100 protein-coding genes (1 of these 100 cut by a window edge) are annotated in these 115,343 nt (G+C 69.7%); 48 read left to right on the top strand and 52 right to left on the bottom strand.

The genetic code is table 11. From position 1 onward, the window contains the following. The 3 genes from AW274_RS15200 to AW274_RS15190 all read left to right on the top strand — a co-directional run. On the top strand, nucleotides 1-703 hold the 3' portion of the coding sequence (locus AW274_RS15200; protein WP_062431649.1) for a carbohydrate ABC transporter permease. 125 nt of this gene lie to the left of the window's left edge; the window shows 703 of its 828 coding nt (coding positions 126-828); its start codon lies beyond the left edge, outside the window; its stop codon occupies nucleotides 701-703. Nucleotide 704: 1 nt separating this feature from the next. Next, a complete protein-coding gene (locus AW274_RS15195) occupies nucleotides 705-3,281 on the top strand; it encodes a glycoside hydrolase family 78 protein (protein WP_062431647.1) in 2,577 nt (858 codons plus the stop codon). Nucleotides 3,282-3,383: 102 nt separating this feature from the next. Next, nucleotides 3,384-4,424: a LacI family DNA-binding transcriptional regulator gene (locus AW274_RS15190; protein WP_157520196.1), complete on the top strand. Its 1,041-nt coding sequence runs from the start codon at nucleotides 3,384-3,386 to the stop codon at nucleotides 4,422-4,424. Nucleotides 4,425-4,548: 124 nt separating this feature from the next. On the opposite strand, the gene AW274_RS15185 is transcribed toward AW274_RS15190, so the two are convergent. The 3 genes from AW274_RS15185 to AW274_RS15175 all read right to left on the bottom strand — a co-directional run bounded on the left by AW274_RS15185 (nucleotide 4,549) and on the right by AW274_RS15175 (nucleotide 10,544). Next, complete coding sequence (locus tag AW274_RS15185; RefSeq protein WP_198169184.1) at nucleotides 4,549-7,719, bottom strand: alpha-L-rhamnosidase; 3,171 nt, start codon at nucleotides 7,717-7,719, stop codon at nucleotides 4,549-4,551. Between the two features lie 378 nt (nucleotides 7,720-8,097). Beyond that, a complete protein-coding gene (locus tag AW274_RS15180) occupies nucleotides 8,098-9,525 on the bottom strand; it encodes a rhamnulokinase (protein ID WP_062431643.1) in 1,428 nt (475 codons plus the stop codon). Beyond that, nucleotides 9,522-10,544 carry a LacI family DNA-binding transcriptional regulator gene (locus AW274_RS15175; RefSeq protein WP_062431641.1) on the bottom strand — a complete coding sequence of 341 codons (1,023 nt, stop codon included), beginning with the start codon at nucleotides 10,542-10,544 and terminating at the stop codon, nucleotides 9,522-9,524. The genes AW274_RS15180 and AW274_RS15175 overlap by 4 nt, the downstream gene beginning before the upstream one ends. 229 nt (nucleotides 10,545-10,773) lie before the next feature. Between AW274_RS15175 and AW274_RS15170 the strand changes: the two genes are divergently transcribed. The 8 genes from AW274_RS15170 (at nucleotide 10,774) to AW274_RS40285 (ending at nucleotide 22,280) form a co-directional block, all read left to right on the top strand. After that, complete coding sequence (locus AW274_RS15170) at nucleotides 10,774-12,282, top strand: sugar ABC transporter ATP-binding protein (RefSeq protein WP_062431639.1); 1,509 nt, start codon at nucleotides 10,774-10,776, stop codon at nucleotides 12,280-12,282. After that, entirely contained in the window at nucleotides 12,279-13,256 is a 978-nt protein-coding gene (locus AW274_RS15165) for an ABC transporter permease (RefSeq protein ID WP_062431637.1), read from the top strand. The genes AW274_RS15170 and AW274_RS15165 overlap by 4 nt, the downstream gene beginning before the upstream one ends. Next, nucleotides 13,253-14,299, top strand: coding sequence for an ABC transporter permease (locus tag AW274_RS15160; RefSeq protein ID WP_062431636.1), 1,047 nt, complete (start codon nucleotides 13,253-13,255; stop codon nucleotides 14,297-14,299). Before AW274_RS15165 ends, AW274_RS15160 begins: the two co-directional genes overlap by 4 nt. A gap of 29 nt (nucleotides 14,300-14,328) precedes the next feature. Continuing rightward, nucleotides 14,329-15,312, top strand: coding sequence for a substrate-binding domain-containing protein (locus AW274_RS15155; RefSeq protein ID WP_083974190.1), 984 nt, complete (start codon nucleotides 14,329-14,331; stop codon nucleotides 15,310-15,312). An 84-nt stretch (nucleotides 15,313-15,396) separates the two neighbouring features. Further along, the gene (rhaI, locus tag AW274_RS15150; RefSeq protein WP_062431632.1) at nucleotides 15,397-16,554 is read left to right on the top strand and encodes an L-rhamnose isomerase; all 1,158 of its coding nucleotides are present in this window, start codon (nucleotides 15,397-15,399) and stop codon (nucleotides 16,552-16,554) included. A 6-nt stretch (nucleotides 16,555-16,560) separates the two neighbouring features. Further along, nucleotides 16,561-18,591, top strand: coding sequence for a bifunctional rhamnulose-1-phosphate aldolase/short-chain dehydrogenase (locus tag AW274_RS15145; RefSeq protein ID WP_062431630.1), 2,031 nt, complete (start codon nucleotides 16,561-16,563; stop codon nucleotides 18,589-18,591). A 1,303-nt stretch (nucleotides 18,592-19,894) separates the two neighbouring features. Then, entirely contained in the window at nucleotides 19,895-21,880 is a 1,986-nt protein-coding gene (locus tag AW274_RS15140) for an alpha-L-rhamnosidase C-terminal domain-containing protein (protein WP_062431628.1), read from the top strand. Nucleotides 21,881-22,085: 205 nt separating this feature from the next. Further along, nucleotides 22,086-22,280 carry a hypothetical protein gene (locus AW274_RS40285; RefSeq protein ID WP_157520193.1) on the top strand — a complete coding sequence of 65 codons (195 nt, stop codon included), beginning with the start codon at nucleotides 22,086-22,088 and terminating at the stop codon, nucleotides 22,278-22,280. 156 nt (nucleotides 22,281-22,436) lie between these two features. Here the strand turns inward: AW274_RS40285 and AW274_RS15135 are convergent, their stop codons facing one another. Beyond that, a complete protein-coding gene (locus AW274_RS15135) occupies nucleotides 22,437-23,594 on the bottom strand; it encodes an oxalate decarboxylase family bicupin (protein ID WP_062431626.1) in 1,158 nt (385 codons plus the stop codon). 610 nt (nucleotides 23,595-24,204) lie between these two features. Between AW274_RS15135 and AW274_RS15130 the strand changes: the two genes are divergently transcribed. After that, complete coding sequence (locus AW274_RS15130) at nucleotides 24,205-24,786, top strand: TetR/AcrR family transcriptional regulator (protein WP_062431624.1); 582 nt, start codon at nucleotides 24,205-24,207, stop codon at nucleotides 24,784-24,786. A 131-nt stretch (nucleotides 24,787-24,917) separates the two neighbouring features. Here AW274_RS15130 and AW274_RS15125 read toward each other — a convergent pair whose 3' ends face one another. From AW274_RS15125 to AW274_RS15095, 7 genes are all read right to left on the bottom strand, one after another. Further along, the gene (locus AW274_RS15125) at nucleotides 24,918-25,706 is read right to left on the bottom strand and encodes an alpha/beta hydrolase (protein WP_062431622.1); all 789 of its coding nucleotides are present in this window, start codon (nucleotides 25,704-25,706) and stop codon (nucleotides 24,918-24,920) included. 60 nt (nucleotides 25,707-25,766) lie between these two features. Beyond that, entirely contained in the window at nucleotides 25,767-26,981 is a 1,215-nt protein-coding gene (locus AW274_RS15120) for an acyl-CoA dehydrogenase family protein (protein ID WP_062432064.1), read from the bottom strand. A gap of 43 nt (nucleotides 26,982-27,024) precedes the next feature. Further along, nucleotides 27,025-28,083 carry an LLM class flavin-dependent oxidoreductase gene (locus AW274_RS15115; protein ID WP_062431620.1) on the bottom strand — a complete coding sequence of 353 codons (1,059 nt, stop codon included), beginning with the start codon at nucleotides 28,081-28,083 and terminating at the stop codon, nucleotides 27,025-27,027. Between the two features lie 140 nt (nucleotides 28,084-28,223). Then, nucleotides 28,224-29,726 carry an MFS transporter gene (locus AW274_RS15110; RefSeq protein ID WP_198169183.1) on the bottom strand — a complete coding sequence of 501 codons (1,503 nt, stop codon included), beginning with the start codon at nucleotides 29,724-29,726 and terminating at the stop codon, nucleotides 28,224-28,226. A gap of 390 nt (nucleotides 29,727-30,116) precedes the next feature. After that, nucleotides 30,117-30,578 carry a nuclear transport factor 2 family protein gene (locus AW274_RS15105; protein ID WP_062431616.1) on the bottom strand — a complete coding sequence of 154 codons (462 nt, stop codon included), beginning with the start codon at nucleotides 30,576-30,578 and terminating at the stop codon, nucleotides 30,117-30,119. A 106-nt stretch (nucleotides 30,579-30,684) separates the two neighbouring features. Beyond that, nucleotides 30,685-31,323, bottom strand: coding sequence for an NADPH-dependent FMN reductase (gene ssuE / locus AW274_RS15100; RefSeq protein ID WP_083974188.1), 639 nt, complete (start codon nucleotides 31,321-31,323; stop codon nucleotides 30,685-30,687). A 99-nt stretch (nucleotides 31,324-31,422) separates the two neighbouring features. Next, nucleotides 31,423-32,187 carry an SDR family NAD(P)-dependent oxidoreductase gene (locus tag AW274_RS15095; RefSeq protein ID WP_062431614.1) on the bottom strand — a complete coding sequence of 255 codons (765 nt, stop codon included), beginning with the start codon at nucleotides 32,185-32,187 and terminating at the stop codon, nucleotides 31,423-31,425. A 332-nt stretch (nucleotides 32,188-32,519) separates the two neighbouring features. Here AW274_RS15095 and AW274_RS15090 point away from each other — a divergent pair, with 332 nt between their 5' ends. After that, the gene (locus AW274_RS15090; protein WP_063813286.1) at nucleotides 32,520-32,948 is read left to right on the top strand and encodes a nitroreductase/quinone reductase family protein; all 429 of its coding nucleotides are present in this window, start codon (nucleotides 32,520-32,522) and stop codon (nucleotides 32,946-32,948) included. Nucleotides 32,949-33,121: 173 nt separating this feature from the next. Beyond that, complete coding sequence (locus tag AW274_RS15085) at nucleotides 33,122-33,784, top strand: HAD family hydrolase (RefSeq protein WP_062431610.1); 663 nt, start codon at nucleotides 33,122-33,124, stop codon at nucleotides 33,782-33,784. Here the strand turns inward: AW274_RS15085 and AW274_RS15080 are convergent. Then, entirely contained in the window at nucleotides 33,765-35,027 is a 1,263-nt protein-coding gene (locus AW274_RS15080) for an NsdA family TPR-like regulatory protein (protein WP_062431608.1), read from the bottom strand. The genes AW274_RS15085 and AW274_RS15080 overlap by 20 nt on opposite strands. A 251-nt stretch (nucleotides 35,028-35,278) precedes the next feature. Here AW274_RS15080 and AW274_RS41965 point away from each other — a divergent pair, with 251 nt between their 5' ends. The 7 genes from AW274_RS41965 to AW274_RS15045 all read left to right on the top strand — a co-directional run bounded on the left by AW274_RS41965 (nucleotide 35,279) and on the right by AW274_RS15045 (nucleotide 40,160). Continuing rightward, nucleotides 35,279-35,893, top strand: a complete 615-nt coding sequence (locus AW274_RS41965; RefSeq protein ID WP_232320111.1) for a hypothetical protein — start codon at nucleotides 35,279-35,281, stop codon at nucleotides 35,891-35,893. After that, nucleotides 35,890-36,204 (top strand): hypothetical protein, encoded by a 315-nt coding sequence (locus AW274_RS15070; protein ID WP_157520190.1) that lies wholly within the window; start codon nucleotides 35,890-35,892, stop codon nucleotides 36,202-36,204. The genes AW274_RS41965 and AW274_RS15070 overlap by 4 nt, the downstream gene beginning before the upstream one ends. 160 nt (nucleotides 36,205-36,364) lie before the next feature. Then, nucleotides 36,365-37,231, top strand: a complete 867-nt coding sequence (locus AW274_RS15065) for an NAD-dependent epimerase/dehydratase family protein (protein WP_083974186.1) — start codon at nucleotides 36,365-36,367, stop codon at nucleotides 37,229-37,231. A gap of 76 nt (nucleotides 37,232-37,307) precedes the next feature. Beyond that, nucleotides 37,308-37,583, top strand: a complete 276-nt coding sequence (locus AW274_RS15060; protein ID WP_062431602.1) for a MoaD/ThiS family protein — start codon at nucleotides 37,308-37,310, stop codon at nucleotides 37,581-37,583. 2 nt (nucleotides 37,584-37,585) lie between these two features. Continuing rightward, nucleotides 37,586-38,467, top strand: a complete 882-nt coding sequence (locus AW274_RS15055; RefSeq protein WP_063813284.1) for a formylglycine-generating enzyme family protein — start codon at nucleotides 37,586-37,588, stop codon at nucleotides 38,465-38,467. A 20-nt stretch (nucleotides 38,468-38,487) separates the two neighbouring features. Next, on the top strand, nucleotides 38,488-39,426 hold the full coding sequence (locus tag AW274_RS15050; RefSeq protein WP_062431600.1) for an NAD-dependent epimerase/dehydratase family protein: 939 nt from the start codon (nucleotides 38,488-38,490) through the stop codon (nucleotides 39,424-39,426). Between the two features lie 23 nt (nucleotides 39,427-39,449). After that, nucleotides 39,450-40,160, top strand: a complete 711-nt coding sequence (locus AW274_RS15045; protein ID WP_062431598.1) for a PIG-L deacetylase family protein — start codon at nucleotides 39,450-39,452, stop codon at nucleotides 40,158-40,160. A 336-nt stretch (nucleotides 40,161-40,496) separates the two neighbouring features. On the opposite strand, the gene AW274_RS15040 is transcribed toward AW274_RS15045, so the two are convergent. Next, nucleotides 40,497-41,267, bottom strand: coding sequence for a hypothetical protein (locus AW274_RS15040; protein WP_157520187.1), 771 nt, complete (start codon nucleotides 41,265-41,267; stop codon nucleotides 40,497-40,499). A 424-nt stretch (nucleotides 41,268-41,691) separates the two neighbouring features. Here AW274_RS15040 and AW274_RS39195 point away from each other — a divergent pair, with 424 nt between their 5' ends. Beyond that, the gene (locus tag AW274_RS39195) at nucleotides 41,692-42,822 is read left to right on the top strand and encodes a Shedu anti-phage system protein SduA domain-containing protein (RefSeq protein WP_083974184.1); all 1,131 of its coding nucleotides are present in this window, start codon (nucleotides 41,692-41,694) and stop codon (nucleotides 42,820-42,822) included. Nucleotides 42,823-43,182: 360 nt separating this feature from the next. On the opposite strand, the gene AW274_RS15030 is transcribed toward AW274_RS39195, so the two are convergent. Next, on the bottom strand, nucleotides 43,183-44,196 hold the full coding sequence (locus AW274_RS15030) for a P-loop nucleotide/nucleoside kinase family protein (RefSeq protein ID WP_062431592.1): 1,014 nt from the start codon (nucleotides 44,194-44,196) through the stop codon (nucleotides 43,183-43,185). Between the two features lie 276 nt (nucleotides 44,197-44,472). Beyond that, nucleotides 44,473-44,847: a winged helix-turn-helix domain-containing protein gene (locus AW274_RS15025; RefSeq protein ID WP_062431590.1), complete on the bottom strand. Its 375-nt coding sequence runs from the start codon at nucleotides 44,845-44,847 to the stop codon at nucleotides 44,473-44,475. Nucleotides 44,848-44,983: 136 nt separating this feature from the next. On the opposite strand from AW274_RS15025, the gene AW274_RS15020 reads away from it, so the two are divergent. The 7 genes from AW274_RS15020 (at nucleotide 44,984) to AW274_RS14995 (ending at nucleotide 50,687) form a co-directional block, all read left to right on the top strand. After that, nucleotides 44,984-45,313 carry an SCO3933 family regulatory protein gene (locus tag AW274_RS15020; RefSeq protein WP_062431588.1) on the top strand — a complete coding sequence of 110 codons (330 nt, stop codon included), beginning with the start codon at nucleotides 44,984-44,986 and terminating at the stop codon, nucleotides 45,311-45,313. Then, nucleotides 45,306-46,829 carry an FtsK/SpoIIIE domain-containing protein gene (locus AW274_RS42970; RefSeq protein ID WP_369408631.1) on the top strand — a complete coding sequence of 508 codons (1,524 nt, stop codon included), beginning with the start codon at nucleotides 45,306-45,308 and terminating at the stop codon, nucleotides 46,827-46,829. Before AW274_RS15020 ends, AW274_RS42970 begins: the two co-directional genes overlap by 8 nt. Next, on the top strand, nucleotides 46,735-47,208 hold the full coding sequence (locus tag AW274_RS15010) for a DUF2637 domain-containing protein (RefSeq protein ID WP_369408634.1): 474 nt from the start codon (nucleotides 46,735-46,737) through the stop codon (nucleotides 47,206-47,208). The genes AW274_RS42970 and AW274_RS15010 overlap by 95 nt, the downstream gene beginning before the upstream one ends. Beyond that, entirely contained in the window at nucleotides 47,205-47,495 is a 291-nt protein-coding gene (locus AW274_RS15005) for a hypothetical protein (RefSeq protein ID WP_062431584.1), read from the top strand. Before AW274_RS15010 ends, AW274_RS15005 begins: the two co-directional genes overlap by 4 nt. Nucleotides 47,496-47,809: 314 nt before the next feature. Next, nucleotides 47,810-49,141 (top strand): replication initiator, encoded by a 1,332-nt coding sequence (locus AW274_RS15000; protein ID WP_232320110.1) that lies wholly within the window; start codon nucleotides 47,810-47,812, stop codon nucleotides 49,139-49,141. 115 nt (nucleotides 49,142-49,256) lie between these two features. Then, nucleotides 49,257-49,424, top strand: a complete 168-nt coding sequence (locus AW274_RS39185; protein ID WP_083974182.1) for a helix-turn-helix domain-containing protein — start codon at nucleotides 49,257-49,259, stop codon at nucleotides 49,422-49,424. 3 nt (nucleotides 49,425-49,427) lie between these two features. After that, nucleotides 49,428-50,687, top strand: a complete 1,260-nt coding sequence (locus AW274_RS14995) for a tyrosine-type recombinase/integrase (protein ID WP_062431580.1) — start codon at nucleotides 49,428-49,430, stop codon at nucleotides 50,685-50,687. Between the two features lie 76 nt (nucleotides 50,688-50,763). Here AW274_RS14995 and AW274_RS14990 read toward each other — a convergent pair whose 3' ends face one another. Then, nucleotides 50,764-51,927 (bottom strand): acyl-CoA dehydrogenase family protein, encoded by a 1,164-nt coding sequence (locus AW274_RS14990; RefSeq protein ID WP_062431578.1) that lies wholly within the window; start codon nucleotides 51,925-51,927, stop codon nucleotides 50,764-50,766. A gap of 111 nt (nucleotides 51,928-52,038) precedes the next feature. Between AW274_RS14990 and AW274_RS14985 the strand changes: the two genes are divergently transcribed. Then, entirely contained in the window at nucleotides 52,039-53,349 is a 1,311-nt protein-coding gene (locus tag AW274_RS14985; protein WP_083974180.1) for a UDP-glucose dehydrogenase family protein, read from the top strand. A 4-nt stretch (nucleotides 53,350-53,353) separates the two neighbouring features. Here the strand turns inward: AW274_RS14985 and purE are convergent, their stop codons facing one another. The 3 genes from purE to AW274_RS14970 are packed head-to-tail and all read right to left on the bottom strand — an operon-like array spanning nucleotide 53,354 to nucleotide 55,911. Beyond that, nucleotides 53,354-53,827, bottom strand: coding sequence for a 5-(carboxyamino)imidazole ribonucleotide mutase (gene purE, locus AW274_RS14980; RefSeq protein ID WP_062432058.1), 474 nt, complete (start codon nucleotides 53,825-53,827; stop codon nucleotides 53,354-53,356). Between the two features lie 13 nt (nucleotides 53,828-53,840). Beyond that, nucleotides 53,841-54,911: a 5-(carboxyamino)imidazole ribonucleotide synthase gene (locus AW274_RS14975; protein WP_062432060.1), complete on the bottom strand. Its 1,071-nt coding sequence runs from the start codon at nucleotides 54,909-54,911 to the stop codon at nucleotides 53,841-53,843. A gap of 49 nt (nucleotides 54,912-54,960) precedes the next feature. Continuing rightward, on the bottom strand, nucleotides 54,961-55,911 hold the full coding sequence (locus AW274_RS14970; RefSeq protein WP_157520184.1) for a hypothetical protein: 951 nt from the start codon (nucleotides 55,909-55,911) through the stop codon (nucleotides 54,961-54,963). Nucleotides 55,912-56,129: 218 nt separating this feature from the next. On the opposite strand from AW274_RS14970, the gene AW274_RS14965 reads away from it, so the two are divergent. Continuing rightward, nucleotides 56,130-56,612, top strand: a complete 483-nt coding sequence (locus AW274_RS14965) for a GtrA family protein (protein WP_198169182.1) — start codon at nucleotides 56,130-56,132, stop codon at nucleotides 56,610-56,612. On the opposite strand, the gene AW274_RS14960 is transcribed toward AW274_RS14965, so the two are convergent. The 12 genes from AW274_RS14960 to AW274_RS14905 all read right to left on the bottom strand — a co-directional run bounded on the left by AW274_RS14960 (nucleotide 56,585) and on the right by AW274_RS14905 (nucleotide 68,143). Continuing rightward, the gene (locus AW274_RS14960) at nucleotides 56,585-57,856 is read right to left on the bottom strand and encodes a sensor histidine kinase (protein ID WP_062342924.1); all 1,272 of its coding nucleotides are present in this window, start codon (nucleotides 57,854-57,856) and stop codon (nucleotides 56,585-56,587) included. The two genes, AW274_RS14965 and AW274_RS14960, sit on opposite strands and share 28 nt — an antisense overlap. A 5-nt stretch (nucleotides 57,857-57,861) precedes the next feature. Then, complete coding sequence (locus AW274_RS14955; RefSeq protein WP_030451323.1) at nucleotides 57,862-58,530, bottom strand: response regulator transcription factor; 669 nt, start codon at nucleotides 58,528-58,530, stop codon at nucleotides 57,862-57,864. A gap of 200 nt (nucleotides 58,531-58,730) precedes the next feature. After that, nucleotides 58,731-59,213: a bacterioferritin gene (gene bfr / locus AW274_RS14950; protein ID WP_030451324.1), complete on the bottom strand. Its 483-nt coding sequence runs from the start codon at nucleotides 59,211-59,213 to the stop codon at nucleotides 58,731-58,733. 15 nt (nucleotides 59,214-59,228) lie between these two features. Then, a complete protein-coding gene (locus tag AW274_RS14945; protein WP_062342920.1) occupies nucleotides 59,229-59,408 on the bottom strand; it encodes a (2Fe-2S)-binding protein in 180 nt (59 codons plus the stop codon). A gap of 86 nt (nucleotides 59,409-59,494) precedes the next feature. Next, nucleotides 59,495-60,007: a PH domain-containing protein gene (locus AW274_RS14940; protein WP_062342918.1), complete on the bottom strand. Its 513-nt coding sequence runs from the start codon at nucleotides 60,005-60,007 to the stop codon at nucleotides 59,495-59,497. Between the two features lie 42 nt (nucleotides 60,008-60,049). Beyond that, nucleotides 60,050-60,865, bottom strand: a complete 816-nt coding sequence (locus AW274_RS14935; RefSeq protein ID WP_062431572.1) for a biotin--[acetyl-CoA-carboxylase] ligase — start codon at nucleotides 60,863-60,865, stop codon at nucleotides 60,050-60,052. Between the two features lie 144 nt (nucleotides 60,866-61,009). After that, entirely contained in the window at nucleotides 61,010-63,658 is a 2,649-nt protein-coding gene (locus AW274_RS14930) for a phosphoenolpyruvate carboxylase (RefSeq protein ID WP_062431570.1), read from the bottom strand. 68 nt (nucleotides 63,659-63,726) lie between these two features. Then, nucleotides 63,727-65,280 (bottom strand): hypothetical protein, encoded by a 1,554-nt coding sequence (locus AW274_RS14925; RefSeq protein ID WP_062431568.1) that lies wholly within the window; start codon nucleotides 65,278-65,280, stop codon nucleotides 63,727-63,729. Further along, nucleotides 65,256-66,020 carry an ABC transporter ATP-binding protein gene (locus AW274_RS14920; protein WP_062431566.1) on the bottom strand — a complete coding sequence of 255 codons (765 nt, stop codon included), beginning with the start codon at nucleotides 66,018-66,020 and terminating at the stop codon, nucleotides 65,256-65,258. The genes AW274_RS14925 and AW274_RS14920 overlap by 25 nt, the downstream gene beginning before the upstream one ends. A gap of 60 nt (nucleotides 66,021-66,080) precedes the next feature. After that, nucleotides 66,081-66,308 carry a helix-turn-helix domain-containing protein gene (locus AW274_RS14915; RefSeq protein ID WP_232320109.1) on the bottom strand — a complete coding sequence of 76 codons (228 nt, stop codon included), beginning with the start codon at nucleotides 66,306-66,308 and terminating at the stop codon, nucleotides 66,081-66,083. Between the two features lie 95 nt (nucleotides 66,309-66,403). Further along, a complete protein-coding gene (locus AW274_RS14910) occupies nucleotides 66,404-66,766 on the bottom strand; it encodes a type II toxin-antitoxin system RelE/ParE family toxin (RefSeq protein ID WP_062431564.1) in 363 nt (120 codons plus the stop codon). A 60-nt stretch (nucleotides 66,767-66,826) separates the two neighbouring features. Beyond that, nucleotides 66,827-68,143 carry an APC family permease gene (locus AW274_RS14905; protein ID WP_062431562.1) on the bottom strand — a complete coding sequence of 439 codons (1,317 nt, stop codon included), beginning with the start codon at nucleotides 68,141-68,143 and terminating at the stop codon, nucleotides 66,827-66,829. Between the two features lie 84 nt (nucleotides 68,144-68,227). Between AW274_RS14905 and AW274_RS14900 the strand changes: the two genes are divergently transcribed. The 5 genes from AW274_RS14900 to AW274_RS14885 all read left to right on the top strand — a co-directional run bounded on the left by AW274_RS14900 (nucleotide 68,228) and on the right by AW274_RS14885 (nucleotide 73,025). Next, entirely contained in the window at nucleotides 68,228-69,817 is a 1,590-nt protein-coding gene (locus AW274_RS14900) for an acyl-CoA carboxylase subunit beta (protein ID WP_062431558.1), read from the top strand. Further along, nucleotides 69,814-70,017: an acyl-CoA carboxylase subunit epsilon gene (locus AW274_RS39180; protein ID WP_083974178.1), complete on the top strand. Its 204-nt coding sequence runs from the start codon at nucleotides 69,814-69,816 to the stop codon at nucleotides 70,015-70,017. Before AW274_RS14900 ends, AW274_RS39180 begins: the two co-directional genes overlap by 4 nt. A 114-nt stretch (nucleotides 70,018-70,131) precedes the next feature. Then, nucleotides 70,132-71,070 (top strand): NYN domain-containing protein, encoded by a 939-nt coding sequence (locus tag AW274_RS14895; protein ID WP_062342904.1) that lies wholly within the window; start codon nucleotides 70,132-70,134, stop codon nucleotides 71,068-71,070. Nucleotides 71,071-71,154: 84 nt separating this feature from the next. Then, nucleotides 71,155-72,531 carry a DNA-3-methyladenine glycosylase 2 family protein gene (locus tag AW274_RS14890; protein ID WP_062432051.1) on the top strand — a complete coding sequence of 459 codons (1,377 nt, stop codon included), beginning with the start codon at nucleotides 71,155-71,157 and terminating at the stop codon, nucleotides 72,529-72,531. Beyond that, nucleotides 72,528-73,025 carry a methylated-DNA--[protein]-cysteine S-methyltransferase gene (locus AW274_RS14885; protein WP_062431555.1) on the top strand — a complete coding sequence of 166 codons (498 nt, stop codon included), beginning with the start codon at nucleotides 72,528-72,530 and terminating at the stop codon, nucleotides 73,023-73,025. Before AW274_RS14890 ends, AW274_RS14885 begins: the two co-directional genes overlap by 4 nt. Before the next feature lie 61 nt (nucleotides 73,026-73,086). Here AW274_RS14885 and AW274_RS14880 read toward each other — a convergent pair whose 3' ends face one another. The 12 genes from AW274_RS14880 to AW274_RS14825 form a co-directional block, all read right to left on the bottom strand. Continuing rightward, nucleotides 73,087-74,013, bottom strand: a complete 927-nt coding sequence (locus AW274_RS14880; RefSeq protein WP_062431549.1) for a hypothetical protein — start codon at nucleotides 74,011-74,013, stop codon at nucleotides 73,087-73,089. Beyond that, complete coding sequence (locus AW274_RS14875) at nucleotides 74,010-74,621, bottom strand: hypothetical protein (RefSeq protein WP_157520181.1); 612 nt, start codon at nucleotides 74,619-74,621, stop codon at nucleotides 74,010-74,012. Before AW274_RS14875 ends, AW274_RS14880 begins: the two co-directional genes overlap by 4 nt. A gap of 62 nt (nucleotides 74,622-74,683) precedes the next feature. Further along, nucleotides 74,684-78,103 carry a hypothetical protein gene (locus tag AW274_RS39175; RefSeq protein WP_062431545.1) on the bottom strand — a complete coding sequence of 1,140 codons (3,420 nt, stop codon included), beginning with the start codon at nucleotides 78,101-78,103 and terminating at the stop codon, nucleotides 74,684-74,686. Beyond that, nucleotides 78,100-78,561 carry a pilus assembly protein TadG-related protein gene (locus tag AW274_RS14865; protein ID WP_157520179.1) on the bottom strand — a complete coding sequence of 154 codons (462 nt, stop codon included), beginning with the start codon at nucleotides 78,559-78,561 and terminating at the stop codon, nucleotides 78,100-78,102. Before AW274_RS14865 ends, AW274_RS39175 begins: the two co-directional genes overlap by 4 nt. A 20-nt stretch (nucleotides 78,562-78,581) precedes the next feature. Continuing rightward, complete coding sequence (locus AW274_RS14860; protein WP_063813371.1) at nucleotides 78,582-78,974, bottom strand: TadE/TadG family type IV pilus assembly protein; 393 nt, start codon at nucleotides 78,972-78,974, stop codon at nucleotides 78,582-78,584. Continuing rightward, nucleotides 78,967-79,404, bottom strand: a complete 438-nt coding sequence (locus AW274_RS14855) for a TadE/TadG family type IV pilus assembly protein (protein ID WP_063813282.1) — start codon at nucleotides 79,402-79,404, stop codon at nucleotides 78,967-78,969. The genes AW274_RS14860 and AW274_RS14855 overlap by 8 nt, the downstream gene beginning before the upstream one ends. After that, nucleotides 79,401-79,625 (bottom strand): hypothetical protein, encoded by a 225-nt coding sequence (locus tag AW274_RS14850; protein ID WP_030451345.1) that lies wholly within the window; start codon nucleotides 79,623-79,625, stop codon nucleotides 79,401-79,403. The genes AW274_RS14855 and AW274_RS14850 overlap by 4 nt, the downstream gene beginning before the upstream one ends. A gap of 2 nt (nucleotides 79,626-79,627) precedes the next feature. Next, entirely contained in the window at nucleotides 79,628-80,566 is a 939-nt protein-coding gene (locus AW274_RS14845) for a type II secretion system F family protein (RefSeq protein ID WP_062431541.1), read from the bottom strand. Between the two features lie 151 nt (nucleotides 80,567-80,717). Beyond that, a complete protein-coding gene (locus AW274_RS14840) occupies nucleotides 80,718-81,599 on the bottom strand; it encodes a type II secretion system F family protein (RefSeq protein ID WP_062431540.1) in 882 nt (293 codons plus the stop codon). Continuing rightward, on the bottom strand, nucleotides 81,596-82,900 hold the full coding sequence (locus AW274_RS14835) for a TadA family conjugal transfer-associated ATPase (RefSeq protein WP_062431538.1): 1,305 nt from the start codon (nucleotides 82,898-82,900) through the stop codon (nucleotides 81,596-81,598). Before AW274_RS14835 ends, AW274_RS14840 begins: the two co-directional genes overlap by 4 nt. Then, complete coding sequence (locus AW274_RS14830) at nucleotides 82,897-83,637, bottom strand: CpaE/TadZ family protein (RefSeq protein ID WP_062342887.1); 741 nt, start codon at nucleotides 83,635-83,637, stop codon at nucleotides 82,897-82,899. Before AW274_RS14830 ends, AW274_RS14835 begins: the two co-directional genes overlap by 4 nt. A gap of 3 nt (nucleotides 83,638-83,640) precedes the next feature. Further along, entirely contained in the window at nucleotides 83,641-84,342 is a 702-nt protein-coding gene (locus AW274_RS14825; protein ID WP_062431537.1) for a hypothetical protein, read from the bottom strand. Nucleotides 84,343-84,892: 550 nt separating this feature from the next. Here AW274_RS14825 and AW274_RS14820 point away from each other — a divergent pair. Next, nucleotides 84,893-89,386: a type VII secretion EssC family protein gene (locus tag AW274_RS14820; protein ID WP_062431535.1), complete on the top strand. Its 4,494-nt coding sequence runs from the start codon at nucleotides 84,893-84,895 to the stop codon at nucleotides 89,384-89,386. Between the two features lie 47 nt (nucleotides 89,387-89,433). On the opposite strand, the gene AW274_RS14815 is transcribed toward AW274_RS14820, so the two are convergent. Further along, nucleotides 89,434-89,706: a WXG100 family type VII secretion target gene (locus AW274_RS14815; protein ID WP_030451352.1), complete on the bottom strand. Its 273-nt coding sequence runs from the start codon at nucleotides 89,704-89,706 to the stop codon at nucleotides 89,434-89,436. Between the two features lie 204 nt (nucleotides 89,707-89,910). On the opposite strand from AW274_RS14815, the gene AW274_RS14810 reads away from it, so the two are divergent. From AW274_RS14810 to AW274_RS14800, 3 genes are all read left to right on the top strand, one after another. Then, entirely contained in the window at nucleotides 89,911-91,656 is a 1,746-nt protein-coding gene (locus AW274_RS14810; protein ID WP_062431531.1) for an acetyl/propionyl/methylcrotonyl-CoA carboxylase subunit alpha, read from the top strand. Between the two features lie 199 nt (nucleotides 91,657-91,855). Then, nucleotides 91,856-93,148, top strand: a complete 1,293-nt coding sequence (locus AW274_RS14805) for a hypothetical protein (protein ID WP_157520176.1) — start codon at nucleotides 91,856-91,858, stop codon at nucleotides 93,146-93,148. Between the two features lie 121 nt (nucleotides 93,149-93,269). Continuing rightward, on the top strand, nucleotides 93,270-94,463 hold the full coding sequence (locus AW274_RS14800) for a pentapeptide repeat-containing protein (protein WP_062431524.1): 1,194 nt from the start codon (nucleotides 93,270-93,272) through the stop codon (nucleotides 94,461-94,463). Between the two features lie 161 nt (nucleotides 94,464-94,624). Here the strand turns inward: AW274_RS14800 and AW274_RS14795 are convergent, their stop codons facing one another. Beyond that, nucleotides 94,625-96,016, bottom strand: a complete 1,392-nt coding sequence (locus AW274_RS14795) for an NAD(P)H-quinone dehydrogenase (RefSeq protein WP_062431522.1) — start codon at nucleotides 96,014-96,016, stop codon at nucleotides 94,625-94,627. Between the two features lie 96 nt (nucleotides 96,017-96,112). Here AW274_RS14795 and AW274_RS14790 point away from each other — a divergent pair, with 96 nt between their 5' ends. The 3 genes from AW274_RS14790 to AW274_RS14780 are packed head-to-tail and all read left to right on the top strand — an operon-like array spanning nucleotide 96,113 to nucleotide 99,033. Further along, nucleotides 96,113-96,565 (top strand): gamma-glutamylcyclotransferase family protein, encoded by a 453-nt coding sequence (locus tag AW274_RS14790; RefSeq protein WP_083974170.1) that lies wholly within the window; start codon nucleotides 96,113-96,115, stop codon nucleotides 96,563-96,565. A 17-nt stretch (nucleotides 96,566-96,582) separates the two neighbouring features. Then, complete coding sequence (locus AW274_RS14785; RefSeq protein ID WP_062337557.1) at nucleotides 96,583-97,383, top strand: purine-nucleoside phosphorylase; 801 nt, start codon at nucleotides 96,583-96,585, stop codon at nucleotides 97,381-97,383. A 15-nt stretch (nucleotides 97,384-97,398) separates the two neighbouring features. Further along, the gene (locus tag AW274_RS14780) at nucleotides 97,399-99,033 is read left to right on the top strand and encodes a phospho-sugar mutase (protein ID WP_062431520.1); all 1,635 of its coding nucleotides are present in this window, start codon (nucleotides 97,399-97,401) and stop codon (nucleotides 99,031-99,033) included. Here the strand turns inward: AW274_RS14780 and AW274_RS14775 are convergent. The 3 genes from AW274_RS14775 to AW274_RS14765 are packed head-to-tail and all read right to left on the bottom strand — an operon-like array spanning nucleotide 99,030 to nucleotide 102,149. After that, a complete protein-coding gene (locus tag AW274_RS14775; RefSeq protein WP_157520173.1) occupies nucleotides 99,030-99,629 on the bottom strand; it encodes a PH domain-containing protein in 600 nt (199 codons plus the stop codon). The two genes, AW274_RS14780 and AW274_RS14775, sit on opposite strands and share 4 nt — an antisense overlap. Next, on the bottom strand, nucleotides 99,626-100,699 hold the full coding sequence (locus AW274_RS14770) for an adenosine deaminase (RefSeq protein WP_062431513.1): 1,074 nt from the start codon (nucleotides 100,697-100,699) through the stop codon (nucleotides 99,626-99,628). The genes AW274_RS14775 and AW274_RS14770 overlap by 4 nt, the downstream gene beginning before the upstream one ends. Nucleotides 100,700-100,736: 37 nt before the next feature. Further along, the gene (locus tag AW274_RS14765; RefSeq protein ID WP_232320107.1) at nucleotides 100,737-102,149 is read right to left on the bottom strand and encodes an MFS transporter; all 1,413 of its coding nucleotides are present in this window, start codon (nucleotides 102,147-102,149) and stop codon (nucleotides 100,737-100,739) included. A 107-nt stretch (nucleotides 102,150-102,256) separates the two neighbouring features. Between AW274_RS14765 and AW274_RS14760 the strand changes: the two genes are divergently transcribed. Both AW274_RS14760 and AW274_RS14755 read left to right on the top strand, forming a co-directional pair. Then, nucleotides 102,257-102,652, top strand: coding sequence for a MarR family winged helix-turn-helix transcriptional regulator (locus tag AW274_RS14760; RefSeq protein ID WP_062431511.1), 396 nt, complete (start codon nucleotides 102,257-102,259; stop codon nucleotides 102,650-102,652). Nucleotides 102,653-103,079: 427 nt separating this feature from the next. Continuing rightward, nucleotides 103,080-104,021: a hypothetical protein gene (locus AW274_RS14755; RefSeq protein WP_157520170.1), complete on the top strand. Its 942-nt coding sequence runs from the start codon at nucleotides 103,080-103,082 to the stop codon at nucleotides 104,019-104,021. Here the strand turns inward: AW274_RS14755 and AW274_RS14750 are convergent. Beyond that, nucleotides 103,948-105,132 (bottom strand): hypothetical protein, encoded by a 1,185-nt coding sequence (locus tag AW274_RS14750; RefSeq protein WP_062431509.1) that lies wholly within the window; start codon nucleotides 105,130-105,132, stop codon nucleotides 103,948-103,950. The two genes, AW274_RS14755 and AW274_RS14750, sit on opposite strands and share 74 nt — an antisense overlap. Before the next feature lie 543 nt (nucleotides 105,133-105,675). Between AW274_RS14750 and AW274_RS14745 the strand changes: the two genes are divergently transcribed. After that, nucleotides 105,676-108,861 carry a helix-turn-helix domain-containing protein gene (locus tag AW274_RS14745; RefSeq protein WP_062431508.1) on the top strand — a complete coding sequence of 1,062 codons (3,186 nt, stop codon included), beginning with the start codon at nucleotides 105,676-105,678 and terminating at the stop codon, nucleotides 108,859-108,861. On the opposite strand, the gene AW274_RS14740 is transcribed toward AW274_RS14745, so the two are convergent. From AW274_RS14740 to AW274_RS41265, 3 genes are read right to left on the bottom strand one after another with little or no spacing between them, the layout of a single operon-like run. Further along, nucleotides 108,794-109,045, bottom strand: coding sequence for a hypothetical protein (locus tag AW274_RS14740; RefSeq protein WP_062431507.1), 252 nt, complete (start codon nucleotides 109,043-109,045; stop codon nucleotides 108,794-108,796). The genes AW274_RS14745 and AW274_RS14740 overlap by 68 nt on opposite strands. A gap of 8 nt (nucleotides 109,046-109,053) precedes the next feature. Beyond that, a complete protein-coding gene (locus AW274_RS14735; RefSeq protein WP_062431506.1) occupies nucleotides 109,054-110,274 on the bottom strand; it encodes a GNAT family N-acetyltransferase in 1,221 nt (406 codons plus the stop codon). Next, entirely contained in the window at nucleotides 110,271-112,760 is a 2,490-nt protein-coding gene (locus AW274_RS41265; protein WP_198169180.1) for an ATP-grasp domain-containing protein, read from the bottom strand. The genes AW274_RS14735 and AW274_RS41265 overlap by 4 nt, the downstream gene beginning before the upstream one ends. A gap of 392 nt (nucleotides 112,761-113,152) precedes the next feature. Between AW274_RS41265 and AW274_RS40275 the strand changes: the two genes are divergently transcribed. Both AW274_RS40275 and AW274_RS14720 read left to right on the top strand, forming a co-directional pair. Next, nucleotides 113,153-113,797: a chorismate pyruvate-lyase family protein gene (locus AW274_RS40275; protein WP_062431504.1), complete on the top strand. Its 645-nt coding sequence runs from the start codon at nucleotides 113,153-113,155 to the stop codon at nucleotides 113,795-113,797. Then, the coding region (locus AW274_RS14720; protein ID WP_198169179.1) for an MFS transporter at nucleotides 113,794-115,343 on the top strand (1,550 nt) is incomplete at its 3' end. The genes AW274_RS40275 and AW274_RS14720, both read left to right, overlap by 4 nt.

Raw genomic sequence — 115,343 nt, 5'->3', positions numbered from 1 at the left:
GGACTTCGCCTGGCCGGCCAACTGGCCGGTCGTACAGAACTTCGTCGAGGTCGTCCAGGCGCGCGACTACGTCCTGCTCCGCGCGTACCTCAACAGCACCATCCTCACCGTCACCTCCGTGGCGCTGATCGTGGTCGCGGCCGCGATGGCGGCCTTCGTCCTGCAGCGGCGCGCGGGCCGGATCAGTGCGGTGGCCAACTTCCTGGTGCTCTCGGGGTTGATCATCCCGCCCGCGATCGTGCCGACGATCTGGTTGCTCCAGGCCATCGGCCTGTTCAAGACGATGCCGGGGCTGATCCTGGTCGAGGTCGCCTTCGGGCTGGCGTACGCGGTGCTGCTGTTCAAGGCGTTCATCGCCGCGATCCCCCGCGAACTCGACCAGGCGGCCATGATGGACGGCTGCGGCGGGTTCACGCTGTTCTTCCGGGTGATCTTCCCGCTGCTGCGGCCGGTGACGATCACGGTGATCCTGACCAGCTCGGTGGCCGTCTTCAACGACTTCGTGAACCCGCTGTACTTCCTGCCGGGCGACGAGAACGCGACGGTGCAGGTCACCCTCTACAACTTCCAGAGCCAGTACAGCACGCAGTGGAACCTGCTGTTCATGGACATCGTGCTGATCACGATCCCCCCGCTGCTGGCCTTCGTCTTCTTCAACCGCAAGATCGTGGCCGGCATGACGGCCGGCGCCATCAAGGGATGACATGACCTCTCTGCACGTCGACCCGGTCACCTTCGAACACCATCGTGATCCCCTCGGCATCGGCGAAGCCGCCCCCCGGTTGTCCTGGGTGGTCCGCACCGAACTGGCCGGATGGCTGCAGCAGGCCTACGACCTCGAATTCAGCGACGGCACGGCAATCCACGTGGCTTCCGGCGACTCCGTGCTGGCGCCCTGGCCGCGTCGGCCGTTGCGCTCACGCGAACGTCTGGGTGTACGAGTGCGGGTGACCGGCCAGGACGGCTCCGCGAGCGGCTGGAGTCCGTGGTCGGAGGTCGAGGCGGGGCTGCTGGAACCGTCCGACTGGCAGGCGGGCGCCGTCGCGCCTCCCCGCGAGCTGCTCAGTGGAGCGCCACTGCTACGACGCGATTTCCGGGCGAGGGCCCACATCGTTTCGGCCCGCCTGTACGTCTCCGCCCACGGCGTCTACGAAGTCGAGGTCAACGGCGCCCGTGTGGGCGACGACGTGCTGCCCCCGGGCTGGAGCAGCTACCACCATCGGCTGCGCTACCGCACCCACGACGTCACCGAACTGGTCCGGGAGGGCGACAACGTCATCGGCGCCACGCTGGCCGAAGGCTGGTACACCGGCCGGTACGGGTTTCACGGAGGCGTCTCCGGCATCTACGGCGACCGAACCGCGCTGATCGCCCAGCTGGAGATCACGTACACCGACGGCAGCCGGGACACGGTGGGAACCGATGACGGCTGGCGCAGCGCCCCCGGCCCGGTGACCTCCGCCGGTCTCTACGACGGCGAGCACCACGACGCCCGCCGGCACGTTCCCGGCTGGTCCTCACCTGGCTTCGACGACGCGAACTGGCACCCGGCCGAGCTCCTGTCCCACGACCGGGCGCTGCTCGTCGCTCCGACCGGCCCGCCCGTCCGCAGGATCGAGACGATCTCGGCCGTCGCCGCCCTCACCGGGCCGGACGGTGAGACGATCCTCGACTTCGGCCAGAACCTCGCCGGCCGCCTGCGCATCCGCGTTCAGGGTCCCGCCGGGCACACGGTCTCGCTGCGTCACGCGGAGGTCCTCGAGAAGAACGGCGCCCTGGCACTGCGCCCCCTCAGGCACGCCGCCGCACACGACGCCTACACCCTCAAGGGCGACGGCGTCGAGGAGTGGGAGCCGCGCTTCACCGTCCACGGGTTCCGCTACGCCCAGGTCGACGGATGGCCCGGCGACCTCGATCCCGGCGACGTCGTCGCCGTCGTGTGCCACACGGACCTGCGCCGGACCGGCTACTTCGAGTCGTCCGACCCGCGGCTGAACCGCCTGCACGAGAACGTCGTGTGGAGCATGCGGGGCAACTTCGTCGACCTGCCGACCGACTGCCCGCAGCGGGACGAGCGGCTCGGCTGGACGGGCGACATCCAGGTGTTCACGCCCACTGCGGCCTTCCTCTACGACTGTGCCGGATCGCTCTCCTCATGGCTGGCCGACCTCGCGGCCGAACAAAAACAACTCGGCACCGTGCCCCTGTACGTCCCGTGGATCTCGCTCGACCCGTTCCGGGAGATACCGCCGACGGCGGCATGGGGTGATGCGGCGGTCGTCGTGCCGTGGGTACTCCATCAGCGGAGCGGAGACCTCGGCCTGCTCCGCACGCAGTACGCCAGCATGACCGCCTGGGTGGATCAGATCGCCGGCCTGGCCGGGGAGACCCGGCTGTGGGACACCGGCCCGCAACTGGGCGACTGGCTCGACCCGACGGCACCACCCGAGCGCCCCTTCGAGGCGCAGACCGACCCCGGCCTGGTGGCGACCGCCTATCTGGCGTACTCGGCCCGCCTGGTCGCCGAGACGGCGACGCTGCTCGACCTGGCGGAGGACGCGGCGCGCTACCACGACCTGGCCGACCAGGTCGTCACCGCGTTCGACGCCGCCTACACGACGGCGGAGGGGAAAGTCGCCGGCGACTCCCAGACGGCCTACGCCCTGGCCCTCCGGTTCGGCCTGGTGGTCGGCGAGCAGCGGCGCGCGTACGCGGGCCGACGGCTGGCCGAGCTCGTCCAGGCGAACGGTCACCGTATCGGAACCGGATTCGTCGGCACCCCGCTGATCTGCGACGCCCTCACCGACGTCGGCGCCGTCGACGACGCCTACCGACTGCTGCTGCAGACCGAATGCCCATCATGGCTGTACGCGGTGACCATGGGCGCGACCACGATCTGGGAACGCTGGGACAGCATGCTGCCCGACGGCAGCGTCAACCCCGGCGAGATGACCTCGTTCAACCACTACGCCCTGGGCGGGGTCGCCGACTGGATGCACCGCACCATCGCCGGTCTGGCTCCGGCCGAACCCGGCTATCGCCGCCTGACGGTACGGCCGATTCCGGGCGGCGGTCTCACCCGTGCCCTTGCCCGGCACGAGACCCCCTATGGGCGCGCGGAGGTGAGCTGGTCATCCGACGACGACGGCTTCACCGTGGAGGTGACGGTTCCGCCCAATACCCGCGCTGACATCCATCTCCCCGCCGAACCAGAGCCGATCGAGGTCGGATCCGGCCGGCATGTCTTCCACGTGGCCGGAGCAGGACTCGATCGCTGGTGATGTCCCGACCCGAACGTTCGTGGCAGAGCTGGACCGCCGATGGGTGGCGTCTTTGCACGACACCCGACTCGTGATCGAATAAACGTTTTCAGGAGGACTTCCATGGCCACGCAGCACCCGCGGCGGCGCGTGACGATCGCCGACGTGGCCAGCCACGCCCAGGTGTCCACCACCGCCGTCTCCAAGGTGATACGCAACGCCGACGGCGTCAGTGCCGTGACCCGAAGCCGGATCCAGGCCTCGATCGCGGAACTGGGCTATCGGCCGCAGGCGGCGGCCCGGGGCATGCGTGGCCGCACCTTCACCATCGGCGTGGTCCTCCCGCACATACGCAACCCCTTCTTCGCCGACATCCTCGACGGCCTCTACGAGAATCTCGACGGCACCGGCTACCAGGCGATCATGGTGCAGGGCGGCACCACGCGTAAGGCCGAGAAGGAGGCCGTCGAGGCCCTGCTCGACCGTCAGGTGGACGGCATCATCGCCGTCGCCCCCCTCGCCTCGAAGAACCGCATGGAAGAGGTGGCGAGGGAACGGCCGTTCGTCGTGCTGGCACGCCACGAAAGATCGACCGTCTACGACTCGGTGTACGACGACGACCAGACAGGGGCCGAACTGGTCGTCAACCACCTGATCGAGCTGGGACACCGCCGCATCGGGCACATCACGCACCAGGACAACGCGATCGCTCAGCCGACCGATCTGCTGCACATGATAAGAGCCGAGACCTACAAGCGGGTGATGCGCGAGCACGGTCTCGAAGACGGGATCGCGGTCGCGACCACCTTCTATTCGGAGCAGGGCGGCTACGACGGAGCCCGCGAGCTGCTGAGCCGGTCTCCTCGTCCCACCGCGATCTTCGCCGGCGCCGACCAGGCGGCGATCGGCGCCCTGGCCGCCATCCACGAGGCCGGCCTCAGAGTGCCGGAGGACATCTCGATCTCCGGCTACGACAACACCCTGCTGGCCGCCCTGCCGAACATCAACCTGACCAGCGTCGACCAGGACGGCTTCTCCATGGGCCGCACGGCGGGCAGACTGCTGCTGGAGCGCATCGAGGGACGGACATCGGCGGCGCGCTACTCCGTGGCGCCGAAACTCGTCGCCCGCCGATCGACCGCGCCTCCGCCCTTCGCCGTCTAAGAAGTCAGAGGCGCTCGCCGCGACGGCTATTCGCGCGGCGGGTCGGCATTCGGCGCCCCTCTCAACACGACTAGGGACGCCACATTCCGTGGCGCCCCTAGCGGGTGCTTGTCAGGCGAACCGGCTACCTGGCGACGAAGACGAAGTCGGCGCCGGAGGGAACCGTGTAGACGGCGTAGCCGCCCTCGTTCTTGACGAACGTCGCCCGCGACGGCGCGACGATCGTCTGGGTGCCGGTCTTCGGCACCCGGATCTCCGCCGTGGTGTTCGTCGGGATCGTCACCTTGAGCTTGAACCGGTCGCCTTCCTTGGTCCAGGAGCTCTTGGTCAGGCCGTGCGGCGTGGCGTAGCTCGACTCGGCGCTCGTCAGGTCGCCCACCGGCTTGGGCTGGATGACCAGCTTGCTGTAGGCGATCGAGCCGGGGGCCGCCTTGATGCCGGCCAGGCCGGACTGGAACCACTCCTCGATCTGGGCGAGGATCATGTGGTTCTTGGAGTCGCCGCGGTTCCAGCGCTCACCCATGGTCGTCATGCCGCCGGGGTTGGCGGTCGTGGACTCCATGAAGAAGCCGTAGCTGGGCTGCTCGTCCTCCTGGATGAGGTCCCACAGAACGTCGTCGCGGTCACCGTTCATCAGCGCGCGCACGGTCGGCGCCATGCCGATGGTGCCGCCGCTGAAGTGCGGGCCGTCGCCGCTCGGGTGGAAGGCGTAGACGTTGGCGACCAGGGCGTTCAGCACGCTCTCGCGCTTGCCCTCGGGCACCAGGCCCGCGTCGAGCGCGAGGGCTTGGGCCGCCTGGGTGGCGCCGGTGGTGCCGGCGTTGCCGTTGGCGGTGTAGTAGCCCAGCGAGTCGTTGAAGAACGCCTGGTTGTAGGAGGTCTTGATGTCGGCGGCGAGCTGGGTCCACTTGGCCACGTCGGCGCTGTTGCCAAGGACCTGGGCCATCTCGGCCATCTTGGTGATCATGATGTAGTAGCCCCAGGTGCCGGTGATCCGGCCCGAGGTCTGCTCGGCGGAGACCCAGTCGGCGAGGGCGGCGTTGACGATGTTGGCGTTGGCGCCGGTGCCGACCTTCTGGCGCTGGATGTAGTCGACGAACTTCACCATCTGCGGGTAGTACTGCGCCATCGTCCGGGTGTCGCCGTAGTACTCGTACAACATGCTCGGGACCAGGATGATCGCGTTGCCCCAGTTGATCTCGTCACCGAACTGGCCGGTGTAGCCCCAGTCGTAGACCGGCGTCTTGAGCGCGACGTTTCCGGCCATGGACGTGTCCGCGACCGACTGCCCTTCGACGAGGTGGCGCATCGTCGTTCGCATGAAGGCGTCGAGGTCGAAGTTCCGGTGGATGGAGCCCATCGGCATGGTGTAGTCGGCGGGGTAGGAGAGCTTCTCGCGGCCGGGGCAGTCGGTGAAGACCGACATGATGTTCCCGGCGAAGGAGTACCGCGCCATCTTGTGGATGCGGTTGACCCGCGCGTTGGAGCTGCTGAACTCGCTGACCTGGGCGGTGTCGGCCTGGAGGCGGACGCCGGTGATCAGGTCGGCCGTGGGGGTGTAGCCCTCGGGCAGGCCGGTGACCTGGACCCACTGCATGCCGAAGTAGTTGAAGTTCGGGTGCCAGACCTCGCCCTCGGCGGCGCCGTAGGCCGTGTAGGTGTTGAAGAGGTTGGTGCCGCGTGAGGTGCCGCCGCCCATCAGGGACGAGGAGTTGACGGTGCCGTTGGCGTTGAGCGACTCCGCCGGCTGCATCTTCACCGCTGTGCCCGCGGGAACCTGCTCGAGGTTGAGCTTCGGCCATCCGACGATGTTCTGGCCGAAGTCGAAGACCCAGGTGCCCGGTACGGGGTTGGTCACCGAGATCGGCTTGAAGGTCTCCTGCTCGCGGACGGGGTCGGCGGTCCGGGCGACCAGCTTGGTGGCCAGGTTCGGCGGCGGGGCGATCCCGGCGCTGACCCAACCGGTGGGCGAGCCGTCACGGCGCTTGGCCGTCGCGGTCAGGTTCGAGCCGGGCTTGTCCCAGCCCGGCTGCTCCTTGCGGGCGTCGTAGTCCGAACCCGAGTACCACGCGTCGGTGACGAGCGGGCCCAGCGCGGTCCGCCACGACCGGTCGGTGACGATCGTGTCGGAGGTGCCGTCCCTGTAGTCGATCTCGACGCGGCCGATGAGGCGCGGGGTCACAGCGGCGCCGGCGGAGGCGTCGCTGGCCGCGAGGTTGTTGCCCGAGCCGGTCACCTTCGCGCCGGTGGGGTGGGCGATCGACAGGGCGGGAGTGAAGGTGATGCCGGTCCCGGCCGCTCCGGCGGTGCCGATCGCGGTGATCGTCCTGGACTCCAGGCGGTCACCGCCCTGGCCCGTGTCGACGTTGACGGTGCCGCCGACGTGGTAGTTGGCGACGCTGTCGACCTTGACGTTCGTCGCGCCGACCGCGACGTCGGCGGTCAGCGTGCCGTTCCCCTTGGGCTGGCTCTGCCACCAGGAGTAGGGCGAGGTGCGGCCTACGGCCGGGTTGGTCACGCTGCGGCGGACGTAGGCGGGGCCGTTGCCGAGTTGCACGCCGATGGTGTTGTCGCCCGAGCGCAGCGCCTTGGTGATGTCGTAGGTGCGGTACTCGCTGGACAACTGGTAGTTGGAGTTGCCCGGCGCGAGCACCTCGTCGGTCAGTTCCTGCCGGTTGATCGTGGTGTGGTGCAGACCGACGCCCGACAGGTAGAGGCGCGCGTCGGCGACCTGCTTGTTCGCCGGGATCTGGAACTGCCGCGCGAAGATCGGCAGCGGCTGGTTCTCGGTGCGGTCGGGGAAGTCGATCCAGCGGGCCTGGCCCCAGTCGCTCTGCTCCAGCAGACCGACGGTCCATCGGGCCGGCGTCGACCAGGCGGACTCCTGCTCGTCGGCGTCCCACACCTTGACGCGCCAGAAGACGGACTGCCGGGAGTGGAGCGTTCCCCGGAAGATGACCCGCTGGTCCGCGCTCCGCACCCGGCCCGTGGTCCAGATCAGGTCACCCGCGGCCAGCTTCTCCGCCGACTCGGCCGCCTGCACCTCGTAGGCGGTCTGCTTGTCGCCGGGGCAGGCCACGACGGCGCCGGGCTGGTGGCAGGCGTGCGACCGGGCCTGTGAGGTCTCGGCGAACTGCCAGCTGAGGACCGGCTGCACGTCGTCCAGCCCGAGCGGGTTGTCATACCGGCCGTCCACGCCGAGCCGTTCGACTTCGACGTTTCCTCCCGGCGCCGCGGCGACGGCAGGGGTGTTGGTGACCATGAACGGCGCGACCACGGCGATGGCAAGACCCATCGCCAGAGTGCGCCGTGAATTTCTGTTCACCGGCATGGCTGCTCCTTCCATTTCCAGTCGGAAATCATCGGGTCCGGCTGTTGAATGCCAGTTCGCAGATGTTCCGTTGCTGAGCGAAATCGGTGGGTCGATCCCCGATGAAGCCGAGGGCTGCCAGGAAGGAGTCCCCAGGCTGGGAGGTCGGTGTCGGCGGAGACCCGGGCCGCGGACACCGACGTTCCCGGTGTGTATTAAATCGTTTTAATGTGCTCATCAATCAACCTAAGCGTTTCATTGGTGAGCGTCAAGACCGAATTCCGGAATCATTTGCATTCGAATGCGGACATGCCGAAGCGCCATTCGGCGCCCATATATCGCCGAATGGAATTGCGTTTTCGCTTAAACAGAGGTCCGGTCGGCGGCCTCGTTCCAGGAGGCCGCGGAACCCTGTGGTTCGTAGTGGTGCAAGGGCTGTGTCGCTGAGATGAGAGATCGAAGGGAGGGCAGGCTGGGGATGAGACCGAGGGATCGGGCTTGAATCCCGATGTTCCCCAGAGCGGTCGCCTCGACCGGCCCGGCCACGACGGGGATGCCCGTGGCGTCGGCGGTGAGCTGGCAGAGGAGCGCGTTCTGGGCGCCGCCTCCGACGATGTGGATGACGTCGGCCCGCTGTCCGGACAACGCGAGGGCCTGGCGGATCGCGGCGCGGTGGCCGAGCGCGAGGCTGTCCATCACACAGCGGACGACCTCGGCCTTGGTGCCGGGAACGGGCTGGCCTGTCTCGGCACAACGCCGGGCGATGTGAGAGGGCATGTCGCCGGGGGGCAGGAAGGCGGGGTCGTTGGGGTCGACGACGCTGCGCAGCGCAGGCAGGCCGGCGGCCTGATCGAGAAGCGCGCCGAGGTCAGCGGGGGCGACCTTCCAGGCGCGCAGCGACTCCGACAGCAGCCACAGTCCCATGATGTTGCGCAGGTGGCGGATGGTCCCGTCGACGCCGGTCTCGTTGGTGAAGTTCGCGGCCCGCGCGGCCTCGGTGAGGATCGGCGCGGTCGTCTCCACTCCGGCCAGGGACCAGGTGCCGCAGGAGATGTAGGCGAAGTCCGGACCCGTGGCGGGTACCGCCGCGATGGCAGAGGCGGTGTCGTGAGAGGCCACCGTGGTGACGGGGGTTCCGCTGAAGGCTCCGGCGCCGGGGAGGAGCCGTCCGGCGGGTGCGCCGGGTGCGCGTAGTTCGGGGAAGATGCCGGCCGGCAGCGACAATGCCGCGATCAGTTCATCCGACCAGGTCCCACGGCTCGTGTCGTACAGGCCCGTGGTCGAGGCGTTCGTCAGTTCGGCGCCCCGCTGCCCGGTCAGCCAGAACGAGATCAGATCAGGGATGAGCAGCAGGGTCTCGGCCTGCGCCAGGAACGGTTCGGCGGCCAGTTGGTAGAGGGTGTTGAAGGGGAGATGCTGCAGGCCGGTGACCTCGTAGAGGCGCTGCGGGGAGACCTGGCGGTGTACTCGCTCGATGACGGCGGCCGTGCGTTCGTCCCGGTAGTGGACCGGATTGCCGATCAGCCGGCCGTTCCGGTCGAGGAGCCCGTAGTCGACGGCCCACGAGTCGATGCCCAGCGAGTCGAGGCGAGCGGTGTCGATGCGCTGCAGCCCGTCCAGGACGTCGGCGTACAGGCCCAGGATGTCCCAGTGCAGGGTTCCGCTCACCCGGACGGACCGGTTCGGGAAACGATGGATCGCGGTGATGTCCAGTTTGCCGTCGTCGACCTCGGCGCTGATGACGCGACCGCTGGAGGCGCCGAGATCGACCGCGGCGATGGTGGCGCTCATCGGCTCGTCGACTCCCGGATGATCAGCTCGGGCTGGAACATGATCTGCTGATGAGCGTGCTCTCCCGGGTTGTCGCACTCGTCGAGCAGCAGTTTCGCGGCGATCCGGCCGAGCTTGTAGGGCGGCTGACGGACCGAAGTCAGCGGAACCGCCGAAGCCACGGCGTATTCGATGTCGTCGTAGCCGACGACCAGGACCCGGCCCGGGACCCTGACCCCCTGCTGGAGGAAGACCCGCAGCACCCCCATGGCGAGCAGGTCGTTGGCGCAGAAGACCGCGTCGGGCAGTTCGGCGAGAAGCCGCTCCGCCGCCTCATGGCCGGCGCGTGAGTTCATCTCGTCGACGATCACCTCACGCAGCGTCCCCGCGCCGGCCTCCCGCAACGCCCGGAGAGCGCCCTTGCGCCGGTCGGCGTTCTGCCGGATGGTCAGCGGCCCGCCGAGGAACACGATGTCGCGGGCGCCGCGTTCCAGCAGGTGGTTGACGGCCAGCCAGCCGCCGGTCACGTCGTCGACCGTGACCGAGCACTGATCGCCGCGAGTGGCCGGATGGTCGAGCAGGACCGTGGGTATGCCCCGTTCCCGCAGCAGCGCCGGGGTCCCTCGGCTGTCACTCACGGGGGTGACCAGGACACCGCGTACCTGCTGCTCGGCGAGCATCCGCATGTTGCGGGCCTCACGCCCCGCCTGACTCGCCGACCCGCAGAGGATCACGCCGTAGTCGCGTTCGCTCATCAGGTCCTCCACGCCGCGGGCCACTTCGGCGAAGAACGGGTTCCCCAGGTCGAGCAGCATCAGCCCGACGATCCGGCCATGACCGGCCCGCAGGCTGGAGGCCGAACCGTTGCGCACGAATCCCAGTTCCTTGATGACCCGCTGAACCCGCGCCCGTGTCTCAGGAGCCACCCGTTCGGGCCGGTTCAGCACGTTGGAGACGGTCCCGGGTGAGACTCCGGCCTGCTGGGCGACCTCCTTGATGCCGACCGTCACGTCACGCGAACCGGTTTCGGATCTTGGCACGGGTGACCTCACAAGGACTCGGCAGAGCAGCGATGCTCGCCACACTGTGGCGGTCCGATTGAAACGTGTCAATAGATCTCACGCCGCAAAACTGCACCCTTGACGAGTCATCGGAGTTAGATCTACGTTCCTCCAGACACGATTTATTAAAACGTTTTTTCTTCATAAGAGGGCGTGAGGGAACATGGGAAGCGACCCCCCTCCCCGGGGCGATCGAGCACTGCTCGAGGTGAACGACCTCACCGTCGAGTTCCCCGGCATCCGAGCGCTGGACTCGGTGCGCTTCGACATCCGGCCCGCCGAGGTACACGCCCTCGTCGGCGAGAACGGGGCCGGCAAGTCGACGCTGTTGAAAGTCCTGGGCGGTGTCCATCGCCCGAGCTCCGGCGAGGTGCGGCTGGCCGGGGACCACTACCGCCCCCGACGGCCCGCCGACGCGCTCGCGGCCGGCATCGCCGTCATCTACCAGGAGTTCAATCTCTATCCCGACCTGACGGTCGCGGAGAACGTCTATTCCGGCCGGGAACCCCATAGCGGGATCTCCAGAGGCATCCGGTACTCCGCGATCAACCGTCGGACCAGCGAACTGTTCGAGGGTCTGGGAGTTCGCATCGACCCCACCGCCACGGTCGGGGATCTGACCGTCTCCGAGCAGCAGCTCGTCGAGATCTGCAAGGCGCTGTCTGTCGACGGCCGGATCATCGTCATGGACGAACCGACCGCCGCGCTGTCGGCCGACGAGGTCACGCGGCTACTGGACGTCGTCCGGCGGCTGCGCGAAGAAGGTCGCAGCGTCGTCTACGTCAGCCACCGCCTCGACGAGGTCTTCGCCCTGGCCGACCGGGTCACCGTCCTTCGCGACGGCAAGCACATCCGCACCTGCGACATCACCGAAACCGATCCCGACGAACTGGTCCGCCACATGGTCGGCCGCGACGTCGAATCGGTCTTCCACCGAGACCAGGTCGGCGGCGGAGAGGTCGTGCTCGAACTGACGGACGTCAGCGCCGGACGGCGGTTGCGAGACGTCTCCCTGACGATCCGGGCCGGAGAGGTCGTCGGCATCGGAGGCATCGCCGGGGCCGGCCAGCCCGAGCTGTCGCAGTTGATCTTCGGCGCGCTGGGCGTCGACTCCGGGACCATGGCGCTGAACGGCGAACCCTTCAGGCCCCGCGACCCCGGCGACGCCATGGCCCGGGGCATCGGGTTCCTGCACGAGGACCGCAAGGCGGCCGGCAACCTGCCCGACCTGTCCATTCGCCACAACCTGACGATCTCCATCCTGGACAGGGTCCGCAGCGCGGTCACCCGATTGATAGCACCGGCCAAGGAGACCGACGTGTACGCCGGCTACCACCGGCGGCTCAACGTCAAGGCGACCGGCCCCGACCAGCTCATCGGCCAGCTTTCCGGCGGCAACCAGCAGAAGGTCCTGCTCGGCCGCGCGCTCGCCCCGGGCGGCAGGCTCCTGCTGCTCAACGAGCCGACCCGGGGCGTCGACATCGGCGCCAAGGCCGAGATCCACCGGCTGATCAACCTTCTCACCGGCGACGGAGCGGCGGTGCTCATGGTCTCCAGCGACCTGCCCGAGCTTCTCGGCGTCAGCGACCGCGTCTACGTCATGGCCGGCGGCGAGATCGTCGGGCACCTCACCGGAGATGACCGGACCGAGGAGAACGTCGTGGCCTGCGCGACGACCGGGCGCCGCATCTTCTCCGAGGAGCGGAGCAAACGATGATCAACACGATCAAGAAGGTGCCGTTGCTGGTACCGCTCGTCCTGGTGGCGGCGATCCTCGCCATCACCACCGACACCTTCCTCAGCGCGGGAAACCTCGAGAACGTCCTGGTGGCGGCCGCGATCCTCGCGATCCCGGGCATCGCCATGACCTTCTGCCTGGCGATGGGCGAGTTCGACCTGTCGATCGGCTCGACGGTCTCTCTGGCCGGGGTCGCCTGCTGCAGCGCGCTCATCGCCGGGCAGTCCCTGGCCTTCTCGCTGATCGCGGCGCTCGGCGTCGGCGCGCTCATCGGCCTGGCCAACGGGCTGGTCATCACCAAACTCGGAGTGACCCCGTTCATCGCCACGTTGGCGACGATGGTGATCGTCCGTGGCGCGTCTCTGGCCTACACCGACGGGCACGACCAGATCGTCAGCTCACCAGGCCTGAAGTACCTGGTCGCGGGCCGCCCGCTCGGCATCCCCATGCCGATCGTGCTGGCAGTCGTGGTCGCCGCCTTGGGCTGGTGGACGATCAACCGGACCCGGTTCGGCCGCTGGGTCTGCGCGATCGGGTCCAACCGTGACGCCGCCCGGATGTCGGGGCTGCCGGTCGACCGCATCCGGATCGCCGTCTACGTCCTGGTCGGCCTGTCCGGCGGGTTGTGGGGTCTGCTGATCTCCAGCCAGCTCCAGAAGGGCAACGGCCAGCTCGGGCTCGGCTTCGAACTCGACGCGATCACGGTCGTGGTCCTGGGCGGCACGGCCCTTCTCGGCGGCCGGGCCTCGGTCATCGGCACCGTTCTGGGCGCGGTGATGATCGAGACGATCAGGAACGGCCTGAACCTGCTCAACACGCCCCCGGCCTACCAGCGCATCAGCGTGGGACTGCTGTTGATCGCGGCCTTGGCGCTGCTGGCTCTGCGCCGCCGGGAGAAGCGCGGAACGAAACCGAACCGGGTCCCGGCGAGGGTCCAGGAGAGTGCGGCATGAGCACCCAGACGACGACCCAGAAGCCCGCGGAACAGCCTGTCACCGGCAGCAGATCGCCGAAGGTCTCCCTGGGCCGGTTGTGGGACACCTGGGGAGTCACCGCACTCCTCATCCTCCTGCTCCTGTGTACGCCGGCCGTCGCGCCCGGCTTCCTGGAGATCGAGAACCTGCAGTCCGTCCTGCGCGAGAGCGCCTACGTCGGCATCGTCGCCGTCGGCATGACCTTCGCCATCGCCAGCGGCGCCTTCGACCTGTCGGTGGGCGGCCAGCTCGCGCTCACCAGCGTGGTCACCCTGATGGCGTTCAACGGAGGGGGGACGGCGGCGGCCGTCGCGGCCGCGATCACCACGGGCCTGCTGTGCGGCCTGGTGAACGCCGGCCTGATCACCCAGCTCAAGGTTCCGCCTTTCGTGGCGACCCTGGGCTCGCTGTTCGTCTTCCGGGGAATCGCCTACCTGCTCACCCAGGACGGCCCCCAGACCCTGCCCTACGAGCACGTCGACTCACCGTTCGCCAAGATCGGCAGCCTCAACCTCGCCGGGCTGCCGGTGCCCTTCCTCATCATGGTCGCCGTGTTCGCGGCGGGCTGGGTGCTGATGCGCCGGACCGCGATCGGCCGCCGCACCCTCGCCTACGGGTCGTCACCGTCGGCCGCCCGGTTCTGCGGCATCTCCGACACCCGGATCAGGCTGTTCGTGTTCGTCCTGGTCGGTCTGACCGTGGGGATCGCCGCACTGACCTACATCACCCGGGTGTGGACCGCCGACGGGTCCGCCCAGGACGGCTTCGAGCTCAAGGTGATCGCCGCCGTCGTCCTCGGCGGCACCGCCCTCAAGGGCGGCAAGGGCACCCTCATCGGCACCTTCTCCGCCGTCTTCCTCGTGAGCGTCCTGAACGAAGTCCTGGTCAGCCAGGGTGTCGAGTCCGCCTACCAGCGCATCGTCCTGGGTCTCGTCCTCATCGTCGCCCTGACCATCGACGGTCTCCGCACCCGCTTCGCCGCCCCCGGCTCCTTCCGCAGGGCGTTGCGCCCAACGTCCTGACCGACCCCCCACCTAGAAAGACACGTCACATGCGCACGAAGAAGATCGTTTCTCTTGCCCTCCTCGGCATGCTGACCCTCGCCGGCTGCTCGGACTCCAGCGAGACCGCGGCCACGAGTTCGGCTCCCCCGGCCGACAAGAAGATCACTGTGGGCTTCTCCGTCTACGACATGCAGTACGAGTTCTTCCAGAAGATGGCCAAGGGCACCCAGGACGCCGTCGCGGCCAAGGGCTGGGACATCAAGCTCCACGACGAGAAGAGCGACGAGAACGAGATGGTCACCGGCGCCTCCGCGCTCATCGACCAGGGCGTCGACCTGCTGATCATCAGCCCGTTCAAGCCGACCGCGCTGGGCCCGATCATCGCCAAGGCCAAGGCCGAGAACGTTCCAGTGATCGTGAACGACATCGGCGGCGGCGGGACCCCGTACGACGCGATCGTCATCTCCGACAACGCCGGCGGCGGCAAGCTGGCCGCCGAGTTCATGGACAAGCAGATCCAGGCCAACGGCGGCGACAGCAAGAACGTCGCCTCCATCACCTGTGAGCCGTCGGCGACCTACGCCGCCCGCCGCAACGCCGGCTTCAAGCAGGAGATCGAAGCGCGCGGGTACAAGGTCGTCGCGGAGCTCTCCGGCAACTCCAAGGCCGAAGAGGGCTACAAGGTCATGAAGGACATCCTCTCGGCCAACCCCGATGTCGCCGGCGTGTTCTCCTGCAACGACCCGATGGGCGTGGCCGCCGCCAACGCCATCAAGGACGCCGGCAAGAGCCCGGTCACCGACATCGTCAGCGTCGGCTTCAACGCCGACCCCGAGGCCCTGACCGCGATCAAGGCCGATCTGCTGGCCGCCACCGTCGCGCAGGACCCCACCGCCATGGGCGCCCTGACCGTCACCCTCGGCGAGCAGGCCCTGAACAAGCAGCCGATCCAGTTCTCCAACGCCGCCGAGCGTGAGGTGTTCAACCCCGTCACCCTCGTGGACAAGACCAACGTCGACTCCATCGGCTGACAGACCGGCGGGTGGGGCCGCGTCGCCCGGCCTCATCCGCCGTCCACGAAAACACACGCTTCTGGAATGCGGGGATTTGAGAGCATGACCGACCTGCCCGCCGGGCTCGACGACCTGGCTATCGAGACGCCCTCATGGGCGTACGCCAACTCCGGAACCCGGTTCAAGGTGTTCGCCCAGAAGGGGGTGCCGCGCGACCCCTTCGAGAAGATCGCCGACGCCGCCCAGGTGCACGCCTTCACCGGCGCGGCTCCGACCGTGGCCCTGCACATCCCCTGGGACAAGGTCTCCGACTACTCCCTGCTCGCCGAATACACGGTCGACCAGGGAGTGCGGCTGGGTGCGATCAACGCCAACGTCTTCCAGGACGACGACTACCTGCTGGGCTCGGTCACCAACCCCGATCCGCGTATCCGCCGCAAGGCCACCGACCACCTGCTCGAATGCGTCGACATCATGGACGCCACGGGATCGCGTGACCTGAAGCTCTGGTTCTCCGACGGCATCAACTACCCGGGCCAGGACGACATCCGGGCCCGCCAGGACCGGCTCTCCGAGGCCCTCGCCGAGGTGTACGCCCGGCTCGGCGACGACCAGCGCATTCTGCTGGAGTACAAGCTGTTCGAGCCGGCCTTCTACGTCACCGACGTACCGGACTGGGGCACCTCTCTGCTGCACTGCCTGGCGCTGGGACCCAAGGCGACCGTCTGCGTCGACACCGGCCACCACGCGCCCGGCACGAACATCGAGTTCATCGTGGCGTCCCTGCTGCGGGCGGGCCGTCTCGGCGCGTTCGACTTCAACTCCCGCTTCTACGCCGACGACGACCTCATGGTCGGCGCGGCCGACCCGTTCCAGCTCTTCCGGATCATGTACGAGGTCGTCAGGGGCGGCGGCCTCGACCCGGCGACCGGGGTGGCCTTCATGCTCGACCAGTGCCACAACATCGAGCCGAAGATCCAGGGCCAGATCCGCTCGGTGATGAACGTGCAGGAAGCCACCACCAAGGCACTGCTCGTGGACGCCGTCGCGCTGCGCACCGCCCAGGACAGCGGTGACGTGCTGGGCGCGAACGCGGTGCTGATGGACGCGTACAACACCGACGTCCGGCCGTCGCTCGCCGCCTGGCGGGAGCAGCGCGGCCTGGACCCCGACCCGATCGCCGCGTACAAGGCGTCGGGCTACTTCGACAAGATCGTCGCCGAGCGTGTCGGCGGCACCCAGGCCGGTTGGGGAGCCTGAACCACCATGAGCGTTGTAGACGACCTGCTGAACCGCTGCCACGAGCTGGGCGCGGACCCTCGCAACACCAACTACGCAGGAGGAAACGCCTCCGCCAAGGGCAGCCAGATCGACCCGGTCACCGCCCAGCCCGTCGACCTGATGTGGGTGAAGGGCTCCGGCGGCGACCTCGGCACCCTCACGGCCACCGGCCTGGCGGTGCTCCGGCTCGACCGCCTGCGGGCGCTGACCGGCGTCTACCCGGGGGCCGAACACGAGGACGAGATGGTCGAAGCCCTCGACTTCTGCACCTACGGCAAGGGCGGCGCGGCGCCGTCCATCGACACCGCGATGCACGGCCTGGTGGACGCGGCCCACGTCGACCACCTCCACCCCGACAGCGGGATCGCGATCGCGACCGCCGCCGACGGCGAGGAACTGACCCAGGCGATCTTCGGCGACCGGGTGGCATGGGTGCCGTGGCGGCGTCCCGGCTTCCAGCTCGGCCTGGACATCGCGGCGATCAAGGCGGCGAACCCGCGCGCGATCGGCGTCATCCTGGGCGGCCACGGCATCACCGCCTGGGGCGAGACCTCCGCGGAGTGCCAGATGAACTCGCTGGAGATCATCCGCCTGGCCGAGACCTACCTCGCCACCCACGGCCGGCCCGAACCCTTCGGCCCCGTCATCCCCGGCTACGAACCGCTGCCGCCGGAGCGGAGGCACGCCCGCGCCGCCGAACTGTTCCCGCTCATCCGCGGCCTGGCCTCGACCGACCGGCCGCAGGTCGGCCACTACACCGACGCCGACGTCGTGCTCGACTTCCTCTCCCGCGCCGAACACCCCCGCCTGGCCGCCCTGGGCACCTCCTGCCCCGACCACTTCCTGCGCACGAAAGTCTCACCACTCGTCCTGGACCTGCCCGCCGACACTCCCCTGGACGTCGTGGCCGCACGCCTGCGGGAACTCCACGCCCTCTACCGGGCCGACTACGCCGCCTACTACGACCGCCACGCGGTCGAGGGCTCCCCCGCGATGCGCGGGGCCGACCCGGCGATCGTCCTGGTCCCCGGCGTCGGCATGTTCTCCTTCGGCGCCACCAAGCAGACCGCCCGAGTCGCCGGCGAGTTCTACCTCAACGCGATCAACGTCATGCGCGGCGCCGAATCGGTCTCGGCCTACATTCCGATCAGCGAAGCGGAGAAGTTCCGCATCGAATACTGGACGCTGGAGGAGGCCAAGCTCCAGCGCATGCCCAAGCCCAAACCACTGGCGACCAGGATCGCCTTCGTGACCGGCGGCGGCTCGGGCATCGGCGCGGCCACCGCCCGCCGCCTGGCCGCCGAAGGCGCCTGCGTCGTCGTCGCCGACCGCGACCTGGACGCCGCCCAGAAGATCGCCGCCGGCCTCGGCTCCCCGGACGTCGCCATTGCCGTGGCAGCGGACGTGACCAGCGAGGACGACATCCGCAACGGCCTCAACGCGGCCGTGCTGGCCTTCGGCGGCGTCGACCTGATCGTCAACAACGCCGGCCTGTCGTTGTCAAAGCCACTCCTGGAGACGACCATCGCCGACTGGGACCTGCAGCACGACGTCATGGCACGCGGCTCGTTCCTGGTCTCCCGCGAGGCGGCCCGCATCATGATCGAGCAGAACCTGGGCGGCGACATCGTCTACATCTCCTCCAAGAACTCCATCTTCGCCGGACCGAACAACATCGCCTACAGCGCGGCCAAGGCCGACCAGGCCCACCAGGTCCGGCTACTGGCCGCCGAACTGGGCGGCCACGGCATCCGCGTCAACGGCATCAACCCTGACGGGGTCGTGCGCGGCTCAGGCATCTTCGCCTCAGGATGGGGCGCCAACCGGGCGGCCGTGTACGGGGTCGAAGAGGACAAACTCGGCGAGTTCTACGCACAGCGCACACTGCTGAAGCGCGAGGTGCTCCCCGAGCACGTCGCCAACGCGGTGTTCGCCCTGACCGGCGGCGACCTGTCGCACACCACCGGCCTGCACATCCCCGTCGACGCGGGCGTGGCTGCGGCCTTCCTCCGCTAACACCGACACCCCTCGGGCGCTCCGCCGGTACCCCTCGGGCGCTCCGCCGGTACCCACGCCGAAGCCTGCATCCCGCCGGCGGCGCGCCTATCGATCGCAGCATCTTCACGAGGCTGCGCACCCCTGCCGCTCGGCGAACATTTCCAGATCGGGGACGCACACGCAGGTAAGGAATGGCTTCTTCGTGCGGCGGTAAGGGATGGCTTCTTCGTGCGGCGCGGCCCCGTGCCTGAAAGCCCCAGCTGGGTCCGTCGACCTCGGTCGACGGACCCAGCTTTGTTTCGCCAAGACAAGTAGCCGCGCCGGCTTCATCCAGGCTGCCGTGTCCCCAGGTTCCATAGAGTCGCGTTTCTGGATCGCCATGCCACGATGGCCGCGTTTCGAACAGCGTCGCGGTATGCGGTTGTTCTCCCTATCGAGGCTTTGGGCATGACGATGAGGATGGGAATCGACATCCAATACACCCCTTGACGACGGGGCGGGTGACGTTTACGTTAAAAGTAACAGAACGATTAAATCGTTTTAACGCACAGAAGGAGGGATGTGTGGAACCTTCCCCACCCCCGTAGACGATGACGTTCCTGTTCGCATGAACATGGCCTTCGCGACGAATCCTGATCACATCTTCTGGAAATCCATAAGAGGTGGGCCAGGCCAGTCTGCGGGAATAGGCTGTTCCTCGATCCCAGGTCGGCGCAGCCATTTCCCGCGAGCGCCCCCTCCTGGTAGCCCTGTCCCATCGACGATAACCGTCCCAACATGCATTTCTCCATGAGTGCCTTCTTCCAGAAGAGCTTCGCCTGTTGGCGGAACCCGGCTCATCCGCCGTGCGCAGCCGCGTCTCGGTTCCTCCGGTCAGCCGGCATAAGAAAGGCCGACAGCGCGACCGCCTACCGTAAATCGTCATCTGACCCAAGCCGGTAGGAAATCCCACCTTCGTCAAAGGCAGCCACACCATGCCGTAAAGCATGGCACGGTCCGAATGGCAGCTGATGTCCAAGCCGACACTCGAGGTCCCGGCGAATCGACACCACACGGCCACATTTGCCGGGCGTGGAAAACGACTACGCCGCCTACGGCGTCCCAGCTGATTCGTTCGCCTTCACGGCAATGCGGCTAAGCCCTGATCATCGCGCAGTCCCCTACGAAAAGCGGGCGACAGCATGCTCGAAATCCCAAGAACTCTGCCCCGCCTCCGGACGCATTCCACTCGTATGGCGGCCGGGTACGTCTCGATGAGGAGATTCCCGTGCAGGATATTCGTGGATCCGGCGCACCCGCAGTAGAGCACCAGCGTCGGTATGTGACCGTCGGCGGGCTGGTGTCCCTCGTCACGGCCCTGGTCGTGGTCATGCTGCCGGCCGGAGGCCCGCTCGCGGCGGCGCTGCCGACCTGGCCGGCGAACCCCAACTGGCAGAGCCTCGTGCCAGGACCGTCCAGCGACGACGTGCGGCCCGTACGCATCGTCCGGACGCAGGGGTCCGTCACCAACGCGGGGGTCCTGGCGGGTCAGGGCTCCGGTTCGGCGGTGCTGACCGTCGCGCCCGGAGGCCAGCCGGCGGCCGTCGTACTCGACTTCGGCAAGGAAGTCGGCGGCACGCCCTACGTCACCGTCTCCGCCTCGACGCCGAGAGCCCCGGCGACGTCGAACACGGTGCGTATCTCGACCAGCGAGGCCCTCGGCTTCCTCACCAACAGCAGCGGCGCGTTCGTCAACGACAGCGGCGCGCAGATCAACCTGACCGTCACCGGCGCCCAAAGGTACACCGGCGGCCTTCGCGGCGGCTTCCGGTTCGCCGCGATCGAGCTGAGGACGGCCGGCACCGTCAGCCTCACGGCCGCAGGGCTGAACTTCAAGGCCTACCGCGCGGGACCGGCGCAGTACCAGGGCTGGTTCATGTCCAGCGACGATCAGCTGAACAGGATGTGGTACGCCGGCGCCTACACCACCCAGATGGACATGGTGCCCGCCGGTGTCGCCCCCTGCTTCACCCAGCCGGTCATCTTCGACGGCGCCAAACGCGACCGCGCGATCTGGTCAGGCGATCTCCTGATCACCAACCCGGTGGCACAGCTGTCGCTGGGCACCAACAGCGTCCCGTACGTCAAGGGCTCCATCAACGCGATCATGAACCTGCAGGCGAACAACGGCCGCCTGACGAGCGCCGTCGGCTTCCGGGGATGCGGCGCCTTCGACTACGCCGTCACCTACTCGGCCTACTCGGCGATCATCGCGGTCCAGTACTACCGCTACACGAACGACACCGCGTACATCACCTCGCTCCTGCCCAGGCTCGAGGCCGCCACGGCCTACCACGCGACCCGGCTCAACGCCAACGGCCTGGTGGTCACCAACGACCCCGACTACTGGCAGACGACCCAGAGCGGCGAGGTCACCGAGTACAGCCTCGCCTACTACGAACTGCTGCAGAACATGATCTGGCTCGAAGGCAAGGTCGGCACCGCGGCCAAGGTCACCGAGTACACCACCAAGGCCGCCGCGCTCAAGACCGCGATCAACACCCGGCTCTGGAACGCCGGCGCGGGCCTCTACAAGCACACCTACACCCGGCCCAACGTGTTCCCGCTCGACGCGAACATGAACGCCATCCGGCTCGGTGTCGCCCCGGCGGGCAGCGTCCAGGGCATCCTGACCTACTTCAAGAACCGCTGGCAGGCCCACGGCAGCCAGATCACCCAACCGGCCCCAAGCATGGCCGACCCCTACGGCCACACCATCGAACCGCTCAACAACACCTGGGAGCTGATGGCACGCATGCTCGCCGACGACAGCGCCGGCGCACTGGACCTGTTGCGCCGCTTGTGGGGTCTGCAGGTCGATCCGAACAGCGGCTTCTACACCGGCACCTTCTGGGAGTTCGTCATGAGCAACGGCCTGCCCGACCGGGGATTCGACAGCCTCGCCCACGCGTGGGCGGCGGGTCCGACCCAGGTTCTCACCGAGTCCCTCCTCGGGGTGACGCCGATCAATCCGGGCTACTCGACCTGGGAGGTCAAGCCCCGCCCGGCCAATGTCACCTGGGCCCAGGGAGCAGCACCGACCGCGCGCGGCGCCCTGACCGTCAGATGGGCCCAGGACAACACCCGGCAGTTCCACCTCCAGGTCACCTCCCCTTCCGGCACCAGCGGCGAGGTCTGGGTCCCCCTGGCCACGGCGGCGGCCACCAGCTCCGCCCTGACACCCGGCGCGACCTTCCTGCGCCGCAGCGGCCTGTACGACGTCTACACCGTGGGAGGCGGAACCTTCTCCTTCAGCTCTGCGGGGTGACACGACGGTCCCGACGAAAGTCTCAGAGCCCCTGCGAGGTGGCCTGCTGAGCCGCCTTGCCGCCGGCAGCCGGGCCGCCTGAGCTGAACCACGAAACCCCGCCTCAGAGACATCTGCGGCGGGGTTTTCGCTGCTCAAGCCCTACTTGAGGAGCTGCCGAGCCATCACCATCCGCTGGATCTGGTTGGTCCCCTCGTAGATCTGGGTGATCTTCTCGCTGGGAACCAGCCACCTGGAAAAATTTCTCGATCAAGCGCGTGAGCAGGGCGAACGCTTGCCGGAAACTTCCATCGTCTTTGGCCATCTTCCGCTCTTCCACGGAACAGCCACGGAACAGATCATGATCGTTGAGCCGTCAATCCGACCCACGGCCAAAGCACGCCGTCCATACGTTCTGTGATGTCACCACCTCACCGCCGTCAGTTCGACTGCACCTGCGAAGCGTGCACACCCATGTGGGCCTCAGGTCCCTTCACCGGCTGGTGGGCGTGACCCCGCCGGCACGCGAAGCAAGGCCAGAAGGGCATCACAACTCGCCCTCGGCCCGGCCAGGTGATCATCTGTTCCTGGTGGCGAGAGGGCGCTTGTGCTTGGGCAGCGCCTCGATCAGCTCGCGGGGCACGTTGATCGTGTCGGCGCTGACCTGCGGCGGCAGGTTGGCCATCCACTGGGCCGCCGATACGTCCTGGAACAGCGGGTTGCGGAACATCTCCAGGAAGACCAGCGGCTCGTCGCCCAGGTTCTCGATGTAGTGCCCGTAGGCGAAGGGCACGTAGCCGACGTCCCCCGCCTGGAAGTCGAAGGTGTTGGCCAGACCGGAGCCGGCGAACACGCCCATGCGGCCGTGACCGGAGATGTAGTACTGCCACTCGTCGTCGGTCGGATGCCAGTGCAGCTCCCGGATCGCGCCAGGGGCGATCTCGATCAGTGCCGCAGAGATGGTGGTGGCCGCCTTGAAGTTCCGCGAGTCGGCGACGCGTACGGTGCCGCCGGGGAATCGCTCGGGCTCCATCGCGAGCAGCCGGTGGCTGAACCAGTCGGGCACGTCGCCGGTGGGGCTGACGACCTTGTCGGATTGGAGGGCGGGCGGCACCTCGCCCTTGAAGATGTACTTCTCCTTCTCCGGCATGGCGGCCATCTGGTCTTCGGTCCAGCCGAAGTTCTTGGCCAGGACACTCTTGGGCGTGTGGGCGAAGAAGTCGCTCATCATGAACGTGGCGTTCTCGGAGAACTGACCGTCGTCGAAGACGAGCAGGAACTCCACGCCCTCATCCAGCGCTTGGATGTAGTGCGGGATGCCCTTGGGGAAGAACCACAGGTCACCCTTGCGGACGTCGTCCAGGAAGTTGCGGCCCTCCTGGTCAACCGCACCGATCCGGCAGCCGCCCTCCAGCACGTACGCCCACTCGGCCTCCTTGTGCCAGTGCAGCTCACGGTAGGCACCCGGGTTGAGCTTCATGTCCACCCCGGCCAGCGTGGAGGCGATCGGCAGTTCCCGTTGAGTGACCTCGCGGGTCCAGCCGCCCTCCTCTATCCGGGTGTGCGCCATCGACATGGAGAACTTCAGGTTCGGAAGCGTGCCGTGGTCGGTGACCGGCGGTGAGAGCAGGTCGGGGTTCTGCAGGTCGAGCTCGATGTTGCGGGGACCGGTGTCGAGGCCGCCGCTGCCATTGCGCTGCGGGTGCGGGATGTTGTCCTGCTTAGGCTTCTTCACGGTGATCGTCCTCCGGATCGCGGCATGGGCGGCGACCCGGGGGCATCACCGACGTGCATGAGCACGAGGTGGGGAATACCCTCCACGTAAATACCTAAAGCACCTCTGACCTGGGCGGACAGAAAGGAGGACATTGACGCGGGGTTCAGGTCTAACCCGCGGCGCATGGCACCTTCTCCCATCCCCGGTGGGGCGAGGTCCGCCGTGGTGTTCCCGCCCGCGCCAGCGCCATCGAGCCCGACTACCTGAACCTGCACGCGCGAGTCGCCGCCTTCACCACCACGCGCCGGTCAATACCGTGCTCCGGTCGCCTACGCCCTGGACCGTGGCTGGCCTGATCACGGCGGCCCCAGCCCGCTACCGCCACATCGACGGCCTGCGGCAGGAGATCCTTCCGTAGCCGCGCCCCCGATCAAGGGCCGCCGACAAGTCTCATGAGCGGATCCTTCTTCCTGCCGCTCGCAAGCCCAGGTCGTGGCACTGCGGAAGAGGTTGGCGGCGGTCTTCCGTGCTGACGTCGAGCTCGCTCTCAGGAGGCCCGGCAAGGCGACTCTCAAACCGTGCGCCGGATTCTGTACTGTTCGTTCCGATATGGGCGTATACTCCTGATATGGCGCGTGTAAGGGAGTTCGATATCGAGATGGCCGTGGAGGCGGCGATGAATGCCTTCCGCCGCAACGGCTACGACGGCACTTCGATTTCGGACCTGGTCGACGCTACCGGCGTGGGCCGCGGCTCGCTGTACGCCGCTTTCGGCAGCAAAGAGGGTCTGTACCTCGCGGCGATGGACCGCTACCGGGAAGGCTACGCGCTGCCGCTGGTCGAACAGCTTCGCCAGGGCGCGCCGGGCCGTGAACTGTTGCGTTATGTCCTGGTAGCGGCGGTGGACGAGATCGTGCGCGACGGCAGCCGCGAAGCCTGCCTGATCATCGGCGCTGCTGTCGGGCGGATCGCCCACGACCCGCAGGTAGCCGCGCATGTGCAGTCGACGACAGAGGTTCTTGAGGACGCGCTTTATGAAGTCGTCGCGGAAGCGCAGGCGGATGGCCAGCTGTCCGGTGAACGTGATGCGCGAGACGTGGCCCGCTACCTCGTCATGACGATGCACGGTCTGCGGGTCATGGGTTCAGTGAACCCCGACCGCGTGTCGCTCATGGCAGTGGTCGAAATCGCGCTCGACGCCCTCGGGTGAGTTCTGATGGTACGGATCTCGATCTCATACGAAGACCAGCTGGGGCGTGACGTTGATCTCGGGTGCGGCGACCTGGGCGTCCGCCTGGTCGCCGACCTCGAGTGTCATCGCGCCGCTGACCCGGCGAAGGTTCACCAGGCGGTGCGGCTCAGCCAGGAGTTGACGCGGTCGGCCACCTCGCGCCATCGCGGTTCGAGGATCAAGCTGTGGGCACGGTCGGCGAGGTAGAGGTAGTCGGCGCCGAAGTGGGCGGCGTGCTCCCGCACGAGAGGCGCGGGTGAGACGACGTCCTGTCCGCCGGCGATGACGAGCATGGGGCCGCTCACCCGGGTCCGGTCCAGCTCGATGGCCGCCCCGCGCTGTGCGGCCTCCCACACGGCCTTTGGTGATTCGTCGGGCATCAGGCCGTGGTAGCGGCGGGCGTCCTGCTCTGTGCACCCGGCGAAGAACCATTGCACCGCCATGTCGTACGGCATCGGCGGGAACGGCGCCGACAGATCCACCGGCAGCGGGATCGCCTCGCCCGCGCTTGCCGTGCACGGCACCGGGGCGAGCAGCACCTGGGCCCGCACGGGGTGGTTCTCGGAGTATTTCTGCGCCACCGCGGCACCCATGCTGTGCGCCACCAGCACCGGTTCCCGGCCGATGTGGGAGACGACGATGTCCAGTTCGCGAGTGGCGTCTAGCATGCTCCGCTGGACGAACTCCTCGGTCGGGAGGTCCTGGGATCCGGTGTGGTTGAACCAGCTGAAGGCGTAGCTGTGCCGGCCCAGGTCGGCGTAGTAGGGCAGCCAGTTCTCCCACAGCCAGCTTCCGTGACTGCCGCCGTGCACGAACACGATGGGCGGTGCGGCGGTCGTGCCTTCCGGGGCGGCGTGTTCCACGAACACTCCGTCGACCACGTATCGTTCGATCTTCACATCACACCTGCGCTCTTTGACGGATTCGATAAAGACGACGTGTCGGCCGGGCCGTAGGGGTCAGACCATGTGGCTGACGTGCTCGTCCACGCCGAGCATGGTCTTGCCGTAGACCTCCAGGCCGACGGCGGGGACCAAGCCGGCGTGGCGGGCGGCGGTGTTGGCGTCGCGCCAGATGCGCTGCAGAGGGCTGGCCTCGGCGAAGGCGGAAGAGCCGTGCGCGTTGAGCAGGATCGTGATCGCCTGGAGGATCTCCTGGACCGCGTGTCCGGCCCGGGCTCTGATGCGGGCGCGCGCCGGATAGTCCAGCGGCCCGGCGAGCGCTGCCATGTCGACGTCGTCGGCCGCGCGGTTGATGTGCAGGCAGGCGGTCTCGATCTTCAATGCGGCCTCGGCGATCTGCGTCTGGAAAGCGACCGAGTCGGAGCGTCGTCCGTAGGTGGTGAATGACAGCGGGGTGGAAGCGGCGGCGACCACGGCGTCGAGGGCGGCCTTGCCCAGGCCGAGCAGGGGCCCGGTCAGGCACAGCACGAGCATGGACCCGAACGCGGCGCCGTAGAGCGGCTCTGGGCGGGGCGAGCGTGGGTAGCAGCCCTGTGCGGCGGCCGGAACCGACAGGATCCGGTGGTCGGGGACGAAGACGTCGGTGCCGATCAGGGTGTTGCTGGCAGTGCCCCGCATGCCGGCGGTGTGCCAGGTGTCGGCCATGGTGAGGTCGGTGGCCGGGATCAGGACCAGGGCCTGGTCGGCGATCTCGCCACGGTCGTCCTTGAGCAGAGCGCCGACCGCTGCCCAGGTCGCATACGGAGCTCCGGAGTTGTACGACCAGCGGCCACTCACCCGCCAGCCGCCGGTGACGCGTTCGCCGATGCCGGTCGGTGCGGCCACGCCGCTCACCCGTGCGTCGGGGTCGGCGCCGAAGACCTCCTCTTGCGCCTGGTCGGGGAAGAGACTGGCGAGCCAGTTGGTCACGGAGATGATCATTCCGACCCAGGCGGCCGAACCGTCGGCCCGCCCCAGCGTCTGCGACACCTCGATGAGGGTCCGCAGGCTGCTCTCGTGGCCGCCGTAGCGTCTGGGGGTCAGCAGCCGGAAGACACCGGCCTCGCCCAGTGCCTCGACAACGGCCGGTGTCACGGCCCGGTTCTCCTCACCCTGAGCGGCGTGCTGCCGCAGCAGCGGTTGAAGGGCTGCCGCCCGGGCGACCAGGTGTGCCGTCAAGGCGGCTTTGGCCTGCCCGTCGAGCTGGCTGTTCGTAGAGGTGGTGGGATTCATGCTGGTGTTCTCCATCGTGATCAATACAGGATTACGCCGCAGATCAGTCCTGGGGGAAGCCGTAGGCGTCGGCGATCAGTTCGTAGGTGCGCAGGCGTGCGTCGTTGCTGTGGCTCATGAGGGTGGTAAGCATCAGTTCGTCGGCCCCGGTGCGCTGCTGCAGCGCGTTGAGGCCGTTGCGGACCGCGTCCGGGGTGCCGTGCACGATGTCGGCAATCCAGTTCTGAGCGAACTTCCATTCGGCTGAGGTGAAGTCGTACGCCTCGGCCTCCTCGGGCGAGGGCAGTAGACCGAGCCGGCCGGCGTGCAACTGGATCATCGCCAGAGCACCCGCCATGACCTGGCGATGTGCTTCACGCTCCGTGTCGGCCGCCATGGTGTTGACACTGATGAGCACGTAGGGGGCGTCGAGGAGCGTGGACGGACGGAAGGACTGCCGGTACAGGTCGAGCGCCGCGACCGTGTTGTCGGCCGAGAAGTGGTGCGCGAAGGCGAAGGGCAGCCCCAGAGTCCCGGCGAGCCGGGCGCTGAACCCCGAGGAGCCGAGCAGCCAGACCGGCGGGCGGCTCGTCGCGCCTTGGACCGGGCCTGGCACGGCGTGGACCCGGGCGTAGGGATGACCGGCGGGGAAGTCGTCATCCAGGAACCGGAGAAGGTCGCTGAGCTGCTGCGGGAAGTCGCCGCCTCCCTGGTCGCTCCGGCGCAGCGCGGCGGCGGTCGCCGGGTCGGTGCCCGGGGCGCGGCCCAGCCCGAGGTCGACGCGGCCGGGGGCGAGGGCTTCCAGAACGCCGAACTGCTCGGCGATGATCAGGGGCGGGTGGTTGGGCAGCATCACCCCGCCGGAGCCGAGCCGCACGCGCTGGGTGTGGGCCGCGAGGTGCGCCAGGATCACCGCCGGCGAGGACGAGGCGACGCTGGGCGCCGAATGGTGCTCGGCGATCCAGTGTCGGTGGTACCCGCGGCGGTCGGCGATCCGGCTGAGCTCGATGCTGCTGCGCAGCGCCTGGGCTGGGGTCGTCCCGGTGCCGACCGGGACCAGGTCGAGCACGGACAGGGGGACGGGCGCGGTTCCGCGCGCCGTGCCCCGGATGGCGTCGTTCACTGGGTTGCACCTTTGGTTGAGCAGGACATGGTTCGCCCGGCGGGCGTGAGGACGGTCGCCTGGCCACTGCGGTCGAGGCGTGACGCGGCCTGCCAGGACGATGCCTGTTCGCGCGCCGGGTCGAGATGGAAGTGGGCCGGTCAGGTGGACACGGTGGACTCACCGACAAGTTCGTCAACGGGCTCGTCGACGACGGCGCTCTCGCTTTCGGCGTCCGAAGGTCCGGCGTTGACCAGCAGAACCGAGATCAGGCCGGCCGCGAGGAGGAATCCGGCGATCCACAGGTAGCCGATGCGGTAGCCGTAGACGAGCGCGACGCCGGGCTGTCCTGCCTGGTGGGAGATCAGGTACGCGGCGGTGGCGCTGGTGGCGACGGTGTTGAGCAGCGCTGTGCCGATGGCTCCGCCCAGCTGCTGGGAAACGTTGATCATCGCTGAGGCGACTCCCGCGTCCCGGTGGCCGGTGCCATGCGTGGCCAGGCTGGTGGCCGGCATAACGGCGACGCCGAGCCCGAGGCCGATCCCGATCGAGGCGATGAGCAGGATCGGGCTGTAGGAGCTGTCGGTGTCGAGCAGCAGGAGCAGCAGGACGGAAGCGGCGGCGACGAGATAGCCGCTGATCATCAAGATCCTGGGCCGGACACGGTGCATCAGCCGGGCGCTGATCTGGGCGGCGCCGATGATCTGCGCGATGACCATGGGCAGGAACGCCAGGCCGGTGAGCGCCGCCGAGTAGTTCTTGACCGTCTGCAGGTAGTAGGTCAGGAAGAGCAGCAGGCCGAACGCGCTGAGCATTCCCAGCGCGGCCGACAGGTAGGCGCCGAGGCGGATGCGGTCCGTCAGGATCCGGAACGGCAGGAGGGGATCGCGGGTGCGGGCCTGTACCAGGGTGAAGGCGCCCAGCAACACGATGGCCGCGGCGAAGGAGCCGAGAGTGGCGCCGGCACCCCAGCCGTGGTCGGCGGCCAGAGTGAAACTGTAGATCAGGACGACGATGCCCGCAGTGGCCAGCACCGCGCCCGGGATGTCCAGGCGGGTGGTGCGGTCGCGCCCGGTGTGGGCCGGGAGGTAGGCCAGCGCACCGAGGATGGGAATCACGGCAAGGGGGATGTTGATGAACATCGCCCAGCGCCACGTGAGGTACTCGGTCAGCAGACCGCCGGCCAGCAGCCCCAGCGCGCCACCGGTGATGACGATGGAGGAGAAGACGCCGAAGGCCTTGGCCCGTTCTCTGCCGTCGGGGAAGGCCAGCGAGATCAGCGACAGGGCGGCCGGGGCGAGCAGGGCGCCGAAGGCACCCTGCAGGGCGCGGGCGCCGAGCAGCATCCAGGGGGCGGCCGCGGCACCGCCGAGAGTGGATGCCAGGACGAACCCGATGAGTCCGACGATGAAGACGAGCTTGCGTCCCAGCAGGTCCGCCAGGCGGCCACCGAGCAGCAGCAGCCCGCCGAAGGTCAGCATGTAGGCGGTGATCACCCATTGCCTGCCCCCGTCGGAGATGTGCAGGTCGGCCTGGGCGGAGGGCAGGGCAACGGTCATGATCGCGTCGTTGAACACCACGATCAACTGGGCTGCCGATATCAGGAGCAGGATGAGCCAACGTCTGTCGGGCTGGCCGGCGACATGAGTCATGAGGATGTCCAAACGGTGCCGCGCGAAAGGGCGGAGCCGACCCCCGGCGCGGCACGAGGACGGCTAAGCGGTTCAGTGATGAAGCGGCACGGGCTCCACAACTCCGGTCGTGGCGCCTGGCTCTGGTGGCTCAGGCGCGGGACGGAAGAGGGCTGGCCCAGTGCGACGGGAGGTGGCGCGGTCGCGCGCCATTGCCGCGAAGATACGGACCCCGTCAGTGGTGCGAGAGGTGACATGCGGAGTCGGCCATCGCCGACTGTCGCGCGTTGTTCTTCCTGGTCCTGAATCGGCATACGTGGTAGGACAGCGGCACTGAACCGCGAAGGCGCAGATGCCGCCGTCTCTCACCAACGGCCGCAGATCGTTCCAATCCGGCGATCGGTCATGTTGCCGCCAGGAGGATCAGCCCACAGCGGGCACGCCGCCTTCGAACAGCTCGACCTTCAGGCGATCGAGCCTCAAGCGGCTGATCAGCCACTCGCCGCCGATCTTGCGGTACTCCTCGTGGTAGTAGCCGTAGCCCCGCATTCCCTGAGGCAGGCCGTCTTTGTCCGGCCAGACGAGGTAGTCGGCCATGCTCCAGATGCCGGTGGCGGAATCGGAACCGGTGATCTCGATCTCGGGCATGAAGGCCCGGTGGACGGTGACCGCTTCCGCGACCCAGGCGCTGGCAGCGCTGACCATCGCAGCGGAATCGCGCAGCACGTTCCCGTCGATCTCGATCTGGACGTCAGGCGCGAACACCTTGGCGAACTCGTCCCATTGTTTGGTGTCATGGAAGCGGAAGTAGCGGGCCTTGAGCTGCTTGATCTGTTCGATGTCGAGAAGTCGCTGCAGCGTGTCGACATTGGGGGCGGTGGTCATTGTGTGCTCCTCACTTAGGTGAAAATCGCGGCGGTAAAATACCAACCGTTCGTTCAAGAATCGAGGCGGAAGTACTCTTCCGCGACGACTCGCTTAACTGGCCTGATCAGGCCAACAGAGTGCGGGCGGCCCCGGCATTCCACCGAATCCGTACCTGGCCGACAGCGTGAGGCTGGTGACTTCGGTCAGTCCTCGGCCGATCTGCAGGCAGTGACATCCCGCAGAGTGCGCGTGAAAACCGGTTCGTGACATCGGCCAAAGCCCGGGCTGCGGCCGGAGCGATGGTCAGCGTGTCGTCGTCGCCCACCATGATGTCCTTGTCGAGGGTGAACCAGCCCTGTGTGATGTGTGCGGGATTCATGGAACTCAGCACAGGACGCAGGGCGTAGTCGATGGCCAGGACGTGCGCGGTGGTACCACCGGTGGCCAGCGGGAGGACGGTCTTGCCGGTGAGCGCGGACTGTGGCAGCACATCGAGCAACGACTTCAGCAGCCCGGAGTAGGCGGCCTTGTAGACCGGTGTGCCGATCACGACTCCGGCTGCTCGCCGGAACAAAGCGATCACCTCTGCGATCGCGGGATGGCTGGCGTCGGCGTACAGCAGCGCCTCCGGCGGAAGCGAGCGGACGTCCAGCGCGATCACCTCATGACCCTGGGATCTGAGTCCCTCGTCCACATGGCGCAGCAGTCGCGCGGTGCGGGAGAAGGCGGAAGGGCTTCCGGAGACGGACAGGATGATGGCCATGCCGGGACCTTTCACAAAGGTGTCCAGGGGATCAGCGAAGACGTCGGGTCGCCCTGCAAGACGCGCGCCCGTTGGTCCGCGCATCCCGGCGGCTCCGGTTCAGGCGGCGGTCAGCCCGCCGTCGATCGCGAGCGCGGCTCCGGTGATGAAGCTCGCTTCGTCACTCAGCAGGAACGCCGCGAGCGCGGCGATCTCCTGCGGCTGGCCGACCCGCCCGAGCGGGTGCATCGCGGCGAACGGACCCAGGTCCTCCTCCGAGGTCGCCCCCAGCGCGTTCCGGGTCAGCGGAGTGTCGACGCCGCCGGTGATCAGGGCGTTGACCCGGATGCCGGCCGCCGCCTCATCGAGGGCGGCCGACCGGGTGAGCCCGACCACGCCGTGCTTGGCGGCGCTGTAGGAGCCGTTGCCCGCCGCCCCGACGACGCCCGCGACGGAGGCGTTGTTGACGATGGAGCCGCCACCGGCCGCCCGCAGCGCGGGGATCTGGTACTTCAGACCGTAGAAGACGCTGCTCAGGTTGAGCGCCAGATCAGCATCCCAGGCCTGCCCGTCGATCTCGGTGAGCGGGCCCATCGCGGTGGCGGCGCCGACGTTGTTGAACACGCCATCGAGGCGGCCGTAGCGCTGGAGCGTCTGGCGGACCAGTTCCGCCGCCTGCGCCTCGACGGTCACGTCGGCTGCGATGAACGTCGCCTCACCCCCGGCGGCACGCAGGGCGGCCACCATTGCCCCCCCGGCCTCCTTGCCACGGGCCGCCAGGACGACTTTCCCGCCCTCGGCGGCGATCTGCTCAGCGGCGGCCCGGCCCATCCCGGAGGTTGCACCGGTGATGAGAATGACCTTCTCCGCGAATCGTGCGGACATGCTGCTCCTTGTTCGTGGAGGTTCGAGGAAGATCACGGCGGTAAAAATACCAACCGTTCGTTCCAGAATGGAGGTCGAAAAAAAACATACCCGCCACAGCCAGCATGACCGATATGTCCCTATCTGGAGGCAACTGTACTCGGACGGCGGGGTCTCCCCGGCTTTCAACAGGGTGAGGTTCGTCACTTCGGCTGACGCTCTCCCAACTCATCCGTACCCTGCACCGCTCGGGCGGAAGGCGGCAAGAGAGCACTTTGACGTGACCAGATATCACCCGGAGAACCGTCCCTCCCCCTTCATAGTCCCGTCGGCCCACCTGCCAACATGGCCCCGTGAGCACTTTCAATGACGGGATCGTGGCCGAGTTCCGAGCCAACGGCGGAGTGGTCGGCGGCATGTTCGAGGGCAGGAATCTGCTACTCCTGCACACCGTGGGACGCCGCAGCGGCGAGGCCCGCGTGAACCCGCTGGCCTACACCTCTGACGGAAACACTTTCCTGCTGTGTGGCAGCAACAGCGGTGCGCCGAAGGACCCGGAATGGGTTGCCAACGCTGATGCCATGGCTGAGGTGACGCTGGAAGTCGGCACGCGGACCTTGAAGGCGATCCCCCGAGTCGTCACCGCCGCCTCGCCCGATTGGGAGCGGGTCTACAACCTGTGGATGGACAACCAGCCCGGCTTGAGGGAGTACGAGAGCAAGACCACCCGTAAGTTCCCAATTCTGGCGCTCGACCCGATCGACGATCCGTCGAGTTGGTGAGTCCCTGCACGCTTCTTCCGGCACTCCGCCTCACTCCGGATCGTCGGCCGGACCAGCCATGTCCGCGACGGGCAAGCCGCCGACCTGCCTGCGCACCTGCGGCCTGCAGAAGTACGGGCCGATGACAGCCCGTCCCTGTGGGCCGAGACGAGCCTCCCCCATAGGCTGCCAGCATGATCCAAGCCGTTGTCTTCGATGTCGGCGAGTGCCTGGTCGACGAAAGCCGCGAATACGGCACGTGGGCTGACTGGCTCGGTGTGCCCAGCCATACTTTCAGCGCCATGTTCGGCGCGATCATCGCCCAAGGCCGCGACTATCGCGACACCTTCCAGGTCTTCGATCCCGGCTTCGACCTCTACGAACAACGCGAAGCCCGTGCAGCGGCCGGACAGCCGGAAACCTTCGGCGAAGAAGACCTGTACACGGACGTCCGCCCCGCCCTGGCCCAGCTCCGCGCCGACGGCCTGTGGCTCGGCATCGCCGGCAACCAGACCGTCCGGGCCGGACGCATCCTCCGCACCCTGTTCTCAGAGGACGTCGACCTCATCGGCACCTCTGACGACTGGGGCGCCTCCAAACCGGACCCCGAGTTCTTCAAGCGCGTCGCCGACGCAGTTCCGTTCGCGATGGACGAGATCCTCTACGTCGGCGACCGTCTGGACAACGACGTTCTCCCGGCAACCACGGCCGGAATGCCCACGGCTCTGATTCGCCGAGGCCCTTGGGGCACGATCCAGCAATCGCACCCCGATGCCGCCCGCATCCCGTCCATGCGCATCGACTCGCTGGCCGAGTTGCCGGGGAAGATCCGCGCGTTCAACGCTGAAGCGCGTTGACGGTGGTCCTCCATTCGTACAGGCGATTGTCGAGCTCCATCACGCAGTCCAGGTCAGACCACTGGTCCATGGAGCGCCGCAGATCGCGAAGCCGCTCCATCCCCGCCGCGTACCAGGTGACGGCGAGCTGATCCAGCGCCTCGATGGCCCGTGCGCAGGCCGCCTCGGGGTTTCCTTCGGCGGCCTCGACGGCGGCCAGGTCGCCCAGCACGACCGTGCGCTGCTTCCGCGCCTCGTCGGACAGCTGCGCCAGGGCCTGGAGCAGAGTCTCCCTGGCCTGCGGCAGGTGCCCGGCCTTGAGCTGCGTGTTCCCCTTGAATGCCGCCAGCCGCACCGGTGAGAACCAGTCGAACCACTCCGGCAACGCCGCGTCGGCCCCCTCGCCGAGGGCTTCCTCACCTCGGCCGATCGCCTTCAGCGCCTCGCGGTGCTTCCCGCACCGCGTCTCACACTCGGCCTCCACGGCGTGGAGCCAAGCGGTGAACTGAGCCGGTACGCCCTCCGCACGCCGCGCATAGACCCTCGCGGCGCGTAGCCGCTCGGCCGCGCCTTCCCGTTCGCCGGCCCATCCGGGCACGAACGCCGAGTGCGCCAGGATGGCCGACCCGAGAAGCTGGCTGTCTGCCGCCCCCGCCGCCTGAAGGGCCTCGACGAATCTGCTCTCCGCATCGTCGGGCTGCCGCAGATCGAAGAAATCGATGCGGCCCACGAGCAGCAATGATTCGGCCAGCGCGGAGGCGAGGGTCTGCTGCGGCGCACCGCTCATCTCGCTGAGCAGTTGCAGGCCCAGCCGGGCATGCTCCGCGACGGCGGCACGGATCGTCGGCGGCTGAACACGCCAATACAGCCGTCGGTGTGACCTGGTCACGTTGGCGTAGTCGAGAGCGATCGACGCGGGCTGCGTCCCGTTCCCCGGAGACGGCAGGGGCAGCGGCATCGCGGCTCCCTGCGCGGCACGTACGGGGGAACTCGCACGTTCCGTCGGCGCACCCCACGGCGGCGTGAAACCGAGCTGATCCATCGGCAGACCGAGGGTGTGCTCAAGAAGCCGCTGGTGGGTCGCGTGTGGCCAAGGCGGTGTCGGGCTTTCCCAGCGGCGTACCTGTCGGAGGCTGACCTCGGCATCAGTGATGCCGAGATCGAGGCCGGCGCGGGCGAGCGCGTCGACAAGTGCCTGTTGCGAGGCGTAGCCCGCGTGCTGACGGGCCGCCTTCAGCTTGATGTTGCCGGTCTCCCTCGCCATGCGAGCTCCCCGAGGCGGATCGACTACTGGAGGACTCCAGCGTCAGCCATGAAGGCCCCTTCGGCAACCCTCAGCGACGATTTGCTCACCGAAAGTCCTCTTTAGGGCCGCTCGAAGTCCTCTGCGCGACCTTCCAAGAGGCCGTTTTGTAATCGCACCATTACAGACGTCGAACCTCGCGCTCGCAAAGGCGGGCCCGGCCGGCGCTGCGAACGACCGGACGAGCCCTTGATCAGGATGGAGCCTGACCCGTGGCCAACCCTAGTGCGACCCTCGAACGAGATACCGCGCAGTCGCGCAACTGCGCCTGCTTCGGCCCATCGACGCCTATGCCCATGGGCTGCGGCATCTGCGGCCATGCGCCCTACGCCCACGCCTGCTCCCACCAGGACGACCACGAGTACGTCCTCCCGAGCTCAACCCAGGCCGCCGAGCGTCTGGCCCTCCGCCGCGCCGGGGGTCCGCAGCCGCTCCCCCGCCCGGCCTCTCCCACCGCCGTCACGCCCTCGGACGAGACCCCCGTGCTGGTGCCCGCTCAGCGACGCCACACCGACCGTCCCCGGACCCGGCCGACGTCCCACCGGCCGCCGAACCGCCCTTTCACGTCGGGAACGCGACGTGCTTTCTCCCGCGCACCGGAGGTCCGTACCGTGCCCAGCCCGACGCCGCAGGTTCCGGACACGTGGAGATACCTGACCAGCGACATCGGCCGGCTGTGGGCCTGGCGGTGGGAGGACTTCGGAACAGCCGCGCGAGAAGCAGGCGCCAGTCCGGCGGTTGACGCCGACGACCTCGCCGCCCTGGCCAGGGAGATCAACCGGCAGGAGCGCATCGCCGAGCAGGTCGGCGAGGAGCATGCGTCGTGATGGCGCTGCGCAGAGCCATCGAACGTTTGCGACGCCCGAAGGGCAACCATCACCCGGGCTCGTCCCGCGCCGCCCGACAGGACCGGCGTATCGACCACTACGCCGGACATCGATTCGCCGACGAGCTGAACCGTGAGCATTCCGGCTGGCTGGTGATCTGGCTGACCTGGCAGCGCGAATTCTGCGCCATCGCCCAATGGCCGGTCGACACGCCCCTTGTCGTCACGGCGGCGACGCCGAAAGAGCTTCGCCGGGCCGTCCTCGAAGCGGAGATGGCCCTCATACGGACCGGCGTCCTGCCACCTCAGTGACCTCATGACGTACGGCCCTGCTGACGAAGGAGGGGACAGCCTGGCCGTACACAAGGGATGAGGGTTGGCCATTGCCCTCGGCCTCGGGCGGCGTCTCCCGGATCGAACGACGCGAGACGCCGCCACCTCCCCTCAGTTCGATTCGCACCGAGAGGAACCCATGAACTCACGCCACGTCCTCGTGACGGGCGGTGCCGGCTTCATCGGCACGCACCTGTGCGCGGCCCTGCTCCAACGCGGTGACCACGTCACCGCCCTCGACGACCTGTCCGCCGGACATCTCCCCGCTCTGGACGAACTGCTGAATCACGATCGCTTCACGCTGCTCAAGCAGGACGTCACCGAGCCGATCGACTGCGACCCGGTGGACGCGGTGGTACACATGGCCATCCCCGTCGGCCCCGAGGTCGTCACCCGGCGCCCCATCGACACACTCCGCGCCGGTTCGATCGGCACGCTCAACGCCCTGGACTTGGCCGCCGCGAACGGCGCCAGGTTCCTCTGCCTGTCGTCCTCGGAGATCTACGGCGATCCGCTGGTCCACCCACAGGACGAGGACTATCGCGGCAACGTCGACCCCACCGCCCCGCTCGGCTGCTACGACGAGGGAAAACGCTTCGCCGAGGCCGCCACCTTCGCCTACCGGCGTCAGCACAAGCTGAGCGTCGGCATCATCCGGCCGTTCAACGTCTACGGCCCCGGCATGTACGCCGACGACCGCCGCGTCGTCCCCGCCTTCGTCCGCCAGGCCCTGGCCGGGAACACCCTGACCTTGCACGGCGGCGGCATCCAGACCCGCTCGTTCTGCTACATCGACGACTTCGTCACTGGCCTGCTCGCCATGCTCGACTCCACCGAACCCGGCCCGGTCAACCTGGGTTCGGACGAGGAGATCACCATCCGCGACCTGGCCGACCTCATCGTCGACGTCGCCGGGTCAGGCTCGGTCGAGGTCGTCGCGGGCAGGGCGCAGGACTCCTCGGTACGCTGCCCCGACCTCAGCAGGGCACGAAAGCTGCTCGGCTAGACCCCGACGACGTCCCTGCGGCAGGGCATCGAACGCACCATCACGTGGGCCCGCGACGAACAGGCGGCCTGAGGCCGTGACCGTCATCGTCATCCCATCGGCGTGGCGCACGGCCGCCGGCATCGGAGACGCAAGGCTGACGTGCGCCGCGGAAACCGTCGGCCAGGCCATCACCTGGCTGGCCGAAACCCACCCTCCGTTGCGGCAACGCGTCCTGACCGAGCCCGACCGGCTGGCGAGCTGGGTGAACGTCTACGTGGACGGAGACGACATCCGCGAGCTGGACGGCCTGGACACCCGGCTGCCGGACGGCCAGGAGATCATCGTCCTTCCCGCCCTGGCAGGAGGCTGATCATGACCATCACGAACATGATCGCCATCCCCGGAGCCAAAGCGCCGATCGGCTCCCCCAACGCGCACCTGGACCAGCTCGAACGTGCCCAGTCCTACCCTCGTTCCTGGTTCCTGGACGAGGTGCCCAAGCATCTGTGCACGATCGACCCCTTCCTGCTCGACCGCCACCCCGTCACCAACGCCGCCTTCACCCAGTTCGTCGAAGACAGCGGCTACGAGACGGAAGCCGAACAACGCGGGTTCGGCCTGGTGTACGGCGAACGTTTCTGGGAGGAACGTCGCGGCGCCTGCTGGTCGGCCCCCACCGGCCCCGGCAGCGACCTGACCGGTTCCGAGCGCCACCCGGTCGTGCACATCGCCCGCGCCGACGCCGAGGCGTACTGCCAATGGGCGGGCAAGCGCCTGCCCACCGAGGTCGAGTGGGAGTACGCCGCACACGGCTCCCGCTGGCAGCCGTGGCCGTGGGGGTCCCACTTCGACCCCGCGCTCGTCAACTGCGTGGGCGAAGAGGCAGGCGACCTCAAGGAGTGGCACAAATGGTGGTCACGGCAAAGTGCCCACCGACCGTCGACCACACCGGTCGGCACGTTCTCTCCCGCAGGGGACTCGCCCTTCGGCCTCGCCGACATGGCCGGCAACGTCGCCGAATGGGTCGCCGACACCTACCAGCTGTACGACCCCAAGATCCAGTGCGACCCAATCCTGCGCATGGCCCAAGGCCGATACGGCGTCCTGCGCGGCGGCGGGTGGATGAACCTGCGCTGGCAGGTCCGCACCAGCGAACGCATCGCCTGCGACCCCGCCTACAGCACCTGGGCGATCGGGTTCCGCTGCGCCGCCGACATCGACGTCTTCGCTGATCGACCGGATGTCCCATCATGATCAGACCTAGGCTCGCCGCCATGCGCGCACTCGTCACCGGCGGAGCCGGCTTCATCGGCTCCCAACTGACCGACGCCCTCATCGCCCAAGGCGCCACCGTCACCGTGCTCGACACCCTCACGAGCGGACGCCGCGAACGGCTACCGGAAAACCTCGACCTGCGGCAGGTGGACATCACCGATGCCCCTGCGGTCACCGCCGTCATGGAGGAGATCCGTCCTGAGGTCGTCTTCCACCTGGCCGCGCAGATCGACGTCCGGGCCTCGGTCACCGACCCCGCCCACGATGCCGCCGTCAACATCGGCGGCACCATCACCCTGCTCGAAGCCGCCCGCACCGTGAACGCCCGCCTAGTGTTCGCCAGCACCGGCGGAGCCCTGTACGGCATGGACGCGCCCATCCCGTCGAACGAAAAGGTGCCACCCGCACCCGAAGCGCCCTACGGGACGGCCAAATACTGCGCCGAGCAGTACCTGGCCCTGTTCAACCGCCTCTACGGAACCCAGCACGTCGCCCTGCGCCTGGGCAACGTCTACGGCCCCCGCCAAGACCCGGCCGGCGAGGCGGGAGTCGTCTCGATCTTCTTGGGACGTGTCCACGACGGCCACCGGCCGACCGTATTCGGCGACGGCACCCAGACCCGCGACTACGTCTACGTCGGTGACGTCGTCACCGCCTTTCTGGCGGCAAGCACCCACCCGGATGGCGGCGTCTGGAACATCGGCACCGGCCGCGAGACCAGCGTCCTGGACCTGATCAAGCACATCGGCCAGGCCGCCGACCATGAGGTCACACCAGTCTTCGCACCGGCCAGGCCGGGCGAACTTCAGCGCAGCGCTCTGGACGCCACCACCGCGCGGAACGATCTGGGCTGGTTCCCGGTGACCTCCATCGCCGAGGGCATCGAGCGCGTCTACGTATGGGTGCGAGACGGCCGGCCCGACCGCGCCACCTCATAACCGGCAGGAAGAAGGGGCGAGGCATGACGATCGACTGGAAGGACCAGCGGGCGCTCATCCTCGCCCCGCACCCCGACGACGAAGTGATCGGCTGTGGCGGCCTCATCTCCCGCATCACCGAGGCAGGCGGCCAGACCCACGTCATGTATCTGACCATCGGCGCAGACGTCTCCCAGGCCGTGGCCGGTTTCTCCACCAGAGCCGAGAACCTCAAGGAGATCGACCAGGTGGCCGCCCGCCTCGGCATCACCTCCTGGCACGTGGCCCTGCCGGAAGTCGCCCAGCTCACCCTCGACCGGCTCCCACGTAAGACGCTGACCACCGTGATCGAGAATGTCACTCCGATCTCACTGACGACGCTGAAGCCGACGTTGATCGCTTTCCCGCACCCAACCAGCTACAACCAGGACCACCAGGCCATCGCCGAAGCCGCGATCACCGCGCTACGCCCCAGCGATTACCGCACACGACCCCACCCGTCGATCGTCCTGGCCTACGAACAGCCGGCCGACCAGTGGCGTCTCACGCCCACGACTCCGCCAGCCTTCTACGTCGAACTGCAGACGCGCCATCTCAACGCGAAGCTCGAAGCGATGAACTTGTACACCAGTCAACGCCGCGATCACCCGCACACCCGCTCAAATGAGACTCTCCGCAGCCTGGCCATCCTTCGCGGCGTGCAATGTGGTGCGGAAGCCGCGGAAGCTTTCGAGTGCATACGCCTGATGGCGTGAACCATCTCGGGCACCCGATCATCCGGCGACACCTACGGACCACGGATAGGCCTTACCCCTTGCCTGTCGTCCTGCCACGCCGGGCGCGTCAAACGATGGAACACCGGTGGCAGCGACCGAGAAGCAGCTGGCCTTCAGGGTCCAGCGTGAACTGACGTCCGGCGGCCAGATCGGCAGCGGTCATCGCCCACCGGTTATCCACGATCCGCACCGCCGACCGTGTCGTCATGCTCCGGGAAGGGCGCACGACTGCAGCCGGCGCCCATGACGACCTGATTGAAGACCACACCGAATACCGCAAGCTTCTGGCAAGCCAGGTGACTGACGCGCGATGAGCTATCCGACCCCCGATGCTCTCTCCAGCGCGAGCCTGGCGGGCCTCACTCTGAGGTAGTCGCGAATTGTCCAACCAGCGATGAGCAGGCTCACTCCACAAGCCCCTGCCACAGATACCCAAGGCCAAGCCCACGGCAACATAGCGATGAACTCCGGTATCCCGTTCAGGACGATGCCGAACGCGACCACGATCAGGCCGCGGGCATCTATCCGGGCGACGTATTGGGACTCCTGGACAGCGGAATTCCGGAGTTCGTTGACTTCTTCGCGGAGATCCAGCCGTAAGGCGTCGATAGAGGCCTGGGTCTTCGAGTGTTGTGCGTGATGAGCTTCGTCGACCTGCCATAACCTGCTTTCCAGGTGCTTCACATGGTCGGCCAGAAGCGCCAAGCGCTCTTCGATTGTGGCGTCTTCAGCCGGAGCATACTTGCGGCCAGGCTGAACCTTGCCAGTGAAACTGACTTGGAGAGCTGGCAAGGTGCCGTCCAGCGTTCCAGTGACGCTCCGACGCAGCCCGGGAATGAATCGCGCGAGCCTACCTCGAAGCCTTCCTAACTGCTGCTTTGCCATCGCACCACTCCGGCGCAGGAACAGGTCTGTTCCCGATGGCGAGGTGACACCCAGGCCGATCAACGCGATCAGCACGCCGCAGATCTTGTTGGCGTTGCTCTGCACGATATCGCTGGCCAGCCACGCAAAAAAGTCCATGCCTGCTCTAACGAAAGCGCAGTCCAGTAGTTCCAGCCAGCGTTTGCGGGGACGGTCGTCCACAATAACTGTGTGCGCGTCATATGTAACCGTGCGTTAGACATCGACATTCCCGTAAGCCCGAGACAGAAGAACTGGGGATGACCTTCCCGGCCGATATACCTGTCCAACGCAGGTGACTACCTACGAGCTAAAGGCATCAATCGAGCGCTCACCCCAGACAGAGTGATCATCCGCGAGCCACTTGCACATCGCCCGACAAGGCCGCCGCCAGCGGGGTACTCGGATCACAGCAAACGAGGCAACCGCAGACACGTCTCGCTCCACCCCTGAAGTCCTGCACAAGTCAAGTGGAACCAGTGGCTATCTTGACGAACACCGCCGCGCCAATTTGTGCAAATTGACCCAATATGCGCCATTCGCGACTTTCGCGTTGATTGAGACTCAACTGTACGGCGATGGACAACGACGCTTATACTCTTACGCCATGGATCAAGAGGAGGCAGAAAGAGCCTTCCGAGTTCGAATAAACACCGAAGTCGACCATCCAAACCTTCTCTTCGCCGAGACACTTGAAGTCAAAAAGGGACCCCGAGCATGGAAAGCCGCGAAGATCGTCGGGAGGGGAGACAAGGAAACTGGCGAGGTCAAAAAGACAACATTTACTGTCGAACAGTTCGCGGCCCGGCAAACGCGCGGGGGATACAACTTCGAAGAGAAGCCCGAAAATCGCTGGTCATGCGAGGATGAGGAAATCGATGCCCTACGCGCATTTCTTGACGGCTTCCTCCCAGAAACAGGCGTCTACATCAGAGTTGACAATGAATCGATGCCGTCAACCGTACTTCATGCGATACGTCAGGGCGATCTCAGCGTAAGCAAAGTCGCCGGCGTACTAAAAACCCTCATCACCTCGCCCGAACTCCTTGATCAACTTGTGGACAGCGAAGGTGCCAGCCTCCTGGCCAGCCTCGTCGAAGCACGCCGCCAGCGGGCCGGCATCGACAAGCTCCGCGAGGTGGTTGAGAATCCCGACTCGACAGAGCACCAGATACAGAAGGTTCTGGATGACAACTGGTGGGTGTTCGGTGGCCGGTTCATAGCCAAAGAGGAACGCAGGCGACTCGCCGTCCTCGATACCATCGACATCCCCCTAATAAGGTCCGATGGATCACTTCATATCGTCGAGCTGAAACGCGCCAATATTCCAAAGCTTGTGGAGAGCCCGCGAAGCCACGCGATCCCCGGAACAGACGTTCATGAAGCCACTATGCAAGCGGTGAATTATCTGCGGACTCTCGACCATAAGCGCGACTCAATTTGGACCGATTTCTCAATCGACTGCAGCCGGGCAACGGCAATCGTCGTAATCGGCCACCCCATGTTCGCAAAGGGATTCAGTGAGAAAGAAATCGCGGAGGCCTTGCGAAGCTACAACGCGGCGCTGAATCGCGTAGAAGTGATCACATATAAGGATCTGATCGACGGGGCGGAGCGGGCACTGGCGATCAACGCACCGAACGGCCTGCCGACATCGCCCGATCTCCTCAGTGCCGAGGAGGATGGCGAGCCCTCATTGGAGATCTGGGACTCGTTCTCGGATGATCCTCCGTTCTGACGGACGACCTTGCCAGTGCCGGCGCGTGGGTGGCGCGGGCCGCGACCGGCCGAAGAGCCGCAGCGCGGCCCGCGACCGCCCGACGCGCGCCGGACCGCCCCAGGCGGGCCGGCCTTGATTACGTAGAGAAAGTTCTCATCCAGCAGCCTGGGCGACCGTGGTTCGATAGGGCCATGAGCGAACAGACGTAGGTAGGAGTTGCTCGGGTGGCCGGCCAGGCGAAGCCATAACGGAAAACGATCGTGACCAGAGGCGGCGGAGAACAGTCGATACGGCGGGACGGCTTACCAGGGCCACATAGCTCATGCGACCTTCATCGAACCGCATCAGCGGCGTTGGGGCAGTTGCAGCAGAGATCGCTCACGTGAGGATCTGTTTGAGCGCCTCCCTGGTCTGATCGGCGAGGCTGATGGCGGCGAACAGCGTGTTGTCGAGCGTGAGGTGCGCGCCAGGACTGTTGTTGAGCTTGAGCGCAGCGGTGTAGCTGTCCCAGTTGGCTAGTTTCCAGGTATCGCGTGGGGCTGCTCGGTGTTCGATGTACTCGCGCATCGTGTCTGGGTCGCAGGTCACCCACGCTGCCGCGACGTCAACCCCTTTGGCGGCGCAGCGGTTGGTCAGCCGGGATAGCCAGGCGTCGTCGTGGAGTTCGGCGACGAGATTGGCCGACAGGATGGTTGAGGTCCCGACCGCGATGTTGTCGAAGGCCGCGTCCAGGAGGCATCGGTATTCCAGGGGGCGCACCTCGGTCAGGTAGAGATCGCTGTGCCGGTCGTGGGGGTCGCCCCCGAGGGTGGTCAGCAAACGTTCGGTGAGCGCGCGAGTCAGTGTGTCCTTGTCGAGCAGCGCCCAACCGGTGACGTCAGCCAGAAACCGTGCGAACTCGGTCCTGCCGGAGCCGGAGTGTCCGCCGATCAGGATGAGAATCGGCCGCGGACTGGGACCGCGATGCCACGCGTCGACAACCCGTTGACGAAGCATGTCCAGCTCATCGCCGGGCGGGGAGAGCCGGGCGGCGAGCTGGAACAAGGTCTGTTCGATGACAGACGCGGTCTGGGCGTCGACGGCGGGGTCCGTGGAGCGGGGAAGAACAGAGATCGGGCTCTGGTCCCGTTCACCAGGGAGTGGGCACCGGAATCCCAGCGCTGATTCGGTTGCCTGGTACATGAGGCAGTAGGCCCGGCGATATGCGGGGCTGGGATATACGGCACCGCTTTCATGCGACCAGAGCGTCTGGAAGTTCGCGGCTAAACTGCCGAGTTCGTTCCTTTCAGCGACTTCGCGGAGTTTCTCCCCAGCCGCTTCGAGGCTGAGGCCGTGGGCTTCACGGTGTTCGCGCAGTCGCGTGGGGGTCCAGCCTGGCCGGTTTGCCTTCATTGCATCCTTATGGGTCACGAGGAGGGTCGCGCCTGGTGTCGCGCACCTAGTGACGTGTACTTAGAACGAGTGAAGACCCTGTGTAATCGGCGCGCAACTACCAGTGAAAGAGTTTAGCTAACCGCGCGTGATACCCGAATGCGGTCAGCCCTGATGAACTTCCTGTGCACCACCGGGAGGCCGGTTCGAAAGTGAGGGCACAGGAAATGGACGACATTGAGGTCATTCAGGAAATACAGGCAATACGGTCAGATCTCGACGGGCTTCTCGGCCGGATCAGTCGGATCGTTTCCGCTCTGACAAGACGATCTTCTCAAGATCCGCAACTCGCTGCCCGAGGTCCTGGACCGCCTCGCGCATCATGACGAGCTGCCGCAGGAGCTCGGACTCCCCATCCGAAGACACCTCGGACGGCGCGGCCGGCAGTTGCTCCCGGACGAACACGCCCTTGCCCTGCTGCCCGATGATCAGCTTCTCCGTGCGAAGCACAGAGATGGCCGATTTCACGACGCTCGCCGAAACGTCGTAACGCGCGCAGAGTTCCGCCGTCGACGGCAGCGTGGCACCGGGCGTCAGCTTGCCTGACTGGATCTGGCTCCGGAGGTCGTCGGCGATCTGGAGATAGCCCGGACGCCCGGTCTTCTCGACCATGGCCTGCCCTTCATGAGGTGATCCCCTCAGTCCAGCACAGTACGACCGGCCTGCCAACTAGGCCGCCAAAGAATCCCTTGACAACTTAGAATGCCAAGTATTCCATGTGTTCTAGGAAGCTCTCAGGAGGAAGCAAATGCGCACCATCCCGATCCCGGTCGACCCGACCCGCCTCACGCTCACCTGCGTGAAGAACCCCAAGCCCCGCCTTCTGAACCGCGAAACCGGCGAGATCAAGCTCGACAAGACCGGCCAGGTCGTCTACGAGGTCACCGTCTCGGTGGAAGACGACTCCGGGCGGCTTGAGCTGATGAAGATCGGCATCAGCGGTGAACCACCCGTGGTCGCCGGCCAGCAGATCAACCCGGTCGGCCTGGTCGGCTACCTCTGGGACTTCGATGGCCGGTGGGGGATCTCCTACCGGGCCGCCGCACTCCTCCCCGTCGGGGAGGACGTGCGTGCCTGAGGGGCTGCACGTCGCGCTCATCGCCCTGGCCGCTTCGGCGGCCGGGCTTTGGGCCTGGCATCACTTCTACGCCGCCTCGTTCTGGCTCGTGATCGGCTACCTGCTGACCTCCATCCGGGTACGACTGACCTGGCGGAAGATCGCCCTGGGCTGCGGCCTGACCAAGAGACGCCAGCGCCCTCGGTTCCTGCGGGTGCCGCGCCTGGTCCTGGAGACGGGCACGGTTCAGGTGAACCGCCGCTGGCGCCGGGTGGGCTTGGACGCCAAGCCGTGGATGTGGTGGCCGATGCCCACCCGGCACGGCTGGCGGGTCACCATCCGCACGCTCGAAGGGCAGGTTCCGCAGGACTACAGCAAGGTCGCCGAACGGCTGGCCCACTCCTGGCGCATGCACGGCGTCCGGGTCAGCTCACCCCGTCCGGGCCGGGTCGTCCTGTCGGTCACGATCCGCGATCCCCTGGTGAACGTCGCCACCCCGGCGAACCCCGCCGAGCTGCTCCAGGTCACGGTCGGACGTCTGGAGACCGGCCGTCCTTGGATCATCGACTTCAAGACGGTGCCGCACTGGATGGTGGCCGGGGCAACCCAGTCCGGGAAGTCGAACCTGGCCAACGCCCTCATCGTCGGGCTGGCTCCGCAACCAGTCGCCCTGGTGGGCTTCGACCTCAAGGGCGGCGTCGAGTTCGCCCCGTACAGCCCGCGGCTGTCCGCGCTGGCCACGTCCCGGCCGGAGTGCCTCAGCCTGCTCAATGAAGTCGGCACCCTGATGCAGCGCCGGATGGACGCCTGCCGCGCGGCCGGGGCGCGCAACATCTGGCAGTTACACCCCGACCTGCAGCCGCTCCCGGTCGTCATCCTGATCGACGAGCTGGCCGAGCTCTACCTCATGGCCGACAAGAGCGAGAAAGAAGAGGTCGCCGCGATCTCCACCGCACTCCTGCGCGTGGCACAGCTCGGCCGGGCGTTCGGCATCTACCTCGTGTGCTGCGGCCAGCGCATCGGCTCCGACCTCGGCACAGGCGTCACCGCCCTTCGCGCCCAGTGTTCAGGACGGGTCTGCCACCGCGTCAACGACCCCGAGACGGCCGTCATGGCGCTGGGCGACCTCGATCCGGCCGCGCTCGACTCGGCCCGCATGATCCCCGCCGCCAGCCCCGGCGTCGCCATCGCGGCGCACGAGGACGGCCAGTGGTACCGGTCCCGCTCCTCACTCGTCGCCAACGAGACCGCGGAAGAAGCGACCCAGCGATGGGCGCACATGGCTCCGAGCTGGGGTGCCGTCCTGGCCGGCGCGCGCATCCCGGACCTGATGGCTCGATCTCGGAAGGAGGAAATCGGTGTCCCGCGTCGCTCACTGGCTGCTCGACTCCGGGCCGGTCGTCGTCCTCGCGCTCATAGCGGGCGCCGGGTCGTTCAGTCACATCCGCCGAACGGCCCTGGAGAACGGCCAGACCGGCTGGATGGCGTGGGCCATCGCGATCTGCATCGACCTGACGTGCGTCATGGCCGCCCGTGAACGCCAGCGGGACAAGCGGACCGGCCGGACCGCGACCGGCCGGGTGTCCTGGCCTGTCGTGGTCATGACCGGCGGGATCACCCTGTCACTGGCCGCCAACCTGCACCAGGCCTACCCCACCGTCTGGGGCTGGCTCACCGCCGCCACACCGGCCGTCGCCTTCCTCATCGCGGTCTCCATGCTCGAACGCCGCGCCGCCAGCACGGCCGAACCCGCTCCTGGCCCATCTACCGCGCTCGTCGCCTACGCACAGCGCCTGGCCGACGAACACCGCGCCAAGCACGGCGAGGCCATCAGCCCCACGACGCTCCAAGCCCGGCTGGGTGTCTCCGCCCAGCTCGCGACCGACCTGTTCCGCACGCTGAAGGGAACCAGATGATCAACGACCAGCGCACCGAGATGATCGCCGGCCTGCGCGCCCTGGCCGACTTCATGGAGGCCCGCCCCGCCATACCGGTGCTGGCCGACCTCACGGTCTACACCTTCGCGACCCGAGCGGCCGACGAGGTGATGAAGGCGGAGATCGACGACTACGCCGCGCAGTTTGAAGCGCCCATCACCTTCGAGCGGGGCCACTACACCACCAGCCGGAGCTTCGGCCCCGTCGAGTGGAGGGCGGTGGCGATCTGCAGCACCGCCGCGCCGTACCGGACTCAGGAGTCCTAGAACATGCCCATCAAGATCTGCCAAGCGCCGGAGACCCGGCGTCGGCCCTACCGGGTGTACCTGAAGCTCATCCCTCGGGACCACAAGACCAAGCCGTGACCGGCTGTCTCTGCTGCGCCTGCAACGGGACCGGCGTCACCGGGGACGGCGGGAGCTGTCCCCACTGCCACGGCACCGGACTCGACCTCGGCGCGTAAGCGCAACGCCCCCCGCCTGGCCACACATCCACCAAGATCCGCGCCAGGCCGGGGGCCATCCACACCAGGAACACTGGAGAGGACGGCCCCATCTTGCCTCAGAACACCAACGCGCACGTGATAGCCGGGATTATCGCCCGGCTGGACGACCCCGGCTTCGACCGATGGGCGTCCCAGATCCGCGGCACGGGTGGCTGCCGCCAGCCCATCCGGCTGCGCGGCCACGTCGAACACATCGACCAGGCCACCGGCGACGTCCTGCACCGCTACACCACGCGTACCGAACCCAGTGGCGTGCTGAACGTCCCCTGCAAGACCCGCCGCGCCACCCGCTGCCCCGCCTGCGCGGAGATCTACCGTGCCGACACCTATCAACTGGTGCGCGCCGGCTTGGTCGGCGGGAAAGGCGTCCCGGCCTCGGTCGTCGCCCACCCGAGCCTGCTCGTCACACTCACCGCGCCGTCCTTCGGCGTCGTCCACAACCGGGGCGCCAAGAAGGCCAAGGTGCCGCGCTGCCGCGTCCGGCGAGCGGCACCGCCCTGCTCTCACGGGGTCAAGATGACGTGCCCGACCAAGCACGCCGTCAACGATCCGCGGCTCGGCCAGCCCTTCTGCTTCGACTGCTACGCCTACACCGAGGCCGTGCTGTTCAACGCCCTGGCCCCCGAGCTCTGGCGGAGATTCACCGAAGCGCTGCGCCGTCGCGTCGCCAGGCTGTCGGGCCTCTCGAACAAGGAACTGCGCCAGGTCCTCACGATCTCCTTCGCCAAAGTCGCCGAGTATCAGCACCGGGGCGTCGTGCACTTCCACGCCGTCGTCCGCCCCGATGGACCGGACGGACCCGCCTCGCCGCCTCCGGCCTGGGCCACAGTCGCGCTGCTCACGGACGCCATCCACCACGCGGCCGGCGTCGTCTCGGTGACCATCCCCGCCATCGACGATTTGCCCGAGCGAACCCTGACCTGGGGCAAGCAGCTTGACGTCCGCCCCATCACGCTGGCCAGCGACCTCACCGACCAGGCCGTGGCGGGCTACATCGCCAAATACGCCACCAAATCCGCCGAGAGCACCGGCACCCTCGATCGGCGCATCCAGCCGCTGGAGAACCTCGCCGCCCTGCCCATCACCGAGCACGCCCGCCACCACATCGCCGAGTGCTTCCGCCTAGCCGCCCTCGACGACCTGGCCGACCTGAAGCTCGACCGCTGGGCCCACATGCTCGGATTCCGCGGGCACTTCTCGACCAAGAGCCGCCGTTACTCCACCACCCTCGGCGCGCTGCGGGCCGCCCGCGAAGAACACCGGCGCGGCGAGGCCATCACCACCGGCCGGCTCCCGCTCTTCCCGGAAGACACCGTCGCCGTCATCGGCGACTGGTCATATGCCGGGAAGGGGCTCAGCCTGGCCGAGCAGGCCCTCACCCGAGCCATCGTCGGCGGTGCCATTTGAGCCGCCACGACGAGCTCCTCGCGGCGCCGCAGACCCTTACCGTGCTCGGCGACGTCGCGATCACTTCTTGGCGCTGCGCAGGTCCAGGACTCGCCATCGCATCGGGTGATCTGCGGTGAGCCGCCTCTGGACGCCTGAAGACGTCTCGGACTTTCTCGGCGTCCCCGTCGCGACCCTCTACCAGTGGCGGCACCGCCGCACAGGTCCTCCGAGCCACCGGGTCGGTCGTCACCTCCGCTATCTGCCTCAGGACGTTCTGTCTTGGGTTCGCGAACAGGAGTAGGTCGTGGCCTACGTCAAGGATCTCTGGAACAAGACCGTCCGGCACCCGGACGGACGCACCAGACGGGTCAAGACCGCACGTCACGGCGCAGGAAAGCGCTGGCTGGCCGTGTGGCTCGACCCCAACGGCAAAGAGGCCTCCCGGGCCTTCGCCAAGAAGACGGACGCTGAGAAGCATGCGTCGTCCATGGAAGCGGACGTGGGACGAGGCGACTACATCGATCCGAACGCAGGGAAGGTCCTTTTCGCCGATGTGGCCAAACGGTGGATGGACTCACGCATCGTCGACCCCGCCACCAAGATCAGATACGAGTACATCTATCGCCTTCACGTCGCCCCCACCTTCGACAAGCGACAGGTGAAGAGCATCCTTCCCTCGCACATCCAGGGATGGATCAGCGACCTGAACGAGCGTTACGGCCCTTCGACCATCGAGACCTCGTTCCTCGTCCTGCAAGGCGTTCTCGAACTGGCCGTCGCGGACGAGGCGATCAAGAAGAACCCTGCCCGGTCGTCGATCGTCCAGGTCCCCAGACGGTCTGGCGGGGAGCTGACGGCATGGGCAGATGAGAGAGTTCACGGCATCATCCACGCCCACCAGGAGTTCTTCCGGCTGGTACCGATCATCGCCGCGTCGTGCGGCCTCCGGCAGGGCGAAGTCTTCGGCCTCGCCTTGGAGGACATCGACTTTGAAGGGCGGGTGCTCCAGATCCGGCGCCAGATCAAGAAGTTGGGCAGCGAACACGTCTTCGCCCTGCCGAAGAACGACCGTGAGCGGGTCGTTCCCCTGCCGGAATGGACCGCCGAAGCCATCAGACGTCATGTGGCGGCCTTTCCGCCGCTGACCTGCTCTCTGCCCTGGGAGAAGCTCAACGGCAAAGTGCGGACCCACAACCTGCTCGTCCAATGGACCGACGACCGGTTCATCAGGGCGCGGGTCTACAGCGAACTGATCTGGAAACCCGCCTTGGTGGCTGCGGGTGTAATCCCCGCGCCGACGAAGGACGCCAACAGTCGCACGCGCTTCGCAACGTCGCGCAAAGAGGGCCTCCATCAGCTCCGCCACTACTACGCGAGCGTGATGCTCGCCGGCGCGGTCTCCGTCAAGGAGCTCGCCGAGTACCTCGGCCACGCCGACCCGGGCTTCACTCTCCGTGTCTACGCCCACCTGATGCCCGGCTCCCACGACCGAGCCCGCAAGGCGATCGACGACCGCCTGTTCCGCCCGCGTCTCATCTCTCACGGAACAGGCACGGAACAGTGATCCTTTAGGCCGTCGGAGCCGAACCACGAAACCCCGCCGCAGAGACATCCTGGGCGGGGTTTTCGCTGTTCAGGCCCTACTTCAGGAGCTGCCGAGCCATCACCATGCGCTGGATCTGGTTCGTCCCCTCGTAGATCTGGGTGATCTTGGCATCGCGCATCATGCGCTCCACCGGGTAATCCCGCGTATACCCATACCCGCCCAGCAACTGCACCGCGTCAGTCGTGATCTCCATAGCCGCATCCGACGCCGCAGTCTTGGCCGCCGAAGAGAAAAACGTCAGATCCTTAACCGGCGTCCCATGCATGGCCAGCTCGCTCTTGGCCGCCGCCGCATACGTCAGCTGCCGCGCCGCCTCCAGCTTCATCGCCATGTCGGCGATCATGAACTGCACCCCCTGGAAGTCGCCGATCGCCTTCCCGAACTGCCGCCGCTCCTTGACATACCCGACAGCGAAGTCAAGCGCCCCCTGGGCGATGCCGAGAGCCTGCGCCGCGATGGTGATCCGGGTGTGGTCAAGCGTCGCGAGCGCGGTCTTGAACCCCGTCCCAGGTTCGCCGATCATCCGCGACGCCGGGATACGCACCCCTTCGAGGATCACCTGCCGCGTCGGCGACCCCTTGATGCCGAGCTTCCTCTCCTTCGGCCCGAACGACACGCCCTCGTCGGACTTCTCGACCACGAACGCCGAGATGCCCCGCGCCCCCGCCGACGGGTCGGTGACCGCCATGACCGTGTAGTACTCGGAGATCCCGGCGTTGGTGATCCACGTCTTCACGCCGTCGAGGACGTAGGAGTCGCCGTCGGCCACGGCGCGGGTGCGCATCGCGGCGGCGTCGGAGCCGGCCTCGGCCTCGGAGAGGGCGTAGGAGAACATCGCCTCGCCCCGGGCCACCGCAGGCAGGTAGGCGGCCTTGAGTTCCTCGGACGCCGACAGCAGCAGCGGCACGGTGCCGAGCTTGTTGACCGCGGGGATCAGCGAGGACGACGCGCAGACCCGCGCCACCTCCTCGATGACGATCACCGCGGCGAGGGCGTCGGCGCCCGCGCCGCCGTATTCCTCGGGCACGTGGACCGCGTGGAAATCGGCCGCGACGAGGTCTTTGTAGGAGTCTTCGGGGAACTCCTCGTTCTCGTCGGCCGCGGCGGCGCGCGGGGCGATCTTCTCTTCTGCCAGGGCGCGGACCGCCTCGCGGAGCATGTCGTGCTCCTCCGCCGGCGCGTACAGAGGAAAGCTCATGTACGGATTGTAGGACGTCCAACTATCACAGCGTTGGGCGATCTGCCCCGGATAGTCTCATGTAGCATCACACACCCTGATAGATGCAGGTCATCGAGGGGAGCGCCCGGCGTGACACATCGACTGACGGTCCTGGGAACCGGTTATCTGGGCGCGACGCATGCCGCGTGCATGGCGGAGCTCGGCTTCGACGTGCTCGGCCTCGACGTCGACCCCGACAAGATCGCCCGGCTGCGGCGCGGCGAGTCGCCGATCTACGAACCGGGCCTGGAGGCCCTCCTCAAGAAGCACGTCGCCACCGGGCGGCTCCGGTTCACCACCTCCTACCAGGAGGTCGCCGAATTCGGCGACGTGCACTTCGTCTGCGTCGGCACCCCGCAGAAGAAGGGCGAGTACGCCGCCGACGTCTCCTACCTCGACCAGGTCGTCGACTCCCTCGGCCCGCACCTGCGGCGCGACTGCGTCGTGGTCGGCAAGTCGACCGTGCCGGTCGGCACCGCCCAGCGCCTGGCGACCCGGCTCCGGCGGCTGGCGGGCGCCCACGTCGAGCTGGCCTGGAACCCCGAGTTCCTCCGCGAGGGCTTCGCGGTGAACGACACCCTGCACCCCGACCGGATCGTCCTCGGCGTCGCCTCCCCCAGGGCGGAGCAGATCCTCCGGGAGGTGTACGCCCCCCTCGGCGAGGTCCCGATCGTGGTCACCGACTTCCCGACCGCCGAACTGGTCAAGAGCGCCGCCAACGCGTTCCTGGCCACCAAGATCTCGTTCATCAACGCCATGGCCGAGGTCTGCGAAGCCACCCAGGCCGACGTCAAACAGCTCTCCAAGGCGCTCTCGTACGACGAACGCATCGGCGGCCGCTTCCTCAACCCCGGCCTGGGCTTCGGCGGCGGCTGCCTGCCCAAGGACATCCGCGCGTTCATGGCCCGCGCCGGCGAACTGGGCGCCGACCAGGCCCTGACCTTCCTGCGCGAGGTCGACGCGATCAACATGCGCCGCCGCGCCCGCATGGTCGACCTGGCCCGCGACATGGTCGGCGGCTCGTTCCGCAACCGGGTCGTCGGCGTCCTGGGCGCGGCCTTCAAGCCCAACTCCGACGACATCCGCGACTCCCCCGCCCTCGACGTGGCGGCCACGATCGGCCACGAGGGCGGCTCGGTCACCGTCTACGACCCGGTGGCCCTCGACAACGCCCGCAAGGCCCAGCCGACCCTGGGCTACGCCGACTCGGCCCTGCACGCCTCCCGCGACGCCGATGTGGTCCTGCTCCTGACCGAATGGCAGGAGTTCGTCGACCTCGACCCCCACACCCTGGGCGGCGTGGTCAACGTCCGCAACATCGTCGACGGCCGCAACGCCCTCGACGCCACGACCTGGCGAGAGGCCGGCTGGAACTACCGAGCCCTCGGCCGCCCGCAGTAGCGCCCTACTGCGCCGCGGCCTTCCGGAGGGCTTCGCCCTTCGCGTAGGCCGTCTTCTTGAGCTCGGCCTGGAACTCCACCATGCGTTCCTGGAGCGCCGGGTCGGAGGCCGCGAGGATGCGTACCGCCAGGAGACCCGCGTTGCGGGCCCCGCCGACCGCGACCGTCGCGACCGGGACCCCGGCCGGCATCTGGACGATCGACAACAGTGAGTCCATGCCGTCGAGGTACTTCAGCGGCACCGGCACGCCGATGACCGGCAGCGGGGTCACCGAGGCCAGCATGCCCGGCAGGTGGGCCGCGCCGCCCGCGCCCGCGATGATCACCTTGAGGCCCCGGGAGGCGGCCGACTTGCCGTAGTCGATCATCTCCTCGGGCATGCGGTGGGCCGACACCACGTCGGCCTCGAAGGAGACCCCGAACTCGCGCAGCGCCTCGGCGGCCTGGCCCATGACGGGCCAGTCGCTGTCGCTGCCCATGACGACGCCGACGTCAGGCACTCAGAGGTCCTCTCAGACAGGTGACCGCGTGGCGCGCCCTGGCCCTGACCTCGTCGAGGTCGTCGCCCAGGGCCGTCACGTGGCCGATCTTGCGGCCCGGACGGACGTCCTTGCCGTAGAAGTGGATCTTGATGCCCGGGTCGTTGGCCATCACGTGCTCGTAGCGCGAGTAGACGTCGGGGTCGGGGCCGCCCAGCAGGTTGGCCATCACGACCACCGGCGCGGCCATCTCGGGCGAGCCCAGCGGCAGGTCGAGCACCGCCCGCAGGTGCTGCTCGAACTGGGAGGTGCGGGCGCCCTCGATCGTCCAGTGCCCGGAGTTGTGCGGGCGCATGGCCAGCTCGTTCACCAGCAGGCCCGTGGCGGTCTGGAACATCTCGACCGCCAGCAGGCCGGTCACGCCGAGCTCCTCGGCGATGGTCAGCGCGATGCGCTGCGCCTCGGCGGCGAGCTCGGGGTCGAGACCCGGAGCGGGCGCGATCACCTCGACGCAGATCCCGTCTTCCTGGACGGTCTCCACGACCGGGTAGGACACCCCCTGCCCGTGGGGCGAGCGCGCCACCAGCACCGCGAGCTCCCGCTCGAACGGCACGATCTCCTCGGCGATCAGGTCGATCCCGTGGGAGACCACCTCGTCGACCTCGGCCTGGGTGCGGCACACCCACACGCCCCGCCCGTCGTAGCCGCCCCTGACGGCCTTCAGCACGACGGGGGCGGTGAAGTCGGTCGAGCTCCACCGGGGGCACGGCACCCCGAGAGCGGTCAGCCGCTCGCGCATGACCCGCTTGTCCTGGGCGTGGACGAGCGCCTCGGCGCCCGGCCGGGCCGGCACCCCGAGCGACTCGATCAGCTCGGTCGGCACGTGCTCGTGGTCGAAGGTCACCACGTCGCAGCCCTTGGCCAGCGCCATGAGGTCGTCGAGGTCGCGGTGGTCGCCGAGCCGGGTGTCGACGACGACCTTGGCCGCGCTCTCGTCGCGCGATCCGGCCAGCACCCGGAGTTCGACGCCGAGGGCGATGGCGGCCTGCTGGGTCATCCGGGCCAGCTGCCCGGCGCCGACCATGCCGACGATGAAGGGGCTGTTCACGAACGGGAAGCTTACCCAGCCCCGTTCAGGCGTTCGTCACGGAGGCCAGCCTGCGGCCCATCCCCACGGTCGTCATCCGGCCGTCGGCGTCGACCTTCGTGGCCAGGAACAACAGCTCCTCGACGGTCATCTTGCCGAGCCGGCCGCCCCCGGCGAAGGCCCGGACGTCCCGCTCGGGCACGGCGGGCTCGGCCAGCTCGCCCCGGCCGGGGCCGGGCGACTGGGTGGTGACGATGCGCAGGGTGTGGAAGACGAGGGACGCGCCGCCGGGCAGGGCCAGCGCCTGGGGCGTCGCGCCGCGGACGAGCCGCACGTCGACGCTGAGCCTGTCGGGCCGGTGGGCGGCCGGGGCCCGGGTGATCGAGTCGCGCAGCCCGCGCATGGCGTCGCCCGAGGAGACCCGGATGCCGTTGACCCCGGTCGGGTCGGTCAGATAGGTCAGGCAACGCTGGGACACCAGGCTCGCGGTCACCTGCGGGTTGACGTCACCGGCGGGCACCACGGCCTCGGTGACGGGCACCTCCGGGGCGCCGTCGGGCACCGGGATCGGCCCCAGGGCCAGCCGCCAGCCGTCTTTGGCCTGGGTGAAGACGAAGTAGGCCGGCTCGGGCTTCTTCGCCAGGGCGGCGAACCAGGGTCTGCCCTTCGCGGCCCGGCTGGGCGGCAGGTAGAACTCCGGTTCGGTGTAGTCGAACCGGGCGCCCTCGTGGCCGAGCGCGGTGGCCGTGCAGGCGGCGCCGCCCAGTTCGGTGGCGGGGGCGGCGAGCAGCCGGGCCACGCCGTCGCAGTCGCTGTCGCCCCAGGCGGTCTCGAGCTCGCCCAGCCCGGCGAAGGCGGCCTCGGCGGCGGCCAGGGTGAGGACCTCGGGCGTGCGGGAGGGGGCCTCCCTGGCCGTGGTCTCGGCGGGCAGCCCGCCGCAGGCGGCGGACACGCCCACGACGACGGCGGTGATCACCATCCGGCTCAATCGGCCCATGAGGATGCCCGCACCTCTTCCAAATGTGCGCGCTGGTGTGACGTCGGGCGCCAACGTAGCCCGTGGCGACCCCGATCGGGCCGCAAAGTCTCAAATTTCTTGAAATGTTCTTGGACGACCTGGGCAGAAAGGGACTCAGAGGAAGCTTTCAGCCCGCCCTACAGCCCCAACCGGTAGCCTGAGACGACCCCATCCCACCAGGAAGGACTGTGCGGCTCGTGCAGCAACTCATCCGCGGCGCATACGCGCGATTCGCCACCGTCCTCCACGAGTTGATCAAGTTCGGCTCCGTCGGGGCCATCGCCTTTGTGATCAACTTCGGTGTGGTCAACATCCTGTGGGCCATGTGGGGCTCTGAGGGCACGCTGTCCGCCAAGGTCATCGCGACGGTGGTCGCCGCGACCTTCGCCTACTTCGGCAACCGCTACTGGACCTTCCGCCACCGCGAGCAGAGCGGCCTCGCGCGGGAATACGTGCTCTTCTTCGTGCTCAACGGCGTCGGCCTGCTGATCGAGCTGATCTGCCTCGGCCTGAGCCGCTACACCCTCGGTCTCGACAGCATCGTGGCGAACAACATCGCCACCCTGATCGGCACCGGTCTCGGCACGTTGTTCCGCTTCTGGTCGTACAAGCGCTGGGTGTTCATGGCCCCGCCGGTGGTCCAGGAGGAAGGTCAGGCGGGGCCGCTCACCACTCGGTAGCCCTTTTCGTCGTCGCCGACCTTCCGCAGGAAGATCGCGAACGTGGCCGGCCGGGGTTTGACCAGCTCCAGCCGTCCGCCGTCGGCGGCGACCAGCGACCGTGCCAGCGTGAGCCCGAGCCCGGTGCCGCTGCCGCCGGTCACGCTCCGTTCGAAGATCCTGGTACGGATCTTCTCTGGCACCCCCTCGCCCTGGTCGGAGACCTCGATGACGATCGACTTCTCCGAGCTCGTCGTGGTGATCGACACGATGCCTCCCCCGTGGTGCAGGGAGTTGTCGAGCAGCGTGGCCACGACCTGGCTGAGCCCGCCCGTGGTGGCCAGCGCGTGGAGGCCCCGGCTCCCGGTGAGCTGGATCGACCGGTGAGAGCGCCGGAACGCCGGATCCCACTCGGTGATCTGCTGGACCAGCACCTCGTCGACGTCGATCGGCTCGGCCTGGGAGTGGCGCTGCCGGCGGGCCGCGTTCAGCAGTTCGTCGATGACCGCCGTCAGGCGCTCGGCCTGGACGATCGCCGCCTCCCCCTCCTCGCGCACGATGGCCGGCTGGGACGCCGCCGCGACGATCTCCTCCAGGCGCATGGTGAGCCCGGTCAGGGGCGTGCGGAGCTGGTGGGACGCGTCGGTGGCGAACTCGCGTTCGCGGCCGAGCAGCTCGGAGATGCGGATCGCGCTGCGGTCGAGCACCTCGGCGACCCGGTCGAGCTCGGGGATGCCGTAGCGGTGTTTGCTCGGACGGGCGTCGCCCGAGCCCAGCCGCTCCGCGATCTTGGCCAGATCGAGGAGCGGCAGCGTGAGTCTCCGTGACGTCACGACCGCCAGCCCGATGGCCACGACCAGCGCGGCGACCGCCAGGGCGATGGTCAGCAGCAGCCGCGCCCGGATGTCCCGGTCGATCTCCGCGGTGTCGCGGCTGAGCCGGACGACCCCGTTCTCGGAGCGCGCGTCTTCGGTCAGCGACCGGTTCACGGGAGGTTCGACGCCGACGGTGATCGGCTCTATGCCGCGGAACGCGACCTGGATGAACCGGTTGGGGTAGTTCCGCTCCAGCTGTTTGGGATCGACCGGCTGCTCCTGGCTGATGGCGTACTCAACGCTGATCAGCACGCGCGTGGCCTCCGCTCGGAGCTCCTGCGCGGCTTCGTCGTTGATGAGACGTACGACGACAACACCGAGGGGAACTCCGAGCAGCAGCACCGCGATGACCGCGACGAGCAGCATCGAGGAGAGCAGACGCCTCCGCATGCCCCTTACTCGCGTTCGAAGCGGAAGCCGACCCCTCGGACGGTCGTGATGTACCGCGGCTTCGCCGCGTCGTCGCCGAGTTTGCGCCGCAGCCAGGAGATGTGCATGTCGAGGGTCTTGGTGGAACCCCACCAGTTGGTGTCCCAGACCTCCCGCATGATCTGCTCGCGGGTCACGACCTTGCCGGCGTCGCGGACGAGCACGCGGAGCAGGTCGAACTCCTTGGTGGTCAGATGGAGTTCCTTGTCGCCCATCCAGGCCCGGCGGGAGTCGGCGTCGATCCGGACGCCCTGCACCACCGGCGTCTCGGAGGTGCCCCGCCGCAGCAGGGCCCGGACGCGGGCGAGCAGTTCGGCGAGCCGGAACGGCTTGGTGACGTAGTCGTCGGCCCCGGCGTCGAGGCCGACGACGGTGTCGACCTCGTCGACGCGAGCGGTCAGGATCAGCACGGGAGTGCCGTGGCCCTCGGCCCTGATACGGCGGGCGACCTCCAGGCCGTCCATCTCCGGGAGACCGAGGTCGAGAACGATGAGGTCGACGCCTCCCGAGAGTGCCCTTTCCAGGGCCTGCGGGCCGTCGGGACTCACCTCGACTTGGTAGCCCTCCCGGCGCAGGGCGCGCGCAAGCGGCTCGGAGATCGAGGTGTCATCCTCGGCGAGAAGTACGCAGGTCATGGAAGCGATCGTAGGACCTTAGGCGATCGTTTCCCGGGCACAGCGCGCGGTTTGACTCCACGTTGACCCATCAATTGACCTGGGCAAACATGGACAAAGGCGTTTTTGCAGCGGCATGTCCGGGCGGCCTTCCGGCGGAAAAAGCGAACGCCCGCCGGAGACCCGGCGGGCGTTTCTCGCGGCCCTGCGTCTCGACGGCGTCAGGACGCGGACGGCGGCTCGGCGTACCGCTGGAGGTACAGAGCGTCACCGAGCGTCTCCATGAGGGACAACTCGGTCTCCAGGTAGTCGATGTGGTGTTCCTCGTCCTTGAGGATCTCCTCGAAGAGCAGCGCCGAGACGATGTCGCCGCGCTCGCGCATCAGGGCGATGCCCGGCTTCAGGCGCTTGACGACGCCGAGCTCGAGCTCCAGGTCGCTCTGGATCTGCTCCTTGACGGTCTGGCCGACGTGGAGGGTGAAGAGCTTCTGGTAGTTGGGCAGGCCCTCGAGGAAGAGGATGCGGTCGGTCAGCGCCTCGGCATGGCGCATCTCGTCGATCGATTCGGCGCGGGTGAAACTGGCGAGCTTGGTGAAGCCCCAGTTCTCCTGCATCTTGGCGTGGAGGAAGTACTGGTTGATGGCCGTCAGCTCAGACGTAAGCTGCTCGTTGAGCAGCGCAATGATGTCCTTGTCGCCCTGCATGCCGGGGCCCCTTGCCTAAGCGGTCGTGATCAAACTCTCTGACCGCTTCAGAATGGCACAGATCTTTCTGACACAAGAGGCGCAGTCGCCCCCGGCGCCCGTGGTGTCGCGGATCTGCCGGACGGTCCGGGCGCCGTTGGCGATGCAGTCGTGCACCTCGTTCTCGGTGACGGCGCGGCACACACAGGCGTACATCCAGGGACCCTTCGGAGATGCATAGGTAAGGCTCTCCTAAGGTAGCCGACTTTGGTTAGGCTTGCCTATGTGAGGACCGCCACAGATCAGTGACCGTCGACGACTCCGTCGGAGGCGTCCTCCACCAGCCGGAACAGGTCGGCGCGGATGGTCTGGATCTTGGGGATGTCGCGGTAGTCGATGACCCCGCGTTCGGACGCCGACTCTACCTTCAGGGTTCCGCTGCCCAGCACGCGCTCCATGAGCGACTGGTCGGAGCTGACCGAGTTGACCTTGGCGAGCGGGATGTCGTCCTGGGACTTGCTGAGGACGCCGGTGCTGATGGTGAACCGGTGGGTGGTCAGCGTGTAGCCGGTCGTCTTCCACCGCAGATAGGGCACGAAGGTGAGCAGGACCAGCGCGACCACCGAGACGACCGCGACCGCGACGCGGGCGATGCCGGAGTATTCGTAGTCGTTCGGTATGAAGTAGATCGCGGCCGACGAGGCGGCCACGACGAGAACCAGCGCGAGGAACGGACCGACGAGCCGCTTCCAGTGCGGGTGGAACGAGTGGACGACTCGCTCACCGTCGGTCAGGTGGTGATCAGGGAGACCCATGGGCCACATCGTGGCACGTACCAGTCCGTTCCGGGCGTGGTTCTACTTTCGAACGTGGACGACGTCGCCCGCGCTCAGCGGATGGTCGGCGCCCCCGCTTCGCACGATCAGCTGACCCGACTCGCTGATGCCGGTCGCCCGGCCGGCGAGCAGCCGTTCGCCGGGCAGCTCGACCCGGACCTCCTGCCCGACCGTCGCGCTCACCGCCAGGTAGGCGGCCCGCAGGCCGGACGCCTCGGCGTCGCCGCCGGCCAGGCACCAGTCGCGGTAGAGCCGTTCGAGCTCGCGCAGCACCCCGGCCAGCAGCCGGTCGCGGTCGAGGCAGGTCGCCCCGGCCAGCGCCAGGGAGGTGGCGTGGCCGACGGGGAGCTCGGACTCGCGGAGGCTGACGTTGAGGCCCATGCCGATGACGACGGCCGAGTCGATGCGCTCGGCCAGGATCCCGGCCAGCTTGCGCTCGTCGTGGAGCAGGTCGTTGGGCCACTTCAGCCGGGCGTCGACCTCGGCGACCTGGCGGATCGCGGTGACGGCGGCCAGCCCGAACAGGAGCGGCAGCCACCCCTGCAGCGCGATCTTGACGTCGGGCCGCAGCAGGACGGAGAAGGTGAGCCCGGAGCGCGGCGGCGCGATCCAGACGCGGCCGAGGCGGCCCCGACCCGCGTATTGGGACTCGGCGGCCAGGACCGCGCCCTCGCGGACGCCGTCGCGGACCGCCTGCCCGAGGTCGGCGTTGGTGGAGCCGGTGCGCTCCACCACGGTGAGGGACGACCACAACGATCCGGGGCGAACCAGCTCGGCCCGGAGGGCGGCCTGGGACAACTGGGGTCGGTCGAGATCGGGATACGAAGGTTCGGGCATGACTGCCATTCTCCCTTCCGAACACCGTTCCGTTCGACGAACAGTCGATGACCTGGGATTACTACCCCATGTAGTCGTCCCTACCCGTGAGGGTCACCGGTTGACCGTTATGAGGGGAATGGCAGGTGCCCTTGCGACCTCCGGTCAGCCCGTGTTCTGCAGACCGGCCGCCACCCCGTTCACGCTGAGGAGGAGCAGCGTCGAGAGGCTCTCGCGCTCGTCGTCGGCCAGGTCCTCCGTGGTCCGCAGCGCGGTCAGCGCCCGCAGCTGCAGGTGCGACAGCGCGTCGACGTAGGGGTCTCGCAGCTGGACGGCCCTCGACAACACCCGCCTCGACTCCAGCAGCCGGGTGTGGCCGGTGATCTCCAGGACCAGGCGGCGGGTCAGGTCGTATTCGTCCATGACCTGCTTGTAGAAGTCGTCGCGGCCGCCCAGCGCCAGATAGCGGCTGGCGATGGCGCGGTCGGTCTTGGCGAGCGACATCTCCACGTTGTCGAGCAGCGAGGCGAACAGCGGCCACTCCTTGTATGCCTCCCGCAGTTCCGCCTGGCCTCCCGCGTCGAGGACGGCGGCCAGGCCGGAGCCCAGGCCGTACCAGCCGGGGAGGTTGACCCTCGTCTGGGCCCAGGCGAAGACCCACGGGATGGCGCGCAGGTCGTCGAGCGACTTCGGCGCGCCCAGGCCGCGGCGGGCCGGGCGGGAGCCGAGGCGCAGCGAGCCGATCTCCTCCAGCGGGCTGACCGCCGAGAACCACTCGGGGAAGCCGGGCGCCTCGGTCAGGCCCCGGTAGGCCCGCTCGGAGGCGGTGGCGACCTGGTCGGCCAGCTCGCGGAACTTGGCGGCGGAGTCGGCGGTGCGCTGCTCGACCGGGCTGGTCGAGGCGAGCAGCACCGCGTTGGTGACCTGCTCGATGTGGCGGCGGGCGATGGCCATGTGGCCGTAGCGGGCGAAGATGACCTCACCCTGCTCGGTGACCTTGAACCGGCCGTTGACCGAGCCCGGCGCCTGGGCGAGCACCGCCCGGTTGGCCGGTCCGCCGCCCCGGCCCAGGGCGCCGCCCCGGCCGTGGAAGAGGGTGAGCACGATGTCGTTCTCGGCGGCCCACGTCGTGAGGGCGGCCTGGGCGTCGTAGAGGCGCATGGTCGCGGCGGCCGGGCCGAGCTCCTTGGCGGAGTCGGAGTAGCCGAGCATGACCTCGACCCGGCGGCCGTTGGCCGCCAGCCGCTTCTGGACGGGCTCAGAGGCGATCATCCCGGTCAGCACGCGCACCGAGTTGTCGAGGTCCTCCCCCGACTCGAACAGCGGCACCACGTCGAGCACCGGCGCGCGGTCGCCGAGGGCGTGCTGCGCCAGGGCGTAGACGGCCAGGATGTCGTCGGCCGAGCGGGTGAACGAGACGACGTAGCGGGAGCAGGCGGTGACGCCGAACCGCTCCTGGATCCAGGCGATGCTCCGGATCGTGGCCAGCACCTCTTCGGTGCGCTCCGACCGGGCCCCGCCGGCCTCGATCTCGGCCAGCGCGGCGGCGTGCACCTGGGAGTGCTGGCGCACCTCCAGCTCGGCCAGGTGGAAGCCGAAGGTCTCCACCTGCCAGATCAGATGCTGCAGTTCCCCGTACGCCTGGCGCACCGCGCCGGCCTCGACGAGGGACTCCTGGGCCAGCCGCAGATCGGTGAGCAGGTCGGCGGGCGAGCGGTAGGCGAGGTCGAGGTCGCGGCGGCGGGTCGCGGCGATGCGCCCGGCCACGAACAGCAGCCACTGGCGGTGCGGCTCCTGCGGCGAGCGGGTCGCCATCTCGGAGACCAGGTCGGGGAAGTCGCCCTCGGCGCGGGACAGGGCGGCGCGCAGGCCGGCCGAGAGCGGGGTGCGCTCGGCGGCCAGCGTCATCGTGCGCCCTATGCGGGTGGCCGCGTTCTCCAGCGCGATCAGCACGTGCTCGTTCTGGATCAGCAGGGCCTCGCGCGTGACCTTCGAGGTCACGTTGGGGTTGCCGTCGCGGTCGCCGCCGATCCAGGAGCCGTAGCGGATGTAGGGGCGGGCCAGCGGCGGGCGGGTGCCGGTGCCCGGCTCCAGCGCGCCGTCGAGCGACCGGTAGATCAGCGGCACGGCCCGGAAGAGGGTCTCGTCGAAGGCCGCCATCGCGGTGCGCACCTCGTCGAGCGGGTCGAGCTTGGTCGAGCGCAGCTGGGCGGTGCGCCAGAGCAGGTCGACCTCCTCGCGCAGCCGCCGCTTGGCCTCCTGCTGCTCCCCCGCGCCCCGGCCGGGCGTGTTGTAGAGGTCGAGGTGGCCGCTGATGCGCTGGATCGCGGTCACCACCGCGCGCCGCCGGGCCTCGGTCGGGTGGGCGGTCAGCACCGGCCGGAACTCCAGCTCGCCGATGAGCCGGTCGAGCTCCTCGGCCCCGACGTCGCTGCGCAGCGCCCGCACGGCCTGCGGCAGCGACTCGGGCACCGGCACGTCGTCGCGGTCGCGCTGCCGCAGGATGCGGATGCGGTAGTGCTCCTCGGCCAGGTTGGCGAGGTGGAAGTAACAGGTGAAGGCCCGGGCGATCAGCACGGCCCGGTCAAGGGGCCATTCGGCGACCAGAGCCGCCACGTCGTCGACCGTGGTCTCCCGCCGGCGGGCGGCGATGACCGCTTTGCGGAGACGTTCGACATCGGCCAAGAGGTCGGGGCCGCCGTCTTCGGCAATTGCCTGCCCCAGGATCTCTCCCAGGAGGCGGACGTCGGCGCGGAGGTCGTCGGGCATCTCGGTGACGGCGCTGTGGCGGTCGTGGTGAGACAGGGCGGCCATGCTTGGAAGACTAGCGAGTGGTCTCGAACCGCCTCAGACCGGTCTCACCCATTGGACTAGACCAATGGTCAGGTGGGACGCGACACGTCGGCCATCAGCTCCGGCATACGCCGCAGCCCGATCACCGACGCCTTGGCGCGGGCCAGCCAGGCGAGCCCGAACCCGAGGACCGGCATGAACACCGACACCCACAGGTGGCCCGCCATGACCGGGATGAGCACCGGCAGCGAGAGCACCGCCCCGCCGACCAGCGACCCGATCGACGACAGGAACGCCTGCCCGCCCTGGCCGGGGGCCGCGCCGGTGAAGGCGTTGATGCGCTCGGGCTGGGTGTAGGCGATGTAGACGCTGGTGAACGACCCGACCGCGAAGACCAGCCCCATCACGCCGACGCCGGTCAGCGCCGCCGGGACGATCCACACGGGCTTGGTCAGCAGGCCGGTGACCACGGCCGCGAGGCAGATCAGGGGGGCGCCGAGGAGGGCGATCGCCACGTGGCGGCCGGCCAGGTCGGCGCGGAGGGCCTCGGGTTTGGCGTACACGACCGCGTTGATCCACAGAGCCCGGCCGTCGATGCCGAAGGAGTTGGTCGCCTGCAGCGACACCACCAGGCCGCCCAGCCAGACCGGGAAGACGCCCATCCAGACGATCGGCTCGCCGCCGGTGTTGTTCCGGGTCGAGAAGATCATGATGATGATGACGGCCAGCGCGCTGACCCAGGTCACGCGGCCCCGGGGGTCGCGGCGGGCGTACTTGAGCTCCTTGGCGACGACCGCGCCGAGCACGCCCTCGGGCAGCAGCCCGCCGAACCGCGACCGGCGCACGCTGCCGCCGCCCTGGCTGGAGGAGTCGGCCCGGGTGAGCGCGGCCTTGAGCGCGACGATCCACAACCACGCGCAGACGGCCGTGAACAGCGCCACCGCGACGACCTCGGCGACCCCGACGAGCCCGCCGTCGGCGATGGCGTGGGCGGCCAGCCCGGTCGGCGACCAGCGCAGCACCCCGGCGGTCTGGGTGATGATCTCCAGGCCGTTGCCGAGCCCCTGGTTGAGCAGCATGCCCGGCAGCTGCGACCCCACCACGAGCAGGATGACGCCGACCGCCATGAGGTCGCGGCCGCGCCGGGTCCGCAGCGCGCCGGACAACGCGGTGGTGACCAGCCGCGACACCACCAGGCAGCAGGCGAACGCCACCGGCACCGCGACGATCCCGATGAGCGCGCCGGTGACGGACCGGGACAGCCCGAAGATCACGCCCGTCATGGCGAACAACGACGCGACGGGCCAGATGCCGACGGCCGAGGAGGCCAGCAGCCCACGGGTGAGCTGCGCGGTGGTCAGCGGGAACAGGGCCAGCCGGGCGGGGTCGAGGGTGTCGTCGAGCCCGAACATCAGCAGCGGCCCGACGATCCACATGATCAGGATGGCGAAGAAGAAGACCACGCCGACGTCGGCGGCAAGGGTGGGGTCGAGCGCCCGCAGCCCCGACATCAGGTAGAACCCGGCGATGGCGACCACCAGGCCCGCGATCAGCGAGAAGACGAACCCGAAACGCTGCTGCGAGGTGCCCTTGAGGCTCCCGGCGATGAGCCGCAGCTTCAGCCGGACGAAGAGCCCAACCACGTCAGCCCCTCCTCTCCCGACCCGCCGGCCCCGACGAGGTCGAGGAACGCCTCGTTGAGCGAACGCCCGCGCCGCACCTCGTCGGTCGGCCCCTGTGCGACGATCTGGCCCCGCGACATGACCGACACCCAGTCGCAGAGCCGCTCGACCAGGTCCATGACGTGGCTGGAGAAGATGACGGTCGACCCGGAGGCGGTGTAGCGGCGCAGCACCTCGGTGAGGGTGTTGGCGCTGACCGGGTCGACGCCCTCGAACGGCTCGTCGAGGAAGAGCACGGCCGGGTTGTGCAGCAGGGCGGCGGCCAGGCCGATCTTCTTCCGCATGCCGGTCGAGTAGTCGACGACGAGCTTGTCCTGCGACTCGACCAGGTCCATGACCTTCAGCAGCTCGGCGGCCCGCTTCGCGCCCTCCTCCCGGGGGATGCCGCGCAGCTCGGCGTTGTAGAGCAGCAGTTCCCGCCCGCTGAGCCGCTCGAACAGCCGCAGCCCTTCGGGCAGCACCCCGATCGAGCTCTTGACCTTGACCGGCTCGGCCCACGCGTCGGCGCCGTGGATCTCCACCAGCCCGCCGTCGGGCCTGAGCAGCCCCGTGATCATGCTCAGCGTGGTCGTCTTGCCGGCCCCGTTGGGCCCCACGAGCCCCGCGAAACTCCCGGCCGGCACGACCAGATCCACCCCGGCAACCGCGACCTGCTGCCCGAAGGCCTTCACCAGGCCCCGCGTCCGAACCGCCTCTGTCATGCCCTCCACTCTGCCCTGTCACCGCCACGCCCGTAGGTCACGATTTCGACGGGCCGTCGGTCAACCGGCGAGGAGGTCGATCTGCTCGGCGTCCTCGTCGCCGACGGAGATCGTGAACCGGACTCCCATGGCCCTGCCGATCCGGTCGAGCATCTCCAGGGTCGGTATCCCGCCGCCCAGTTCGATGCGGGACAGCGCAGGCTGGGAGATCCCCGCCCGTGCGGCCACCTCCGCCTGGGTCAGGTTCCGCGCCACCCGCACCTCGCGAAGCCGATCACCGAGATCCATGTCACGGAGGGCACGGGTGTACTCGGGGTGCTCTTCGGCTCCGGCGTCCTGCAGCCGCTTGTCTCGCAGAGTCCGCCACGTGCTGTGTCCGGCCATCATGACCTCCTGTCGAACACGTGGGTGGTGCTCATGTCATGCCCGAACTGGCAAGCCCTCATCGCCTTCACCGCCCGCTCCACGTCATCATGCTGTGGCCCGTTGCGTGTCTTGGCAAACACGGTGAGCAGAATGATCGTTCCGCCCCCGGGCCGCCAGAACGTGATCCGCCAGGACTGTTCGTGGAGGGGCACCCGTAATTCGCTGACGCCCTCACGCAGGCTCTTGACGTGATCACCGTCCGGCTGACCGCATCGTTGCCAGAGATAGCGGTCCACCTTCGCCATGACCCGCTGGTAGTGCCCGAAGGACAACGCCGCCAGCCAGGCCTCCACCTCTGGTTCCAACGCGATCTCGACCATACCGTTGATGGTATATACTATTGATGATATGTGGGCGGAGACGGGAAAACCAGTCCTCCGCTACACGGAGTTTGACCGCCTGCTCGCGAGGTGGTTGACCGCCCACAGGACGACGCCGATGGCCAGCAGGATGAGGGCGCGCAGGTAGACCGAGCCCTCGCGGCCCGTGATCGGGAGGATGAGGATCACGCACGCCACCGCGCCCAGGACCGGGGCCCAGACCGGGGCGTGGAAGTGGTCGTGGTCGACGGTCTCCCTGCGCAGGACCAGGACGGCGATGTTGACGATCGTGAAGACGCACAGCAGCAGCAGGACCGTCGTGTCGGCCAGGCCGCCCACGTCGCCGGTGCAGACCAGGACGACGGCGATGGCGACGGTGAAGAGGATGGCGACCCACGGGGTGGCGCGGCTCGGGTGGACCGCGCCGAAGACCTTCGGGACGATGCCCTCGCGGGCCATGCCGTAGACCAGGCGCGAGGCCATCAGCATGTTGATCAGGGCGGTGTTGCCGACGGCCAGCAGGGCGATGAGGGCGAACAGCTTCGGGGGGAACTCCAGGCCGGCGACCTTGACGACTTCGAGGAGCGGGCCGCTGGAGTTCCGCAGCGTCTCGGTGTCGACGAGCATCGTCGCGGTGAAGGCCACCGCCAGGTAGATGACGCCGGCGATGGCCAGGCCGCCGAACAGGGCCCGGGGGTAGGAGCGCTGCGGGTCCTGGGCCTCCTCGGCCAGGTTGACCGAGTCCTCGAAGCCGAGCAGGGCGTAGAAGGCCAGGGCGGTGCCGCCCAGGATGCCGAGGAAGGCGCCGTTCTCGGGGTGGAACTCCAGGGCGCGCGAGGGGTCGCCGTCGCCGGTGAGGAGGGCGTACACGCCGATCGCGATGATGACCAGGAGGCCGAACGCCTCGATCAGGGTCAGCACCACGTTGACCTTGACCGATTCTGAGATGCCGGCGAAGTTCACCAGCGTCACCAGGGCCAGGAAGATCAGGGCGCCCACCACGGTGGGCAGGGTGACGAACTCGGCCAGGTAGGTGCCGCCGAAGGCCCTGGCGGCCGCGCTCGCCGAGGTGACCCCGCTCATCAGGACCGCGAAGGCCACGATGAAGGTCAGGAACGGGATGCCGAAGGCGCGGTTGGTGTAGAGGGCCGCGCCGGCCGCCTGGGGGTACTTGCCGACGAGTTCGGCGTAGGCGGTGGCGGTCAGCGCCGCCAGGACGAAGGCGACGAGGAACGGCACCCACAGGGCGCCGCCGACCTCGCCGGCCACCTTGCCGGCGAGGGCGTAGATGCCGGCGCCCAGGATGTCGCCGACGACGAACAGCAGCAGCATGCGGCGTCCGATGACGCGCTTCAGACTCGGGGCCTGCGGACTCATGCGACGCGACTACCCAGCGTCACGCGCGTCACGCTTGCGCACCCCCTGGGAATTCGCTGAGTACGGCCGGATTACCCTTGCGCCATGACTGCCGAACCGGTGCCTGAGATCGACGTGCACACGACCGCGGGGAAGATCGCCGACCTGGAGCGACGCCTCCACGAGGCGGCCCACGCGGGGTCGGCGCGGGCGGTCTCCAAGCAGCACGAGAAGGGCAAGATGACGGCCCGGGAGCGCCTGACGGCGTTCCTCGACGACGGCTCCTTCGTCGAGTTCGACGAGCTGGCGCGGCACCGGTCGACCAGCTTCGGCATGGACCGCGAGCGGCCCTACGGCGACGGCGTCGTGACGGGCTACGGCACGGTCGACGGGCGTCCGGTGGCGGTGTTCGCGCAGGACTTCACCGTGTTCGGCGGGTCGCTGGGCGAGGTCTTCGGCGAGAAGATCGTCAAGGTCATGGACCACGCGCTGAAAACGGGCTGCCCGGTCATCGGCATCAACGACTCCGGCGGCGCGCGCATCCAGGAGGGCGTGGTCTCCCTCGGCCTGTACGCCGAGATCTTCCGCCGCAACGTGCACGCCTCGGGCGTGATCCCGCAGATCTCGCTGATCATGGGCCCGTGCGCCGGCGGCGCGGTCTACTCCCCGGCCCTCACCGACTTCGTGCTGATGGTGGCCGAGAAGTCGCACATGTTCATCACCGGGCCCGACGTGATCAAGACGGTCACCGGCGAGGAGGTGACGTTCGAGGAGCTCGGCGGCGCGCACACGCACAACTCCAAGTCGGGCGTGGCCCACTACGAGGCCACCGACGAGCAGGACTGCCTCGACTTCGCGCGGGCGCTGCTGTCGTACCTGCCGTCGAACAACCTCGACGAGCCGCCGGTCTTCGACGTCGAGGCCGACCTCACGGTCACCGACGAGGACCTGGAGCTCGACACGCTGATCCCCGACTCGGCCAACCAGCCCTACGACATGCACACCGTGTTGTCCCACGTGCTCGACGACGGCGAGTTCCTGGAGATGCACGCCGGGTTCGCGCCGAACATCCTGGTCGGGTTCGGCCGGGTCGAGGGGCGGCCGGTCGGGATCGTGGCCAACCAGCCGATGGCGCTGGCCGGCACGCTCGACATCGCGGCCTCCGAGAAGGCGGCCCGGTTCGTGCGCACCTGCGACGCGTTCAACCTGCCGGTGCTGACCTTCGTCGACGTGCCGGGCTTCCTGCCCGGCACCGACCAGGAGTGGAACGGCATCATCCGGCGCGGCGCCAAGCTCCTGTACGCCTACGCCGAGGCCACCGTGCCCCTGGTCACCGTGATCACCCGCAAGGCGTACGGCGGCGCCTACGACGTCATGGGCTCCAAGCACCTCGGCGCCGACATCAACCTGGCCTGGCCGACGGCGCAGATCGCGGTCATGGGCGCGCAGGGCGCGGTCAACATCCTCTACCGCCGCGAGCTGGCCGAGGCGAAGGACCCCGACGCGGCGCGGGCCCGCTACGTCACCGAGTACGAGGACACCCTCGCCAACCCCTATCTCGCCGCCGAACGGGGTTACGTCGACGCGGTGATCCGCCCGTCGGACACCCGCGTGAAGGTCATCCGGGCGCTGCGGACGTTGCGGAACAAGCGGGCCTCCCTGCCGCCGAAGAAGCATGGGAACATCCCGCTGTGACCCACCTGAGGATCGTGCGCGGCGACGCGACCCCCGAAGAGGTGGCCGCGCTCGTCGTAGCGCTACGTGACATTTCACTGACGGAGCAGAAAAGTGAGCCGAGTCCGCCCAGGTGGCGGGCCCCTTCGCGAAGGATGCGGGGAAACGTCCCCCCAAGGCCCGGTAAGGGAACCTGGAGGGCCAGCGGACTACCCGAATAGACAGGGATTAGATCGGCCGAACCGGGTGTCAAGTGGCCCAAGAGTTGGGAGTATCTCCAAAAGGGCAATAGCAGCTAGACCAACAACACACGGAGACGAGGCCTGGAGGACGCGATGGCCATCCCGGACCTCGCAGTGCACAGCATGGCAGCGAAATACGCGGTTCTCGTCGATGTCGGTTATCTCTACGCCGCCGCCGGCGAGGTTCTGCTGGGCGCGAAGGAACGCAAGGAATACCGCGTCTCCGCCGACGAACTGATCCAATCCCTGCAGAAGCACGCCATGGAGCGCCTCCCCGGCGAGCTCCTGCGCGTCTATTGGTACGACGCCGCGCGCGACCGCGTTCCCACGGTCGACCAGCGGGTGATCGCCCAGCTCCCCTGGGTGAAGGTGCGGCTTGGCAACCTCAACGCGCGTGGCCAGCAGAAGGGCGTCGACGCGCAGATACGCAGCGACCTGGAAGCGCTGGCCCGCCACCACGCGGTCAGCGACACCGTCTTGATCGCCGGCGATGAGGACATGGTGCCGGCGGTGGAGGCCGCCCAGGCCTACGGGGTCCGGGTGCACCTGTGGGGGGTCGAACCCCCTTTCGGCACCAACCAGGCCGAACGGCTGGTCTGGGAATCCGACACCGTTGAGATCATCACCGCTGATTTCCTGAGGGCCTTTTTCACGCGTGCGCCGATCCCGGTGGCGGTCACCCCGCCGCCCTCCCCGGCCCAGGTCTTCGCGGGCCGCACCGCCAAACCGGCCGCCCCGCCGCAGAAACAGGCCGGCCAGCCGAAACTCGGCCCCAGCCGGCCGCGCGTCGAGGAGGTCGGCGAGCACGTCGCCCAGAAGTGGATCCTCACGCGGGGCCGCGACAACATCCGCGACCTGCTGCCGGGACCGCTCCTGCCGACGGTCATCGACACCGAGCTCCTGATCGAGGCCGAGAAGGAACTGGGCCACTCGCTGCGCCCCTACCCGGAGGCCCGCGTGTGGTTGCGCGACGGCTTCTGGGCCCGGGTCTACCGCGAGTTCGACCTGGGCGTCGGCATCTCGTCGAAGTAGCGTCGTCCCTGGTCAGAGGGGTGGTCACGCTCGGGTCCGAAATCCGCCAGCTCGGGCCGGTGAGCTGGGCGTAGCGTGTTCGACGTGAACACACTCGACTTCGAAGAGCGCTACTTGGCGATCTCGGCCAGGGACCGCAGGTTCGACGGGCGGTTCTACACGGCGGTGACCTCGACCGGGATCTACTGCCGGCCGATCTGCCCGGCGCGCACCCCCGCCCGCAAGAACGTGCGGTTCTACGAACACGCCGCCTCCGCCGAGGCGGCCGGGTTCCGGCCGTGCCGGCGGTGCCGGCCCGAGTTGTCGCCGGGAACGCCGGGGTGGGACGTCCGGGCCGACCTGGTCGGGCGGGCGCTGCGGCTGATCGACGACGGGGTCGCCGACGACGGCGGGGTGGCCGAGCTGGCCCGCCGCCTGCACGTCAGCGAGCGCCACCTGCACCGGCTGTTCTCGGCCGAGCTCGGCACCGGGCCGCTCGCGGTGGCGCGCACCCGGCGGTTGCTGCTGGCCAAGCAGCTGCTGACCGAGACGTCATTGCCGATGGCCGACGTGGCCTTCGCGGCCGGGTTCGGCTCGGTACGCCAGTTCAACGCCGCCATGAAGGAGTCCTACCGGTTCGCGCCCGGCGACCTGCGCAGGTCCGACGGGCCGATGGCGGCCGGGGGGCTGACGCTGCGGCTGGGCGTGCGGCAGCCGTTCGAGGCGCGGGCGCTGCTGCGCTTCCTGGCCGCGCGGGCCGTGCCGGGCGTGGAGGAGGTCGTCGACGACGCCGTCTACAAGCGGCGCATCCCCGGCGGCGAGGTCACGCTGACCCCGGTCACCGACCACGTGCGGCTGACCGTGACCGGCGGGGACACCCGCCACCTGGCCCGGATCGTGGCCCGCTGCCGGCGGCTGCTCGACCTCGACGCCGACCCCCACGCCATCGCCGCCGCCCTCGAACCGACCATGCTCGGGCCGCTGGTGGCGGCCCGGCCGGGGCTGCGGGTGCCGGGGGCGTGGGACTCCTTCGAGCTGCTGGTGCGGGCGATCGTCGGCCAGCAGATCTCCGTCGCCGGGGCCCGTACGATCCTGGGGCGCATCGCCGCCCGGTCGGCCGAGATCTTCCCGTCGGCCGGGGAGATGACCGGCCTCGACCTCGACGGGCTCGGCATGACGAACCGCCGCGTCGCCACGCTGCGGGCCGCGGCCGAGGCCGTGGCGTCCGGCGACGTCGACCTGGAGGCCGGCGATCCGGCCGAGACGGTCGCGGCCCTGGTCGCGCTGCCCGGGATCGGGCCGTGGACGGCCGGCTACGTGGCCCTGCGGGCGCTGCGCGACCCCGACGCGTGGCCCGACGACGATCTCGGGCTGCGCCGCACGATGGCCGCGCTGGCCATCCCCATGAGTGAGACCGAGCGCTGGCGGCCCTGGCGGGCCTACGCCGCGCTGCATCTGTGGAACGCCGAGGAGAAATCATGATCATCGTTCAGACCGTGCAGACGCCCGTGGGACCGCTGGCCATGCTCGCCCGCGACGACGTTTTGGTGGCGGCCGGCTTCACCGGCGACCCCGAGGCCATGTTCGTGCGGCTCTCTCCGGAACTGCGGAAGCTGGGCCTGACCGTCGGGGAGGTGCCAGGGGCGGCGGGAGCCGTAAAGGAATATCTCGACGGACGCCTCGACGCCCTCGACGGCATCGCGGCCGTTCAGCCCGGCACCGACCGGCGGCAGCGGCTCCTGACCGCGCTCCGCGGGGTCAGGGCCGGGACGACGGTGAGCTACGCGGAACTGGCCGAGCGGGCCGGGATGCCGCGGACGGCGGCCCGCGCGGCGGGCGGCGCGTGCGCGCAGAACCTGGTCGCGCCGTTCGTGCCGTGTCACCGGGTGCTGCCCTCGACGGGCGGCTACGGCGGCTACTACTACGGCACGCCGGTCAAGGAGTGGCTGCTCGCCCACGAAGGCGCGCAGGTCTAGGTGGGGCCGTGATCGTGCGCCGAAGGAGATGTGACGGACGCACGATCACGGGATGAGTCGACTACCCCTCGACAGAGGTTTGCACCTCACCCACGGGGACGTCTCGGGTCACCGTCGCCTCAACCGGATCGTAAACGAAGGGCACGACAGACTGGTCGACATTGCTCGTCACCGGCCAGACCGTCGTCACGGTCAGCGTGTAGACCTTGCGCGGCTGGTCGGCCGACGCCCGCAGGTAGCGCACCCCGCAGGAGAACGTGCCGCCCTTCACGTACTGGTGGCCGCTCGGGCCGCAGTTCTGTTTCACCTCGGCGCGGTCGCTGCCCGTGCCGGGGTCGATCTTGATGGAGTCGAGGGTCGCGGTGACGGTGGCCGACATGACGCCGGGCAGGGTCGCGGTGACCGACCGGGTGGTCGCGCCCTGGTTGCCCAGCCAGACCCAGGTCGGCAGGTTGACGAAGCTCTTGGCGTCGGGGTTGAGCTGGATCGTCGGTTCGGGCACGGTCAGCGCGGCGCGGGCGATCTGGAGCAGTTCCTCCATGGTGATGCCGCCCGCCGGGGTCTCGCCCTCGGGCACCCACAACGCGCCTTCGAGCGCCGACCAGCAGGCCATGCCGCCGGGGTCGGCGGCGTTGTAGGCGGGCGACCACCAGCGGCCGTCTTCGCCGACCTTGTCCTTGTACTGCTCCAGGAACTTCTGGAAGTCCTCTTCGGTGCCGCCCGGGTTGGTGTGGAACCACCAGCTGCGCAGCTGCTCCTGGCTCTGCAGCATGTCTTCGGCGGTCTTGCCGGGTTCGTACCAGCACGGGCGCTTGATCCGGTAGCCGTCGGCGCGGCCGTTGGTGCCGTTGCCGCTGATGATGATGGCGGAGTTGGTCAGCTGGACCCCGACGGTCCGGCCCGTCTGGAACCCCTTGCCGTGGGCGCCGCCGGGGGTGGGCGCGGCGGCCAGGTTCAGGGCCAGTGTCAACGCGAGCGCGGCTTTCACCGTTGGCACTCCTTCGCGGCTTGGTCGGGAAAGGCGGCGTGCTGGAAGAACTTGACGCGCCAGGTTCCGTCGTCCCCTCGCCGTACGGCGGCGACCTGGAAGTAGATGGACTTGGGAGGCTTGGTCCAGTTGGGCTGCTGGGCCAGCGGGGTGTCGGCGGCGTCGACCACCTGCATGCCCGAGGTGTCGACGCAGGCGTCGACCTCGGCGCCCCGGCCGTCGACCGCGGTGACCCTGATCGAGTAGAGCTTGGCGGTGCCCTTCGCCGAGGTCTTGGTCCTGGCGAAGCCGGACACCCAGGCGTAGGCGACCCGGCTCGCCTCGTCTTCGACGTTCTCCAGATACGCCTCGTCGGCGCCGCCGGAGGCCACCGCCTTCCACTGGTTCACGTAGGAGTCGGTGAAGGCGGTGATCATGTCGTCGCGCCGGTCGGGCCACTCGATCGAGACGGCCAGGCCGTCGGCGATCGCGACGGTCTCCGCGGTCGCCGGCGGGGCCGCGACGGCCGCCTTCGACGACCCCGCGCCCTGCGGCGTGAAGCCCTTGTCCGCCGGGGCTCCGCAGGCGGTCAGGGCGGTGACGAGCCCGATGACGGCTACCCAGCGCACGGGGTGAACGTAACGACCGGGCGGGACCGTGATCCAGTGATGTGCGGGTTTCGGCATGGTTCTCACGCCGTGGTCGTCGCTCGCCACACGGGGAGCAGTTCGTCGATGAGGGCTTCGGTCTCGGGGGCCATGCCGCCTCCGTATGGGTGGGAGGCCGCCCGGCGGTGCAGTCCGTCGACGACGGCGCGCAGCCGGGCCGGTTCTCCGGTGGCGTGGGCGGCTCTGAGCAGGTCGCGCCAGAGCCCTTCGTCGTCGGCGGCCAGCAGCAGCCCCGCCCTGGCGGCGGCGATGGCCGCCTCGGCGTCGCCCCGGTAGAGGCGCGACTCGCAGAGCCGGTGGGCGGCGTCGGCGACCGACGCGGTGATGTCGAACTCCAGCGGGTCGGCGGCCAGCCAGGCGTAGCGGCCGGCCGGTCTGGAGTTCAGCAGCGGGCCCCTGACCAGGTGCAGCGCCTTCTCCAGCGACATGGGGTCGCCGCGCCTGACCAGGTCCTGGAACATCGACCAGTCGGTTCTCACCTCGTCGCTGAGGTGGAGGCGGCCGGAGGGGTCGGCGTACAGGTAGGGGCGGCCCCGGTGGTCGGCGCCGAGCCATTCGGCGACGCGGGCCAGGGTGGCGTCGCGGACCATCGGCTGCACGCCGCGCGGCCACAGCACCCCGCCCAGCACGACCGGGTGCACGCCGCCCGGGTGGGTGGCCAGGTAGACGACCAGTTCGTTGGCGAGCGCGGCCCGGCCCTCCTCCAGGGCGTTGACCGGGGAGATCTCGATCGGGCCGAGGATGCGGACCTCGATGGCCGGGGGCTCGTCGTGGCGGCGGATGTCCGGCAGCGGCAGCGGTTCGCCCCGTTTGTCGTCGGCGGTGCGGAACAGGTCGACGATGGCCTGGTAGTGGCGGCGCGGCAGCAGCTGCGCCTTCACGTCGAAGCCCAGGGCGTCGATGACCGAGCGGCCGTCTTCGGTGACCTCCCACGTCCAGGTGGCGTGCTGGAGCGGGGCCGCGATCACGTATCCGGCCGCCGACCGGGTGTTCTTCGCCAGGACCGCCAGCCTGCGCGCCTCATCGGCGCTCGGCTGGACGGCGCTCAGCAGGTAGTGGGGCGGGTGGACGGGGTCGTGCGCCCGGCCGTGGATGCGGCCGGTGAGCACGTCGGGCGGCTGGGCGGCGTTCTCGAACTGCGGCAGGACCTCGGCGAGCGAGGCCGCGACGGCGACCCGGTCGGGGGCGATGGCGCGCAGCTCCTGGCCGAAGCCGACGAGGGTGACCCTCATCGTGTCCGACCAGCGGTTGGTGACCAGCTCGACGGCCAGCGCCGACAGGGCGGCGACGGCCTGCGGGCCGACGACGCTGATGACGCCGTGGGCGGCTTCGAGGTCGACCAGCACCCGGCCGGTCTCGGCGGTGCCGAGGGAGAACAGGCCCGGGTAGGGGGCCGGGACGTCGGCCAGCGCCAGGTCGTCGAGGCGCCGGGCCTCGTGGGCGGCCAGCCGCCAGATCTGCCCGCCGTCGGCGGCCTCGAAGGGGGCCGGGGCGTCCTGGCTCGGCGGATGCACCCACAGGTCCATGCCGCGCGCCGACAGGTGCAGGGCGTAGATGGCGGGTGGGCGGCGGTCGGCCTCGGCCAGCAGCCGGCCGAGCAGCCGCAGGCCGGAGTCGAGGATGCGGCTGCCCGGGGCGTCGGCGCCGAGCCGCATCGCGACCTCCGCCGAGGCGGCCTCTCCCCTGGGGCGCTGGATGCGGTGCCCGAAGGCGCGGGTCCAGAGCTGCTGCCTGCGCCTCCTGCCCAGGAGCAGGAGCAGGCCCGCCGAGAGCAGCCCGGCCCCGGCGAGGAAGTCGGCCAGGTCGACCTGCTCGGTCCATCCCTGGGCGGCGGCCGGGGTGGTCAGGATGGTGCCGCCGTCTGGGGCGGCGATCACGCCTGAACGGGGGATCGTGGTGTCCCCGATGCCGGCCTCCTCGGCGGGGGTGGTCGCGGTGACGGTGGGGATCGGTTTTCTGGGTTGTGTACGTTCTGGGTCGGCTGTGGCCTCGGGTTTTCCGGTCTCGGGCCTTGCCGACTCATGCGTGCCGGTTTCCGGTCTGGCCGACTCTTGACTACCGGTCTCGGGCCTGGCCGACTCTTGACTGCCGGTCTCGGGCCTTGCTGAATCTGGCTTACCGGTCTCAGGCGTGCCGGTTCCCGGTTTGCCGGTCTCGGGCGTGCCGGTTCCGGGTTTGCCGGTCTCGGTCTGGCCGGGGCGGGTCGGGTCGGCGGTCGGGCGGTTGCGGTCGGTCTCGGCGGGGGGACGGGTTTGTTCTCCCGTGGCCGGGGGGCGCGTGTTTTCCGGGTTCGCCGTGGCGGGCGGTCTGGTGGAGTTGTCCAGTCCCGGGCGGCTCGCGTCTCCCGGGAGGGTCAGGTCGCCGTCGACCGGCGGGCGGGTCGGCTCGGTCGCGGCCGGTGGGCGGGTGGCATCGCCCTCCCCTGCGGCGGGCGGCGGAGTCGGGTTGGCGGTGGGTTGGCGGTTCTCCGCGGGCGGCCGGGTCGGGTCGGCGGTGGGCCGCTCCCCCGGGGGTTGGGCGTGGGTGTTGTCGCGGTTCTCGAAGCGGGTGTCGTCGCCCGGCCGGGTGGTGTCCCGGTCGGGCTGGGTGGTGCGGTCGGGCTGAGTCGCTCGGTCGGGTTGGGTGGTGCGGTCGGGTTGGCTCGCTCGGTCGGGTTGGGTGGACCGGTCGGGATTTGGGGCGGTTCGTTCGGAGTTGTCGGTACTGGGCGGGCCTGGGTGGTCTTTGAGGATCTCGGGTCGGCTGTCGTCGGCGGGGACCACGTGGGTGTTGCGGGCGTCGCCCGGCATGTCCAGGACCCAGCCCGGACGGATCAGGTCGGCCATGTGGAGGCGGGCGCCGTCGGGTTGTTCCTTGTGCTTGTTGAGCTCGTAGATCTCGCCGTAGCGGCGGCCGTCTCCGAGGCACTTCTCGGCGATCTCCCACAGGCTCTCGTGGTGCCGGCCGTGGGGCGGCTGGACGACGTACACCTTCTTGACCTCGCCGCGCGGCACCAGGGCGGCGCGCTCGGGGATCGTCGACTCGGCGCTGACCAGCGTCGGCTTGACGGGCATCACGGGCGTCGAGGCGAACCTCGCCAGGGGCACGGCGACGGCCGTGACCGTGAAGAGGACCAGCACGGCCGAGACCAGCCGGTTGGCCAGCACCTGGGTGCCGCCCGACAGCGGGACGCGCGCGGGCATGCCGATGCGGCGGATGCCGGCGTACACCTCGACCAGGACGCAGACCACCAGCTGGAGCCAGGCGACCCACACGAGCAGCACCAGCACGGCGATGATCGTCTCGGTGCCGACCTGGCTCATCAGCGCGTCGAGGTCGAGCAGTTCCTCGGGGATCGGCGGCCCGGCGAACCGGATCAGGGCATACGGGACACCGCCCAGCAGGCCGACCAGCGCCACGAGGGCCGCCAGACCGGCGAAGACGTCGCCGGCGGTCCGTTTCACGCGCCGTCTCCCTGTCTTGGCGGCAGATTCAGTGACGCGAGCCGCAGCCGGCCTCCGGCCGCCAGCGTCTCGCTCTCGGGGACGGCCGTCGCCGACGCGGTCATCTCCGAGCCCGGAAACCCGATCGCGGCCAGGAAGAACGCTTCCCATGTGACACTCACCTCCACCGTCACCTCGGTCTGGCCCGCCCCGACCGTGCACCGACCCATCGCGACCCCGTCGGCGTCGTGCGCGGACACGATCTCGCCGGCCCGGCCGCACACCTCGGCGTCGCCGAGCAGCCGCAGCTGCCCGGTGGCGCGCAGCGTCTCGACGTCGATCTGGTCGGCCGCCGCCCGCGCGCCCTGCTCGGCGATGTCGGCCGCGCGCAACCGGGCGTTGATCGCCGCGCCCCCGTCGACGAGCAGGCCCGCGAGCAGGAAGACGGCGACCGAGAAGAGCACCACGAAGGTGGACATGGAACCCCGGTCGGCCCTTCTCACTCGACCCTCCGGAACTGTTCGAGCGGCACGACGGAGTCGCCGGTGATCGTCACGGCGGCGCCGAAGCCGAGGAAGTCGAGGTCGAGCGTGCAGGTCACGGTCACCTCGACCGCGCCTCCCTCCTGCCAGTCGGTGCCCGCCATCGACACCTCGGGCGGGCAGTCGGCGAGCGCGTCGGTGGCCGCCGACGTGGCGGCCTCCTCCGCGGCGCTCCTGTCGCGCTGCACCGAGGCGGCCCTGGCGGCGTCGCGGGCGGCGCCGTTGACCTCGCCCTGGGCTTCGACGACACGTCCGGCGCCGACCAGGAACAGCAGGAAGAGCAGCAGGACGGGCGCCAGCATGACCGTCTCGACCGACATCGACCCCCGGTCGGTCAGCCGCTCATCCATCGGGCGCACACCCCCCGCTGCCGTCGTCGGGCCGGAAACACTCCACCGGCCCGCCGAAGCGGGCCGTGATCGTGAACGAGATCTCGGGCAGCAGCGGCACGACCTGCACCGCGCTGCCCGTCACCTCCACCCCGCGCGAGTCGCCTTCCTCCCACGCGGTCGCCGTGGCCGACTGCAGGATCTCCGGCCCGATGGCCTGGATGATCTGCTGGGCCTTGGCCACGGCGGCGCCCTGCCAGTCGTCGTCGCCGGCCCGCGCGATCCTGGCCCCCTCGCGCGCGGCCGCGTCGGCGACCTGCCGCCCGTGGAACCACAGGGCCATCTGGACGATCAGCAGCACCACGACCAGGACGACCGGCATGAGCAGCGCGAGCTCGATGACGGTCGCGCCCCGGTCGTGCCGGTCGGTCCGCCGGTCAGGACGTCTCACTCACCACCGCCGCCGCCACCGGATTCGCCGCCGCCGAAGTTGGTGGTGATCTCGGCCGAGCGGGACTCGACGAGACCTTGGATGAGCGCGGCCAGGCCCAGCGCCACCCCGGCGATGATCGCCGTGATGATCGCCCACTCGACCGCCGACGCCCCGCGGGAGGGGGCCGTGCGCGCCTTGTGGATACGGACGCTGATCATCGCCACCAGGTAATCGATCATGTTCAGGATCCCAACATTTTCATCGCGGCCGGGTAACTGAGAAAGATCACGAAGCCCGCGCACAGCAGCAGCTGCGCCACGAGCATCGACTGCGAACGTTCGCCCGCCTTGCCCTCGATCTCGGCCAGCTCGCGCCTGCGGAGCGTGGCCGCGCGGGCCGTCAGCGACGACCGGACCTTGGCCCCGTCGTCGGCGACGAGCCCGAGGGCGGCCGACAGGTCCCGCAGCTCGTCGACGTTGATCTCGTCGCCGAGCTGGCCGAGGGCCTGCCAGGGGGTGATGCCGACGATCCGGGCGTTGGCGAGCGCCTCGCGGATGCGCTCCATCGCCCAGTTGGAGCCGGGCGCGTTCACCTCGGCGCCGGTGCCGACGGAGACGGCCATCATGAGCGCCTCCGGCACTCCCCGCCCGCCGGCCAGGTTCATCGCGACCAGGTCGAGGAACGCCCCGACGGCGTGCCGGAAGTCGCGGCGGCGGACCGCCGCGTCCTTGCCGATCTGGACGTCGGGCAGGAAGAAGAAGATCACGCTGACCAGCAGCGCCGACCAGAGCGGAATCTGGAACGACACCCCCCACCCCATGACCGCCAGCCACCCCACCAGCAGCGGGAAGGCCAGCAGCCCCGAGACGGCAAGCAGCACTTTGGTCGCCAGGAACCCCTCGAACGACTTGCCCAGCAGCGTGAGGTCGGCCCGGATCGACCGCGCCTCCCACCCGCGTGAGGCGTAGAACTTGGCGAGCCGCTGCCCGAGCGCCTGCCGGAAGGCGCTGACCTCCTCGTCGGGCGCGACGAGCGGCGTCCTGGGCGCGTCCTCCCCGGTCCGCGCGACGTCGAGCGCCGCCAGCCGGGTGGCGAGCCCCGGGCGCGGCGGGAACAGCGCCCTGAGCAGCAGCAGAATCCCGAGTCCGAGCACGCCGCCGGCGAAAGCGGTGGCGATCACACGATCACCTCCAAAGGGACGGCGCGGCCCTGATGCCGCAGAGCCACGCCCGGCCCCTGTTCGAAGGACGCTCCCAGCCCTAGGCGGGACGACCGCCCGGCCACGTCATGCCGAATCGGTCTAACGGGAACAGGCACAGCCCGGTACCCGGTCATGTGGTCACCGCCTCTGTTGGTTCGGGGCGGCGGTAGGGGGCCAGGATTCGGCCTGGTTTGTCGAAGCGGGCCAGGCGGCGCATCCAGGCGAAGCCCGCGCCGAACAGCGCGGCGACGACCACGAGCACGGCTTGGCCGAGCAGTGAGTCGTATTCGGCCACGTAGTCGCGGTTGGCGATGACCAGGAAGGCCGCGAAGGCCAGGGCCGTGCCGACCACGATCTGGACGCTGCGCCGGGTCGAGCGGCGTTCGGCTTCCACGCGGCGGCGCATGTCGAGTTCCTCGCGGGCCGAGACGGCCAGGGCCGAGAGCACGTCGCGCAGGCCGGGGCCGCGCAGGCGGGAGTTGAGGATGAGCGCGGCCACGACCAGGTCGGCCGACGGGTCGTCGAGTTCGTCGGCGAACATGCGCAGGGCGTCGCCGAGGGGCATGCGGGCGCGCAGGCGGTCGACCAGGGCGCGCAGGTGGGGCTGGAGCATGGGGGCGGCGGCCCGGATCGACGCCGGGATGGCCTGTTCGAGGCCGGCCGCGCCGGCGATGGTGTCGCGCAGCGACTCGGCCCAGGCCGCGAGGCCCTCCAGGCGCTTCATGGCGGCGCGTTCCTCGGCCGCGCCGCCCGTGAAGCCCTTCCAGGCGATGACCAGGAGCACGGCGCCGACGGCCACGACCGGCCAGCCGGTCACCACCAGCGTCAGGCCGCCCGCGATGGCCGCGATGGCTCCCCGGGTGGTCAGCGACTGGAACCACCGGAGCCGTTCGGCGCCGGTGTCGGGCGAGGCGGGGCGCGGGCGCAGACCGTACAGGGACAGGAAGAGCAGGAACAGGCCGCCGCCGGCGGCCGCGCCGGCCAGGATCACGAGCGGGTCGAAGGGGATCATGACCAGCCACCGCCCGACGGCACGTAGCCGTGGTGGACCAGTTCGTCGATGCAGGCGATCGGCGCGTGCGCGACGGCGACCCCGGCCTCCGAAGCGGTGAAGATCTCCGACGACAACACGCGGCCGTCGCAGCCCGCGACCTCGCGGACGGAGGACACGAAGCGCTTCAGCGCGCCGCCCCGGTGGTAGTCGTTGCGCTTCTCGATGAAGACGACGAAGTCGATCGCCCCGGCGATGAGCATGTGGGACGCCTCGATCGGCAGCCGCTCCTCGGCCTGCAGGGCGTAGGTCGCGATGCGGTTGAAGACCTCCATCGAGGAGTTCGCGTGGATGGTCGACAACGAGCCGTCGTTGCCCTGGGTCATCGCGTTGAGCATGGTCACGATCTCGTCGCCGAGGACCTCGCCGACGATGACCCGCGAGGGGTTCATGCGCAGCGAGCGGCGCACCAGCTCGGCCATGGTGATCTCGCCCTGGCCCTCCGAGTTGGGCAGCCGCTGCTCGAAGGCGACCACGTTGGGGTGCAGCTCGGAGAACTGGTCGAGGCCGAGTTCGAGGGCGCGCTCGACGGTGATCAGGCGTTCGTGGACGGGGATCTCGTTGGCGATGGCCCGCAGCAGGGTGGTCTTCCCGGCGTTGGTCGACCCGGCGATCATGATGTTCTTGCGCGCCTGCACGGCCGCCGCGAGGAACCGTGCCAGGTCGGGCGTGAGCGTGCCGTTGCCGACCAGGTCGGTCAGGAACACCTTGCCGAGCCGCGCCCGCCTGATCGAGATCGCGGGCCGCACGGCGACGTCCATGACCGCCGACAACCGCGACCCGTCGGGCAGGCGCAGGTCGAGCTGCGGGTTGGCGGTGTCGAAGGGGCGCGACGACAGGCCCGAGTAGGCCGCGAGGATCTGGATGAGCTCGATCAGCTCCTCGTCGGACTCGGCGACCGGCTCGTGGCTGAGCTCCTGGCCGTCGGCGTAGCTGACGAAGACCCGGTCGCAGCCGTTGATGTCGATGTTCTCGACCTCGGGGTCGTCGAGGAGCGGCTGGAGGCGGCCGACGCCGAACAGGGCGGCGTGGATGCCGGCCGCGAGGGCCTCCTCCTCGTCGACCGTGGGCGGGGTGCGGCCGACGCCGATCTCGCCGCGCGCGAACTCCTCGAGGACCTGGGCGATCAGAGCGCGGGCGAACTGGCGTTCGTCCTCGCCGCTCATCGGCGGGACGCCGCCGGCCTGGTCGAGCCGCCGCTGGTGAGCCAGCCGGTCGCCGACCTCCTGGCGGAAGCGTTTGACGAGCGTGTGGTCGATCACTGGGCCACCTTCTTCTGGAGGTGGCCGGCCAGCCGCCCGGCGAGTTCGCGGGCGGTCCGGATGAGCGGGCTGCGCTCCAGCCGGCCGCCCCATTCGCCGCGCAGCAGCTCGGCGCCCTTGGGGTCGTAGGCGATGCCGCCGACGAAGGAGACGTCCCAGCCCGACACGATGCGCCGCACCTCGTCGAGGGAGGGCCGGTAGTTGCGCGGGTCGGCGACCACGACCACGCCCACCCGGCGTTTCAGCAGGGTGAGGCGCTCGCGCAAGTGGGCGACGTGGTCGAGGCTGGCCCGGGTGAACAGGATGACCTGGTCGGCCTCGTCGACCAGCTCGTTGATCGCGGGCTGTACGCCCAACCGCCCGCAGTCGGCCAGCACGTCGGCGTGGTCGAGCGCGGCGAACGAGCGCCCCAGGGGGCCCCAGAGCCAGGTCAGCCCGGCCGCCTGCTCGCCGTTGGTCAGCCCGGCCAGCACGTCGAGGCCGCCGACGAGGCGCTGGGTGTGTTCGTACACCTGGTCGGGATAGAGCCCCCGCCGGGCCACCGCGCCGAGGCTGAGCAGCCCGCGGGCCGGGTTGAGCACCCCGCCCTCGGCGGCGGGCAGCCGGTAGGCGAGGTCTCCCCCGGACGGGTCGCACTCGGCCAGCAGCACCGGACGCGGCCACACGGCCCCGAGGGCGGTCGCCGCGGTGGTGACCCCGGGCGCGCCCTTGTCGGCGGCGAGCACGATCAGCGCCATCGGCTACCTGGCCCCCGGGAGCACCGCCAGGGCGATCTCCCCGGTCGAGGCGAACGCCGCGACCTGCGGCGAGAGCGAGGCGTCGACGATCACGGTCACCAGCCCGGACGCGCCCCGCTCCTTCGACCCCACGCTGTGCACGCGGGCGGAGGGCACCAGCACCTTCTGCGGCACGGCCCCGGCCCGCGCGTTGCCCGGCACGTAGATGACCTGGACGACGTCGCCGGCGGTCAGCCCCGAGGGGTACTGCCCGGCCTTGAGGGAGAGCCCGACGCGGGCCCGGTTTGGCCCGACCTCCTCGCTGTCGGTGGTGACCATCGTCTCGGTCAGCAGCGTGCCCGGGAGCAGGGTGACGGCGGCGAAGGTCTTGGTGACCTGGTCGCGGTGGCGCCACGGGACGTAGGAGATCCCGGTGTCGGCGATCTGCACCTCGCGCAGCGCGGCGACCGGGATCTGCTGCCCGGCGCCGATCTGCTCGGCGACGCCGACGGCCGAGACGCGGTCGCCGCTGCGCATGACGAGGAGGGTGCTGGTGAGCGCGCCGCCGATGATGAGGAGCACGGCGACGGCCGCGAGCGCGGGTTTGCGCTCCCGTGGTGGCACCGGCAGCTTGCGCGAGGCCGGTCCGGAGAGGGTGGGCCGATCGACGGGGGAGCCGTTGACGGGGCGGGGGGCGTCCCGGACGGGCTTCTCGCTGGTCCTCATGGGCAGGGAACTCCCAGATCAAAAGCAATTTAGGATTCGCGACGAAATATCACGCCATTATGGACATCACCGAACCCGGGAGTTCCGAAAAATGGCGAGCCATGCTTATCGGTTATAGGTCACGCCGTCAAAGAGAACGGCATCATCTCCTGTTTTCCCAGGTAGACAGGGCGACAAGTCTCACGAGTCACAAACGCCACAATTACCCCAGCCTCTTTCGTATAACACTGGAGCCGGGCGCAACCACAACCAATATGGAATTTCGGTATATGTCGCCCGAGCCTCCCGGGCACCTGTGGACGGACCCACCGGTTTTCCACAGAAACGCCAGGTGAACGTGGTGGATCCGGCGCGGAAGAACCCGGCAAAGGCCCCACTTGGCAGGCCCGCTGCCGTTGTACGGCCTTTCTGAACGCCCGTGAGTTATCCACAGGGTTACCCACAGGGATGCGGCCTTGTCCACAGACCAACCGATTCGGTCATACACCGCCGTGGTGACGCGCCGTCTCTGTACGGTGACCCCGCCACCGATCCCCTTGGAGTACCGCCGATGCGGATCACCCTCACCGTCGTCGGCGGCGCCGGTCACCGCGACGTGATCGTCGACGGCGACGAGTCGACCACGGCCACCGGCCTGGCCACCGCCCTCGACACCCGCAACCTGGGCAACGTCGTCCGGCTCCCGCGGGCGCGGGCGCCCTATGGCATCGACCGGGAGCAGGCCCCCGACGGCGTGTTGTGGCTCGACGGGCGTCCGCTGCCCGCCGACGTGCGCGTCTTCGGGCTGCTGCGCGACGGCGACCGGGTGGCGCTCGACCGCGCCGGGGCCGCCGCGACCGTGGTCGAGGAGCCCGGCGGGACGGCCGAGCTGCGGGTCGCCGGTGGCCCGGGAGCCGGGTCGGTCCACCGCCTGGGGCTTGGCGCACACGTGATCGGCGGCGATCCGGCGTGCGCCGTGGCGGTGGCCGACCCTCTTCTCCCGCCCGAGGCGGCGGTGGTGCGGCTGGGGCCGGCCGCGATCACGGTCGAGCCGGTCGGCACGGTGCCGCTGCGGCTGGCCGGCGAACCGGTGACCGGGCCGGTCGACTGGCCCGAGGACGCCGTGCTGGCGATCGGCCACTCGGTCTTCACGGTCGGCCGCGTCGAGCCGCCCGACGCCCACCTCGACTCGCTGCCCGACGGCGGGCTGGCGTACAACCGGCCGCCGAGGCTGGTGCCGCCCGAGCGGGTGGCCCGGATCGAGGTGCCGCAGGAGCCGCGCAGGGCCGAGGGGGCCCGGCTGCAACTGCTGGCGGCGTTCCTGCCGGCGGCGTTCGGGCTGGTCATGGCGTGGGCGTTCCAGAACTGGTACTTCCTGCTGATCGCGTTCATGACCCCGATGATCATGATCGGCCAGTGGGCCAGTGACCGGCGGCACGGCCGCAAGCAGCACCGCCAGGCGGTCAAGGACCACAAGGCGGCCATGGAGGCGTTCCACCGCGCGGTCGAGAAGGCCCGCGCGGCCGACGAGGCGGCCCGGCGGGCGGCCGCCCCCGACCCGGCCGAGCTGCTGCTGACCGCGACCGGCCCCCGGCGGCGGTTGTGGGAGCGGCGCACCCACGACCCCGACGCGCTGCGGCTGCGCGTGGGCCTGGCCGACCTGCCCGCCGAGATCACCTTCGAGCCGCCCGCCCCCGAGCTGGTGCCGGCGGCCCATGACGTCCCGGTGGCGCTGGCGATGCGCCGCCTCGGCGTGGCCGGGGTGACCGGCCCCCGGCCGGCCGCGCTCGCGGTCGCCCGCTGGCTGGTGGCCCAGGCGGCCACCCTGCACAGCCCCCGCGACCTGGCGATCGTCGTGTTGTCGGCCAGCCCCGACGGCGCGTCGCAGTGGGGCTGGGTGCGCTGGTTGCCCCACTGCGTCACGCACGCGACCGGCAGCCTGGCCTCGGTCGGCGGCGACCTGGAGTCGGCCGCCCGGCGGGTGGCCGAACTGGCCGCCCTGATCACCGAGCGCCAGGGCGACGAGGGCGGCCCGCTGCTGAAGCCCGGCCGGTTGACCGGCGGCCCGTCGAGCTGGAACGACCTGGGCCGGGGCGCCCCCAAGCAGACCGAGCCGTCGTTCGGCACCTACGACGAGCGCCCCTACGACGTGCTGGTGGTGCTCGACGGCGCGCAGGCGATGCGGGCGCTGCCCGGCATGCCGCAGGTGCTGCGCCAGGGCCCGCCCGCCGGGGTCTACACGATCGCGATCGACGACGCCCAGTCGCTGCTCCCGGAGGAGTGCGCGACGGTCGTGGCCTGCGACGAGGACGACGGCACGATCCGGCTGCGCGGCGGCGGCCTCGACGCGCTCGGCGCGATCCGCCCCGACCAGGTCTCCCCCGCGTGGGCCGACCGGCTGGCCCGCTCGCTCGCGCCGCTGCGCGACGTGAGCCGCGACGACCCGTCGGCCGCGCTGCCCGACTCCGCGCGGCTGCTCGATCTGATCGACGTACCCGACAACCCGGGCCGCTCGACCCGGGCGGTCCTGGGCGCGGGCCCCGACGGGCCCTTCGCGGTCGACCTGCGGCGTGACGGCCCCCATGCCCTGATCGCCGGTACGACCGGCGCCGGCAAGTCGGAGCTGCTGCAGACGCTGATCAGCTCGCTGGCGGCGGTGAACCGGCCCGACGAGATGACGTTCGTGCTGGTCGACTACAAGGGCGGGGCGGCGTTCAAGGAGTGTGTACGGCTGCCCCACACGGTCGGCATGGTCAGCGACCTCGACGCCCACCTCACCCAGCGCGCCCTGGCGTCGCTGGCCGCCGAGATCCGCCGCCGGGAACGGCTGCTGCTCGACGCGGGGGCCAAGGACATCGACGACTACCTCGAAGACCGCGGCACGACCTGGATCATGGGCGCCACCGGCGTGCAGCAGGCGACCGCGCCGGGCATCTTCGGCCGGGCCGCCGTCAGGACGACCGGCGTGCGGGAGCCGATGCCCCGGCTGGTGCTGATCATCGACGAGTTCGCCGCGCTGGTCGCGGAGCTGCCCGAGTTCGTCGAGGGCCTGGTCGACATCGCCCGCCGGGGCCGGTCGCTGGGCATCCACCTCATCCTCGCCACCCAGCGCCCCGCCGGTGTGGTGACCGCCGACATCCAGGCCAACACGTCGCTCCGGATCGCGCTTCGGGTCACCGACGCCCGCGAGTCGGCCGACGTCATCGACGGGCCGGAGGCCGCGTACATCCCCAAGTCCACCCCCGGACGGTGTTACGTCCGGTCGGGCGCGGGGCCGGCGGTGGCCGTCCAGGCCGCTCGCATCGGGGGGCGGGCGCCCGGCGGGGGCGGGTCGCTCGGGCAGGTACGGGTGACCGACCTGCCCTGGGAGGCCCTCGGGCGTCCGCCGGCGAGCACGCTGGTGTCGGAGCTGGCCGGGACGACCGACCTGGCCCGCCTGGTCGACCGGGTGATCGAGGTGTCGCGCGGGGTGCCGAAGCAGCCGAGCCCGTGGTTGCCGCCGCTGGCCGACCAGGTCGCGCTGCCCGAGGTCGACGGCGAGACGATCGCGTTCGGCCTGACCGACCTGCCGTGGGCGCAACGCCGCCGCCCGCTGACGCTGGGCCCCGGCCACCTGCTGATCGCCGGCACCGCCCGCAGCGGCCGCTCGACCGCCCTGCGCACCATCGCCGGATCGGTGGCCGCCCAGGTCACCGCCGACGACCTGCACCTGCACGCGATCGACTGCGGCTCGGGCGCGTTGTTGCCGCTGGTGGCGCTGCCGCACTGCGGCGCGGTCGTCACCCGCGACCAGCTCGACCGGGTCGAACGGCTGCTGGCCCGGTTGCGGGCCGAGATCGCGCGGCGGCAGCAGCTGCTCGCCGAGGCCGGTTTCGCCTCCCTGGCCGAGGCCCGCGCGGCCGGGCTGAAGGAGCCGTGGCTGCTGCTGATGATCGACCGGTGGGAGGGCTTCGTCGCGGCCTTCGAGAACTACGACTACGGCCGCCTGGTCGACGGGGTGATGCAGATCCTCCGCGAGGGCCCGGCCGTGGGCCTGCGGGCCGTGGTGACCTCCGACCGGTCGGGCCTGATCGGCCAGATCTCGACGGTGTTCGACGACCGGCTGGTGCTGCGGCTGTCCGACCCGGCCGACTACGGCCTGGCCGGGCTGCCGGCCAAGAACGTGCCGTCGGCGATGCCGAACGGGCGGGCGTTGTCGATGAGCGAGCACGGCATCGTGGAGAGCCAGATCGCCCTGCTGGCCGACGACCCCTCGGGCCCGGCGCAGGTCGCGGCCCTCCAGTCGCTCGCCCGCGCCGCCGCCCCCGCGACGCTCAACCGCCCGCTGCGGGTCGACGCGCTGCCCGCCCGCATCACCGCCGACCAGGCCATGGGGCTCGTCACCGGCTTCCGGCCGCCCTCGCGCCTGTGGGCCCTGCTGGGGGCGGGCGGCGACGCGCTGGCCCCGATGGGCGTCGACCTGCTGGGCCAGGGCCCGGCGGCGGTGATCGCCGGGCCGTCGCGGTCGGGCCGTTCGTCGACGTTGCTGACGGCGGCGCAGTCGCTGCTCGACCGCGACGTGCCGGTGCTGGTGATCGCGCCGCGCCGCAGCCCGCTGCGGGAGCTCCGGGGCGTGCTGGCGGTGCTCGACGGCAACGCGCGCAGCGTGCGGGAGGACGACCAGGCGGCGGCCGGCGGCGGCTTCGGCGGCCTGCCCGGGGCGCACGACCCGATGAAGCTCCTGGAGGGCCAGGAGAACTACGTGGTGATCGTGGACGACGCCGAGCTCATCTCCCCCGACTCGGCGCTCGGCACCGCCCTCGACGAGATCCTCCGCAAGGCGCGCGACGGCGACCACGGACTGGTGATCGCGGGCACCACGGGCGACCTCGCGACGGCGTACCGGGGCTTCGTGGCGGAGGCCCGCAAGGCCCGCACGGGCCTGCTGCTGTCGGTCCAGAGCCCGGCCGACGGCGACCTGTTCAACGTGCGCCTGCCCAGAGGCGCGACAGGCGGCGGGCCGGCGGGCCGGGGCCTGCTGATCGTCTCGGGCACGGCGACCCCGATCCAGACGGCCCTGCCCTGACGGACGAGAGGCGTGGTTCCCGGCGCGAGGGAACCACGCCCACTGATTCAGCGGGTGGCGGACTCGATGTTGCCCCGGTAGGTGTTGATGGTCCGGGACGCCTCGTTGAGCTCCTCCGACATGCGCTGGAAGGCGGCCCGGTAGTTCTGCCAGGCGTCGCGGAACCGTTCGGCTCCGGGGCCGGTCCAGACCGAGCCGACCTTGGCGGCCTCGCGGTCGAGGGTGGCCATCGTCGCGCGGACCTGGTCGGCCTGCTGGGTGAACTGGGCGGCCATGGTCTGCATCTCCGCCGGGTCGCCGCCGAGCAAGCTCTGACTCATCTTTTTTCCCTTCACGGACACCGATATGGCGCCCTCACCGTAGACGCCGGACCGGTCCTGAGCACCGGTTATGCGCAGCCGCTATAAGCCGGGACTGTTTTCGGGAGGCCAACGGTGAAAAACCGGCCCAAACCCGGGTCGGCAGTTGGTCACCGGCCGGGGATCCATACACTCCAGTCTCAGGTCGAGGGATAGGAGCTCCCGGTGCAGAAGGTCCTGATCGCCAATCGGGGCGAGATCGCCGTTCGGATCGCCCGGGCGTGCGCCGACGCGGGTCTGGCGAGCGTCGCCGTGTACGCCGACCAGGATCTCGACGCCCTGCACGTCAAGGTCGCCGACGAGGCCCACGCGCTGGGCGGCCAGAGCCCGGCCGAGACCTACCTGGACATCGAGAAGCTCCTCACGGTGGCCCGCGAGACGGGCGCCGACGCCGTCCACCCCGGTTACGGCTTCCTGGCCGAGAACGCGGGCTTCGCCCAGGCCGTCATCGACGCCGGGCTGACCTGGATCGGCCCGCCCCCCTCGGCGATCATGGCGCTGGGCGACAAGGTGCAGGCCCGGCACATCGCCCAGCGGGTCGGCGCCCCGCTCGTGGCGGGCACCCCCGACCCCGTCTCGGGCGTCGAGGAGGTCGTCGCGTTCGCGGCCGAGAACGGCCTGCCGATCGCGATCAAGGCGGCCTTCGGCGGCGGCGGCCGCGGCCTCAAGGTCGCCCGCACGACCGAGGAGATCCCCGACCTGTACGAATCCGCGGTGCGCGAGGCCGTCACCGCGTTCGGCCGGGGCGAGTGTTTCGTCGAGCGTTACCTCGACCGCCCCCGCCACGTCGAGACCCAGTGCCTGGCCGACTCCCACGGCAACGTGGTCGTCGTGTCGACCCGCGACTGCTCGCTCCAGCGCCGCCACCAGAAGCTCGTCGAGGAGGCCCCCGCGCCGTTCCTGACCGAGGAGCAGATGGTCATCCTGTACGACAGCTCGAAGGCCATCCTCCGCGAAGCCGGTTACGTGGGGGCCGGCACCTGCGAGTTCCTCGTGGGCCAGGACGGCACGATCTCCTTCCTGGAGGTCAACACCCGCCTCCAGGTGGAGCACCCGGTGACCGAGGAGGTCTCCGGCATCGACCTGGTGCGGGAGATGTTCCGGATCGCCGACGGCGAGACCCTCGGCTACGGTGACCCTCACCTCCGGGGTCATTCGTTCGAGTTCCGCGTCAACGCCGAGGACGCCGGGCGCGGCTTCCTGCCCGCCCCCGGCACGCTGACCGCGCTGCGCACCCCGTCGGGGCCGGGCGTCCGGCTCGACTCGGGGTACGAGGCCGGGATGACGGTGCCCCAGTCGTTCGACTCGCTGATCGCGAAGCTGATCGTGACCGGGGCGACGCGCACCCAGGCGCTGGAGCGGGCCCGCCGGGCCCTCGCGGAGTTCGAGGTCGACGGGATGCCCACGGTCATCCCGTTCCACCGGAAGATCGTGTCCGACCCGGCGTTCGTCTCCGAGCCGTTCTCGGTGCACACCCGCTGGATCGAGACCGAGTTCGTGAACGACGTCCCGCCCTACGACGGGGCCCAGGAGAGCGCCGAGCCCGCCGCCCGTGAGCGGATCACCGTGGAGGTCGGGGGCAAGCGGCTGGAGGTGGTCCTGCCGTCGGGGTTCTCGGGCGGGGGGACGGCGAGATCCGTACAGAAGGCTCCCAAGCGCGCCGGCGGGGCGGCCAAGAAGGCGGCGGCGTCCGGCGACTCGCTGGTCAGCCCCATGCAGGGCACGATCGTCAAGGTCGTCGCCGGAGACGGCGAGTCGGTCTCACCCGGCGACACGATCGTGGTCCTGGAGGCCATGAAGATGGAGCAGCCCCTCACCGCCCACAAGGCCGGCGTGATCACCGGGCTGGCCGCGGGGGTGGGCCAGACGGTCACCGCCGGGTCGGTGATCTGCGAGATCAAGGACGCGTAGCGCATCCCCGGTCCGGCAGCCTGATCCACGCGCGTGGCGCGGTCCACGGGCGGATACGGTGGAGTGCAGCGGAACCATCGCGCAACGCCGTTCGTCCTCATGGGCGAAGGAGGGCCGAATCGTGACAAAATCCCACCCACTAGGCCGCCTTGGGGCCGCTGTCGCGGCCCTGTTCGTCGGCTTGTCCGCCCTTTTCCTGGTGAGTCCCCCGGCGGGCGCCGCCGCCGCGCCTCCTGACGCGGCGACCGTGGTCGGTGCGTGGAAGACGAGCCCGCTGTTCACGGTGAGCGGATCCCCCCTGACGAGCGCCCAGCAGTCGGAGATCACCGCGGCGCTCAAGGACTCCAAGTTCCCGATCTACACCGTCGCGCTGCCCGAGGGCACCGTGACCCGCGCCAACGTCGCCCAGTTCGTCCCGGGCCTGCTCACGCAGCTCGACAAGGAGGGCCGTTCGGCGGCGACCGTGGCCGTCATCGACGGCACCAGCCTGTTCGCCGGCAGCACCGCGTTCCCCCAGCCGGCGGCCGGCAAGATCGCCAACGCGGCGGCCTCCGCCCACGTCGGCGACCCGGTCGCCGTGATGCAGGAGTTCACGAACCGGGTCGACATGCAGCTCACGGGCAACCCCCGGGGAGCCCAGGGCCCCGGTGACACGATCAGCGGCAACGCGGGCGTCTGGATCGGCCTCGGCGTCATCGCCGTGGTCGGCGGCGGCGGCATCTGGCTGATCTCCCGCCGGAACAAGCGCCGGCGCGAGGAGAAGGAGGCGGCCGAGCTCAAGGCCGTCAAGCAGACGGTCGAAGAGGACGTCACCAAGTTCGGCGAGGAGATCACCTCGCTCGACCTCGACGCCAAGATGCTCCCGGCGGCCGGCACCGACCACGACTGGCAGCACGCCCTCGACTCCTACGAGAAGGCGAAGGTCCAGCTCACCCAGGTCAGGCGGGCCGACGAACTGCGCGACGTCACCGCCACGCTCGAAGACGGCCGCTACGCCCTGGCCGTGGTGAAGGCCAAGGTCAACCAGCTGCCGCTGCCCGAGCGGCTGCCCCCGTGCTTCTTCAACCCGCAGCACGGCCCGTCGGTCCGCAACGTCCGCTGGGCCCCGCCCGGCGGCGCGCTCCGCGACGTCCCGGCCTGCGCCATGGACGCCAACGCGATCGAGCGCGGCTTCGACCCGCAGATGCGCGAAGTGGTCCTGCCCAACGGCCAGCGGGCGCCCTACTGGGCGGCCGGCCCGGCCTACCAGCCCTACGCCAACGGCTACTACGGCGGCTTCGACGGCCTGCTGACCGGCATGCTGGTCGGCACGATGCTCGGCAGCGCCTTCGGCGGCTTCGGCTACGGCGGATACGGCTACGACGCGGGCTACGCCGACGGCGTGGCGGCCGACGGCGGAGGCGACTTCGGCGGCGGTGGCGACTTCGGTGGCGGCGGCGACTGGGGCGGCTCCGATTTCGGCGGCGGCGACTTCGGCGGCGGCGACTGGTAGACCCCGATCAGGGCCCCGCGGACGTTGGTCCGCGGGGCCCTTTCATGTGTTCAAGGTGACTGCAAGCGGGGCGAAAGGGCGCGTGAGAAACTCGGGACATCCCCTCAGGAGGCTGTTTCCCGTGCGTGCCCTCGTCGCCTTATCGTTCGCCCTCTCCCTGGTCCTCGTCCCGGCCGCCGCCGCGAACGCGACCGCCGCGCCCTGCCAGAAGGGCTCCGGCCCCAAGCTCCGCGGCGCCGACTTCACCAACGGCCGCCAGCTCCCGAGCGACCTGCGCTGCGCCGACCTGACGGGCGCGAAGCTCGACGAGGTCGACTTCACCCAGAAAGACCTGACGGGCGCGATCCTCCGCAACGCCTCCATGAAGGAGGCCGACTTCACCCAGGCCCACCTCGAATACGCCGACCTGCGCGGCGCCGACCTGACCTCCGCCGACCTGGGCCAGCTCCGGGCCAAGCAGGCCGACCTGCGCGGCGCCACCCTGATCGACGTCGAGGCCGGCCAGGCCGAGTTCCCCCACGCCGACCTGACCGACGCGGTCATGACCAGGGCCAACCTGACCCAGGTCACGCTGACCAACGCCAAGCTCGTCGGCGCCGACCTCAACGAGGCCGAGCTCGGCCAGGTCAAGGCCCGCACGGCGGACTTCTCCAAGGCGAAGATGAAGGAGGCGGAGTTCGGCCAGGGCCAGCTCCAGCACGCGGTCTTCAAGCAGACCGACCTCACCGAGGCCCAGTTCACCCAGGCGGAACTCCAGGGCGCCGACTTCACCGGCGCGGTCGTCGAGAAGACCAGCTTCGTCCAGGCCGACGACCTCAACCTGGCGGGCGCCCAGGGCACCCCCGCCGACCTGCCGACGGGCGTGTCGTTCACGCCCCCGGCGGAGGAACCCGCCTCCGACTCCGGCCCCACCTCCGCGCCGACCAGCCGTCAGGGCCCGTCGCGCGTGCTGGGCATGTCCCCCGCCCTGCTGATCGCCCTGGCGGGCGGCCTGGGCCTGAGCCTGACCCTGATCGTCTGGGGAGTCAGCCACCAGCGCACCCGCCGCCACGACGCGACCTTCGCCATGGCCCGCCGCGTGGCCGAAGAGGACGTGACCCGCTTCGGCGAGGAGATCGACACCCTCGACTTCGACATGAAGGTCAAGGCGGTGAGCGGCCCCAGCCACGACTGGCGAGCCGCCCTGGACGCCTACGAGGCGGCCAAGCAGGCCCTGTACCTAGCGCAGACCCCGGAAGAGTTGCACGCGGCCGCAGCAGCGGTCCACCACGGACGGCAGGCCCTGCACCGAGTCCGCTCAGTCCTCCCCCGCTGAACCATCCAAGGCGGATATGCCGAAATTTCGGGCGGCGAGGGCCGCCCGACCCGGAGCTCGACCTTCCGCCCGCGCCGCCGACCGTTTACCCGTCAAGGCGATGGTGTCGATATACCGAAATTTCGGGTGGCGCCACCCGCTAACAGAAACCCCCGCAGGGGCTAGATGCCTGCCGTCAGCGGGGACATCAGCCGGCGGGCGGCCTCGGTGATCGAGCCCGACAGTGACGGGTACACCGCGAAAGTATGAGCCAGCTGGTCGACCGTCAGCCGGTGCTGGACCGCCACCGACAGCGCCAGGATCAGTTCCGAGGCGCGGGGTGCCACGACCACCGCCCCCAGGATGATCCCCGTGTTGGGCCGGCAGAACATCTTGATGAAGCCGTCGTGGAAGCCCTGCATCTTCGCCCGTGCGTTGGTCGCCAGCGGCAGCTTCACGACCTTCGCGTCGACTTCCTTGTTCTCGACCTGCTTCTGGGTCACCCCGACCGCCGCGATCTCCGGGTCGGTGAAGATGTTGGAGGCCACGGTCGCGAGCCGGATCGGCTGGACGGCCTCGCCCAGCGCGTGCCAGACCGCGATGCGGCCCTGCATGGCGGCCACCGAGGCCAGCATCAGCACGCCGGTGCAGTCGCCGGCCGCGTAGACGCCGGGCGCTGAGGTGCGGGAGACCTTGTCGACCTCGATGAAGCCGTTGCGGTCGAGGCGGACGCCGTTCTCCTCCAGGCCGATGCCCGAGGTGTTGGGCACCATGCCGACCGTCATCAGGCAGTGGGTGCCCTCGGCGGTGCGGCCGTCTTCGAGGGTCACCACGACGCCGTCGGCGGTGCGCTTGACCGAGGAGGCGCGCGAGCGGCCCATGACGTTCATGCCGCGCCGCCGGTAGACCTCTTCGAGGACCTCGGCCGCGTCGGCGTCTTCGTTGGGCATCATGCGGTCGCGCGAGGAGACCAGGGTCACCTCGGAACCCAGGGACATGTAGGCCCCGGCGAACTCGGCGCCGGTGACGCCCGAACCGACGACGATCAGCTTCTCGGGCAGCTCGTCGATGTCGTACATCTGGCGCCAGGTGAGGATGCGCTCGCCGTCGGGCTCGGCTCCGGGGAGGACCCTCGGGGTGGCTCCGGTGGCGACGATGACCACGTCGGCGCGGATGGTGCGGTCGCCGGCGCGGACGGTGCCGGGTTCGAGCAGGCGGCCGCGGCCCCGGACGACCTCGACGTTCTCGGCGGCCAGGCGGGCCGCGATGTCGGCCGACTGGGCACGGGCCAGCTCTTTCACCCGGCGGTTCACGATCGGCATGTCGGCCACCGCGCCGCCGACGTCGCCGTCGGGGCCGCCGGTGAAGTGCACGCCGAGCGAGGTGCCGTCGACGAGGGCCTGCTTGCGGACCGAGGTCGCGATCATGGTCTTGGACGGGACGCAGTCGGTCAGCACGCACGCGCCGCCGGGCCCCTCTTCCTCGACCACGGTGACCCGGGCCCCGAGTTGGGCGGCGACCAGGGCCGCCTCGTATCCGCCGGGGCCGCCGCCGATGATCACGATCCTTGTCACATGTCCCATTCTCCCGCACCCGAAGAGGTGTAACGGCACGACTACGTGGAACCGCCACGGCCGGTCCTGCGGGCGATCTTGGTTTACTCTGATGCGGTGCCTGTATACGCCGCCTATGGCAGCAACATGGACCCGAAGCAGATGGCCGAGCGGGCGCCCCACTCGCCGATGAGGGGAACAGGCTGGCTGACCGGCTGGCGGCTGACCTTCGGCGGGGAGGACGTCGGCTGGGAGGGCCCGCTCGCCACCGTGGTCGAAGATGCGGGCTCGCAGGTGTTCGTCGTCCTCTACGACGTGCCCGAGTGGGACGAGCCGTCGCTCGACCGCTGGACCGGCCTCGACCTCGGGCTCTACACGAAGATCCGGCTGCGGGTGGCCACCCTCGACGGCGACGTGCTGGCCTGGTTCTACGTGGTCGACTCCTACGAGGGCGGGCTTCCCGCGGCGCGTTATCTCGGCATCATCGCCGACGCCGCCGAGAAGGCGGGGGCACCCGACGACTACGTCCACGAACTGCGTGCCCGTCCCTGTAAGTCCCTCGGTGACTGACTTGTACGCTCAGGAGCGTGAGTAACGCATTTTCCCTGGCCGCCGACGCGGCGTCCGCGCTGCGTGCGAAAACGGGAGTCGACGCGTTCGACGTGGCTCTCGTCATGGGCTCCGGCTGGGTGCCGGCGGCCGACGCCATCGGTGCGCCCCTCGCCGAGTTCCCCTCGACCGACCTGCCCGGCTTCGCTCCCCCGGCCGTCGAGGGCCACGCGGGACGTATCCGGGCCGTCAAGGCCCCCAACGGGCAGCACGTCCTGATCTTCCTCGGCCGCACTCACCTCTATGAAGGGCTGGGCGTCGAGCCGGTCGTCCACGGCGTGCGAACCGCCTGCGCGGCCGGGGCGCGGGTCGTGGTGCTGACCAACGCGGCCGGCGGGCTGCGTCCGGAGACCCAGAACGTGGGCGACCCGGTCCTGATCAGCGACCACATCAACATGACCGGCGCCAACCCCCTGACCGGCGCGACCTTCCTCGACCTCACCGAGGTCTACTCCAAGCGGCTGCGCGCGCTCGCGCGGGAGGCCGACCCGTCGCTCGCCGAGGGGGTGTACGTCGCCTTCCGCGGTCCGACTTATGAGACTCCGGCCGAGATCCGCATGCTCCGCACCCTTGGTGGGGATCTGATCGGCATGTCGACTGTGCTGGAGGCCATCGCGGCCCGGCAGTGCGGCGCCGAGGTGCTGGCGCTGTCGCTGGTCACCAACCCGGGCGCCGGGCTGGTCGGGGAGCCGCTGAACCACGAGGAGGTCCTCGAGGTCGGCCGGGCCACCGCGCAGCGGATGGGCGGCCTGCTGAGCCAGGTCGTCGGCAAGCTCTGAGTCACGGGGACGGCGATGAACGATCTGACGACACGCGCGCGGGAGTGGCTCGGCCAGGACCCCGACCCGGCGACCCGGGCGGAACTGGAGTCGCTGCTCGAATCGGGCGACCACGACGGCCTGGCCGACCGGTTCGGCGCCAAGCTGGAGTTCGGCACGGCCGGTCTACGCGGCGAACTGGGCGCGGGCCCCAACCGGATGAACCGGGTGACCGTGATGCGCGCGGCGGCCGGATTGGCCGCGGTGCTGGGCCCGGGGCGTCACGTGGTCGTCGGGTACGACGCGCGGCACAACTCCGACGTGTTCGCGCGCGACACCGCCGCCGTCCTGACCGGCGCGGGCCTCACCGTGAGCCTGATGGGCGGCCTGTTCCCCACCCCGGTGCTGGCCTTCGCGGTCCGCCACTTGAAGGCCGACGCCGGGGTCATGGTGACGGCCTCGCACAACCCGCCGCGCGACAACGGCTACAAGGTCTACTGGGGCGACGGCGCGCAGATCGTCCCGCCGGTCGACGCGGAGATCTCGGCGGCGATCGACGCGGTCGGGCGGGTCGACGAGCTCCCCCTCGGCGAGGAGTGGGCGACCCTGGCCCACCCCGAGATCCTGGCGCCCTACATGGAGGCGGTGACCGCGCTGCCGCTGGGTTCGGCGCGGGACCTGCGGGTGGCGTACACCCCCCTGCACGGTGTCGGAGCGAACACGCTGGGGCAGGCGTTCCTGCAGGCGGGGTTCGCCTCGCCGATGATCGTGGGGGCCCAGTTCCGGCCCGATCCCGACTTCCCGACGGTGGCGTTCCCGAACCCGGAGGAGCCGGGGGCCATGGACATGGCCCTCGAACTGGCCTCGGCCTCGGCCGTCAACGCCGACCTGGTGATCGCCAACGACCCCGACGCCGACCGCTGCGCCGTGGGCGCGCGCCAGGCCGACGGCGTGTTCCGGATGCTGACCGGCGACGAGGTCGGCGGCCTGCTGGCGGAGCACGTGCTGCGCTCGACGAGCGCCCCCGACCGCCTGGTCGCCACCACGATCGTCTCGTCGTCTCTCCTGGGGAGGATCGCCGAGGCCCATGGGGTACGCCACCGCGAGACCCTCACCGGCTTCAAGTGGATCATGAAGGCGGGCGGCGGGCTGGTCTTCGGCTACGAGGAGGCGCTGGGCTACAGCGTCGGCTCCGACGAGGGCCTGCCCGTCCACGACAAAGACGGCATCGGGGCGGCGCTGACCGTGGCGGCCATCGCGGCCGAGGCCAAGCAGCGCGGCCTGACCCTGATCGACCTGCTCGACGACCAGGCGGTCCGCTACGGGCTGCACGCCACCAGCCAGCTCTCCTTCCGCGTCGACGACCTGGCCCAGATCACCGACGCGATGGCGCGGCTGCGGTCGAAGCCGCCGGCCCGCCTGGGCGGCCGGACCGTCGAGGCGGTCGACGACCTGGCGGCGGGCTCCCCCGACCTGCCCCCGACCGACGGCCTGCGCTACCGGCTGTCGGGCGGCGGCCGGGTGGTGGTGCGGCCGAGCGGCACCGAACCGAAGCTGAAGTGCTACCTGGAGCTGGTGCTCCCGGTGGACGACATCGCCGGGACCCGGGCGGCCGCCGCCGGCCAGATCGAGGCGCTCAAGGCCGACCTGCGCGAGGTGCTGGCCCTCTAGGTCACCACGATCGCCACCACGACCAGGACCAGGAACGCCGCCGTCGCCGCGAACGAGTCGACCGCCCACCTCACGGTCGGCTCGCCGGTCGACTCGCGTTTCCTGACCGTGGCGAGCTCCTTGATCTCGTCGGCCACCCAGTCGGCGTGGGTGCGGCCGGCCATGGCCTCGCGCGCGGCCCGCTCGCCCTTGGTCAGGGTCGGCTCGGACGTCGGGTAACGCCCCCGCTTGACCTGGCGGTTCTGCTGCCGGAGGGTCTTGGCCCGTTCGCGCGCGGTCGGCATCGGCGTCCAGCAGCGCACGGTCAGGTCGCCGGCCGTGATCGTGATCGCGCTGCTCACGGTGACGTCGTCGATGGACGACCAGGGCAGGTAGGCGGTGCGGAAGGGGTTGCGGATCCGCACCCCGCCCTGTTCGGTGATCGTCGCCGGCCGCAGCGCCAGGAAGTAGGTCATCCACGTGATGAAGCCGAGGACGGCCCCCACCACCATCGCCGACGGCAGGCTGCCGCGCACGATCAGGTCGACGGTGTTGGCGGCGACGAACACCAGCCAGGCCCAGCCGAAGAACCAGGCCGTCTTCGAGCGGAAGGTCATGCGCGCCACTTCAACTGGGCGAATCCCGGCTTGATGACGCCGTTGATCAGCGCCAGCCGGTCTTCGAAGGGGATGAACGCCGACTTCATCGCGTTGACGGTGAACCACTGGAGGTCGTCCCAGCCGTAGCCGAAGGCCTCGACCAGCTGGGCGAACTCCTTGGTGACGTTGGTGCCGCTCATCAGCCGGTTGTCGGTGTTGACGGTGACCCGGAACTGGAGGCGGCGCAGCAGCCCGATCGGGTGGTCGGCGATCGACGCCGCCGCCCCGGTCTGGATGTTGGACGTCGGGCACATCTCCAGCGGGATGCGCTTGTCGCGGACGTAGGCGGCCAGCCTGCCCAGCTTGGCGTCGTCGCCCGAGACGGTGATGTCGTCGATGATGCGCACCCCGTGGCCGAGCCGGTCGGCCCCGCACCACTGGATGGCCTGCCAGATCGACGGCAGCCCGAAGCCCTCGCCGGCGTGGATGGTGAAGTGGGCGTTCTCGCGCTGGAGGTATTCGAAGGCGTCGATGTGCCGCGTGGGCGGGTAGCCGGCCTCGGCCCCGGCGATGTCGAAGCCGACCACGCCGACGTCGCGGTAGCGAACGGCCAGTTCGGCGATCTCCATCGACCGGGCCTGGTGCCGCATCGCCGTGAGCAGCGCGCCGACGCGGATGCCCCGCCCTTGCGACCCGATGCGGAAGCCCTCGTTGACCGCCTGGACGATCTCGTCGAGGGACAACCCGCGTTCGGTGTGCTGCTCGGGGGCGTAGCGGACCTCGGCGTAGACCACTCCGTCGTTCGCGAGATCCTCCGCGCACTCCGCGGCCACCCTGACGAGCGCCTCACGGGTCTGCATGACGCCCACGGTGTGGGCGAAGGTCTCCAGATAGCGCTCCAGCGACCCGGAGTCGGCCGACGCGCGGAACCACGCGTCGAGCTCGGCCGGGTCGGTGGAGGGCAGTTTGTCGTAGCCGGTCTCGCGGGCCAGCTCGATGATCGTTTCCGTGCGCAGGCCCCCGTCGAGGTGGTCGTGAAGAAGCACCTTGGGGGCCTGGCGGATCTGCTCAAAAGTGGGCAGGCTCATTGCGGCATACTACCTTCACCTGCGCAAATATGATCTGCTACACGGTCTCCAGAACCTGCTCCGCAGCGGGTGTACGCCGCCTCCTCCCGGCCACCACGCCGGTGATCGAGATCCCCAGCCCGATCAGCGCGAACACGGCCGAGATGACGATCGCGGCGCGGGTCGACCCGAGCGGGTCGCCGCCCCCGGCGCCCGAGGTCAGCGTGGCCGTCACGATGGCCAGCACGACCGCCCCGCCGACCTGGCCCGAGGTGTTGATGAGCCCCGACGCGAGCCCCTGTTCCGCGTCGGCGACCCCGTTGGTGCCCTGGATGTTGAGAGAGGGGAACGCCAGCGCGAACGCGCCGCCGAGCAGCAGCATCCCCGGGATGACCAGCCAGAGCGACGGGTCCATGTCGACGTTCAGGAAGACGAGGTAGGCCAGCACCAGCGACACCGACCCGGCCAGCACGATCTTCTCGGTGCCGAACCGGTCGGCCAGCGCCCCGACCCGGGTCGAGAACAGCGCGACGAGCAGCCCGGCGGGGAGGAAGGCCAGCGACGTGGCCAGCGCCGACCAGCCGAGCATGTTCTGGAAGTACTGCATGGCGACGAACTGGAAGCCGACGTACGAGCCGAAGAGGATGACCAGCCCGAGGTTGGCCCGGCGCAGCGGCGCCGAGCGCAGGATGCCCAGCCGCACCAGCGGGTGCTTGGTGCGCAGTTCCCACCAGACGAACAGGGCCAGCAGGACCGCGGCGACGAGCCCGGTGGCGACGGTGCGCCCGACCGCGACCTCGGGGGCCTCGACGACGGTGTAGACGAGCAGCAGCATGCCCGAGGTGATGGTGAGCGCGCCGAAGAGGTCGTAGCCGCCCTGGCCGCGCTCGTCGGAGCGGGGCAGCAGGCGGGCCCCGGCGATCAGGGCCGCGACGGCGACCGGCACCGGCATCAGGAAGGTCCACCGCCAGCCGAGTTCGGTCAGCAGGCCCGACAGGATCAGGCCGAGGGAGAAGCCGCTGGCCGCGCAGGCGGTGAAGATGCTCAGGGCCCGGTTGCGCGCGGGCCCTTCGGCGAAGGTGGTGGTGATGATCGACAGGGCGGCCGGCGCGGTGAAGGCGGCCGACATGCCCTTGACGAACCGGGCCGCGATCAGCAGCGCGCCGTTGTCGACGACCCCGCCGAGCAGCGAGGCGACGGCGAACACGGCCAGCGCGACGAGCAGGACCCGGCGTCGTCCCAGCAGATCGGCGGTCCGGCCGCCGAGGAGCAGCAGGCCGCCGTAACCGAGGACGTACCCGCTCACCACCCACTGGAGCGCCGAGGTCGACATGCCGAGTTCGGCCTGGATGGACGGCAGCGCGACGCCGACCATCGAAACGTCGAGTCCGTCGAGGAAGACGACGGTGCAGAGCACGATGAGGACGCCCCAAAGGGAGGCCCCCCAGCGGCCCTCACGAGTAGACATCATGGACGGGGACGTTACATGCACATGCATTCAATGCACAAGCATTTAATGCGTTTGCATAAGCTTGTCCGGACTGCTATGGTGCCGCGCAAGGAGATCAGGGGTGCACGATGACCGACCACGAGGTGCTGTCGACCTGGCGTGAGTTGTCCGCCAGGCACGCCGCGATCGTCTCCGACCTGGAACGGGAGCTGCAGGAGCGGCACGAGCTCGGCGTCAGCGAGTTCGAGGTGCTCGACCGTCTGGTCGATGGCGTCTGCCTGAGCGCCGACGGGAAGTTCCGGGTGCAGGAGCTGGCCGCCGGGGTCCACCTGAGCCAGAGCGCGTTGTCCCGGTTGATCGCCCGCCTGGAGAAGGCCGGGTTCGTGCTCCGCTCGATGTGCGCCGACGACCGCCGTGGCGTCTTCGTGACGCTGACCGACGCCGGCCGCGTCCGCCACTCCGAGGCGCTGCCGACGCAGCGCCGGGTGCTGCGCGCCCACCTCGCCGCCACCCCCCAAGGGTGAATTCGGCCCGCACATAAGGGAAAGTAACTTTCAAACGCACGCGAAGATGCACGTGCAGCGCAAAATGCCCACCTTGGGTAATTCGGTGCATTGCGCGACCGATCGTTGATCAGGCAAAATTCTTTTCGGTTTCGGCGCGCTTCTGAAGGTGCCGGTGGGGAGCCTGACAATCCCTATGGCGGAAAGGAGGCCCGGCCCCGTGCGCGGCTGGACGCCCCTAATTGATGATCGAACTCCGGTGAGCCCCGCAGGACGGGTCCAACCCGGGCCCTTCCAGGACGACTTCGGCAATGCGTTACACGGCCTTTACGCCGGACAACGGGCGGAAAGCGAGTTCGGCGCCTGGACCCGGATACTGGCTGTCTGGCACGGATACCGGATCTGGGATTTCACCGGACCCGCTATGAATGGATTCAGAAGTTCTCTAGTGAGCCCGTGGAACGAGATCCTTTCACAGGGGTTACTAAGAGATCTCGCCGACCCGTCTCCTTACGACGGAGCCGCATGGAGTGAACGCTGGATCGCCGGCGCCCTGCTCTCCGGGCGCAAGCCGTTCGGCCGGTTCACCCTCCCCCTCGACGAGGCCCAGGCGTGGTGCATCCGGGCCCGGAGAGTGGGGCTGGAGTATCACCGCGAACGCGTCGACGGCAACGCCCTGCACATCACCGCGGGCCGCGAGGAGACGTACGGGGAGCTGTTCGAACTCGACGCGCTCGTCGCCTACTACCGCGACGTGCTGCCCCCCGAGGCGGCCGAGACGGCCGCGTGGGGCCTGCTGTCGCACCGCAAGGAATCACCCGCCAACCACACCTTCGCCGGCATGGACGCCTTCACCGAGCTCCCCAGGGCCGTACGCGGCCTGACCCTCGGCTACCCCCCGCTGGCCACCGCCCGCCGGATCCTCCTGGAGAGCGGCGGCGAGAACGAGATCGAGTTCCCCGACGTGCCACTCGACGCCCCCCGACCCGAGACGGCGCCGCTCGACGAGGTGCCGAGCTGCGACCACGACCACCCCGTGCCCCGCTTCGAGAACCACGACGACCTGGTCAAGGCGTGTGAGCCGCTCACCGACCTGGTGTCCTACTACTGGCAGCTCGACCGCGAGTTGTCGATGTTCGCGCCGCGCATCTCCGGCGTCTACCTGGCCGACTACCCCGAAGCCCTGATCGCCGCGTTCGAGGCGCACGCCCGTGCGGCCTCCACCGACCGCTATCCCCGCGCCGAGGCCGTCTTCGCGCACATGTGCTGCGTGCTGCGGCATCTGGGGCGCGAGCCCGAGGACCTGCTGCGCGGGCTCAGACCGCCATCACTGCGAGCGCCCGGTCCAGGGCCGCTCGACCGCCTTCGGGGTCGTCGCACCGGATCCTGAGGTCGGCGACCCGCATCCACATCGCCGAGGCCCGTTCGCGGGAGGTCATCGTCTCCCAGCGCTCGGCGGCGGCCACGAGGGCCTGTTCGGCCTCCCAGGTCTCGCCGAGCCGCAGGTGCGCCTCGGCGATGACCTCCGAGGCGTGGACGTGCAGCAGCGCGGCGGTCTCGCCGACGGCCTTGACGACCTCGTTGGCCCGGTCGATCGCCTGGTGCGGATCGCCCCTGACGACGTCGGCGCGGGCCAGCGCGAGGGCGCAGAAGCCCCGGTCGACGATCCCGGCGGCCGCCTCGGCCAGCTCGGCCTGGGCGCGGGTGAGCACCGGGAAGAGCTCCTCCACGGTCGCCGCGTCGGCCCTGATGAGCTCCCCGGCCATGGTCGCCCGGAGGCGGGCCAGGCCGAGCGGGTCGTGGTAGCCGGCGCCGTAGAGAGATAGGGCCTGCTCGAAAAGGCCCCGGGCGGTCGGCGCTAATCCCGACCTCGCCGCCGCGATTCCGTTCTGCCAAGCGACCGAAATACGCCCGCGGGGCTCCCCGAGCTCGATCGCGGCGCTCGTCAGCTCGCTCAGCAGCAGATGCAATCGCAGATGCGAACCATGTCCGGCCTCTTCCGGATGGGAGTGCAGGTCGACCTGCTCTCCGTACGTGGCCACGAGGGCGCAGCCGAGCTCGATCACGCTGGAGGTCCAGCCGGCGGCGCCGATCTCGCGGTCGAGGGCGCTCTCGCCCACGGCCACGCTGGCCGAAATGTCACCCGCTTCGAGGTGGCAGCGGCACAACACGGTCGCCAGCCGGACGCGGTAGTCGACGAACTGCGTCCAGTGGCCGCTCGACCGGGCCAGGGTCTCGGAGGACTCGTCGAGGTGGGAGTCGAGCAGCCGCGTCACGCGGGTGATCACCTGGGGCAGGTCGCCCTCGCGTTCGGCCGCCTGGGCCTGGCCGAGCTCGGCCTGCCGCCAGAGGTCGGGGACCATGCCCAGCGACGGCTGCCGGAGCAGCGCCGCGTAGCGGTCTCGTGCCTCGGGGAACCGGCCCTCGGCCAGTGCGCCGCCCGCCTTGGCCGCTTCGGCCCGCAGGCCCGCGATCGTGTGCGGGTCAAGTCCGTCGGTCAACCACAGAGGGGAGCATTGGAGCCCTCGCGCGATGATCCTGATCATTGCCGCGGTGGGTTCGAGGTCTCCGCTTTCAATCCGTTCGATCGAGTCGGCATCCAGTTCGGACGTCACTTGGAATGGCAACAACCCTCTCTGCAGGCGAGCGGCTCGAACGCGTTGAGCGATCTTCTCGGGCACTGTGCTCCTCGCCTAACACGGTGCGTAAATCGACGCCTCGATCAAGTGCGTCAAACGGAGCATAGACGTGACAGAGCAACTTGACCACCAGCAAACGTGTTCACGGGACTAATCAGTGCAGGTTTCTCAGGTCATACCGATCTCGCCTGGACCGAAAGCCTGGTTCCGGACGGCGGTTACCCGCCCACTGCGGCACTGATCTGGGCGCCTCCCCCGGACGCCCTCCATCTGTGTCAGGTTTCCTGACACGATTATCGAGACGAATGTTTGCATACCGGCCGAATTCGTGTTATTTGGTCGCACGTGGATCATTACACGGTCATTGACAAAGATTTGACAAGCCGTCCGCATCGAATGCGGGATGTGGACGGACGGGCGTTCCTGGCATCCCTCCGCACCACCGCCGTGACCCGCGTGGAGGCGGGCGAGCGGGTCGCGCAGGTGAGCCGGAACATGGGTGTGTCCCGATCCTCGGTCTACGAATGGCTGCGCCAGGCCCGCTCCGGGCCGGAGAAGCTGCAGGCCAGCCCTCTGCAGGGGCGGCCGTCGGCGCTGTCGCCCGACGGGCTGCACGACCTGGCGGTCGCGCTGCTGGCCGGCCCGGAGTCAGCGGGCTTGACAGGACGGTTGTGGACGCGGGAACTCGTAAACGAGCTCGTCTCGCGTGACCACGGCGTCTCGCTGACGCTCACCAGCATCGGGCGTCTGCTGCGTTCACTCGGTTTATGGCCGCGGCACTCTCTCGTCACGTGGCCCGACGGTTCGGCCCGTTTGTGGAAACAGCGTTACGCGTACATAAAAGAGAAAGCACGGGAACAGGACGCGCTTCTGATGCGCGGGGGACTCGTCGACGTCGGCGCGCTGCTGCCCCGTTCCTCCGTGCCCGCCGCGCCTTTCGGCTTCCATCTCGCCTACGCGCTGATCCCGGGCGGGCCGCTGTTGTTCCGCGCCTATTCGGGGCCCGCGAGCGCGGCCACGTTCCTCGACTTCGCCGCCGGGCTGGTCGCCGAAACCGGCCGGGCCACCTGCCTCATCACGGCCGGTCATCCCGTCTTCGAGCTCGACGAGTGCGCGCGCGGCCTGGCCACGCTGCCGCTGACCGTCTGGGTGCGCGGCGGCGGCGACGCCCGCGAGGTCCGCCCTGCGCCCGCGCCGGCCACCGCCTCGGCGCCCGACCTGCGGCCCGCCGTGCTCGGCGGGCCGTCCGGCGGCCTGTGGACGATGGAGCGCCTGGCCCACCGGCTGGGCGCTCTTTTCGGTCATCCGGTCAGTACCGGCGACGCCGAAGTCCTGCTGTCAGCGCAGAACCTGTGGCCCGAGGGGCCGCTGCCGCCCGCGCTGCCGCCGTCGTCACCCGCTGTAGGCCGCTGGTGCCACGACGTGCTGCCGCTGTTCCAGGCCGACGCGGGGCCGGACGCGGTCGTGCGCTTCGTCCAGGAGGTGCCGCTGCCCGGCGGGCGCACGCTCCTGCTGGCCGTCTCCCCCGCCGGGGAACGCCGCTTCGCCTGGTACGAGGAGGCCCGCTACCAGGGCCGCATGCGCGCCACCACGCTGGCCGACTTCACCCGGCGGCTGCGCCACGACGTCGAAGAGCCGTTGTGCCTGGTCGTCACCGACGACTCCGGCTGGCGCTCCCGCGACCTCGACGCCACCGCCACGACGGTCGGCGACGCCTTCTACTGCACGTGGGCCGACGGCTGCGGCGAACGCGTCTGGCGGGTGCCCGAACGCGACCCCGTCCAGGCGCTCTGCCGCCGCCACTTCCATCTGGGCCGCGGCCCCGCCCCCGACGCGACCGCGTCGCTGGAGATGGAACACCCCCCGCGCGGCCCCATCGGGACGGCCGACCGCCAGGTGCGGATCGCCGCCGCCCGGGAACGCGCCCGGAAGCAGCCCCTGTCGGCGGGAGGCCGGTTGCGCGAGCTCGTCCTGGCGGGCCCGCCCGCCCTGCTGACCATGCGGACCCTCACCGCCCTGCTGAGCCGCGCCTACGGCCGGCCCGTGGACGCCGACCGCGCCGTCGCCGTGCTGCGCGAGGAGGGACTGTGGCCGGAGGACTTCCCGTCGGTCGAGCCCGGCCCCTGGGAGCACGAGACGCTGCCGCTCCACCTCGCGCACGCGGGCGCCGGCGCGGCCGTCCGGTTCGTCGCCGAGGCGCGGCTCGGGGGCGACCTGAGCCTCCTGGTCGCGCTCGACCGCGCCGGGGAGACCCGCTTCGCCTGGTATCCGCAGGCCCGCTACCGGGGGCGGATGCGCGCGACCACGCTCGTCTCCTTCGCCGAACTGCTGCTCGACGAGACGGGCGGGCCGCTCTGCCTGGTCGCCGGCGACGAGGGCGGGTGGAAGTCGAAGGAGCTGGCCGCCGCGCTGGCCCGGCGGCCGGTCCTGGTCGTCGCGGCCGGGGTGCCCTACCTGTGCGTCTGGCCGACCGGGTGCGGCAACCGCGCCGTCATGGGCGACCAGTGCCGCACCCACGCGCGCCGCTCGCGGCGGCTGGCCGTCCACGGGGCGCGCTCAGGGCATCTCCTGGACGCCGTGCGCGCCGCGTCGGCCGAACTCGCCGTGGCCCACGCGGCGAGTGACGCCGCGCAGGAGGCGCTGCGGGCGGCGCTGACCGCCCTGCGCGCGGCCGGGGCCCGCGACGCCGCGCTCGTCGCCGCCTGGACGGGGCTGCCGGAGCACGAGATCCCCTTCGAGTCGGAACCGCTCGACCGGGAGCTCGTGGAGGCGCTGCGCGCGTGCGTGCGGACCGGGGTGACGAGCCTGGCCGTCCTCATGCGGGTCAGCGGGCTGCCCGAGGGGCGGGTCAGGGCGCTCCGGCGGGAGGTGCGGCTGCGGGCGCGGGCCCAGGAGGCCGCCTCGCTGGCCCGCATCGCCGCCTCGGCCGCCGCCCTCCGGGCCCGGCGGGAGGAGCACGGCGACGCCGTCCGCCGCGCCTGGCGCGAGGGGCACCGCACGGTGACGACGATGTGCGAGGTGGCGCGGATCAGCCCGTACACCCTGGCCCGGATCCTCGAAGGGCTCGGCGCCGACCTGCTGCTGCCGCCGCGCGCACCCGCCGGGGGCGCGCTCGCCGAGGTGGCCCGCGCCGCGGTCCGGCTCGGCGCGGCGCGGACGGCCCGCGACGACGAGGTCCGCGCGGCGCTCGGCGCCGGGGTCAACGTCGTCGGGCTGCTCGCCGAAACGGGCGGGATGACCCAGGCCCGGGTCCGGCGGCTGCGGCCCGACCCCACCCGCGAGACGGCCCTGGCCGCCCTCGCGGCGAGCCGGGCCGAACTGGACCGGCGGACGGCGGGCCTGGCGCGGGCCTGCCGTCCGCTGCTCGACCAGGTGGCCGGCCGGCTCCGCGCCGTCGCCGAGGCCGCTCACGCCGAGGCGCTGGCCACCGTCGCCCGCGACGCGGCCGTGCGGGCGGCCTGGGCGGGCGGAGTCGGCGACCCGGCCGTGCTGGCCGTCTGCGCGGGCACCGACTCCCGCACGGTCACGGCGTTGGTCGGCGCGGCAGCGGCAGCGGCCGCCCCGGGTGCTTGCGGGCATACCAGGACGTGAGCAGCTGCTCCACCGCGACCAGATGGAAGTTGAGCTGGTCGAACAGCTCCCGTACGTCGTCGTCGGAGGCCGTCAGGCGGAAGGAGTCGACCAGGGTGGTGATGGAGTCCGGGTCGGCGTAGGGACGCCGGCCCGCGCGTTCGGCGCGTTCGTCCTCGAACGGGCTGAAGATCGAGTGCGTCATGGTTCCCCCTAGGCGGCGAACATGCCGGTCTGAGCGATGAGCCGGAGCAGGGCCAGGTCGTCGACGTCCATGTCCTGCGCGTACGCGTCGAACAGCTCCCCGGCGCGCCTGCGGTTGACCTCGCGGGTGTGCCGGGCCGTCCAGCCGAGCGGCGGGCGCAGCAGCAGCGACCACAACGGGAGCAGCCGCGCGCCGCGCCGCAGCTTGTCGCTGAACCCGCCGACGCCGAAGTCGATCTCCTGGAGGTGGCGGGCCAGGCCCATGCGGACCGGGGCGTGCGACTGCAGGACCGGCTGCTCGGCGTAGTGGCCGGTGCGCCGGGGGTCGAGCGTGATGCGGTGGGCGACCAGGCCGTCGCCGTGCTGGAAGACCAGCCGGTAGCCGATCGTGGCGCCGTTGTGCGTGCAGAGGATCACGTGGGCCGAACCGGCCAGCGGCGAGGCGAGGTAGCGGCGCAGCTCCCGCTCGGCCGAGGTCGCCTCCTTGGCCGTGGGGTGCACCCGGGCCAGGTCGGGCAGCAGGGCCGCCGTCAGCGGCAGCACCTTGACGACCCGCGCGCCGTCGGCGAACACCCGCTCCTCGCGCCGGGCCAGCGTCCGGCTCGACCGTTGCAACGCGCCCAGGTGCTCCTCGAACGTGGCGCCCTGGATCCGCATGACCGTCCGCGCGTGGGTCAGGATGAGGGGCGCGCGCGGGAAGTAGCGGGTCAGCCGGCCGGCCGTCGGCCCGTCGAGGTAGAGCACGGCGGCGCTGCCGTCGTCGGGCATGGCGTACTGGACGGCCCGCGCCCACAGGTGCTCGTCGTCCGGGTGGCAGACCGGGACCGTGCGGTATCCGGCCGTCGCGCCGATGAGCGTCACCCGCCCCCACGCCTCGGGTGTGCGCAGCCGCCCGCCCCGCAACATCGACCCGAACAGCCGGGCCGGGTCGAGCATCGGCCGGGCGGGCGCCCGGTCGTAGTGGCTGACCGGCACCACGGTCCGCAGCGACGGCCGCCCCGCACCGCCCACCCAGCCGAGGACCACCCCGTGCCAGGCCGCCGCGTCAGGATCGGCGTGCGCCTGGTGCCACGCCCGGCCGTTGAAGAACCCGGCAGCGGTACGGGGGGCGAGCTCGTCCCACCGCGCCGGAGCAGACCTCAGGGGCGCCGTGGTCAGCCGGACCTCCTCGACACCCGCCTTCTTCGGCGCGTCCTCGTAGAAGGAGACGGCCGCCGTACCGGCCCTCACCGAACGGCCTTCGCCATGCTGGGCGGCATGACCGGCCTGCCACCGGCCTTCTCGGGCGCCTCCTCGGGTTCACTCTCCGGCGCGGGCTGCGGCGCGGGGGCCGGGGGCAGCGGCGTGGTGAAGGGCGTCAGCGCAGGCAACGGCTCCGCCCGATCCTGCTCCACCCCGTTCGGGGCCGCCTCGTTCTGAGCTGCCCCGTTCTGAGCCGCCCCGTTCTGAGCCGCCCCGTTTTGGGCTGCCCCGTTCTGAGCCATCCCGTTCTGGATCGCCTTGTTCTGAGCCATCCCGTTCTGGATCGCCTTGTTCTGCGCCGCCGCATCCTTGGCGGCCGCATCCTTGGCGGCCGCCCCGAGCACGGCCTGTCGCGCGGCACTCTCCACGGGCAGTTCACCCGGGCGCACCGATATGGGCCGTTCGGGCGTCGACCTCGGTGCCTGAGCCGACGGCGGCAGGGGCGCGGCCTTGGATGACGGCGGCAGCGACGCAGCAGCCTGGGAGGGCAGTAGCGGCGCGGCAGCCTGGGCGGAGAGCGGCAACGGCGCAGCCTTTCCGGACGATGGCAACGGCGCGGCGTTTGAGGAAGGCGGCGGCGCGGCGGCCTGGGCGGCCGGCGGCGGCGCGGCGGCCGGGGTGGAGGGCAGGGGCGCAGCAGCCTGGGTAGGAGCCGGCGGTGCGGGGGCCTGGGTGGGGATCGGCATCGGGTTGGGCAGCGGGCCGGGCCGAGTGTGCGCTCCCGGGACCGACGGCAGCGGCGGGATGTACTGAGACGCGGCGGTCTGCACCGGCAGCGGCGTCGAGTAGGGCCTCGACGCGGGCAGCGGCCCGGGTGTGGAGTGCGGCCCGGAGGCCGGCAGCGGCTGCGACGTCGTGTGCATCGGCGCGGCGGGCCTCGGCTGCGGAATCGCGGTCCGCGCGGGCTGCGCGGTCGGCTGAGGCGCGGCCGTCTGGGCCACCGGCTGCGGGGCCGGGGTCTGCGCTGCTAGTTGAGGGGCCGGGGTCTGCGCTACCGGCTGGGGGGCCGAAGTCTGGGCTGCCGGCTGAGGGGCCGGGGTCGGCATCGGCGGGAGGGCGGGGTGCTGGGGGGCCGGGATCCGAGGCGTCTGGGGGGCCGGGAGCTGGGCCGGCTGGGAGGCTGTGAGCTGGGCCGATTCGGATGTGGCGGTCAGGTTCGGCGGGAGGGTCGGCTGGAGGTCGAAGACCGGTTCCGGTTCGCGGATGCGCTGGATCGACGGCGGCAGGAAGGGCCACTCGGCCGGGATGTACAGGTGGGCGGCGCGCAGGTGGGCGGCCCTCAGGTGGGCGGCGCGCAGGGCGCACTCGCGGGGGTTGCGGCCCGTGACGACGGCCCGGCCGCCGGGCTCGTAGCGCTCCAGCCAGCCCGCGTACGGCAGGTCGTCTTCTAGGTCGGCCAGGCGGGGGGCGCGGATGTCGACCGGGGTGACGATCGCGGCGCGGCGGTGGCGGTGGCGGGTGGCCTCCGGTTCGCGGCCGCAGCTGATGGCCGCGGCGGCGGCGGGGAGGTTGACCCCGGTGACCAGTTCGACCACGTGGCACAGCAGCGGGTCGGGCGGCCCCGGCCGCAGGCCGGTCACGAGGGCCGCGTCGTCGGAGAGCAGCAGGCTGACGCCGCAGTGCCCGTCCTGGACGCCGACCGACGACACGGCGGTCGCGATGACCGCGCCCACGTCGCCGTCGTCGAGCAGCGGGTCGGCGGCGTCGACGATGTCGTACTCGCCGAAGCGGCGGATCACCGCGACGGCGATCGGCGCGCCCGAACGGACCCAGCATTCCACTGTCACCGGTGCGCCCACCGGAACCTCCTCCACGAGAACGGCGCCGCTGTCGCCGGTGGCGGCCTGGGCGCCGGCGAATCCGGCGGGGATGCCGGCGAGATCGTCCACTCGGCGCCTGGACAGGTTCCCTCCGGGGGTCCGGGCGACGAACAGGACGGGGCAGCCGATGAGCTGGGCGGCCCGGTCGGCCTCTTCGGGTGAGACGGCGAGGATCGACCGCGGGGTGCGCATGCCCCCGGCGGCGAGCAGGACCTGGGTGCTGACGGGGTCGGCGCTGCCGATGGCGGCGGTCTCCCCGAACGACGGCAGGCCGAGCCGTACAGCAGCAGCCGCCGCGACCTCCTGGTAGCGCGGCTCCCAGCAGATGACGCCGTCGACCCGGCGGGAGAAGCCCTCGACGGCGGCGGCGACCGCTGAGGGGGTCATGGCCGGGACCCTCAGGCGGTCGGTGTGGCCGGAGCGGCCGGCGGAGACGTCGTCGGTGTCGACGAGCACGACGTCGAAGCCGCCCCGGCGGACCTGGGCCAGCAGCGACGCGGTGTCCTCGGAGCCGCCGGCGCCCACCAGGGCCACGGTGCCGCGGTGGGGGGTGGGGATGCGCGCGCCGCCGCGGTGCGGCCAGGGAACCCGGCGGGCGAGCGCCCGGCCGTTCACGACGCGACGCCTGGTCAGTCCGTCCCTTTCGCCGTTCATAACGAACAGGTATTGCACGTTCACTTGACTGCCGCCTTTACGAAGGAGGGTTCGCGCGGACTTGATGCAAATGATGTTGGAAGTATTGACAGGCCGATGTCAAGAAGAATTGTGACGGAGGGGGAAATGCATATCTGCCGTGATCCTTTTACGGGACATCACACCCCATACCAGGGCAATCCGGACTCACGCAACATCGGTCACTCGCATTTCTGTAAAGGAATTTGACAAGAAGTCTTACAGCACGACCGATACCCAGACCTGCAGTGACGACGTGCTGGAACGCGACAGTGCAAGAGTGACCGAAATCCGAACCTATTGCGAAAGTGTAGAAAGTAATTAAGATCTCAACTTGTGTCAGATAGTTTGTCAGAACGCGAAAGGAGGGTCATATGAGCATCCCGGCCGACGCCGTGACCCGAATGGTCCTCACCAACGACGGATCAACGACGCAATTGCTTTCCGCGTTACTCGGCGTACCGCTGCGCGTCCGTGTGCTCGACCAGCGGGGGCTGCCGTCCTCGCAAGTACGACCGCGCGCGGCCGTCAAGGCGCTCGTGGCCGGCGAGGGCGACGCACCTCTCGTCGTCCGCAAATCTCAACTCGTCCGCCCGGACGGCAGGGCCATCTCGGTCAACACGGTGATCATGACGTCGAGTCATCTGGTCGCCCGCAGCATCGTCGACGGCGGAGGCACCCCCCTCGGCCGGGTGCTGCAGGGGGCCGTCGAGCAACGGCGCGTCATCACCGAGACCGGCTGCCGGATGAGCGAATGGGGCGGGGTCGGCCGGCCCAGCGTCTACCGCTCGTATCTCGTCTTCGCTGGAGGCAGGCCATTCCTCCACGTGGAAGAGCAGTTCCACCCCGCGATCGTGACGCCCATCAGGGACCTCCCCCTCCTGGAGGAGGACCCCCGGCCGTGGCCCACGAAGAAACGTCCAGCGCACCCCCGCCGAGGACCCGCGATGCAGACGTACATCAGCGACACCCTGGTCTCCCTCCCCCAACCCACCCCCGCCCGCAAGCCGGCCGAATGAGCGTTCTCACCCAGCGGCGCGGTGACGACGGCCTTCCCCCGTTGCTCACCGACCCGCCCCGCCGCCTCCAGGGGCGCGGACGACCGGCGCCCACCTCGCACAAGCGCAAGACCACCTACCTGCCCGTCATCGTGTGCGCCGGCATCATGGGCATCACCATGGCCGACACGCTCGCCGCCACCCTCGGCGTGCCGCAGCTCGCCGAGAGCGGCTTCGGGCCCAAGTCACCGATCGACACCCAGTGGCTGCTGACCGCCTTCGCCCTCCCGTACGCGGCGCTGCTGCCCGTCGGGGGGCGGCTCGCCGACGTGTTCGGCCCGCGGCGGCTGCTCACCATCGGGTTGTCCCTGTTCTCCATCGCGGCGTTCTGCACCGTGATCACGCCCCTGTGGAGCCTGCTGCTCGCCGCCCGCGCCGCGCAGGGGCTCGGCGCCGCGCTGATGGTCCCCGCCTCGCTGGCGATGCTGCTGGCGACGGTGCCCACCACCCGCAGAGCCGCCGCCATCGGCGTCTGGAGCGCGTCGACCGGCGTCGCCGGCACGCTCATGTACGCCCTCGGCGGCTGGTTCAGCCAGAACATGGAGATCGGCTGGCGCGTGCTGTTCGTGCCCAGCGCGTTCCTCACCCTGCTCCTGCTGACGCTGTCGATGACGCTCCCCCGGCCGCCGCACACCCGTGGCGCGGTGCCCGACATCATCGGCTGCCTCCTGCTGGGCGCCGCCCTCGCGATGCTCACCTGGGCGATCGTCCAGTTCCCCCGCCGGGGCTGGGACCCGTACGTCATCGGCGCGGTGTCCGGGGGGACGCTGATGCTGCTGGCGACGATGGCCCGCTCGGCCTACCACAAGGCCCCCGCCATCGACCTCGGTCTGTGGCGCAAGGGCCGCTTCGCCCTCGCCGGAACCCTCTCGGCCCTGTACGGCCTGGTCTCCCTCCCGATCCTGGTGATCATGCCGCTGTTCCTCGGCCAGGCCATGTTCCGGTCCCCGGAGCTGATCGGCGCCGCCATCGCCCCCAACGCGGCCGGTGTCCTCATCGGCAGCGTCATCGCCGGCGGCCTGATCAAACGCCGGGGCCCGCGCGTGGTCATCTACCTCGGCGCGGTCATCATCGCGGGAAGCTGCATCGGCCTCCTGCAACTGGTCATCGGCACCGGCAGGCCGCTCGACGTCCTGCAGGTGTGGTTGCCGCTGAACGCCGCGCTGGGCCTCGGCTTCGGCCTGCTCAACGCGGGCTCGTCGGCCGCCGCCGCCCTCACCGCCGGCCCGGAGCGCTACGCCACCGCGGTCGGCGCGACGATGTCCGTCCGCCAGGTGGGCGGCACGATCGGCATCGCCGTCACGGTGGTCCTGCTCGAACGCCCCCTGGTGGAGGCGCCGATGCCGGGCTACACGAGCGTCATCCTCGGATCACTGGCCCTCGCGGTCTTCGCCGGCTGCCTGGGCCTGTTCTTCGGCGCCACGAAACCCCCGCCCCCGGCCCGCTCGACGAAACGCACCCAGGCCCAACTGGAATCCCGCCCGGCCCCACGCCCGGCCCTCCGCCC

Source organism: Herbidospora daliensis (genome assembly GCF_001570585.1).
Lineage (GTDB): Bacteria > Actinomycetota > Actinomycetes > Streptosporangiales > Streptosporangiaceae > Herbidospora > Herbidospora daliensis.
Note: the sequence above shows the minus strand (reverse complement) of the source record. Positions and strands in the feature narration are given on the sequence as shown.

Bases quoted from the DNA above. Each gene is read 5' to 3' on its own strand.
- AW274_RS15030 (WP_062431592.1), bottom strand. From the start codon at position 44,196: ATGAAGGCAAACCGGCCAGGCTGGACCCCCACGCGACTGCGCGAACAC.
- AW274_RS41265 (WP_198169180.1), bottom strand. From the start codon at position 112,760: ATGAACGGCGAAAGGGACGGACTGACCAGGCGTCGCGTCGTGAACGGC.
- AW274_RS14915 (WP_232320109.1), bottom strand. From the start codon at position 66,308: ATGGATCTCGGTGATCGGCTTCGCGAGGTGCGGGTGGCGCGGAACCTG.
- AW274_RS14770 (WP_062431513.1), bottom strand. From the start codon at position 100,699: ATGAGCCTGCCCACTTTTGAGCAGATCCGCCAGGCCCCCAAGGTGCTT.
- AW274_RS14850 (WP_030451345.1), bottom strand. From the start codon at position 79,625: ATGATCGATTACCTGGTGGCGATGATCAGCGTCCGTATCCACAAGGCG.
- AW274_RS15195 (WP_062431647.1), top strand. From the start codon at position 705: ATGACCTCTCTGCACGTCGACCCGGTCACCTTCGAACACCATCGTGAT.
- AW274_RS14825 (WP_062431537.1), bottom strand. From the start codon at position 84,342: ATGAGGACCAGCGAGAAGCCCGTCCGGGACGCCCCCCGCCCCGTCAAC.
- AW274_RS14865 (WP_157520179.1), bottom strand. From the start codon at position 78,561: ATGTCCACCTTCGTGGTGCTCTTCTCGGTCGCCGTCTTCCTGCTCGCG.
- AW274_RS15120 (WP_062432064.1), bottom strand. From the start codon at position 26,981: ATGAATCCCACCACCTCTACGAACAGCCAGCTCGACGGGCAGGCCAAA.
- AW274_RS40275 (WP_062431504.1), top strand. From the start codon at position 113,153: ATGAGCATCCCGGCCGACGCCGTGACCCGAATGGTCCTCACCAACGAC.
- ssuE (WP_083974188.1), bottom strand. From the start codon at position 31,323: ATGGCCATCATCCTGTCCGTCTCCGGAAGCCCTTCCGCCTTCTCCCGC.
- AW274_RS15025 (WP_062431590.1), bottom strand. From the start codon at position 44,847: ATGGTCGAGAAGACCGGGCGTCCGGGCTATCTCCAGATCGCCGACGAC.
- AW274_RS15180 (WP_062431643.1), bottom strand. From the start codon at position 9,525: ATGAGCGCCACCATCGCCGCGGTCGATCTCGGCGCCTCCAGCGGTCGC.
- AW274_RS15145 (WP_062431630.1), top strand. From the start codon at position 16,561: ATGAGCGTTGTAGACGACCTGCTGAACCGCTGCCACGAGCTGGGCGCG.
- AW274_RS14860 (WP_063813371.1), bottom strand. From the start codon at position 78,974: ATGGATGAGCGGCTGACCGACCGGGGGTCGATGTCGGTCGAGACGGTC.
- AW274_RS39195 (WP_083974184.1), top strand. From the start codon at position 41,692: ATGGATCAAGAGGAGGCAGAAAGAGCCTTCCGAGTTCGAATAAACACC.
- AW274_RS14900 (WP_062431558.1), top strand. From the start codon at position 68,228: ATGACTGCCGAACCGGTGCCTGAGATCGACGTGCACACGACCGCGGGG.
- AW274_RS15155 (WP_083974190.1), top strand. From the start codon at position 14,329: ATGCGCACGAAGAAGATCGTTTCTCTTGCCCTCCTCGGCATGCTGACC.
- AW274_RS14765 (WP_232320107.1), bottom strand. From the start codon at position 102,149: ATGATGTCTACTCGTGAGGGCCGCTGGGGGGCCTCCCTTTGGGGCGTC.
- AW274_RS15045 (WP_062431598.1), top strand. From the start codon at position 39,450: ATGACGATCGACTGGAAGGACCAGCGGGCGCTCATCCTCGCCCCGCAC.
- AW274_RS14830 (WP_062342887.1), bottom strand. From the start codon at position 83,637: ATGGCGCTGATCGTGCTCGCCGCCGACAAGGGCGCGCCCGGGGTCACC.
- AW274_RS14815 (WP_030451352.1), bottom strand. From the start codon at position 89,706: ATGAGTCAGAGCTTGCTCGGCGGCGACCCGGCGGAGATGCAGACCATG.
- AW274_RS15095 (WP_062431614.1), bottom strand. From the start codon at position 32,187: ATGTCCGCACGATTCGCGGAGAAGGTCATTCTCATCACCGGTGCAACC.
- AW274_RS15165 (WP_062431637.1), top strand. From the start codon at position 12,279: ATGATCAACACGATCAAGAAGGTGCCGTTGCTGGTACCGCTCGTCCTG.
- AW274_RS14820 (WP_062431535.1), top strand. From the start codon at position 84,893: ATGCGGATCACCCTCACCGTCGTCGGCGGCGCCGGTCACCGCGACGTG.
- AW274_RS15190 (WP_157520196.1), top strand. From the start codon at position 3,384: ATGGCCACGCAGCACCCGCGGCGGCGCGTGACGATCGCCGACGTGGCC.
- bfr (WP_030451324.1), bottom strand. From the start codon at position 59,213: ATGCAGGGCGACAAGGACATCATTGCGCTGCTCAACGAGCAGCTTACG.
- AW274_RS14970 (WP_157520184.1), bottom strand. From the start codon at position 55,911: ATGGGCCGATTGAGCCGGATGGTGATCACCGCCGTCGTCGTGGGCGTG.
- AW274_RS15105 (WP_062431616.1), bottom strand. From the start codon at position 30,578: ATGACCACCGCCCCCAATGTCGACACGCTGCAGCGACTTCTCGACATC.
- AW274_RS15080 (WP_062431608.1), bottom strand. From the start codon at position 35,027: ATGGCGAGGGAGACCGGCAACATCAAGCTGAAGGCGGCCCGTCAGCAC.
- AW274_RS14945 (WP_062342920.1), bottom strand. From the start codon at position 59,408: ATGTACGCCTGTGTGTGCCGCGCCGTCACCGAGAACGAGGTGCACGAC.
- AW274_RS14920 (WP_062431566.1), bottom strand. From the start codon at position 66,020: ATGACAGAGGCGGTTCGGACGCGGGGCCTGGTGAAGGCCTTCGGGCAG.
- AW274_RS14895 (WP_062342904.1), top strand. From the start codon at position 70,132: ATGGCCATCCCGGACCTCGCAGTGCACAGCATGGCAGCGAAATACGCG.
- AW274_RS15005 (WP_062431584.1), top strand. From the start codon at position 47,205: ATGATCAACGACCAGCGCACCGAGATGATCGCCGGCCTGCGCGCCCTG.
- AW274_RS14840 (WP_062431540.1), bottom strand. From the start codon at position 81,599: ATGATCCCCTTCGACCCGCTCGTGATCCTGGCCGGCGCGGCCGCCGGC.
- AW274_RS15085 (WP_062431610.1), top strand. From the start codon at position 33,122: ATGATCCAAGCCGTTGTCTTCGATGTCGGCGAGTGCCTGGTCGACGAA.
- AW274_RS14935 (WP_062431572.1), bottom strand. From the start codon at position 60,865: ATGCCCGAACCTTCGTATCCCGATCTCGACCGACCCCAGTTGTCCCAG.
- AW274_RS14885 (WP_062431555.1), top strand. From the start codon at position 72,528: ATGATCATCGTTCAGACCGTGCAGACGCCCGTGGGACCGCTGGCCATG.
- AW274_RS15160 (WP_062431636.1), top strand. From the start codon at position 13,253: ATGAGCACCCAGACGACGACCCAGAAGCCCGCGGAACAGCCTGTCACC.
- AW274_RS15065 (WP_083974186.1), top strand. From the start codon at position 36,365: ATGAACTCACGCCACGTCCTCGTGACGGGCGGTGCCGGCTTCATCGGC.
- AW274_RS14960 (WP_062342924.1), bottom strand. From the start codon at position 57,856: ATGCGGAGGCGTCTGCTCTCCTCGATGCTGCTCGTCGCGGTCATCGCG.
- AW274_RS14910 (WP_062431564.1), bottom strand. From the start codon at position 66,766: ATGGTCGAGATCGCGTTGGAACCAGAGGTGGAGGCCTGGCTGGCGGCG.
- AW274_RS14905 (WP_062431562.1), bottom strand. From the start codon at position 68,143: ATGAGTCCGCAGGCCCCGAGTCTGAAGCGCGTCATCGGACGCCGCATG.
- AW274_RS14990 (WP_062431578.1), bottom strand. From the start codon at position 51,927: ATGAGCTTTCCTCTGTACGCGCCGGCGGAGGAGCACGACATGCTCCGC.
- AW274_RS15185 (WP_198169184.1), bottom strand. From the start codon at position 7,719: ATGGGTCTTGCCATCGCCGTGGTCGCGCCGTTCATGGTCACCAACACC.
- AW274_RS14775 (WP_157520173.1), bottom strand. From the start codon at position 99,629: ATGACCTTCCGCTCGAAGACGGCCTGGTTCTTCGGCTGGGCCTGGCTG.
- AW274_RS14930 (WP_062431570.1), bottom strand. From the start codon at position 63,658: ATGGCCGCCCTGTCTCACCACGACCGCCACAGCGCCGTCACCGAGATG.
- AW274_RS14760 (WP_062431511.1), top strand. From the start codon at position 102,257: ATGACCGACCACGAGGTGCTGTCGACCTGGCGTGAGTTGTCCGCCAGG.
- AW274_RS14975 (WP_062432060.1), bottom strand. From the start codon at position 54,911: ATGGTCGGCGCCGGGCAGCTGGCCCGGATGACCCAGCAGGCCGCCATC.
- AW274_RS15050 (WP_062431600.1), top strand. From the start codon at position 38,488: ATGCGCGCACTCGTCACCGGCGGAGCCGGCTTCATCGGCTCCCAACTG.
- purE (WP_062432058.1), bottom strand. From the start codon at position 53,827: ATGGGCAGCGACAGCGACTGGCCCGTCATGGGCCAGGCCGCCGAGGCG.
- AW274_RS14740 (WP_062431507.1), bottom strand. From the start codon at position 109,045: ATGACGCACTCGATCTTCAGCCCGTTCGAGGACGAACGCGCCGAACGC.
- AW274_RS14955 (WP_030451323.1), bottom strand. From the start codon at position 58,530: ATGACCTGCGTACTTCTCGCCGAGGATGACACCTCGATCTCCGAGCCG.
- AW274_RS14780 (WP_062431520.1), top strand. From the start codon at position 97,399: ATGAACGATCTGACGACACGCGCGCGGGAGTGGCTCGGCCAGGACCCC.
- AW274_RS14940 (WP_062342918.1), bottom strand. From the start codon at position 60,007: ATGGGTCTCCCTGATCACCACCTGACCGACGGTGAGCGAGTCGTCCAC.
- rhaI (WP_062431632.1), top strand. From the start codon at position 15,397: ATGACCGACCTGCCCGCCGGGCTCGACGACCTGGCTATCGAGACGCCC.
- AW274_RS15055 (WP_063813284.1), top strand. From the start codon at position 37,586: ATGACCATCACGAACATGATCGCCATCCCCGGAGCCAAAGCGCCGATC.
- AW274_RS15020 (WP_062431588.1), top strand. From the start codon at position 44,984: ATGCGCACCATCCCGATCCCGGTCGACCCGACCCGCCTCACGCTCACC.
- AW274_RS15130 (WP_062431624.1), top strand. From the start codon at position 24,205: ATGGCGCGTGTAAGGGAGTTCGATATCGAGATGGCCGTGGAGGCGGCG.